General features: G+C 54.9%; 105 protein-coding genes and 3 tRNA genes (1 of these 108 running past the window's edge). 72 read left to right on the forward strand and 36 right to left on the reverse strand.

Annotated features, from left to right (window positions below):
- Positions 1 to 451: IS5 family transposase (locus C8N36_RS04345; RefSeq protein WP_110767807.1), on the forward strand; the 451-nt coding region annotated here is incomplete at its 5' end.
- Positions 452 to 735: 284 nt separating this feature from the next.
- On the opposite strand, the gene C8N36_RS04350 is transcribed toward C8N36_RS04345, so the two are convergent.
- Positions 736 to 1,875: an HNH endonuclease gene (locus C8N36_RS04350; protein WP_097804900.1), complete on the reverse strand. Its 1,140-nt coding sequence runs from the start codon at positions 1,873 to 1,875 to the stop codon at positions 736 to 738.
- Positions 1,876 to 2,121: a MazG-like family protein gene (locus tag C8N36_RS04355; RefSeq protein ID WP_245910733.1), complete on the reverse strand. Its 246-nt coding sequence runs from the start codon at positions 2,119 to 2,121 to the stop codon at positions 1,876 to 1,878. It lies immediately after the preceding gene.
- Between the two features lie 670 nt (positions 2,122 to 2,791).
- On the opposite strand from C8N36_RS04355, the gene C8N36_RS04360 reads away from it, so the two are divergent.
- The 3 genes from C8N36_RS04360 (at position 2,792) to C8N36_RS04375 (ending at position 6,981) form a co-directional block, all read left to right on the forward strand.
- The gene (locus tag C8N36_RS04360) at positions 2,792 to 4,186 is read left to right on the forward strand and encodes a hypothetical protein (protein WP_170125800.1); all 1,395 of its coding nucleotides are present in this window, start codon (positions 2,792 to 2,794) and stop codon (positions 4,184 to 4,186) included.
- A gap of 1,466 nt (positions 4,187 to 5,652) precedes the next feature.
- Complete coding sequence (locus C8N36_RS04365; RefSeq protein ID WP_141468083.1) at positions 5,653 to 6,060, forward strand: hypothetical protein; 408 nt, start codon at positions 5,653 to 5,655, stop codon at positions 6,058 to 6,060.
- Between the two features lie 354 nt (positions 6,061 to 6,414).
- A complete protein-coding gene (locus C8N36_RS04375; RefSeq protein WP_097804924.1) occupies positions 6,415 to 6,981 on the forward strand; it encodes a recombinase family protein in 567 nt (188 codons plus the stop codon).
- Positions 6,982 to 7,330: 349 nt separating this feature from the next.
- Here the strand turns inward: C8N36_RS04375 and C8N36_RS04380 are convergent, their stop codons facing one another.
- Positions 7,331 to 8,254, reverse strand: coding sequence for a hypothetical protein (locus C8N36_RS04380; protein ID WP_097804895.1), 924 nt, complete (start codon positions 8,252 to 8,254; stop codon positions 7,331 to 7,333).
- An 843-nt stretch (positions 8,255 to 9,097) separates the two neighbouring features.
- Here C8N36_RS04380 and C8N36_RS04385 point away from each other — a divergent pair.
- From C8N36_RS04385 to C8N36_RS04420, 7 genes are all read left to right on the forward strand, one after another.
- Complete coding sequence (locus C8N36_RS04385) at positions 9,098 to 9,796, forward strand: TetR/AcrR family transcriptional regulator (protein WP_170125801.1); 699 nt, start codon at positions 9,098 to 9,100, stop codon at positions 9,794 to 9,796.
- Between the two features lie 66 nt (positions 9,797 to 9,862).
- Positions 9,863 to 10,894, forward strand: a complete 1,032-nt coding sequence (locus tag C8N36_RS04390; protein ID WP_211318223.1) for a DUF1214 domain-containing protein — start codon at positions 9,863 to 9,865, stop codon at positions 10,892 to 10,894.
- An 84-nt stretch (positions 10,895 to 10,978) separates the two neighbouring features.
- Positions 10,979 to 12,028: an alpha/beta hydrolase gene (locus tag C8N36_RS04395; protein WP_097804892.1), complete on the forward strand. Its 1,050-nt coding sequence runs from the start codon at positions 10,979 to 10,981 to the stop codon at positions 12,026 to 12,028.
- Positions 12,029 to 12,375: 347 nt separating this feature from the next.
- Positions 12,376 to 13,491 carry an alpha/beta hydrolase gene (locus tag C8N36_RS04400; RefSeq protein WP_097804891.1) on the forward strand — a complete coding sequence of 372 codons (1,116 nt, stop codon included), beginning with the start codon at positions 12,376 to 12,378 and terminating at the stop codon, positions 13,489 to 13,491.
- A gap of 732 nt (positions 13,492 to 14,223) precedes the next feature.
- A complete protein-coding gene (locus tag C8N36_RS04410; RefSeq protein WP_170125802.1) occupies positions 14,224 to 14,865 on the forward strand; it encodes a PEBP family protein in 642 nt (213 codons plus the stop codon).
- A 22-nt stretch (positions 14,866 to 14,887) separates the two neighbouring features.
- Positions 14,888 to 15,850, forward strand: a complete 963-nt coding sequence (locus tag C8N36_RS04415; protein ID WP_097804889.1) for a YHYH protein — start codon at positions 14,888 to 14,890, stop codon at positions 15,848 to 15,850.
- Positions 15,847 to 16,401 (forward strand): YbhB/YbcL family Raf kinase inhibitor-like protein, encoded by a 555-nt coding sequence (locus C8N36_RS04420; RefSeq protein ID WP_170125803.1) that lies wholly within the window; start codon positions 15,847 to 15,849, stop codon positions 16,399 to 16,401. Before C8N36_RS04415 ends, C8N36_RS04420 begins: the two co-directional genes overlap by 4 nt.
- 412 nt (positions 16,402 to 16,813) lie before the next feature.
- On the opposite strand, the gene C8N36_RS04425 is transcribed toward C8N36_RS04420, so the two are convergent.
- From C8N36_RS04425 to C8N36_RS04445, 5 genes are read right to left on the reverse strand one after another with little or no spacing between them, the layout of a single operon-like run.
- Entirely contained in the window at positions 16,814 to 17,794 is a 981-nt protein-coding gene (locus tag C8N36_RS04425) for an ABC transporter ATP-binding protein (RefSeq protein ID WP_097804887.1), read from the reverse strand.
- Positions 17,791 to 18,768, reverse strand: coding sequence for an ABC transporter ATP-binding protein (locus tag C8N36_RS04430; RefSeq protein WP_097804922.1), 978 nt, complete (start codon positions 18,766 to 18,768; stop codon positions 17,791 to 17,793). The genes C8N36_RS04425 and C8N36_RS04430 overlap by 4 nt, the downstream gene beginning before the upstream one ends.
- Positions 18,769 to 18,773: 5 nt before the next feature.
- Positions 18,774 to 19,715 carry an ABC transporter permease gene (locus C8N36_RS04435; RefSeq protein WP_097804886.1) on the reverse strand — a complete coding sequence of 314 codons (942 nt, stop codon included), beginning with the start codon at positions 19,713 to 19,715 and terminating at the stop codon, positions 18,774 to 18,776.
- A gap of 2 nt (positions 19,716 to 19,717) precedes the next feature.
- Positions 19,718 to 20,689 (reverse strand): ABC transporter permease, encoded by a 972-nt coding sequence (locus C8N36_RS04440; protein ID WP_097804885.1) that lies wholly within the window; start codon positions 20,687 to 20,689, stop codon positions 19,718 to 19,720.
- Between the two features lie 54 nt (positions 20,690 to 20,743).
- A complete protein-coding gene (locus C8N36_RS04445; RefSeq protein WP_176527088.1) occupies positions 20,744 to 22,339 on the reverse strand; it encodes an ABC transporter substrate-binding protein in 1,596 nt (531 codons plus the stop codon).
- A 218-nt stretch (positions 22,340 to 22,557) separates the two neighbouring features.
- Here C8N36_RS04445 and C8N36_RS04450 point away from each other — a divergent pair, with 218 nt between their 5' ends.
- Together C8N36_RS04450 and C8N36_RS04455 are read left to right on the forward strand one after the other, a co-directional pair.
- Positions 22,558 to 23,487 carry a LysR family transcriptional regulator gene (locus C8N36_RS04450; RefSeq protein ID WP_170125804.1) on the forward strand — a complete coding sequence of 310 codons (930 nt, stop codon included), beginning with the start codon at positions 22,558 to 22,560 and terminating at the stop codon, positions 23,485 to 23,487.
- 111 nt (positions 23,488 to 23,598) lie between these two features.
- Positions 23,599 to 24,765 carry a M20 aminoacylase family protein gene (locus tag C8N36_RS04455; RefSeq protein WP_097804883.1) on the forward strand — a complete coding sequence of 389 codons (1,167 nt, stop codon included), beginning with the start codon at positions 23,599 to 23,601 and terminating at the stop codon, positions 24,763 to 24,765.
- A 5-nt stretch (positions 24,766 to 24,770) separates the two neighbouring features.
- On the opposite strand, the gene leuD is transcribed toward C8N36_RS04455, so the two are convergent.
- From leuD to C8N36_RS04470, 3 genes are read right to left on the reverse strand one after another with little or no spacing between them, the layout of a single operon-like run.
- Positions 24,771 to 25,376 carry a 3-isopropylmalate dehydratase small subunit gene (gene leuD / locus C8N36_RS04460; protein WP_097804882.1) on the reverse strand — a complete coding sequence of 202 codons (606 nt, stop codon included), beginning with the start codon at positions 25,374 to 25,376 and terminating at the stop codon, positions 24,771 to 24,773.
- Positions 25,377 to 26,768 carry a 3-isopropylmalate dehydratase large subunit gene (gene leuC, locus C8N36_RS04465; protein ID WP_097804881.1) on the reverse strand — a complete coding sequence of 464 codons (1,392 nt, stop codon included), beginning with the start codon at positions 26,766 to 26,768 and terminating at the stop codon, positions 25,377 to 25,379. It lies immediately after the preceding gene.
- On the reverse strand, positions 26,765 to 27,670 hold the full coding sequence (locus C8N36_RS04470; RefSeq protein WP_097804880.1) for an alpha/beta fold hydrolase: 906 nt from the start codon (positions 27,668 to 27,670) through the stop codon (positions 26,765 to 26,767). The genes leuC and C8N36_RS04470 overlap by 4 nt, the downstream gene beginning before the upstream one ends.
- Before the next feature lie 1,337 nt (positions 27,671 to 29,007).
- Here C8N36_RS04470 and C8N36_RS04475 point away from each other — a divergent pair.
- The 3 genes from C8N36_RS04475 to C8N36_RS04485 all read left to right on the forward strand — a co-directional run bounded on the left by C8N36_RS04475 (position 29,008) and on the right by C8N36_RS04485 (position 34,373).
- Positions 29,008 to 29,829, forward strand: coding sequence for a hypothetical protein (locus tag C8N36_RS04475; RefSeq protein ID WP_097804879.1), 822 nt, complete (start codon positions 29,008 to 29,010; stop codon positions 29,827 to 29,829).
- A gap of 202 nt (positions 29,830 to 30,031) precedes the next feature.
- Positions 30,032 to 33,016, forward strand: coding sequence for a DUF5906 domain-containing protein (locus C8N36_RS04480; RefSeq protein ID WP_141468078.1), 2,985 nt, complete (start codon positions 30,032 to 30,034; stop codon positions 33,014 to 33,016).
- Between the two features lie 457 nt (positions 33,017 to 33,473).
- Entirely contained in the window at positions 33,474 to 34,373 is a 900-nt protein-coding gene (locus tag C8N36_RS04485) for a tyrosine-type recombinase/integrase (RefSeq protein ID WP_097804877.1), read from the forward strand.
- Between the two features lie 87 nt (positions 34,374 to 34,460).
- Here C8N36_RS04485 and C8N36_RS04490 read toward each other — a convergent pair.
- Positions 34,461 to 34,534: transfer RNA gene (locus C8N36_RS04490), tRNA-Cys, on the reverse strand.
- Positions 34,535 to 34,719: 185 nt separating this feature from the next.
- On the opposite strand from C8N36_RS04490, the gene C8N36_RS04495 reads away from it, so the two are divergent.
- From C8N36_RS04495 to C8N36_RS04505, 3 genes are all read left to right on the forward strand, one after another.
- Positions 34,720 to 35,373, forward strand: coding sequence for a protein-L-isoaspartate O-methyltransferase family protein (locus tag C8N36_RS04495; protein WP_097804876.1), 654 nt, complete (start codon positions 34,720 to 34,722; stop codon positions 35,371 to 35,373).
- A gap of 25 nt (positions 35,374 to 35,398) precedes the next feature.
- Complete coding sequence (locus C8N36_RS04500; protein ID WP_097804875.1) at positions 35,399 to 36,826, forward strand: TolC family outer membrane protein; 1,428 nt, start codon at positions 35,399 to 35,401, stop codon at positions 36,824 to 36,826.
- Positions 36,827 to 36,896: 70 nt separating this feature from the next.
- The gene (locus C8N36_RS04505) at positions 36,897 to 38,000 is read left to right on the forward strand and encodes a hypothetical protein (protein WP_097804874.1); all 1,104 of its coding nucleotides are present in this window, start codon (positions 36,897 to 36,899) and stop codon (positions 37,998 to 38,000) included.
- A 94-nt stretch (positions 38,001 to 38,094) separates the two neighbouring features.
- Here C8N36_RS04505 and C8N36_RS04510 read toward each other — a convergent pair whose 3' ends face one another.
- Positions 38,095 to 38,415, reverse strand: coding sequence for a DUF6280 family protein (locus tag C8N36_RS04510; RefSeq protein ID WP_097804873.1), 321 nt, complete (start codon positions 38,413 to 38,415; stop codon positions 38,095 to 38,097).
- 216 nt (positions 38,416 to 38,631) lie between these two features.
- Between C8N36_RS04510 and efp the strand changes: the two genes are divergently transcribed.
- Both efp and C8N36_RS04520 read left to right on the forward strand, forming a co-directional pair.
- Entirely contained in the window at positions 38,632 to 39,195 is a 564-nt protein-coding gene (efp, locus tag C8N36_RS04515; protein WP_097804872.1) for an elongation factor P, read from the forward strand.
- Positions 39,196 to 39,284: 89 nt separating this feature from the next.
- Complete coding sequence (locus C8N36_RS04520) at positions 39,285 to 39,752, forward strand: GNAT family N-acetyltransferase (protein ID WP_097804871.1); 468 nt, start codon at positions 39,285 to 39,287, stop codon at positions 39,750 to 39,752.
- On the opposite strand, the gene ygfZ is transcribed toward C8N36_RS04520, so the two are convergent.
- The gene (gene ygfZ / locus C8N36_RS04525; protein WP_097804870.1) at positions 39,740 to 40,477 is read right to left on the reverse strand and encodes a CAF17-like 4Fe-4S cluster assembly/insertion protein YgfZ; all 738 of its coding nucleotides are present in this window, start codon (positions 40,475 to 40,477) and stop codon (positions 39,740 to 39,742) included. The genes C8N36_RS04520 and ygfZ overlap by 13 nt on opposite strands.
- A gap of 61 nt (positions 40,478 to 40,538) precedes the next feature.
- Between ygfZ and C8N36_RS04530 the strand changes: the two genes are divergently transcribed.
- Positions 40,539 to 41,216 carry a TIGR04283 family arsenosugar biosynthesis glycosyltransferase gene (locus tag C8N36_RS04530; RefSeq protein WP_097804920.1) on the forward strand — a complete coding sequence of 226 codons (678 nt, stop codon included), beginning with the start codon at positions 40,539 to 40,541 and terminating at the stop codon, positions 41,214 to 41,216.
- On the opposite strand, the gene C8N36_RS04535 is transcribed toward C8N36_RS04530, so the two are convergent.
- Both C8N36_RS04535 and C8N36_RS04540 read right to left on the reverse strand, forming a co-directional pair.
- Positions 41,213 to 42,967: an ABC transporter ATP-binding protein gene (locus tag C8N36_RS04535; protein WP_097804869.1), complete on the reverse strand. Its 1,755-nt coding sequence runs from the start codon at positions 42,965 to 42,967 to the stop codon at positions 41,213 to 41,215. The genes C8N36_RS04530 and C8N36_RS04535 overlap by 4 nt on opposite strands.
- Entirely contained in the window at positions 42,964 to 43,674 is a 711-nt protein-coding gene (locus C8N36_RS04540; RefSeq protein ID WP_097804868.1) for a fused DSP-PTPase phosphatase/NAD kinase-like protein, read from the reverse strand. The genes C8N36_RS04535 and C8N36_RS04540 overlap by 4 nt, the downstream gene beginning before the upstream one ends.
- 143 nt (positions 43,675 to 43,817) lie before the next feature.
- On the opposite strand from C8N36_RS04540, the gene C8N36_RS04545 reads away from it, so the two are divergent.
- Positions 43,818 to 45,038 carry a pyridoxal-phosphate-dependent aminotransferase family protein gene (locus tag C8N36_RS04545; RefSeq protein ID WP_097804919.1) on the forward strand — a complete coding sequence of 407 codons (1,221 nt, stop codon included), beginning with the start codon at positions 43,818 to 43,820 and terminating at the stop codon, positions 45,036 to 45,038.
- A gap of 349 nt (positions 45,039 to 45,387) precedes the next feature.
- On the opposite strand, the gene C8N36_RS04555 is transcribed toward C8N36_RS04545, so the two are convergent.
- Positions 45,388 to 46,500, reverse strand: coding sequence for a pyridoxal phosphate-dependent aminotransferase (locus tag C8N36_RS04555; RefSeq protein ID WP_097804867.1), 1,113 nt, complete (start codon positions 46,498 to 46,500; stop codon positions 45,388 to 45,390).
- Between the two features lie 168 nt (positions 46,501 to 46,668).
- On the opposite strand from C8N36_RS04555, the gene C8N36_RS04560 reads away from it, so the two are divergent.
- Together C8N36_RS04560 and C8N36_RS04565 are read left to right on the forward strand one after the other, a co-directional pair.
- A complete protein-coding gene (locus tag C8N36_RS04560) occupies positions 46,669 to 47,979 on the forward strand; it encodes a lipoprotein-releasing ABC transporter permease subunit (protein WP_245910725.1) in 1,311 nt (436 codons plus the stop codon).
- A gap of 83 nt (positions 47,980 to 48,062) precedes the next feature.
- Entirely contained in the window at positions 48,063 to 48,746 is a 684-nt protein-coding gene (locus C8N36_RS04565; RefSeq protein WP_097804866.1) for an ABC transporter ATP-binding protein, read from the forward strand.
- Between the two features lie 9 nt (positions 48,747 to 48,755).
- On the opposite strand, the gene C8N36_RS04570 is transcribed toward C8N36_RS04565, so the two are convergent.
- Positions 48,756 to 49,190: a DMT family transporter gene (locus C8N36_RS04570; RefSeq protein WP_097804865.1), complete on the reverse strand. Its 435-nt coding sequence runs from the start codon at positions 49,188 to 49,190 to the stop codon at positions 48,756 to 48,758.
- 141 nt (positions 49,191 to 49,331) lie between these two features.
- Between C8N36_RS04570 and C8N36_RS04575 the strand changes: the two genes are divergently transcribed.
- The 8 genes from C8N36_RS04575 to C8N36_RS04610 all read left to right on the forward strand — a co-directional run bounded on the left by C8N36_RS04575 (position 49,332) and on the right by C8N36_RS04610 (position 55,480).
- Entirely contained in the window at positions 49,332 to 49,745 is a 414-nt protein-coding gene (locus C8N36_RS04575; RefSeq protein ID WP_097804864.1) for a c-type cytochrome, read from the forward strand.
- Positions 49,746 to 49,805: 60 nt separating this feature from the next.
- Positions 49,806 to 50,216: a c-type cytochrome gene (locus C8N36_RS04580; protein WP_097804863.1), complete on the forward strand. Its 411-nt coding sequence runs from the start codon at positions 49,806 to 49,808 to the stop codon at positions 50,214 to 50,216.
- 166 nt (positions 50,217 to 50,382) lie between these two features.
- On the forward strand, positions 50,383 to 51,075 hold the full coding sequence (locus C8N36_RS04585; protein ID WP_097804862.1) for a ceramidase domain-containing protein: 693 nt from the start codon (positions 50,383 to 50,385) through the stop codon (positions 51,073 to 51,075).
- A 176-nt stretch (positions 51,076 to 51,251) separates the two neighbouring features.
- Complete coding sequence (gene glpX / locus C8N36_RS04590) at positions 51,252 to 52,220, forward strand: class II fructose-bisphosphatase (protein WP_097804861.1); 969 nt, start codon at positions 51,252 to 51,254, stop codon at positions 52,218 to 52,220.
- Positions 52,221 to 52,316: 96 nt separating this feature from the next.
- Positions 52,317 to 54,056, forward strand: a complete 1,740-nt coding sequence (gene recJ, locus C8N36_RS04595; protein ID WP_097804860.1) for a single-stranded-DNA-specific exonuclease RecJ — start codon at positions 52,317 to 52,319, stop codon at positions 54,054 to 54,056.
- Positions 54,057 to 54,146: 90 nt separating this feature from the next.
- Positions 54,147 to 54,221: transfer RNA gene (locus C8N36_RS04600), tRNA-Glu, on the forward strand.
- A gap of 37 nt (positions 54,222 to 54,258) precedes the next feature.
- Positions 54,259 to 54,333 (forward strand) — tRNA-Glu (locus C8N36_RS04605).
- A 175-nt stretch (positions 54,334 to 54,508) separates the two neighbouring features.
- Positions 54,509 to 55,480, forward strand: coding sequence for a YHYH protein (locus C8N36_RS04610; protein ID WP_097804859.1), 972 nt, complete (start codon positions 54,509 to 54,511; stop codon positions 55,478 to 55,480).
- Here C8N36_RS04610 and C8N36_RS04615 read toward each other — a convergent pair.
- Positions 55,477 to 56,838, reverse strand: coding sequence for an aminotransferase-like domain-containing protein (locus C8N36_RS04615; protein ID WP_097804858.1), 1,362 nt, complete (start codon positions 56,836 to 56,838; stop codon positions 55,477 to 55,479). The genes C8N36_RS04610 and C8N36_RS04615 overlap by 4 nt on opposite strands.
- Positions 56,839 to 56,948: 110 nt before the next feature.
- On the opposite strand from C8N36_RS04615, the gene C8N36_RS04620 reads away from it, so the two are divergent.
- The 4 genes from C8N36_RS04620 to C8N36_RS04635 all read left to right on the forward strand — a co-directional run bounded on the left by C8N36_RS04620 (position 56,949) and on the right by C8N36_RS04635 (position 60,947).
- Positions 56,949 to 57,338 (forward strand): DUF983 domain-containing protein, encoded by a 390-nt coding sequence (locus C8N36_RS04620; RefSeq protein ID WP_097804857.1) that lies wholly within the window; start codon positions 56,949 to 56,951, stop codon positions 57,336 to 57,338.
- Positions 57,339 to 57,897: 559 nt separating this feature from the next.
- Complete coding sequence (locus tag C8N36_RS04625) at positions 57,898 to 58,938, forward strand: TRAP transporter substrate-binding protein (RefSeq protein ID WP_097804856.1); 1,041 nt, start codon at positions 57,898 to 57,900, stop codon at positions 58,936 to 58,938.
- A gap of 111 nt (positions 58,939 to 59,049) precedes the next feature.
- The gene (locus tag C8N36_RS04630) at positions 59,050 to 59,637 is read left to right on the forward strand and encodes a TRAP transporter small permease (protein ID WP_176527087.1); all 588 of its coding nucleotides are present in this window, start codon (positions 59,050 to 59,052) and stop codon (positions 59,635 to 59,637) included.
- The gene (locus C8N36_RS04635; RefSeq protein ID WP_097804854.1) at positions 59,634 to 60,947 is read left to right on the forward strand and encodes a TRAP transporter large permease; all 1,314 of its coding nucleotides are present in this window, start codon (positions 59,634 to 59,636) and stop codon (positions 60,945 to 60,947) included. The genes C8N36_RS04630 and C8N36_RS04635 overlap by 4 nt, the downstream gene beginning before the upstream one ends.
- 75 nt (positions 60,948 to 61,022) lie before the next feature.
- On the opposite strand, the gene C8N36_RS04640 is transcribed toward C8N36_RS04635, so the two are convergent.
- On the reverse strand, positions 61,023 to 61,496 hold the full coding sequence (locus C8N36_RS04640) for a tRNA (cytidine(34)-2'-O)-methyltransferase (protein WP_097804853.1): 474 nt from the start codon (positions 61,494 to 61,496) through the stop codon (positions 61,023 to 61,025).
- A gap of 113 nt (positions 61,497 to 61,609) precedes the next feature.
- On the reverse strand, positions 61,610 to 64,549 hold the full coding sequence (gene ileS, locus C8N36_RS04645; protein WP_097804852.1) for an isoleucine--tRNA ligase: 2,940 nt from the start codon (positions 64,547 to 64,549) through the stop codon (positions 61,610 to 61,612).
- Between the two features lie 268 nt (positions 64,550 to 64,817).
- Between ileS and C8N36_RS04650 the strand changes: the two genes are divergently transcribed.
- On the forward strand, positions 64,818 to 65,234 hold the full coding sequence (locus C8N36_RS04650; protein ID WP_097804851.1) for a group III truncated hemoglobin: 417 nt from the start codon (positions 64,818 to 64,820) through the stop codon (positions 65,232 to 65,234).
- A 3-nt stretch (positions 65,235 to 65,237) separates the two neighbouring features.
- On the opposite strand, the gene C8N36_RS04655 is transcribed toward C8N36_RS04650, so the two are convergent.
- The gene (locus C8N36_RS04655; protein ID WP_097804850.1) at positions 65,238 to 65,711 is read right to left on the reverse strand and encodes a DUF2269 family protein; all 474 of its coding nucleotides are present in this window, start codon (positions 65,709 to 65,711) and stop codon (positions 65,238 to 65,240) included.
- The gene (locus C8N36_RS04660; protein ID WP_097804849.1) at positions 65,711 to 67,024 is read right to left on the reverse strand and encodes an SDR family oxidoreductase; all 1,314 of its coding nucleotides are present in this window, start codon (positions 67,022 to 67,024) and stop codon (positions 65,711 to 65,713) included. Before C8N36_RS04660 ends, C8N36_RS04655 begins: the two co-directional genes overlap by 1 nt.
- Positions 67,025 to 67,301: 277 nt before the next feature.
- Between C8N36_RS04660 and C8N36_RS04665 the strand changes: the two genes are divergently transcribed.
- From C8N36_RS04665 to C8N36_RS04740, 16 genes are all read left to right on the forward strand, one after another.
- Complete coding sequence (locus C8N36_RS04665; protein ID WP_097804916.1) at positions 67,302 to 69,596, forward strand: bifunctional salicylyl-CoA 5-hydroxylase/oxidoreductase; 2,295 nt, start codon at positions 67,302 to 67,304, stop codon at positions 69,594 to 69,596.
- Positions 69,593 to 70,351, forward strand: a complete 759-nt coding sequence (locus C8N36_RS04670) for an SDR family NAD(P)-dependent oxidoreductase (protein WP_097804848.1) — start codon at positions 69,593 to 69,595, stop codon at positions 70,349 to 70,351. The genes C8N36_RS04665 and C8N36_RS04670 overlap by 4 nt, the downstream gene beginning before the upstream one ends.
- Entirely contained in the window at positions 70,348 to 70,827 is a 480-nt protein-coding gene (locus C8N36_RS04675; protein WP_097804847.1) for a MarR family winged helix-turn-helix transcriptional regulator, read from the forward strand. The genes C8N36_RS04670 and C8N36_RS04675 overlap by 4 nt, the downstream gene beginning before the upstream one ends.
- Positions 70,827 to 71,627: an enoyl-CoA hydratase family protein gene (locus tag C8N36_RS04680; RefSeq protein WP_370739151.1), complete on the forward strand. Its 801-nt coding sequence runs from the start codon at positions 70,827 to 70,829 to the stop codon at positions 71,625 to 71,627. The genes C8N36_RS04675 and C8N36_RS04680 overlap by 1 nt, the downstream gene beginning before the upstream one ends.
- Positions 71,627 to 72,784: an acyl-CoA dehydrogenase family protein gene (locus C8N36_RS04685; RefSeq protein ID WP_097804845.1), complete on the forward strand. Its 1,158-nt coding sequence runs from the start codon at positions 71,627 to 71,629 to the stop codon at positions 72,782 to 72,784. Before C8N36_RS04680 ends, C8N36_RS04685 begins: the two co-directional genes overlap by 1 nt.
- A complete protein-coding gene (gene kynA, locus C8N36_RS04690) occupies positions 72,781 to 73,611 on the forward strand; it encodes a tryptophan 2,3-dioxygenase (protein ID WP_097804844.1) in 831 nt (276 codons plus the stop codon). Before C8N36_RS04685 ends, kynA begins: the two co-directional genes overlap by 4 nt.
- Positions 73,612 to 73,620: 9 nt before the next feature.
- On the forward strand, positions 73,621 to 75,243 hold the full coding sequence (locus C8N36_RS04695) for an AMP-binding protein (RefSeq protein ID WP_097804915.1): 1,623 nt from the start codon (positions 73,621 to 73,623) through the stop codon (positions 75,241 to 75,243).
- 177 nt (positions 75,244 to 75,420) lie between these two features.
- Entirely contained in the window at positions 75,421 to 76,563 is a 1,143-nt protein-coding gene (locus C8N36_RS04700) for an ABC transporter substrate-binding protein (RefSeq protein WP_097804843.1), read from the forward strand.
- Positions 76,564 to 76,625: 62 nt separating this feature from the next.
- Positions 76,626 to 77,546, forward strand: coding sequence for a branched-chain amino acid ABC transporter permease (locus tag C8N36_RS04705; RefSeq protein WP_097804842.1), 921 nt, complete (start codon positions 76,626 to 76,628; stop codon positions 77,544 to 77,546).
- On the forward strand, positions 77,543 to 78,526 hold the full coding sequence (locus C8N36_RS04710) for a branched-chain amino acid ABC transporter permease (RefSeq protein ID WP_097804841.1): 984 nt from the start codon (positions 77,543 to 77,545) through the stop codon (positions 78,524 to 78,526). The genes C8N36_RS04705 and C8N36_RS04710 overlap by 4 nt, the downstream gene beginning before the upstream one ends.
- The gene (locus C8N36_RS04715) at positions 78,519 to 79,268 is read left to right on the forward strand and encodes an ABC transporter ATP-binding protein (RefSeq protein WP_097804840.1); all 750 of its coding nucleotides are present in this window, start codon (positions 78,519 to 78,521) and stop codon (positions 79,266 to 79,268) included. Before C8N36_RS04710 ends, C8N36_RS04715 begins: the two co-directional genes overlap by 8 nt.
- Entirely contained in the window at positions 79,265 to 79,954 is a 690-nt protein-coding gene (locus C8N36_RS04720; RefSeq protein WP_097804839.1) for an ABC transporter ATP-binding protein, read from the forward strand. The genes C8N36_RS04715 and C8N36_RS04720 overlap by 4 nt, the downstream gene beginning before the upstream one ends.
- Before the next feature lie 3 nt (positions 79,955 to 79,957).
- Positions 79,958 to 80,365, forward strand: a complete 408-nt coding sequence (locus C8N36_RS04725; RefSeq protein WP_097804838.1) for an acyl-CoA thioesterase — start codon at positions 79,958 to 79,960, stop codon at positions 80,363 to 80,365.
- Positions 80,362 to 80,772: a RidA family protein gene (locus C8N36_RS04730; RefSeq protein ID WP_097804837.1), complete on the forward strand. Its 411-nt coding sequence runs from the start codon at positions 80,362 to 80,364 to the stop codon at positions 80,770 to 80,772. Before C8N36_RS04725 ends, C8N36_RS04730 begins: the two co-directional genes overlap by 4 nt.
- Positions 80,769 to 81,965, forward strand: coding sequence for a kynureninase (gene kynU / locus C8N36_RS04735; RefSeq protein ID WP_097804836.1), 1,197 nt, complete (start codon positions 80,769 to 80,771; stop codon positions 81,963 to 81,965). The genes C8N36_RS04730 and kynU overlap by 4 nt, the downstream gene beginning before the upstream one ends.
- 7 nt (positions 81,966 to 81,972) lie before the next feature.
- Positions 81,973 to 82,212, forward strand: a complete 240-nt coding sequence (locus C8N36_RS04740) for an Lrp/AsnC ligand binding domain-containing protein (protein WP_097804835.1) — start codon at positions 81,973 to 81,975, stop codon at positions 82,210 to 82,212.
- A gap of 99 nt (positions 82,213 to 82,311) precedes the next feature.
- On the opposite strand, the gene C8N36_RS04745 is transcribed toward C8N36_RS04740, so the two are convergent.
- Entirely contained in the window at positions 82,312 to 83,193 is an 882-nt protein-coding gene (locus C8N36_RS04745; protein WP_097804834.1) for a MurR/RpiR family transcriptional regulator, read from the reverse strand.
- A gap of 74 nt (positions 83,194 to 83,267) precedes the next feature.
- Here C8N36_RS04745 and C8N36_RS04750 point away from each other — a divergent pair, with 74 nt between their 5' ends.
- The 7 genes from C8N36_RS04750 to C8N36_RS04780 all read left to right on the forward strand — a co-directional run bounded on the left by C8N36_RS04750 (position 83,268) and on the right by C8N36_RS04780 (position 91,006).
- A complete protein-coding gene (locus C8N36_RS04750) occupies positions 83,268 to 84,035 on the forward strand; it encodes an N-formylglutamate amidohydrolase (protein WP_097804833.1) in 768 nt (255 codons plus the stop codon).
- Positions 84,036 to 84,040: 5 nt separating this feature from the next.
- A complete protein-coding gene (locus tag C8N36_RS04755) occupies positions 84,041 to 84,550 on the forward strand; it encodes a TRAP transporter small permease subunit (protein WP_176527089.1) in 510 nt (169 codons plus the stop codon).
- On the forward strand, positions 84,540 to 85,865 hold the full coding sequence (locus C8N36_RS04760) for a TRAP transporter large permease (RefSeq protein ID WP_097804831.1): 1,326 nt from the start codon (positions 84,540 to 84,542) through the stop codon (positions 85,863 to 85,865). The genes C8N36_RS04755 and C8N36_RS04760 overlap by 11 nt, the downstream gene beginning before the upstream one ends.
- A 54-nt stretch (positions 85,866 to 85,919) precedes the next feature.
- Positions 85,920 to 86,954, forward strand: coding sequence for a TRAP transporter substrate-binding protein (locus C8N36_RS04765; RefSeq protein ID WP_097804830.1), 1,035 nt, complete (start codon positions 85,920 to 85,922; stop codon positions 86,952 to 86,954).
- Positions 86,955 to 87,018: 64 nt separating this feature from the next.
- On the forward strand, positions 87,019 to 88,380 hold the full coding sequence (locus C8N36_RS04770; protein WP_097804914.1) for a glutamine synthetase family protein: 1,362 nt from the start codon (positions 87,019 to 87,021) through the stop codon (positions 88,378 to 88,380).
- Between the two features lie 98 nt (positions 88,381 to 88,478).
- On the forward strand, positions 88,479 to 89,864 hold the full coding sequence (locus C8N36_RS04775; RefSeq protein ID WP_097804829.1) for an aldehyde dehydrogenase family protein: 1,386 nt from the start codon (positions 88,479 to 88,481) through the stop codon (positions 89,862 to 89,864).
- On the forward strand, positions 89,861 to 91,006 hold the full coding sequence (locus C8N36_RS04780) for an iron-containing alcohol dehydrogenase (protein ID WP_097804828.1): 1,146 nt from the start codon (positions 89,861 to 89,863) through the stop codon (positions 91,004 to 91,006). Before C8N36_RS04775 ends, C8N36_RS04780 begins: the two co-directional genes overlap by 4 nt.
- Positions 91,007 to 91,070: 64 nt before the next feature.
- Here the strand turns inward: C8N36_RS04780 and C8N36_RS04785 are convergent, their stop codons facing one another.
- The gene (locus C8N36_RS04785; RefSeq protein ID WP_097804827.1) at positions 91,071 to 92,666 is read right to left on the reverse strand and encodes a winged helix-turn-helix domain-containing protein; all 1,596 of its coding nucleotides are present in this window, start codon (positions 92,664 to 92,666) and stop codon (positions 91,071 to 91,073) included.
- 193 nt (positions 92,667 to 92,859) lie between these two features.
- Here C8N36_RS04785 and C8N36_RS04790 point away from each other — a divergent pair, with 193 nt between their 5' ends.
- The 4 genes from C8N36_RS04790 (at position 92,860) to C8N36_RS04805 (ending at position 98,016) form a co-directional block, all read left to right on the forward strand.
- Complete coding sequence (locus C8N36_RS04790; RefSeq protein WP_170125805.1) at positions 92,860 to 94,035, forward strand: phosphatase PAP2 family protein; 1,176 nt, start codon at positions 92,860 to 92,862, stop codon at positions 94,033 to 94,035.
- Between the two features lie 131 nt (positions 94,036 to 94,166).
- The gene (locus tag C8N36_RS04795; protein ID WP_170125806.1) at positions 94,167 to 96,182 is read left to right on the forward strand and encodes a hypothetical protein; all 2,016 of its coding nucleotides are present in this window, start codon (positions 94,167 to 94,169) and stop codon (positions 96,180 to 96,182) included.
- 248 nt (positions 96,183 to 96,430) lie between these two features.
- A complete protein-coding gene (locus tag C8N36_RS04800) occupies positions 96,431 to 96,670 on the forward strand; it encodes a hypothetical protein (RefSeq protein WP_141468073.1) in 240 nt (79 codons plus the stop codon).
- Positions 96,671 to 96,912: 242 nt separating this feature from the next.
- Entirely contained in the window at positions 96,913 to 98,016 is a 1,104-nt protein-coding gene (locus C8N36_RS04805; RefSeq protein WP_097804823.1) for a helix-turn-helix transcriptional regulator, read from the forward strand.
- A 193-nt stretch (positions 98,017 to 98,209) separates the two neighbouring features.
- Here the strand turns inward: C8N36_RS04805 and C8N36_RS04810 are convergent, their stop codons facing one another.
- A complete protein-coding gene (locus C8N36_RS04810) occupies positions 98,210 to 99,832 on the reverse strand; it encodes an AMP-binding protein (RefSeq protein ID WP_097804822.1) in 1,623 nt (540 codons plus the stop codon).
- Between the two features lie 100 nt (positions 99,833 to 99,932).
- Here C8N36_RS04810 and C8N36_RS04815 point away from each other — a divergent pair, with 100 nt between their 5' ends.
- The gene (locus tag C8N36_RS04815; RefSeq protein ID WP_097804821.1) at positions 99,933 to 100,571 is read left to right on the forward strand and encodes a sulfotransferase family 2 domain-containing protein; all 639 of its coding nucleotides are present in this window, start codon (positions 99,933 to 99,935) and stop codon (positions 100,569 to 100,571) included.
- 6 nt (positions 100,572 to 100,577) lie between these two features.
- On the opposite strand, the gene C8N36_RS04820 is transcribed toward C8N36_RS04815, so the two are convergent.
- Positions 100,578 to 101,105 carry a TetR/AcrR family transcriptional regulator gene (locus C8N36_RS04820; RefSeq protein ID WP_097804913.1) on the reverse strand — a complete coding sequence of 176 codons (528 nt, stop codon included), beginning with the start codon at positions 101,103 to 101,105 and terminating at the stop codon, positions 100,578 to 100,580.
- Between the two features lie 126 nt (positions 101,106 to 101,231).
- Between C8N36_RS04820 and C8N36_RS04825 the strand changes: the two genes are divergently transcribed.
- Positions 101,232 to 101,909 (forward strand): methyltransferase family protein, encoded by a 678-nt coding sequence (locus C8N36_RS04825; RefSeq protein ID WP_097804820.1) that lies wholly within the window; start codon positions 101,232 to 101,234, stop codon positions 101,907 to 101,909.
- A gap of 12 nt (positions 101,910 to 101,921) precedes the next feature.
- Here the strand turns inward: C8N36_RS04825 and C8N36_RS04830 are convergent, their stop codons facing one another.
- On the reverse strand, positions 101,922 to 102,206 hold the full coding sequence (locus tag C8N36_RS04830; protein WP_097804819.1) for a DUF1294 domain-containing protein: 285 nt from the start codon (positions 102,204 to 102,206) through the stop codon (positions 101,922 to 101,924).
- Positions 102,207 to 102,221: 15 nt separating this feature from the next.
- Positions 102,222 to 102,872 carry a ribonuclease T2 family protein gene (locus tag C8N36_RS04835; protein ID WP_097804818.1) on the reverse strand — a complete coding sequence of 217 codons (651 nt, stop codon included), beginning with the start codon at positions 102,870 to 102,872 and terminating at the stop codon, positions 102,222 to 102,224.
- 326 nt (positions 102,873 to 103,198) lie between these two features.
- Between C8N36_RS04835 and C8N36_RS04840 the strand changes: the two genes are divergently transcribed.
- Entirely contained in the window at positions 103,199 to 103,951 is a 753-nt protein-coding gene (locus tag C8N36_RS04840; RefSeq protein WP_097804817.1) for a DUF1013 domain-containing protein, read from the forward strand.
- Positions 103,952 to 104,071: 120 nt separating this feature from the next.
- Here C8N36_RS04840 and C8N36_RS04845 read toward each other — a convergent pair whose 3' ends face one another.
- Positions 104,072 to 104,890, reverse strand: coding sequence for a DUF1353 domain-containing protein (locus C8N36_RS04845; protein WP_097804816.1), 819 nt, complete (start codon positions 104,888 to 104,890; stop codon positions 104,072 to 104,074).
- A 219-nt stretch (positions 104,891 to 105,109) separates the two neighbouring features.
- Between C8N36_RS04845 and C8N36_RS04850 the strand changes: the two genes are divergently transcribed.
- Positions 105,110 to 105,289, forward strand: a complete 180-nt coding sequence (locus C8N36_RS04850; protein ID WP_097804815.1) for a CTP synthetase — start codon at positions 105,110 to 105,112, stop codon at positions 105,287 to 105,289.
- Here C8N36_RS04850 and C8N36_RS04855 read toward each other — a convergent pair.
- From C8N36_RS04855 to lepA, 4 genes are all read right to left on the reverse strand, one after another.
- Positions 105,280 to 105,741 carry a low molecular weight protein-tyrosine-phosphatase gene (locus C8N36_RS04855; RefSeq protein WP_097804814.1) on the reverse strand — a complete coding sequence of 154 codons (462 nt, stop codon included), beginning with the start codon at positions 105,739 to 105,741 and terminating at the stop codon, positions 105,280 to 105,282. The two genes, C8N36_RS04850 and C8N36_RS04855, sit on opposite strands and share 10 nt — an antisense overlap.
- A 94-nt stretch (positions 105,742 to 105,835) precedes the next feature.
- The gene (locus tag C8N36_RS04860) at positions 105,836 to 106,333 is read right to left on the reverse strand and encodes a copper chaperone PCu(A)C (protein WP_097804813.1); all 498 of its coding nucleotides are present in this window, start codon (positions 106,331 to 106,333) and stop codon (positions 105,836 to 105,838) included.
- A 48-nt stretch (positions 106,334 to 106,381) separates the two neighbouring features.
- Positions 106,382 to 106,726 (reverse strand): hypothetical protein, encoded by a 345-nt coding sequence (locus C8N36_RS04865; RefSeq protein WP_141468071.1) that lies wholly within the window; start codon positions 106,724 to 106,726, stop codon positions 106,382 to 106,384.
- Between the two features lie 205 nt (positions 106,727 to 106,931).
- Positions 106,932 to 108,734 (reverse strand): translation elongation factor 4, encoded by a 1,803-nt coding sequence (gene lepA, locus C8N36_RS04870; protein ID WP_097804811.1) that lies wholly within the window; start codon positions 108,732 to 108,734, stop codon positions 106,932 to 106,934.
- A 260-nt stretch (positions 108,735 to 108,994) separates the two neighbouring features.
- Between lepA and xylB the strand changes: the two genes are divergently transcribed.
- Both xylB and C8N36_RS04880 read left to right on the forward strand, forming a co-directional pair.
- Positions 108,995 to 110,440: a xylulokinase gene (gene xylB, locus C8N36_RS04875; protein WP_097804810.1), complete on the forward strand. Its 1,446-nt coding sequence runs from the start codon at positions 108,995 to 108,997 to the stop codon at positions 110,438 to 110,440.
- Positions 110,437 to 111,741: a cytochrome-c peroxidase gene (locus tag C8N36_RS04880; RefSeq protein WP_097804809.1), complete on the forward strand. Its 1,305-nt coding sequence runs from the start codon at positions 110,437 to 110,439 to the stop codon at positions 111,739 to 111,741. Before xylB ends, C8N36_RS04880 begins: the two co-directional genes overlap by 4 nt.
- 16 nt (positions 111,742 to 111,757) lie before the next feature.
- Here the strand turns inward: C8N36_RS04880 and C8N36_RS04885 are convergent, their stop codons facing one another.
- Positions 111,758 to 113,266 carry a CRTAC1 family protein gene (locus tag C8N36_RS04885; protein WP_097804808.1) on the reverse strand — a complete coding sequence of 503 codons (1,509 nt, stop codon included), beginning with the start codon at positions 113,264 to 113,266 and terminating at the stop codon, positions 111,758 to 111,760.
- On the reverse strand, positions 113,256 to 114,479 hold the full coding sequence (locus C8N36_RS04890) for an ROK family transcriptional regulator (RefSeq protein ID WP_097804807.1): 1,224 nt from the start codon (positions 114,477 to 114,479) through the stop codon (positions 113,256 to 113,258). The genes C8N36_RS04885 and C8N36_RS04890 overlap by 11 nt, the downstream gene beginning before the upstream one ends.
- A gap of 219 nt (positions 114,480 to 114,698) precedes the next feature.
- Here C8N36_RS04890 and xylF point away from each other — a divergent pair, with 219 nt between their 5' ends.
- A protein-coding gene (xylF, locus tag C8N36_RS04895; RefSeq protein WP_097804806.1) for a D-xylose ABC transporter substrate-binding protein crosses the window boundary here: on the forward strand, positions 114,699 to 115,343 show its 5' portion. 369 nt of this gene lie beyond the right edge of the window; 645 of the gene's 1,014 nt are visible here — the first part of the coding sequence; it begins with the start codon at positions 114,699 to 114,701; the stop codon falls past the right edge of the window.

Genomic DNA, 115,343 nt, shown 5'->3' on the forward strand with positions numbered 1-115,343 from the left:
GAGAGGGGAAGTCACGACCAACACTGTGGGTGACGCGCCCATGTTACCTGAGTTGTTAAACCAAATCCCCGACGATCAGGACATCGGCTCTGTGACCGCAGACGGGGCCTACGACACCCGCAAATGCCATGATGCGATTGCCGCGCGTGGTGCCCATGCCGTCATACCGCCGCGCAGGAATGCCAAGCCTTGGAAACCTACAAGCGCGGGAGCGATCGCCCGCAACGAAGCCGTCAATGCATCGAGATATTTAGGACGAGCACTATGGCGACAATGGAGCGGATACCACCGACGAAGCCGCGTCGAAACGAAGATGCATTGCGTGAAACTGATGGGCCAGAGCCTCATGGCGAGAGACTTTGAGCGGCAAGTCGCGGAAGTGCAAATCCGCATCGCAGTCCTTAACCGCTACACCGCTTTGGGCATACCAGTCACTGAGCCTGTAGGCTAAATCCGGATGGGGAAAGGGGAAGCTCGCCTTTCATCCGATTTGTGCAACAAAGCCGGAATGTGTGGCAGGCTATGTGGCAGTACTATAAATTTCCAAGCTTCCAAGAACTAAGTCATTGAAAGTAAATGGAGGCGAGTACCGGAATCGAACCGGTGTGGACGGATTTGCAATCCCAAGGACCTCACTGTTTCTATTGGATGAATTTGTAAAATGAACTGCGAAGTACCTATAAGGTGTCAGTCGGTTAGCCTGTCAAAGTAAAACGTGAAGACGGTGCGCGAGCTTCATAGTTTTTCTGAATTTCCAACCCTTGTAGCGAAATAGCGGTGGGAAAGCGCTAACTGGCTAGGCCGCTCCGCTTCCTTTGTCGGCACGAAAATCCGCTTGTCATGGTAGTTCCAATACGGAGTTGACGCGAGGCTCGGTGACAATTCCACTTTACCTGTCTCTGGGTGGATTTTGAGAAGATGCAGATCGAATAGTGTATGCAGGTCGGTTCGGAGCAATATTCCATTTGTGATGTCGTTAGTTTCGTCACCCAAGTAAGGGGTAACATGGGCGGCTTCGAGTACAGCCTCGACCTCGATTTTGCTGATTGCGCAAGCGCCGTCGTATGCCTTCAGCAGCGCTTGCCGGAACTTCTTTTGCCCCCGCCTTTGGGCGATCTGTCTCAAGACTCTATTTCGTGAGTCGACAGTGTCGGTTGGATCGAAATCTACCTTATCGGTGATCTTGTTGAGTTCAGTTTGAGCCGTTACGACTTGCGTGTCCCGTGCCGTTGGCTCACACCCCATGAGAACGGGATAAAACAATCCAACTACTCGACTGAGCTCTCGACCCAAATCGAGGGCGGGCAGCGCTTCCAGCGTGCTCCATTCGTCGAAACCTTCATCGCCGTCAGAAAGACGGGCCTTTGTATTGTAGTGCCATCTCCCATCAAGCTCTAAGTCTCGCGAAAGTTGAACTGTTCGTTCGTCATTTGACAAAGGTAGCTTTCGATTGATCATCGGAACGATAGTTCTGTTGCGATGTTTGACGGACAGGTCGTGGTAATCGTCTTCGTTGATGCTAATGGCGAACCCCACTTCGAGCCCACGTTCGGACGCGATCGCGTATATCTGCGGCATGCGTGCGAATTCTTCGGATCCAGCTCCGCAGATTGAAACCCAAACATCAACTGGGCGGTGGCCACGTGAGCCGTATTGCGGAGAATAGTTCATCGATTTGATCTCGACGGACTCAGGTTTGGTCAGGTTCGCTTGAGCTGCTTCCGCAGCACCCATCAACTCTTGATAAATGAGCGTATACTTCTCCTTATCTCGCTCAGGCAGAACCCCGGGGTTGTTTTTGCTCCCGAAAGCATTTGTCGGTGCGTCTTTCCAACGTGAAAAAACTTCGAATGCTGATGGATCGGTGCTTAGCATTCAATCCTCCCCTCCCGGTTTGGCAACTCCACGGCTAGCCGACACAGGAAAACGCTCTTCGTTGAGATCAATCTTCTTGTTCGTCGCATCGACGAGGTCGATCCCGGTGCTGTCACACAGTAAGAGTAGGTACGAGAAAACGTCAGCGACTTCGCTCTCAAGCTTTTGCTTCAAAGCGCCGTCGAGTTCAGCGTCTTCGCGCCGCCACTGAAAAAGCTCCAGAAGTTCTGCGGCTTCCACAGACACTGACAAGGCCAGATCCTTAGGCGTATGAAACTGTGCCCAGTCGCGATTGTCTCGGAAGGCTCTCAGCCGCGCTATTAGTGTCTTAATTGTTAGATCCATAAAATGAGTTGGGCTACATTATCAAAATGAACCCAGTAGGGTAAAGCTATGCTGCATGAGCTTGCGAAACCCTGAAAGAAAACAAGAAGTGGTTGCTATTTCGCAAAACGGATTTAGTTCGACGATTAACAATCTCGACAATCCCTTCGCCAGTATTCGGTAGGGAAAGGTATATCTATAAATTTCATGTACTTATCAGATAGTGAATGGCTAATTATTGCAATGATTAACCGCAGCCAAGAGGCGTAAGATGTTATTTTTCTAGAGGTTGATACTGGAAATCAACTGGTGTACTCGGGTTTGCAATCTTAGTTACTATGCATATTTCGTGGGGTCTTTTTGTATGGTGAGCTACAGGGCGTATGTGCAGTATATTGGGGTGGTTGTTAATTTTTGAGCGAATTGGCCGCAAAAATTGAGCTGTGTGCCTAAAGGTGGCAAGCTAAAGTATCAGTCTAAGCGGCACCATTTCACACCTATTGACAAGATGTGAATAATTTTTCTACCATGAGCGCATAAAGCCCTACGATTTTCGATCTCCAGATTTTTTCTGACACCGTTGAGGTAAATGATGTTCTATTCTGTCCGCAGAATGTTTAAGCTTTTTTTCCATTTCACGGTGTTTTTATTCTCGGGATTGGCGACGCAAGCAGATACACTAGATGGCAGCTCCATTTTTAGTTTCAACAAATCGATAGAAGAAATAACAAGCAAGCTTTCCGCTGAAGAGAACTTCCATTTCGAAGCGGGAATTTATCACATCCTCTTTAGTGACGAAAAGTACAATGGCATTCCTCCAAGGTTCTTGCCTGTGTACCTCAAGCAAGCGTTTGTTTCATCATTGGAGAAATTAGATGGTTTATACTTTGCGACGGTCATAGAGACTGGAAAAGCAAATTTGCTACATCCTGAATTTTTGGACTCAATGCTTTCTGTAGGGAAAATGGGAAATGCAGAAAAACTGTTGATTGAAGCTATAGAGGATGATCCCAAGCGCGCGTCCGCGCTTTTAAGAGACATCTCAGGAAAGTATGTAAGGGCAGAATGTGACGAAGCTTTTTTCGATTCCCCAGTTTTTTCTAGTGACCCATATCTAAAACTTTTTCCGGAAGGTTCTGAGAACAATGCCTCCACGCTTGTTGAGTACTTAACAAAGCCTCGCGGGAGCGTGCCAGATCAGAAGCTAGAAAAGTTGGAAATTCTAGGCTTACCACCGACAACCTTTTTGTCTCATGAACCTCAAGTTAATTTTTGGCGTTCTCGAAACTCCTTAGGGCAAGGGGTATATCAGTTGACGATTTCAACAAATTTAACTTTCGGCAAAAACTACTTTAAGTGGTTGGCCATGAGTTTAACGGAAAAACATATTCCAGAAAGCACTTGCGAACGTAGATACAAAGACCATAACGATTATCTCATGTCAGTTAATGGGGCTGACATACAAATAGACAACACTTTTACTACAGAGATTTGGAAATGCGGAAGGATTGATTTGGGCATTGGATCGAAAGGCTTCAAAACGAAAATTGGCAAGACTACCTCAAGCCAAACTTTTTCGATTTCCACTGAACTAGATCCTGATGAATACGTGCTAAATTTTGAGTTTTCCGCCGAAGACGAGAAACTTGGCGTGCTGGAAAATATCAACCAATCACTAGATTTCGGAATTGGAACGAGTCGCTTGAATGGATTGTCAAACGCATCGGGTCTAGATTGGAAACAAGTAGCAACAGCAACCCAATTTGACACGGTCCAGTCACTTAGAAATCGGAAAATGAGTTACATTGGAGGAGACGCGTCAGATCTTGCTTTATATGTTGAAGCAAAGCTGCTTAACCCATTGAACCTTTATGAAGCATGTGTCGCGGCTGAAGACATGGTTTCTGAAGGGCCATTTATTCTCCCTGCAAATATTCTAGTGGATGCGGTTTTTTTGTTCTCTGAAAAAGAAGGGAATCTAAGATGAGGTTGATAGCAAATCGCTTGGCCTTCACGTTTATATTAGTTTGCGCTTTAACTGGCTGTTTTGATGGTGAATTTGGCGATTCATTGGTTCAAAAAGTTAGAATTGACTATCGCACTGACAGTCAGCCAAGTTGTGGCTGTGGACAAAGCGTATACCTAGTAAACCGCAGTGCTGAAAAGTCGATAGTCGAGGTTGGAATTGTCTCTTCTGGTGGTGGTTCACCTCGCAAGGACCGAACAATAATCAGAACTCTTCATGCTGGGGGGGAAACATTCATTGGATGCACGGCTAACACACCTCCAAGCGCTCCGATCTTATCGAATAGCTGTAGCTATAGGTCGATATACCGAATAAAAAATCAACGCAAGGCGTCAATCCGAAACCTTTTTCGACCAAGGATCGTTACCGTGGCGTCTACCGATACGGATCAGCTGAATTTTTCGTCGACGAATTCAAGCTATAGAGGAATATTGCCAAACTGCATTGACGAGTGTTCCTCTGGGAATTCTAGCAACGCGGCTTGTTTAAACCTTCAAAATGTCCAATCTGATGTCATGGGGCAGATAGATTGGTTGGCAACTTCCTTGTCGGAGCTTGCCCCTTCTGCTGGCGCAGTTTCTAAAGCGAGTATCATGGAGAAATTTGGAGTCGCAAATGATCCTTGCGAACGGAGTGATACCGTTGTTGACGGTGCTACACTCAAAAATAGAGGGATTGCTTGCCGTTTGGATAGTAGATTGAGTTCGCCTCGTGGCCCTTTGATTAGTACCATCCATATGGGCCCAACGGTATTTGCGAACCTTAGCGTAAACGAAGATAATTCTGTAACTGCGGTTTTTCGTGATGGTAGTGTTGCCGTTTCTTTTAGCGACCGAATACTCCACCAAGTGTTTGGCGGGGAAATTTTAGAAATTTCGTCGGGAAGTTTTGGAGTTATTGCTACCACGCCTTCCGGGTGTATTTCGCTCCGGCATCAGGATATTTAGAGTGGGTAAAATGAGTTGCGGCGGGCACCTGTAAATATTCCTTGGCTTGCCTACTATTTTCAAAATTCATTCTCAAACTGATAGTGCCCGCTTTAGGAAAAGCATCGCAAAAACGCCGAAACATTTCTGATGGCGATACAACTGGCCATTATCGAAGCGAGAACGTTGAGTTTGAATGACAGATTTCGAAGTGAACTCAATAAACGTTCCAGATGCCTCGCATCCGGAGTAACCTGAGCCCCAAGTTCCCTCCAGCCTTGCGTGGAGTCTTTGGGGTTAAACCTTTGACCTTAAGCGGCCATCATATCCTCTGGCTTTGAACAATCAGAATGTAATGTCCTTTTTTTGGATCGATTTTGAGAGTATCTGTAGCCCTCAAATCTCCACAATCTCGATCTATTAGCCTTAGAAGGGCAAATTTCGGCTCACAAATGAGCCTTGCCCGACGGCGATCATCGTTTTTAATCTGAGGATACGGAGTTGATAAAAGTAGTTTTGGTGATGACTGGTATTCTGGTCGCTGTCACAGCATTGGCTTACGCGATGACCGGTCTTGTGGCGCTCATTGTTTTGGCTATTGCGGCTTGGCCTTTCATTGTTGCGCTCTTTGCAGGGGCTCAACTCGTTCTTGCCGGTCAATACTACACTGCAGGTGCGGTGGTATTTGGAGGTTTGGTAGCACAGTTTCTTTGGACCGCGTTCCAAGGGCATTCTCAGCGGCGTAAGCAAGCTGAAGAGCTATACCGAATTCAATTTCGCCATAGGCAAGAACAGGAGCTGCTCGCTGCTCATGGTCGAGATTCTGAGAGGATCAGGGGTTGGGATGGAAAATCACAGCTCAAACTTGAAGTAACCCCGCTCCCAGAAGGCCTTGAACATCTGGGATAGAACGCCTCTTCATTTCGTTCGTTTTCGAGAGGGGTCGCCCAACGGCAGCGTGACCGTGTGGTCCACCCGACCGTCGATCTTGAAACTGTCTTTTGAAAACCGTTTTCTCATAACCCAGCTAACTAGCGTTTTGGAGGGCGGGGCGGCGACTGTTCGAGCTTTCTGGAATGGTTCGTGCTTTCAAGAAACGCGAACCTGTTATGATGCAGTTCCAACAGAATGCATCTGTCCGATTTGAGTATACTCAAATGAAACGCTTCGAATTGCAATTAGTGTGTCCTATTAGACTTGCCGAATCATTTTTCGGTCGCCATAACTTTGTGGGACAGACTAATAGGACACTTGGAGCAGATGATGGGTGAAATGATCGGGTATGCGCGAGTTTCCAGTCGTGGGCAGAATATGGAGCCTCAGATCGAAGCGCTGACGCGCGCAGGCGTAAGTTCGGAACACCTTTATCAGGAGAAAGTATCGGGAACGTCTCGCAGCGGTCGCGCTGAACTGGCCGCGCTTCTGCACAGGGGCATCCGCAAGGGCGATAGGCTAGTTGTCACTCGTCTAGATAGACTGGCAAGGTCGTTGCGCGATTTACAAAACATCGTCCACGATCTGAAAGAACGTGAAGTGGATTTGGTTGTCTTGGAGCAATCCATCGACACGAGCACTGCGGAAGGTCGTTTGTTCTTCAATATGCTGGGTGCTATCGGTGAATTTGAAACCGAGTTGCGAAAAGCTCGTCAGCGCGAAGGCATTGATGCGGCGCTAGCGAAGGGGACTAAAAGCCCATTCAAAGGACGTCCGTCGACAATAGATGCAGACCGGATTTCATCCCTGCGTCAGCAGGGGGTGACGCCGACTGCAATTGCAAAGGAATTGGGGATCGCTCGTTCGTCCGTTTATCGCTACCTCCATTCCGAGTGAGCCAAAGGACCCAACGGCCGGCTCTCCAAGCTAGTCCCTCAATGACCGCTCCCAGCCCCAAAGCGGCCCGGTGTTCGCAAGGCCTTCGCTTGTGCAGCATCTAAAAGGCGGGCGGATTGCGGACCTTGGCCGCATCTGCACGGCCGCTGCCTCAGTTTGAGGAAAGCTGCCATTCAGAAGCACGAATTCTTGCCACAAAGATCGGCCGTGCGCAGGAAGTAGCAGGAAGTAGGCAGTGAAAAGTTGAAGCGCGGCAAGCGGTCGAACTCTTTGGGCGCTTTTATCTCAAGGGGATGGCCCCCAAGGTTAAGTGGGCACCAAATGTTTAGTCGTTCAAGAACGGGTGGCTTCATACAAGACTGTCCGCAAAAATTTCTGACGTCGCCTGCAACCAAATCTTAGCCTTTTCGCATTGCCACAGTGCGGCTCTCTCCCAGTTCTCGGACTTTGTGGTGTCAATCTTCAAGAAGCAAACTGGATGTGAAGACGCGGTCGCATCTTTCATTTCTCCGCCTACCAGCTCCTTGAAGCGATCTGACTCAGCCTCGAACCGCTCAAAAACGTCAGCGGGCGTGCTTCCTCTCGGGCCACGAAGGAAGAGCCCTACGCCGTCAATAGCGATGTAGATACTGATAACGAAGCATGACACATCGTCAGGCACCAACCACTGACTAGAAGATCCATTCAGCGTGATCCCTTGGTCCTCCAACTCAGGGCATGTCGAAACTAGCTTGCTCCAATATGCTTGCCTTTGGGAGGCACGCGGCGATTGAGTTCTATTCTCCCTTTGAACCGCATGCATTTGCCGTTCCCAATTATTTGGGCGTTCGAGAACCTCGAACATTGGAGCAGGGTCACTTTCGCCAATACGAACCACACGAAGACGGACAGCGAAGAACGCGAATGGATCTACGGTGTGCTCATTCAACCACTTCAGTGCCGCTAGATGTGGTTCGGAAAAGTCTGTAGCAATCCAAACGATGATCTGTGCGTCAGTTCCGGCGAGGTAGGTCATCACCTGACCAAGGTGCCCGTGATTGGACTTCTCAAGTTGGTTCTCGATCAGGACGACCCGATCATCTTGTGGACATCTTGCGACAATATCTGCGAAGTAACCTCCGACTGAAGTCTCCTTACTCTCGAACTCGAGTTGGATGCCAAGTTCTTCGCCAAGGACGGAGAGATTTTCAGCTAACCAAGGCGTGAAATCGATTGCTTCGTGAGACCATGCTTCCCTTGGGGGAATATCTGTAAGAAGTCCAATATTGCTCATGTCAAATCTGCTCTCTCCATAATCTACTTGCCAGTCATAGCTCACGACCACCAATCGCGCATGCACTGTTCAGTGAAACCATAGCAGTCAGCACCCGATACGCCACTATCGTCGAAACGACCCATACAGTCGCAAGCTGGCCTCAATCTTCCCTACATCGCGATAAATGCGCAGTTTTTGTCTAGAAAAAGTGATCGCGAACCGATTAGGCAAGAGCTTTCTACTCCGACTACACATTGTATTTCGACAAAATTGGGCGGAGAGCTGCCGTTAGCTGCACCTGCAAAAGCGCCGGAACGGAGACGTCAAAGCAGCCGTTCAAACCCATCCAGAGCTGATCCCACATGCCGCGCTCCGCACCAAGGTCAGCAAAGTGCAGTTAGTGAACTTTGCAAAGTGGTGGTGACTTCCCGATAGCAGACCTTCACGCGATGCGCGGCGAATTCGGACACTGAGCCCAGAGCACCCGAATTGAAATCGCGTCCTTCGCTAACGCAGCAAACCGTTCGTCCTGACCAGTCTGATAATCTCGCCGCACGGTAGCTAAGAAAGTGGGCGTTTGCCGTCGGCGCAGCGAGGTCAGGGAGGCATATGACCGAGTGACGGGCTTTTCCGCCTTATGCGTGTGCCGAGAAGTTCGCCAGCACGGATCAATTGGGTCAGTGGCCCAGGTGCCGCACAGTTCCAGTTCGAACCGGCCGTTCCCTTGTTCGTAGCCGGTGATACATGCTCACCATATTGCAGCGCCAAAAGCTCGGGCACACGGATTTCGCTCACAAATCCGCTTTTTCCGCCCAAACGTCCTCCGGACGGATGCGGAAACAAAACTTGAAAAATGACGGCATGTCAGATAGAATAGATGCCATGTCAGAAATTGATCAAAAACTTGATCCGCCACTCATGAGGCCGCAAGCGTCGCTTCGGACCAGCAAGTCAGATCGCACACGTGCCGCCATCTTAAACGCTGCGCTGGAGTTCATCTGGGTGCACCCGTTTCGTGATCTGACCGTCAACAAACTGATGGCTTCCACAGGTCTTAGCCGCTCGGCCTTCTACCAGTACTTCCGAGACCTGCATGACCTTATGGAAAGCTTGTTGGATCTGCTGAAAGGCGAGGTTTACGTCGTCACGGACCCGTGGTTCGAAGGCGTAGGAGACCCAGTCGCGAGACTGAACGAATCCCTCGCCGGGCTGGTTGACGTCTGCTTTCGGCTAGGTCCGATCTTGCGGGCGGCCAGTGACGCATCGACCACCGACGCGACATTCGAAAGAGCCTGGGTTCAATTCATTGAACAGTTCGATGATGCCATCACGGCCCGCATCGAGGCGGATCAGGCGCAAGGTCTGATTCCTGAGTTAGACGCCCGCTTTATGGCGCTTACGCTGAATCGCCTAGATGTCTACACGCTTCTCAGGGCGTTTGGGCAGGAACCCAGGAGCAAGCCAGAAACGGTTCACGAAACTCTGGCGCGGGTCTGGATATCCACTCTGTACGGTAACAATTGGCTGGAGAGCGGATCCTCTGATCTGGTTCGAATATGAGACATCAGAGAAGTTGCGCGCACGTGTTTACGAAGAACCAACCGAAACAAAATGGAGGAAACGAAATTGAAACAGAAAACAAAGTCGGTGATATTTTCCGGTGTTTTCGCGCTGAGTGCCTGCGCAGCAGCATTCAGCTATGCGGCGGAGTCGGTTACGGTCGACAACTTTGTGAGAGCCGAGACCGACAGAACAATGGCGGCTTATGTGGCACAGGGCGGGTTCGGCCAGTTCTTTCACATTCGGGAGGTGGTGGCGATCGACAAGCAGGACGTGATCCGGATGCAGCGCGATACGCTGTACTCAATTGGGGTGTTCGATCTGACAAACCCGATTACGATAACGCTTCCGGAAAGCGACGGAAGGTACCTGTCGGCCCTGATCATCAACCAGGATCATTCGATGCTGCCGATGGAGTACGCCCCGGGCGAGTTTACGCTGACCCAGGATCTCATGGGAACCCGCTATGCGGTTGTCATTCTGAGAACGTTCGTCAACGCGAACGATCCGGCGGACGTCGCCGTCGGAGTTGAGCTGCAGGATGCCGTGACAATTGCGCAGGACGATCCCGGCGTATTCGAGGTGCCGGATTGGGATCTTGAACAGGTTGAGGCTTTGCGCACTGCGATCAACGTACTGGCCGCGACGAAAGAGGATACATCCGGGTATTTTGGTGACAAGAATGAACTCAATCCGATCGATCACTTGCTTGGGACGGCTTTCGGCTGGGGCGGCAACCCGAAGGAGGCGACGATCTATCTTAACGCGGTGCCCGCAACCAACGACGGTCAGACGCCGCACCGCATGGAGATCCCCAACAAAATCCCAATCAATGACGGCGGATTTGTCTCGATCACGATGTACAACGCGGAAGGATACATGCAGGAAAACGACCTTGGGATGTATTCGGTCAATAACGCGACCGCCGAGCGCAATGAGGACGGATCGGTCACGATCCATGCTGGCGGTTGCGATGATGGCCGGGTGAATTGCCTTCCGATCACCGAAGGCTGGAACTACATCGTGCGGATGTACAAGCCGGGACCGGAAATTATATCAGGTGAATACCAGTTCCCTGTGTTCGAACTGGTAGACTGAGCTAATTGCAGAGCAAATTAGCGGTCACGTCCGACCCACTGTGGTTCGGACGTGACCTCGGAACAGATAAGGAGTGAATTCGCCATGAAGCAATGCAACCGTCTACTCTTGCTCATAGCAAGTGTCGCCGCCGTCGCGCAAATCGCCACAGTATCCTTTGCTCAAGATGCTGATCCCCTGTGGGCGCACGCGCCAGAAACGATTTCTCCTGAATGGAGCGCAGTGCTATCCGCACTCGGCCAAGGGAGGGACGCGGCAGTGCCTTCCCCGGACGATGTGCAAGCGTGGCAAGCAGTGCAGGACGCCGACAGCACTGCGAAGATCAAAGCTGCGGCACCGTTCGTTGAGGCGTTCAACGGCACGCTTCGGGATATCACACTTGGCGGCGTCCCGACGGTCGAAGTCACACCTGACAAACTGGCACGCAACGACAAGATCGCAGTTTACCTACATGGTGGTGCCTATGTCTTCAACTCCGCCAGAGGTGCGATCACCTCGGCGATCCTACTTGCCAATGAAACGGGTCTGACGGTCATGTCCGTCGACTACACGCTTGCGCCACATGCCAAGTGGCAAGAAACAACCGATCAGGTCCTATCCGTCTTCGCCGCTCTTGATGAGCAAAACTTCGCGGCTACCGATATCGTGCTCTACGGCGACTCTGCGGGCGGCGGCCTCTCGGCCGGCAGCGTCTTGAAGATGCGTGATCAAGGCATGGAAATGCCCGCAGCATTGATTCTCTGGTCGCCTTGGACCGATATCTCCGAGACCGGGGATAGCTATGTGACGCTCCGGGATGCCGAGCCGTTCTTCACATACCGGGACGTCCTCGGTCCCTCGGCGCTGGCTTATGCCGATGCAACGGACCACCGGCACCCCTATGTCTCTCCGGTTTACGGTGACTTTACAAAGGGCTTCCCGCCAACGCTCATCCAGGGCGGCACCAAAGAGATTTTCCTCAGCAATTTTGTCAGGCTCTATCAGGCATTGGATCAGGCTGGGCAGACAGTGAAACTCGATCTTTATGAGGGGATGCCGCATGTCTTCATGGCGGCTTTGCCGGAATCGCCCGAGTCAAGAGTTGCCGTTAGAAAAGCAGGCGATTGGGTGTCCGAGCACTTGCTCGATGATTGAATTGAGCCCTAGGAAGCCAACTGTATCCAGACGTTGTCGGGGGGAAAGGCTGGTTTATTTCGCTGCGTCTTTATGGGCCGTTGGACACTTGGTTTGACCAGTGGCGACCCGGCGAAAAAGAACTGATGTATTAGGAGCACAGGGATCATGAAGAAACTTTCGCGAACTCTACAAGCCGTTCTGGTATCAGGATTTTCAATCTTTACCCTCGCACCGGCTTTTGCAGGGGGTCCCGCTGGAGGCTCTGGAGATCTGGCTCGAAATCCGTGTCTCGCCGAAGCCATCCAGCCAAAAGGTAAGATGAAAATGAGACGTTTGGCACTTCTGTTAGAAGAGAGAAATTGATTATGAAATCGAAATCCTGCGTTGCAAGATGGATATTCATATTGGTCGCGTCGTTCTCACTGGTATCCTGCTCCGCCCCACCGCAGTTGATAGGCATTGATAATCCCAAAGTCCCCGTCGCGTCGGTTGAAACAGCGGTCAAACAAAAAGTGTTCCTGATGACAACCCGGCAATCAACTGAAACCGTTGGTGCGCTTTTTTCTGATCGACGGGCTCCGGAACTGGGCTTGGCATCTGTTCAGGTTTCTATTCCACCTACGCATGTTGCAGGCGAATTGGAACGCCCCAAAAGGTTACCGCCAGACCCGAGAACTGAGTTTGCGGTCGTCGAGCCAACCATCTACGCGACTGACGCGGCGTTCATCGCATCTGTCAATCAGGAATTGCGCAAAATCCCAAGGGGGCAAAGAGACATTCTCCTCTTTGTGCACGGCTACAATAACACCACCAGTGATGCTGTTTTGAGGCTGGCTCAATTCGTCGAAGATAGTGGATTTCAAGGTGTCCCCATACTTTTTGATTGGGCGTCCGCTGCAAGCCTCACACGCTACGTTTATGACTTAAACAGCGCCTTGATCGCTCGGCAAAGGTTTCCCGAAATCAGCGCGATCATGGCCCGCACCAATGCAGAAGGGTACGACGTATTTGCACATTCCATGGGCGCTTTCCTGACGATGGAAGCGATGAAAGATGCAGCACAGACAGGTCGATTCAATGCTGCAGGACGGCTTCAGACAATCATATTGGCTTCGCCTGACATCGATAAGGATCTATTCCGGTCGCAACTGGAGCAAATAGACACCAAATTCGACCGATTTTTCGTCTTGTTATCTGAAGACGACAGCGCCCTGAACATTTCCCGCCGAATTGCAGGCGGTGTTCCGCGTGTCGGCGCATCCAATATCGATGAACTCGCCGCTCTTGGAGTTATCGCGATCGATTTGTCAAAAATAGGTAATTCCAGTTCTGGAAGTCACTCGAAGTTCGCGGGCTCGCCGGAGGTTGTGCAGTTGATTGGCAATGGTCTAAACGACAACAGTCGCTTTGACCGGAGTCAACGGGCCACTCAACTCGATGAGATTATTGGCGGAATTCCAGTTAGCATAGCTTTTCAGTGATGCGCATCGGCTCCTTCCATCTACATGCCGTTTATGCTGCCACTGGAGACAAAATGGTCGATAACTGTTCCTTGATCTTGATACGAGCCTCAGGCCACTTGGTCCGCAACTGAGACAACGGGCGCTGGCGCGGCGAAAGATTGGTTTGGGGGATTTGCGCTGCGCTGCCGCAAAGCATCTGTATGCGGGGCTTGCGTCGACGCGATGAAATTCGCTGCATCAGCATTAGGCCGGTTTGTCCCGCAAGGCAGTCATTCTGTTTTGCTCGTTGAAGGTCCGCTTTCCACAATCTGAAGGTTTCATCGAACTTCTGCTTTGGGCTGACACCGGTCATCCGACACCTGACCGTGCTCGTGTTTCGCTGCAGACCTGCTGCCGCGCCGCCGCAAGTCCGCTTGGAGCCCAATCTACCGATTTTCTGTTGTGCAGCGAAAGTCCGGTTCAGAGAAACCGACAAGTTGGCCCTCGAAAATCCAGCTCGGACCCGCCATTGACCATGCCTTCTGAATGCTGCGGCGCGGCCCGTCATTGCGGACATTCGTGCATCGTGCAGCATTATATCAGCTCAAACGTCGGTGTGCGGACAAAACTGCCGTTCGCGTTTCGATTGTCGACGGCTGCTTCTGGTTTTATAAACGCCCGATAATAAAAATCAAAAAATCAAGAATTCGTGCGACGGAACACGGCTGTTACGGGGTTTAATACTCGACAAGTCTATTAAGGAATCCCAAAATGAAGCCTATTCTCACCTCGCTGGCACTGCTGACCGTATCAGCACTCCCACTATCTGCCGAAACCCTGTCTGCCGATGTTTGGGCCGACAATTGGTTCGAGATGCGCATTGACGGTGAACAGGTCGCACAAGACAGCGTATCGATCACCACTGAGCGGTCGTTTAACGCCGAAAGCTTCACCTTCGAGGCCCAGCGTCCGTTTGTGATCGGTTTGGTCGCCAAAGACTTTAAAGAAAACGACACCGGGCTGGAATATATCGGGGCACGCAATCAGCAGATGGGCGATGGTGGCGTGATCTTGCAGATTATGGATGAAGCGGGCGAACGTGTGGCTGTCAGCAACGATGGCTGGCAGTGCCTTGTTATTCATTCAGCACCTTTGGATAAATCCTGTGAAGGATCATCCGATCCTGTTGCTGGAGAAGGGGCCTGTACGTTTGAGGCATCGGACGAACCCGACGGGTGGGATACGGCTGATTTTGATGCCTCCGACTGGCCACACGCCGATATCTATTCCGCAAGCGAAGTAGGGCCCAAAGACGGCTACGATGAAATCACTTGGGTGGACGGTGCCGAACTGATCTGGGGTCCTGATCTTGAACAAAGCAATACGGTGCTATGCCGCTTGACTGTCGAATAATCAATTATAAGGGAGTCTTAATATGGCTTTTTCAAAACCTATTGCTATCGCTGCCCTGACGGTAGTCTCTTTCCCGACATTTGCCCTCGCACACGAGGATCATTGCAGCGCGGTTGCGGCCTCGGTCGCGGAGGCAGGGTTTGACGGCGAGGTGGATGTGACCTGCACCGACAGCCATGCGATCCTGACGTCGGACACTTATCCCGACCACGACATGATGACTGGGATCGCCGGCACAAACGAACAAGTGCCAGTGCCCGCCCAGTACGGCGCACCCGTTATTCTGACACCAGTCCTGAGCGGCGTCCCCCTGACACGCGATGCGGCCTTGGGCGTCGCCATCAACGGTGTGCCGATTTATGACTACACCGGCGGTGGCGAGATGAGCCAAGCGGATCTTTCCCACCACCAAGCCCAACATGACACGCTGATCACAAAGCAGCTTGATGTCTGTGGCGGCCATGCGGGGCGCGGTGACGATTATCATTATCACGCCGAACCGGTTTGTATGATTGAGGCTATGGCGAATGCGGGCGATGCTGCGATCATCGGTTGGGCCTTTGACGGGTTCCCGATTTATGGCGATGCGAACCCAGATGGGTCTGTGATTGCGGACGGTACGCTGGACGTTTGCAATGGTCAGGCCGATGACACCTTTGGTTACCGCTATCATACGTCGCCTGATGCGCCCTACATCGTGCAATGCCTGATGGGTGAAGTCCCTGACTTTGACGCACTGCCACGTGTGCGCCCGCTGTCTGTGGCGACAGGCGGTGGTGCTGCACCGGGTCGCCCGCCGAGCGGCGGGGTTGAAGACCTTGTGTTCACGCAGAACGACGATGGTAGTCGCAGCATGGATTATACCTACGGAGGGAATGCGTATTTCATCCGTTATGCCCCTGCGGATACCAACGGCTGCTACGTGTTTACGACCCAAACAGTCACCAACGACGGTGAACTGATGACGGGTGAGTTCTGTCGTTGAACCGGCATGGGGGCATATGCGCCATAGCATCAATCTGCGCGTCACTGGCAACCGCCAGCGTCGCGCAGGACAGCTTCACCCTTTCAAGTGCTGAAATTGCGGACGGGGGTATTCTCCCTGCGGCCCTTAAATGCACACGCGATGGTGGCGATGGTGTATCGCCTCCGCTGGCGTGGTCGGACGTTCCTGCTGGGACTGAAAGTCTTGCGGTGATCATGCACCACTATCCAAGAGGCGCAGTGGCTGGTCGTGATACCCCCAGTCAGTACTGGCTGTTGTGGAACATCCCACCAAACACGTCCGAACTCGAACGTGCCAACCCAGCGTCAATTGGCGATGAAGGTGCTGACAAAGACGAACGGAACACGGGATATACCCCCCCGTGTTCACCAGCAGGGTCCGTACACGAATACACAATCACTGTTTTTGCATTGGATGCGCCACTCACCAGCCTACCCGAAAACGACGACATTTCCGTCGATTGGGAAACGTTGACTGCGGCCATGGCTGGCAAAGTGATCACGAGTTCACAAATCAGCTTTAAGAATTAGAAAATTCTTGCTATCGGGCCCATGTCAAACCGCTCCAAAGCTGCCGTTCGTTGCGGCGCAGAAGAATTGCAATATGGGCTCTTAGCAGTCATCCGACAGTTTTTGTCGGGATCGTTGTACGTTATCGTGGCTTAAACGTCGGTGTGCGGACAAACCAGACCTATGCAGGTGCAGCTATTGCTGGCGCAGCATTCTCACGCACTTGCAGCGTCGCGCATTTGGCAGCGCAGCGGATTTCACCAGAGCGGCTATTGAGAGGGTTAAAATTGGGCGCTCTCAAATCACTCTTTCGCCGCGCACGGCTCCAACGATCGGGTCTCGGGCTGTAGATATGTACGGGCTCTCGGGACACCTGCCGACCCGAATATCTACGCTCGGAGTCGAGAACATGCCCGTGCCCGGTGGCTCTTCTTCACGTTGCCTTGAAACAGGCGACAGCCCCCAGATCACTTTCAACCACGGGGGGAATATTGGCTTTGCAATGGGCATCTGCCAGCGGACAGCGGGGATGAAATGTGCAGCCAGACGGTGGCGTGATCGGGTTAGGGATTTCACCCGCCGCCTTCACACGTGTCCGCCCTGTCATGTCCAAATCAGGCACCGCTTCAAGCAGCATTTGCGTATAGGGGTGGCGCGGATTTCGAAACATCTCTTTGCTGTCAGATACTTCAACAAGGCGGCCCAAATACAGAACCCCAATCCGGTTCGCCATATGGCGCACAACTGACAGGTCGTGACTGATAAACAGATAGGTCAGCCCAAAGTCATCCTGCAAATCCCGCATCAAATTTAGAATTTGCGCCTGAACAGACACATCAAGCGCAGAGGTCGGCTCATCACAGACAATGAATTCCGGCTTGGACGACAAGACACGCGCAATCGCGATCCTCTGGCGTTGGCCGCCCGAAAACTCATGCGGAAACTTGCTGCCGTCTTTGGCGGACAGACCGACAAGTTCCAACAACTCATCGACACGCTTCTGCGAGCTGCCTTCCATGTCACCCATGCCAAATTTCCGCAACGGCTCTGCAATGATGTCGCGCACACGCCAGCGCGGGTTAAGACTGGCGAACGGATCCTGAAAGATCATTTGATAGCGACGACGGATGTTCCGCATTGCGGTGGGTGACTGTTCTGCCAAATTGACGCCGTCAAAACGAATCTCACCACTGGACGCCGCCAATAGACCAACAATCACCTTGGCGATGGTGGATTTGCCCGAACCGGATTCCCCAACCAAAGCAAAGGTCTCGCCGCGCTTAATGTTCAACGACACATCATTGACCGCGCGCAACAGTCGTCTGTCTTCGCGTTCGATCAATCTGTTCAACCAAGGTTTTGAAATGTCGAAAATACGAGAGAGGTCTTTGATTTCAAGCAGATTGTCGCTCATGACGCGCCTCCTTCGGTCTCAAGATGACACGCAACTTCGCAATTGCCGACGGAGCGGGTTGCCGGTTGCTGACTGCGGCAGATGTCCATGACGTGGCCGCAGCGCGGGGCAAATGCGCATCCCTCAGGACGGTCCGTGATCCGGGGCATCGTGCCGGGGATTTGGGTCAGCCGGTCGTTGGTTTGGGTTAGTGTCGGGATCGAACGCATCAGCCCCTTGGTATAGGGGTGCTTTGCTTGTTTGATGACCTCGCGTACTGGGCCAATCTCGGCGATGCGGCCGGAATACAGAACCGCCACACGGTCCGCTGCCTCCGCGATAACGCCCATGTCATGGGTGATAAGAATAACGGCTGTCCCATGTTCAGCACACATGCGTTTCAGAACGTCGATGATCTGCGATTGCACCGACACGTCCAGCGCGGTTGTCGGCTCATCCGCAATGATCAGCTCTGGTCCGGCGCATAAGGCAAGTGCGATCACAACACGTTGCCGCATCCCACCAGAGAATTGATGAGGATAGTCGTCGATCCGTTTGTCAGCAGCAGGGATGCCCACCTCTTCAAGCAAACCAATTGCGCGGGCGCGTGCCTGCTTTTCGGTAAGATCCAAATGGGTGCGGATGGTTTGGATCAACTGCTTTGCGATAGTGTATAGGGGGTTCAGCGATGTCAGCGGGTCTTGGAAAACCATGCCAACACGCTTGCCGCGAATACGCCGCATCTCCTCCATGCCGAGATTGTCGATACGAGACCCGTCAAGATGGACAGTACCGCCAGAAATATGGCCGGGCGGTTCGATCAACCCGATAATCGCGGCACCCGTGATCGATTTGCCCGCACCAGATTCACCAACCAGTCCCAAAACTTCGCCACGCGACAGATCAAAACTGACATGATCCACTGCGCGCAAGAGACCATGGCGCGTCGGGAAGTCGACGACCATGTCGCGCACGCTTAAAAGAACATCACTCATGTTTGTCACCTCAGCTTTGGATTGAGGGCGTCGCGCAACCAATCGCCAAGCAGGTTTACAGCCAAGACAAGCACCGCCAAAAGTGCGCCGGGAAAGAGTGTGATCCACCACTCGCCCGAAAACAGGAAGTCATTGCCAATACGGATCATCGTGCCAAGTGATGGTTGGGTCGAGGGCATGCCCACGCCGAGGAAGGACAGGGTTGCCTCGGTGATGATGGCGAGTGCGAGGTTGATCGTTGCGATCACCAGCACAGGCCCCATGACATTGGGCAGCACATGACGCAGCATGATTAGAAACGGGTGCAGCCCGATCAAACGCGCGGCCTGAACATATTCCTTGTCACGCTCCACCAGTGTCGAGGATCGCACAGTGCGCGCGTATTGCACCCAAAACGACAGGCCAATAGAAATCACCAACACGGTAAATGCAGTCTCCTCGCGGTTCACACCGCCCGTGAGGCCGCTGATCGTGCCATCAATCAGCAGCGCAATCAGGATCGCTGGAAAGCTAAGTTGAACATCGGCCACCCGCATGATTACCGCGTCAACGGCACCGCCCATGTAGCCCGCGACCAACCCAAGCGTAATCCCAAGCACGGCGGCGAAGGCCACGGAGGCAAGGCCAACAGCAATGGAAATCCGTGAGCCATACAGGATTGTCGACAAAACATCCCGCCCCTGATCATCGGTTCCCAACAAGTAACGCGGATCGCCCATCCCGGTCCAGGACGGGGGCAGAAGGGAATCCATCAACGACAAGGATGCCAGATCAAAAGGGTTATGTGGCGCAAGCAGCGGTGCCAGCAATGCGGCCAGAAAAATGATCAGCGCGACACCTGCTGCGACCATCGTGACTTTTGATTTTTTGAAGGAATACCAGATGTCGGAGTCCAGCACGCGACGCAGCAGGCTCTTGGCTTCATTCGTTTGGTAATCGGTGCTCATCTTCAGCTTCCTTCCAGACGAATGCGCGGATCAACCACGACATAAAGAACATCCACGATCAAATTGATCAGGACAAAGAGGAATGCGATCATCAGCAAGTAAGCCGCCATAATCGGCACATCTACATTCTGGACAGCTTGCAAAAACAACAGCCCAGAGCCGGGCCATTGAAACACCGTCTCCGTGATGATGGCGAAGGCGATGATCGAACCGAATTGCAAACCGGTGATGGTAATGACCGGGATCATCGTATTCTTCAGTGCATGGCCAAAGTGAACAACGCGGGTTTTCAAGCCACGCGCCTTGGCGAACTTAACAAAGTCGGTGCGCAGGACTTCCATCATTTCTGATCTGACCAGTCGCATGATCAGCGTCATCTGGAACAAGCCAAGAGTGATCGCCGGCAAGATGATTGCCTTGAGTCCCGTGGCTGTAAGCAAACCGGTGGACCACCACCCAAGATCAACGACCTCGCCGCGCCCGAAACTGGGCAACCATTGCAGATGGACCGAAAAGATAAAGATCAGCAGGATACCAACCAAAAACGAGGGGAGTGAGATGCCGATCAGGGAGACTGTTAGAAAAATGTTGGACAGCACACTATCTCGATAGAGCGCTGTGTAGACCCCCATCGGAATACCTGCGGCGATCGCAAATATTGCCGAGACCAAAGCAAGTTCAAGCGTCGCAGGCAGCCGTTCACCGAGGATTTCGGAAACCGGCCTGCGATATTGATACGACGTGCCAAAGTCACCCTGTGCTGCATTGCTGATGAAGTGCCAGTATTGCACGATCAGCGGCTGATTGAGGCCAAGTTGTTCGCGCAATAGTTCGCGGTCAGCGATGGATGTCTCGAGTCCGACCATCTGGTTGACCGGATCACCGACAAACCGAAACATGACGAACGCGACCAAGCCGACGACCATGATGACGATGATCGACTGAATAATGCGGCGGATTACAAAGGCTATCATATAAAATCAAGAGCTTTGCCGAAACAAGGCTCTCCTTTCTTGCTCAGCTGCCGACTATTTAGCGGCTGTGATCAGTGAGAACCGGAAGATGTTATCTGCACGTTGTGCAACGCTGAACTTCTCGGATACGCCCCACGCCAAACCTTGCTGATGCAATGGCAGATAGGCGACGTCATCTGTCGTCATCTTATAGGCTTGAGCGATCAATTCATCCCGTTTGGCCGCATCGTTCTCGACCAGTACTTGCGCCGCCAGCTCATCAACCTTCAGGTTGCAATACCCACCGATGTTAAACGGCCCCGTACCCTCATTCTGGGTCCGGCAACCATGTAGCTGGGTCAACACATTCCAGCTGTCGAATGAACTTGGGGACCAACCCAGCAAATAGAAAGACGTGTCATATCCACCGGCAGCCAAGACGCGTGCGAAAAACTGCGCCTTTGGTTGCGCATTCACATTCACTGTAATTCCTGCGCGTGCCATCATTGCGGCTACTGCCTGACAGATCGCTTCGTCGTTCACATAGCGATCATTCGGGCAATCCAGCTGAATTTCGAAGCCATCGGGATACCCCGCGTCTGCCAGCAATTGCTTGGACAGTTCCGGGTCATAAGCCAGACGTTCAAACGCACCCGATCCCGAGAACAGCGACGGTGCCAACATCAGCGCCGATGGCGTCGCCTGCCCGCGCATGATCCGTGCTGAAATCGCTACGGCATCAATGGCGTGATAGAAGGCTTGACGTACACGCACGTCCTGAAGCGGATTTGCATCTGTTACGTTGGAATACGTCAGGACATCACGCGCCTGATCCATCCCTAAGAAAATCGTGCGCAGCTCCGGCCCGACCAAAGCACTTGTGGCAGCATTAGATTCGACGCGCCCAATATCCTGCGGCGGAACTGGGTACACCAGATCCATCTCACCTGACAAAAGAGCGGCGACGCGGGTGGCATCCGCTGCGATGGTCTTGAATTCAACGCGGTCAACATTGGGGGCCTTTCCGTTCCAGCCCCACCAGCCTGCGTTCGCTGTAAAGTTCGTCTCGACGCCAGTTGTGTGCTCAGCAATCATAAACGGACCTGTGCCGTTCGTTTCTTGAGAAATTGTCGTTACAGACGTATCTGCCGCGGTCGTTACTTGCACGGAGTCTGTTGTTACGGTCCATTCCTGATCCACGATCATCCATGTGTGCCATTCAGAATGCAGGATTGGATTGGCTGAACTCAATACAACATCAACGGTATGGTCATCGACGGCTATGAACTCCGCATCTGTGGGAATACGCGCCTTAAGGTCTGACCCTTCAGAGCGCACCCGATTTGCCGAAAACACAACATCGGCGGCCGTAAAGTCATTGCCGTTGTGAAATTTAACACCTTGCCGCAAATTGAACCGCCAGCGTGTTGGCTCGATGATTTCCCAGCTTTCAGCAAGACCGGGTTGAATTTGCAGGTTTTCGTCGCGTCTGGTTAAGCCCTCATACACGTTTGTGAGGGTGCCCAGCGTAAAGGTTTCACTCAGCGAGTAAGGGTCAAGTGATCCCAGAGAGCCTTGGAAACCGTAGCGGAATGTTGTTTCAGCAGCCACCGCCGAGGCCACAACGCTTGTTAGTGCCGTTGCCGACAACATGAGTTTGATGGTGTTCATTTTCTTCCCCCTATGAGGTGATCGCGCGTGATCGTCGCAAATCCAAACGGGCAGTAGGCTTCTCGACAGATGTCGGACAAAGCGGCACAGCCGTCGTTTGCGTTAACCCTATTCTTCGATGCACTGGTTTGGTGACGTGGAAGAATTATTTAATATCTGCGATCAATGGGTATGTTAGGGTTCGTGTGGAGAATTGGTTTGGAAAAAAGGATATCACGGTGGAACTGCGTCAACTTCAGGCATTTGTTGCCGTCGCTGAAGAGCTGCATTTTCGCGCGGCTGCGGATCGCGTTGGCATGGCGCAGGCCGCATTGTCGACCAAGATCAAACGCTTGGAAGAAGAACTTGGATTTCCACTCCTTTTCCGCACGACACGCCACGTCAGCCTGACGCAGGCAGGAACAGTATTCCTCAAAGAAGTACATGCAACACTTGCCTGTTTGGAAAATGGTGTTCGTCAGGCAGAGCTTGCCGCGGATAGCCGGTTCAAGCGCTTGAGAATCGGGGGCATTGACGCAGCTTTGATTTGGTATCTCCCGCCCGTTATCGAAGCGTTCAAAGCACGCCTGCCAAACCTCAGCTTGCCGATGACCGAGGTGTCGGGCTCCGACGAGCAAATCACAAACCTGCAATCGCACCGCATCGACCTTGCGTTCTTTCGCCCGCCCACCAATGCGCCCGGGATCAAGTTTGAAACCTTGGTCGAAGAACATGTTTTGGTCGCGTTGCCGAAATCACATTACCTTGCCGAAAAGAAGGAAGGTCTGACCGTAGAGGATTTGGCCGACGAACCTTTGATCAATTTTCCTAGAAATGCACGGCCCTACCTCCACGATCTTGTAATAAAAAGCTTTTCCGAAAAAAACTTGAGACCCAAAATTGCAATGGAAGTGACGGAAAAGCTGACCATGATGCGTCTGATCGAGCTGGAGATGGGCTTGGGTCTGGTCCCGGAATGGATTGGCGTCCTACGACCCAAGAACATTGTTTTTCGGCCTTTCCTCGCAGCAAATGCGCGCTTGAAATTCGGCGTCGCATGGCGCGAAAATGAACGAAACCAAACCGTGATGGAATTCCTAGAAATTGTCAAAGATCATGCGGATCTGGCACAGAAAGAGCTTAAAAGAACCTGGAAACGGCACACGTGACCTACTGATTTCTTCCAGGTTATTATTTCGGAAATACGATCAATTGCCGTTCCGGTTCATGGTTTATTGGTCGCGACAGATGTATGACTGAAACGAAATAGGGTCGCCCGTATGAAACCGCTGGAATATTTCAACCAACATCACGCCGAGATCGCCGAATGGCGTCAAAATCTGCACCGTCGCCCGGGTCTGCTTTTTGATGTGGCTGAGACAGCTGATTTCGTGGCTGACAAACTGCGCGAATTTGGTGTGGATGAGGTGATCGATAATGTTGGGCAAACCGGTGTTGTCGGCATCCTGAGGGGCGCGGCAGGTACGGTGAACCACGCGATCGGGCTGCGCGCGGATATGGATGCGTTGCCGATCACTGAGGCCACAAGCCTCCCCTACCAATCCGAGATTGATGGCAAAATGCACGCTTGCGGTCATGACGGCCACACGTCGATGCTGCTGGGTGCGGCGAAATATCTAGCGCAGACCCGCAATTTCAGCGGCACGGTCGTGCTTATTTTTCAACCCGCCGAAGAAGGTGGTGTCGGGGCAAAGGCGATGTTGGACGACGGGCTGATGGAACGGTTCGGAATTGGTGAAGTCTATGGGTTGCACAACCGTCCGGGGATGCCTGTGGGAACCTTTGCAAGCCGCCACGGTGAGTTGATGGCATCAGGCGATAATTTCACAATTGAGATCACTGGCAAAGGCGCTCACGCAGCCCGCCCGCACCTTGGTGTTGATCCGGTTCTGGTCGCCAGCCACATTCACACAGCCTTGCAATCCATTGTGTCGCGCGTTGCGGACCCTATCAGCAGCTTAGTGGTTTCTGTCACGCAAATCCACGGTGGTGATGCATACAATGTCATCCCACAAACCGCCAAAATGTGCGGAACAGTGCGGTCACTGGACCAAGCATTACGGGCGCAGGCGGAGGCGCAATTGCATAGCATCGCACAAGGCATTGCCTCTGGCATGGGTGCCACGGTCGAGATTGATTATCAAACTATCGTTCCTGTGACAGCCAACACACCAGAATTCGCCGAGATTGCTATGGCTGCTGCCGCAAATGTTGTTGGAGTGGCAAACACCACTCTCGACGGCCCGCTGAACATGGGCGGCGAAGATTTCTCATTCATGCTGCAAGCCCGACCCGGCGCGCATATCTTTCTTGGCCAAGGAGACACGGCGGGGCTGCACCACCCAGAATATGACTTTAACGACGAGATCATCCCTTATGGCTGCGCCTATTGGGCCACGTTGGCCGAGCAGCGCGGGCGCGCTTAGGCCCGCTACTTCAGGACACTCACCCGCATTTTGTCGCCCAGCTTGGCCTCGAAGGCGCGGATCGCTTCGGCATGTTCCAACGAGTCCAACGTGTCGTCACCACCGCGTATTATGGACGCCTGCGTGGCATCGTCCATCTCGAATGGCACCGACATTTCGCCCGCAATGATGTTGCGGTTCTCGATGTCGATGGAAATTTCAAGGCCATCGCCTGCTGCGGCAAGGTCCAGCATCGCATCCCGCGCCTCAGGCGTTACAATTGGCAATACCAGACCGTTCTTGCGGGCGTTGTCATAGAAAATACCCGCAAACCCTGTGCCAATCGCAGCCGTCAGACCCATCTGACCCATGCCCCAGACGGCGTGTTCCCGGCTGGATCCGCAGCCGAAATTATCACCGACGATCAGGATAGACGCGTTCTTCCAAGGTGCCTTGTTCAACACAAATTCAGGCCGAATGTTCCCCGCCTCGTCAAAGCGCAGATCGGCGAATGTGCCTTCCGCCAGACCCTCGCGCGTGATGGTGATCAAGAACCGCTTGGGCATGATCACATCGGTATCGACATTGGCCAGCGGTAGGGGGGCGGCAAGGCCCGTGACTGATTTGGGCATCTATTCCGGCTCCGGTGTAAAGCTACGCACGTCGGCAAGATGGCCGGAAATCGCGGCTGCAGCGACCATAGCAGGACTCATCAGATGAGTGCGTGCGCCACGCCCCTGACGCCCTTCAAAGTTTCGGTTGGTTGAGGACGCAACACGCTCACCGTCCATCGCGATGTCGTCATTCATCGCAAGACACATCGAACAACCGCTTTCAGGGCGCCAATCGAAACCGGCATCGGCAAAGATCTTATCCAGCCCCTCTGCCTCTGCCTGCATCCGCGTTAATGTCGACCCTGGCACGATGATGGCCTGCACACCCGCCGCCACTTTGCGGCCTTTCAAAACCTTCGCAGCGGCGCGCAAATCCTCGATCCGGCTGTTGGTACATGACCCGATAAAGGCGCTGTCTATGCGGATATCTTGCACGGATTGCCCCGCCGTCAGTCCCATATAGGCGATTGCGCGGTCCAAAGCGGCCTTTGCTTTCGGAGTCATATCGGCGGCACCGTCTGGCACAAATCCTTCAATAGACACGGATTGATCAGGACTGGTTCCCCAGCTGACCAAAGGTGGGATTTCGGCGGCATCAATGGTGACGATACGGTCAAATTCTGCGCCTTCATCCGATGCCCATTGCTCACTGTCGAACGCCAGTCCATCGCTGTGGGGCTTACCCGCGGCCATGCCGTACGCCTTATCATCCGCCGCAATAAGCGCTGCGCGCCCGCCAAGTTCGACCGCCATGTTGCAAATCGTCATCCGCCCCGCCATGCCCTGTGCACGGATCGCGACCCCAGCGAATTCCACAGCATAACCGTTGGCACCCCCGGCACCGACAACCTGCACCACCTTCATGATGATATCTTTGGCGGTAACGCCAGCGGCCAAATCACCCTCAACCTCGACCAACATGGTTTTCAGACGTTTATAGCGCAGTGTCTGCGTGGCCAGCACATGTTCGACCTCAGACGTGCCGATGCCAAACCCGAGCGCGCCAAACGCGCCGTATGTGGTGGTGTGGCTGTCGCCACAGGCGATCACCATACCTGGCGACACCAAACCCTGCTCGGGGACAACCACATGTTCGATGCCTTGCCGGCGATCCCCAAGCCCGTAAAACGCAATACCGTGTTTGGTGCAATTGGCCTCAAGATTGTCGATCAACACCTTGGAGGCCGCGTCATGGGGCGCCCGCGACCGCGTCGGGTTCACATGATCTACGACCGACAAATGCGCCTCAGGTCGCCAGACCTTTAGCCCCTTTTGCTCTAACCCGGAAAATGCCTGCGGACTGGTGTATTCATTCATGATATGGAAATCGACATACAGCAGTATGTCGCCGCCCGGCAGATCACAGACCTTATGCGTATCCACCAGCTTGTCATAAAGGGTGCGGGTCAAAGTGCTGCCTCCTGAGCGGTATGGCTGCGGTCAAAGAAATCCAACAAGCGAGCAACAATCACGTCCGGTATCTCTTCTGCCATGTAATGCGAGGCATCAACTTCGTCGAACTCCAAGTTTTCCGCACGGCTTTTCCAAAGGGCTGCCGCATCGAAGCAGTGCCCTATGACACCCTGTTTTGCCCAAAGCGTCAACAGAGGCATCGTCAGTTTCGCACCTGCATCGGCATCATCGTGGCGGATATCAATCGTGGCTGCTGCCCTGTAGTCTTCGCAACTCGCATGGATCACAGCAGGGTCCCGAAACGCCGACAAATACTCCGCCAATGCAGCTTGCGAAAACACATTGTCCCCACCCGCCTGATTGAAACATTTGAGCTTCCAGAAACTATCCGAATTCTCACCGATAATCGTCTCGGGGAGAGGATGTTTCTGGATCAGAAAATACCAGTGCCAATAAGCTTTGGCAAAATCATGCGATGTGTTGGCGTACATTTCACGCGTGGGCGCGATATCCAAAAGCACCATACCTTTAACGCGGCCCGCATGGTCCATCCCCAGACGGTGCGCCACGCGCGCGCCACGGTCATGCGCCCCAACCAAGAATTGATCATGGCCCAGCGACTGCATCACCGCTACAATGTCATTGGCCATGGCACGTTTTGAATAGGGCGCATGTTCAGCGTCTGTGGCAGGTTTGCCAGACCGCCCATAGCCCCGCAAATCGGGGCAGATCACGCGATAAGTTTCGGCAAGTTTCGGGGCCACCAGATGCCACATGGCCGACGTCTGGGGATATCCATGTATCAAAACCAACGGCTCAGCATTTTCAGGACCGCCTGACCGAACGAAGATATCAGTCCCGTCGCCCGGTAAAACCTGCTCTGTAAATCCTTCAAACATGTCTTACCCGCCTCTCATTCTACCAAGCCTAATGTTACAGAATAGGCCAACGAAATTGATCGTAAATACGGAACAGTGAAAATGAACAATGGGCAGGGTTTAGATGAAAACGAAGAACGTGCGTGTTGGCTGTTCAAGAACAACTTCAATAGTCTTGCAGCAGCACGGTTGGGTCTCACTCTGCGGACCCTAGTGCAACGCGCATCGACAGCTATTCTGTGGGGCGAAGCTGCTATTCATTGAACATGCATCATCCGTCAAACTGAGCTCAGCGCCGCCATAGAATGGCATGCAGCAATCACGACTGCTTTGATATGAGGAACGGCGTGCAAATTCGTAGTCTTGCGATAGATTTGCATCACTTTTTTCGGTGCATGGAATGGGTCCCGTAGCTGCTGGGTTCTAATCCAATCTGGATAGACTTCAGGCATGACCGCTTTGTCTGTTGCGTGTGAGTTGATCATTTCCTACTCGCTGCGGCCAGTATGGATGACCGGTTTCTGTGCTGCATTGCAACAACGGAAACTGAGCAAATACAGCAATATTTGCGCTGCGCGCGCATACAGCACAAAAATCGAATTCACAGTCCGGGCTCGGAGCCGACATTGGCAGGTATTTTCGACGAAAATGGGTCGAGTGTCCGCTTTTTCAAAATCGTCGCTCGTAGTTTGCAAACGCAGCAAACGGTTCCTTACTGCCCTTGTTGCTTTTCTCTGCCCCACAGACAGATAAAGCGGCCATTGATCTTCCAACCGTCAAGGTCGGCTTGGTCCGCGTTGCCGTCATCTAGCCGCCAGAAATGCTGCACCTATGCGCCAACGGCAGGTTTAGGAAAGCTGCAACGCGGCGTTTGATCACCCGGCCAACGGCAGGTGTGGGCCGTTCGCTCACTTGCGAAACTAGGTTTGGCCTGTCTTTGCAAAGGTCGTATTCAGCGCTTTTCTGACTTTCAAATTACGCTGAAAGCGAGTGATTTCCGCCCCTGAACGCAGAACGCTATCCGAAATGTCAAGTATTCAGACTTGATCTTGGTCTCCCCGACGGCTGCTACAGGTCCGGTTTTACACACCGGGATACCCCCTGTGGGTCCCTCATTTGCGAACACAAGTCGGGCAAACGTCTGGAATGCTTAGTATCATTTTCAGAAATCCAACAAATCCAGCCTTTTTGAACCTAAAAAAAAAGACAGAGAGACCCTGTGTTCGTAAGGGGGGGGGTAGTAGATTCCTTGATCTATCCGGGTGGCGGATTCTGTGGATTTGGTTGGCGATCATGTCTCCTTCCTCTGATATGTTCCCGACACTGATGTGTTTTAAGTTTCAGTCTTCGGAGGAGCCATGTCGGAATTTGACAGAATATCAATCTTGAATGCTGCAAGGTGCCTTTTGGAGGATCGCAAATTTAAAAACGACGTTGTGTTGCCGCTCGCCAGTCGTGAGTACATCGAAGCCGTCGACGCATTGAACCCTTTACTTTTAGTGATCAGCAGAGGCGAGATTAATGCGAGGGGCAGGTTCGCCCGAGTGCGAGTGGATCATCCGATTTTCTATGAGGAACCAAATTCAAGCCAGCTTCGCCGACTGTCGCTAAAACTTAGGCAAAGTGACCAAATCATTCTGGGTAATGGAGCTGAACTGGAACCGTCCGATATCCCAAACGTTTCTTGGTGGCTTGAAGGTGTCGTCTGGGAGAAGTCGATCCTTTGGGTGTCTAACCCAGAGCACTTTGATGAGGAGCGCCGGCGTCGCCTGAAGGTTGAGCAAACTGTGGAAACAGTTCCTGAACGTCCGGACGAATTCGAGGAGCTTACCTGCTTCGTAGATGTTACACTTTCCTTGGATGATGTGATGCGCTGGGCCAAATCCCACGGCGTAAACAATTCCCCAAAAGTGGGCCACAACAAAGGCAAGGCTGGGGCTAAGCCATCGGAAGATTGGCCAAAGATCGAGAAGTTTCTTATGGATGAGATAGAAACCGGCACCACTTGGAAAAGTTGGAATGATGTCTGGTTCAAGCTTCAGGGTCTATTGAAAGATCCAGAAGCGTCAAACGGAAGTGCCCAGCCATATCAAAAGTTGACCAGACACTTAAAAGTACACAATTCAGATCTTCTGGAAATGCTCAAGCAACGCATCGAAACCGTGAAGACGACGCTGTAGGCCACGCCAAGTGCGATAGGTAAGAATTTTTAATTCGTACTAGTACCAATTATTCCGTCAATTGATACTAGTATACTAAGTAAAAACAGTGGGTTAGTACGACTCCATCATAAACTTTCATATGGAGATAACCATGAATTTTGCGTCTGATAACCACCCCTCTCTGAACGCGACACACAGTCTTTCAGCCGCGGAGCGTCACATGGACGACGATCTGCGTGTCACGCCAACAGCTCGATGGAATGACGCCACCATCTACGGCGACCTCAACTCTGAAGAAGCCCAGAAAGTGCTAGCCAGCGAACTTATTTCCGGCTTTTCCGAGCGCGCACCAAAAGTCGCGGGTGACAAGTGGATTCAGAAAAAGTTCAATGTTCGAGTCGTTCTTGAGGCGCTAACACGCCACCCTGTTCAAAAGAAAAAGGAAGGCACGGCACTGTTCTTTAACGAGACAGAGCTGACCGGCCGGGCCCGGACAATTGGCGGTGAACGGCAAGTCTTCACTTATCGAGGCAAGGCTAAGGCCAAATCGGTATCTGCATTCGTGGTGGACATTGACGGAACAGACTATATCGACCGGATCCGCGATACTGTCATCGAACTCGGTCTATTTGCCGTACTATACACGACCCATAGTCATGCAAAAAAATCGACCGAAAAAGGTGACTTCTTCCGCCTGATCATTCCACTGGAGCATCCGTTTCTGGTTGAGGAACACGGTGGAAACCCTAGGTTGGCAGCTTGGCATTGGTTGTCACGATACGTGGGTTTCTCGAAACTTCTGGGTATCATTGATCTCGATCTGAGCGCTGCGAAATTCGTGCAGATGATGTTCATGCCTCGCCGGGCTGACGAAGCCGCAAAATTCAAGCACTATGTCGTCGCAGGTCGGGCTCTGTCAGTCGATGAGATGCCGATCGAAAAAGATCTACCCAAGTATAAGGCTGTCAGGTCTGCTGGGCGCGCGCGTGAGCGCGAAAGCGCTGCCCAGCGCAAAGAGGCAACACTCAAGGACGGCTTCGATGTCCGTGATTGGTTCGACGATTGTGGGGAGGCGTTTGATCTCGAAACGCTCCTCGACATGATTGGCTGGGACATCCGGAATGAATTTGCAGGAGATGGGATGACAATCATGTGTCCAAATCACCTGGAGCATACGGTTCCTGACGATGGTTCTGACACCGGCTGCTGGTGCGCGCCCACTGACGGGGAGCAAAAGATACTCATTATGTGCCATCACGACCACTGCGGCGATCTTTGCACATGGGATTTTTTTCGTCTAATTGAAGAACGGATTGAAGATGGTGATGCGATCTTGCCTGACGAGTTCAAAACGCTCTCCGAACTCCTCAGTGACGAAATGTTTTACCCTGAAATCGACGGCAAGACGATCACGGTTACACCGGCTGACTACGGAGCGGTGATTGATGTTGCGGTCAGCTACCTTTCGTCGCCCAAAAAGGTTGAAGATGCCTTCCAGAGCACGTCGGAAAACGAAAATGTCGGAGAAGTTGATTACGTTGCGTTGTTTGCGGGCGTTGCCCTTGCAGGCAACCGAAGTGCGGCCGTCGAACGACTACACTTGCTCCTCAAGGACAAAAAACGGTTCAACGCGAACGAGATCGCCAACCTCAAAAAGCGTGGTGCAGAACTGGCCGAGGGAAAGCGCCTAGAGTACGCCCATCAACGCGAAGCCGAAAACGCAAAAGTGTTAGAGGCAGCTTTAGAGGGCGACACCGACTTGGGTCACCCTTCTTGGGATATTGCCGACCCATTGGGGGAGACGATGACGGAAGCCTCTGCAACGCTGAGCAAAAGATGGCGCGTTGTAAGCATTGGCGGAAAGTTCCGAGTTCTATGCGTTCCGGACCCAGACAACCTTGATCGACGCAAAGTGGCCATTGAGACCATGTCTAAAGCTGACTTCGAGGCCTTTCATGAAGACCGAAAGGTTCGTATGGGGAAGGAGTGGATGAATCCCGCAAAATCATTCGTGAAGAGTGCACGTAGGGTCTCCGCGCTTGAATTTGCGCCACCGCCGGTTCAGATTCACTCAAACGTTTTCAATCTCTATCGAGGGCGCCAAATTAGCCCCCGCGAAGGTTCCTGCGAGCACCTAAAAACGTTCATCAAGCACACCGTCTGTCGTGGTCGGGAAGAATTGTTTAGGTTTGTTTGGCTGTACCTTGCCCACCTCGTTCAGAGGCCTGGCGAAAAGCCTCAGACGGCGATTGTCCTTCGAGGCATGGGGGGGTGTGGCAAAAGCACGTTTGGGCTGATTTTGGAGCGTCTGGCAGCGCCCTACAGCCTAACGATTGCTGAAGAGGAACATGTAACAGGTCGCTTTGCGGGACAGCACCTTGCAACAAGTCTTGTTGCGGTTTGCACTGAGGCGCTCTTTGCGGGCGATCCAAAGGTCAATGGGAAGATCAAGAGCCTCGTGACGTCGGATACGATCCTGGCTGAACCGAAAGGCCTACCAGTGGTTCAGTTGCAATCATATACGCGTTTTTACTTCGATAGTAACAACGATCGCGTGGTTCCTATCGATGGCAACGGGTCAGAGCGGCGGTACTTGGTTATGGAAGTCAACGACGACCATATGAACGATAAACATTTCTTCGATCCAATCTACGATGAGCTGAACGGAGACGGCATGGCGGCACTCGCATGGGAGCTGGAGATCTATGATCCAGCGAACGATGGGTTGCGGTGGCAGGACGTGCGGACAGCCCCAGACACGCCTGAACGTCGAAAGATGCGCTGGCACTCCATGCGACCTGTAGAGCGCGCTCTGATCCGCCTTATCGAGGATGGTGGCGTCACGATGAAAACCGAAAGTGGTCAAACCTTCCGGTATGAGTTCGAGGCAGGTCAGCCAATTCGTCTACCTCAAGCTGAGCTCCGGCGGTTTCTTGGTACTTCTATGAACCGGCATGAAGCAAAGGATGGGGACATCGAGAGCCTGATGAAGGATCTTTTCGGAGAGTCGGTTTCGGACAAGACGGGAACCGAACACCTAACGGTAAAGGTGTTGCGCGGAGCTATTAAGTGCTCCGAGTATATCCCCGGTGGCGCATCAGGCGACGACTGGAGCCAGATTGACCGCAAAGCGATCCGCTGTTTTGAGTTCCCGCCTGTGGATGTGCTGGGAGAAATAGCCGCCAAAAAGTATCAGCTCACTTAAAAAAAAGCGGCGTCCGCTGACGCGGGTGCCGCTGACAAATAATTGTTGGAGAATAGAATGATAGACCTAATTTCCGGAGAAGATCTCGCGAAGCGTCTCCGTTTTGATGGAACCACCAGTGCCTTTCGAAAATTCTGCCATGACACTGGAATTCGGTCCGTGCCGGGGCGCAAGGATTGCTATGATCCTGTTGCTGTGCGTAAGCGCCTCGATCTAGTTCAGGGGCTTGTCAGAGTTGACGCTGGAGGCAACGATGGCCTAATCGAACAAAGTAGGGCTCGACGCAGTGCCTAGAAAAACTAACCTCCCCGAAGAAGTACACCGGACTTCCGCTCGCTTGGCAGACGGCCGCCTCAAGTTCTATTTCAGTTTGCGTGGACGAAAAGGTACTGGGTTCTGGTGTGGATTCGAAAGATTGCCTCGGACCGCAGAGTTCTTCTCTGCCTACGCAGATGCCATGGCCAAAGCTAAACCGAAAGTGTCGATTTTCACAACGTCAGATGTTGCCGCCGAATTCTTTGCAAGCGTGAACTTCAAAAAGAAAAAGCCACGCACGCAAGCCGACTACCGTCGATGGTTGAACCGGTTCACTGCAGAGTTTGGCCCTGACACAGTCAGGATGTGGGAAGTTCCAGCATCGCGACGAGAGGTTGAAAAGTGGCGTTCGAGGTGGATGGAGAGCCCAAAACAATATGATTACGCGGCCTCAGTCGTTTCACTGTTTCTAAACTGGGCCAAGAAGGAGGCCTACATAGACAGTCACTACTGCGAAGGTCTGGAGAAGCTTTATCAGGTAGATCGATCGGAAATCGTGTGGGCTCCTAATGACATTGGAGCTCTCGAAGAAGTCGCTCCCCTATGGGTCAAGCGTATTCTCATAGCCGCAACGGAAACAGGGCTGCGGGCAGGAGATCTTGTGAAGCTGAGTCGCAATCAGATCGAGCAAACTCCCTCGGGACGAAGGATTCGGGTGAAGACCAGTAAGCGCGGAATTCCTGCGTTCATACCGGTAACGGATCGGATGGGGCATTTGATTGACGATACTCCAAGTTCGCAACTCCTTATTTTGACAAACGCTACGAACCTACCACTGACTCCTCATCGAGCGTCAGAAGGTCTCCGCCAGTGGCGTGACAAAGCTGGTCTGGGTCCGGAGAAAATTGGTTATGACCTGCGCCTTAATGATGCGCGAGGCACAGCAGCAACACGTTTGTTGAGAGAAGGGCTTTCATTGGCTCAAATTGCTGCCTGTATGGGTTGGTCTCTTAGGACTGCTGCGGCTATGATCGAGCGCTACGCAAAGGTTTCTCCGGAGGAGACCGACGAGGTTTTACACATCCTGCGAAGGCAAACGTAGAACGGTTCGTGAACTGTGAATGTAAAATGGAAAGTAAAATGGCTGGTCCGCGTGGCGGGCCTTTTAATTTAAGTGCTTGAAAGTAAATGGAGGCGAGTACCGGAATCGAACCGGTGTGGACGGATTTGCAATCCGCTGCGTCACCACTCCGCCAACTCGCCAGAGTGAAGGCCTGATTAGGGGCTTGAGCGGGGGGCGTCAAGCGCATATCCCTTCAAAAAGGACGTCATTGGAAAAATTTGGTCACGCTGACGCATATCGCCAGAATGAGCGATGTCGGTCATTGCCGCGACGGTATAGATGTGGCACAACTGACGGCAATAATCTGAACGGAAGAGTTTAGTTCATGACAGACTTTACAGCCCGCCGTCGTATGATGGTTGATACCCAAGTGCGTCCCTCTGATGTCACCGAGTTTCCCATTATTGAATCCATGCTTAATGTTCCGCGTGAGGTCTTTGTGCCGGGCGAAAAGGTAGAAGCCGCCTACGCCAGCGAGCATGTCGAACTATGGCCCGGTCGCACGTTGCTGGATGCCCGCGTTTTTGCCAAAATGCTGGAGGTGCTGGATCTGACAAACCATGATCTGGTTCTCGATATCGGCGCTGGTTTGGGCTATTCCTCCGCAGTGATTGCGCGCATCGCCGAAGCCGTCGTTGCCGTCGAGGATAACGAAGACCAGATCGCAGAAGCACAAGCCCTGTTAACTGAAAACCACGCTGATAACGTCGTTCTGCATGGCGGAAGTTTGACCGAAGGCGCAAGTGCCCATGGCCCCTATGACGCGATCATCGTTGAAGGCGGGGTAGAGGTTTTGCCAGAGGCAATTACGGACCAGCTCAAAGAGGGTGGCCGTATCGTATGTATCTTTATTGAAAATGCCCTTGGAATCGTTAAAGTCGGCCGCAAGTTGGACGGTGATATCGCTTGGCGTCATGCTTTCAACGGCACCGCGCCAGTGTTGCAAGGGTTTGAAAAGGCATCGGAATTCGCTCTATAGCGAAGGCGGTGCCAACGGGGGCTGTATGGCATTTGGATTTCGTCGGTTTTTGGTAGCAAGTTCGGCTGCTGTGGTGCTTTCTGCATCCTCGGCCGCGCCTGCGTGGGCGGATACTTTGGCGGATGCGCTGATTGGTGCCTATACGACCAGCGGTCTTATGGATCAAAATCGGGCGCTGTTGCGTGCCGCTGACGAAGATGTCGCGCAGGCTGTGTCAGCGCTTCGCCCCGTGATTTCCTGGGCAGGTGAAGTGACCCGCGACTTTGGATCATCCAGAGCCTACAGCGCCAGCTTCGGGCAGTATGTTACTTCGGGATATGGCACCAATACTACAGGTCTGAACCTGATCGGGGAGCTGACCCTATATGATGGCGGTTCGAACCGTTTAAGGATCGAAGCTGCCAAGGAAACGGTGCTCGCAACCCGATCCACATTATTGTCGATTGAGCAACAGGTTCTGCTGCGGGGGGTGTCCGCCTTCATGGAAGTGCGGCGCGCGATGGAAAACGTCGAGCTGTCCCTCAATAACATTCGGGTTCTCAAGCAAGAAGTGCGCGCTGCACGCGATCGTTTCGAAGTTGGCGAAGTGACCCGAACCGATGTTGCGCTTGCGGAAGCCCGGCTTGCTGCGGCTGTTTCGACACAGGCCGCGGCTCAGGGCCAGTTGGTAAGTGCGAAAGAAGAATACACCGCAGCAGTTGGCAAGCGGCCGGGTAATCTGATTGCCCCAACAACTTTGCCCCGATTGCCTGGTAGCGTTGATACGGGCAAGGCTATCGCCGTTCGTGGGCACCCTGACCTGGTCGCCGTACAGCATCTAGTATCTGCCAACGAAATTGCGATCAAAATCGCGGATGCGTCGATGCGGCCTACGGTCTCCTTGGTCGGGCGCATCGGGGCGACTGAAAATTTCGAAAATGAAGCGTTTACACGCGGTGGGTCTCTGGGTTTGAACGCTGGCGGGCCGATCTACAGTGGTGGTAAATTGCGGTCGTTGGTGCGTCAAGCGCGGGCCAACCGCGACGCGACCCGTGGACAGCTTCATACAGTTCGCAATTCGGTTCAGCAGAATGTCGGTGTGGCCTTTGTTCAGCTTGATGTTGCGCGGGCCAGTAAAGAATCGTTTAGATCGCAAGTGCGAGCCGCGACAGTTGCTTTTAACGGTGTACGGGAAGAAGCGAAATTGGGCGCACGTACGACACTTGACGTTCTCGACGCAGAACAAGAGCTGTTGGATGCCCGGGCCAATCTAATTTCGGCCCAAGTGGATGAAACGATTGCGGCCTATGCCATCTTGTCCTCTGTGGGGCAGTTGACCGCCAGTTCGTTGCAGCTGAATGTGCCGCAATATGATCCATCCCAGTACTATAACTTGGTTAAAGGCGCTCCTTCTGCGGTGTCACAGCAAGGGCGCGACTTGGATCGTGTCTTGCGTGCCCTTGGAAAAGAGTAACTTTTTCAACATCTGTTGTCTGAAACGCGACGGGCAGGTACACTTTGCCTGAGGCAAGAGTGGTAAAAAAATGTCCGATCCTGTGACCAATGTGGAAATTGAGGACGTTCTGTCCTCCATTCGTCGTCTTGTTTCGGACGACATACGGGTTGTCAAACCCAAGCCAGAGGCCGTGAAACACTCCGATAGGCTGGTTTTGACGCCCGCCCTTCGGGTCAGTGAAAAAGTTCCTGACGTCGGCGAATCAGTCAAGGCTCCTGTTGTGCTGACCGAGGTGGCCTTTCCCGTCGAGGATGTTCTTGTCGAAGAAACCGCTGAAGAAATTTCGGAAAACTTGACTGATATTGCGCCTGTGGAGAGCGCAGATTTGCCGAAGACAGTCGATGCACCTGCCTCTGAGGCACATGATGGCACGCTGGAGCAAAGTGACTTTGTAGCCGGAGCGTTGGACGATTTTGTCGAACAGGAAGTTGAACGCGCTTTGTCAGCGACCGATTTGGAAGTCGAAGTCGAAGCGGGCGAGCCGGACGTCGTTCGCGAAGAACTGGTTTTGCAATCTCTTGTGGCAGATCTTGCGCAGTCGGAGAGCGCGCCGGTCGTCGAAGAGCCGACAGCAGACATGCCAGAACCGGAGGCTGACTGGTCGAACCTAGACCTAGAGGCATTGGACACCCTTGCTGGTGACGTGTCTACTCGTCGTCCTGCGGTGTCGGATGGGGAAAGTCTGGCAGATAAAATTGCCGCTTTGGAAGAGATGGTGGGACGCAGTCAAGCCGCTGAGCTTGAGCAGGAGCAGCCTATGATCGAAGCGCCGGTTTTCCATCGGTCATCGGATGTGATGGACTGGCAGGATCATTTGCCAGAGGCCGAGGAACCGGCACAGAACGAACAAGAGGAAGCCGTCTTTGCGGCCGATCCGGTGCAGGATGAAATTCAACCTGAAGGTGATCGGTTGAATCCGGACCAAGGACAAGCCACGGACGCGGCCCCAGATGCTGCCCAAGAATCTGCCCAAGAATCTGCTATGATAGACGAGGACGCTCTGCGCGCTCTGGTGTCTGACATGGTTCGCCAAGAGCTTCAGGGGGCCCTAGGTGAGCGGATTACGCGAAATGTTCGCAAGCTGGTGCGCCGCGAAATCCACCGGGTCTTGATGAGCCAAGATTTTGATTAGGCTCGAATAAGAAGCGACAGAAATTCTCAATTAGACAATAAAAAACGCGCTCCAGAAAGGGGCGCGTTTTTTTCACGTCTGCAGGCGAGTTTGCCTATGCAGCTTCGGCCTGTTGCGCCGCATTGCGACGTTCGCTCTCTTCGCGCGAAAGCGCAACCGAGGTGCGGACACCCTTGGACACAAAATCCATCAAACCAGATACAACGCGCTCGTTCGGATCAATACCGGCGCAGGACAACACTTCGCGGCCATCGCGCGAACGTGCCCAACGGGCGATTTGTTCCGGACCATTGCCGTACTTCTTGTCGTCTGCGATTGCGTCGTCCAGGGCAGCAAGCACCACTGCTGCGAACAGCTTGCGAGCGCGGTTTCCCTGCTCTGCATTATACGCGGTGCCGTCAACGAAATCTCTCATGTATCGACCTATGATTATTGCTCTTGTCTTTTTTGGCGTGAGGGGGGTTATGACCTATTCAATCCGATTCGGATACCCCGTTATTGCATAGCACCCATGATGTTAACGCATGGCTTACAACATGCTAATACGACATATCGTTGTCTTGCTTTGGAGCTACCTCCCAGATATAGGAGGCGTCAACTTTCCTTCAACCTTTTGTCAAGGTTTTGTCACATGCCAAAGATTAACGGTAACGAGATCCGTCCAGGAAACGTGCTTGAGCACAATGGTGGCCTTTGGGCTGCGGTAAAGGTCGATCACGTTAAGCCCGGCAAGGGTGGTGCATTTGCACAGGTCGAACTGCGCAACCTGCGCAACGGATCAAAATTGAACGAACGCTTTCGCAGTGCCGACAAGGTCGAGAAGGTACGTCTTGAACAAAAAGACATGCAATTCTTGTACGAAGACGACGGTCAATTGATCTTTATGGATACGGAAACCTATGACCAAGTCCAGATCGCAGCGGCGATTTTGGGCGAACGCCGCCCGTTTGTCCAAGATGGTATGACCATCGTAGTGGAATTCCACGAGGATGAAGCGCTGAGCGCGACGGTTCCTCAAAAAGTCACCTGCGTGATCGAAGAGACCGAGCCAGTGGTCAAAGGCCAGACAGCTGCCAACAGCTTCAAGCCAGCGGTTCTGGAGAATGGTGTACGCATTTCGGTTCCTCCGTTTGTGGGGCAGGGCGAAGCAATTGTCGTGAACACCGAAACCATGTCTTATTCCGAGCGCGCCTAACCCAGGGGCCCGCGCGCATATCCCCTGAAACTTCGGGGGTGTGGAACTAAAACAAAAGCCTCCGGCGCAAGCTTAGGAGGCTTTTTTTGATGCTTGTTTATAATCCTAATCTAACAGAAATCCTGCCGCTCTTTCGCGGGCTGCACAATTTTCACGTGTGTTTGTCACCGCATGTCTATCACGCCGAGGGCACCGACGCAGAGTTGCTGTTGCATCTGCAAGAGTTGCGCGACGAAGGCGCAGTGATCTACGCGATCGATGCAGGTTGGGGGTTGGTGGCCTATCTGCTGGCATATGCCGAAGAAACCTCGGGCGATGCATTCAGGCGCGCGGCAAGCCGGATGACAATCGACCATCTCTATATTGCGCCGACCCACCGTGGCAGGGGGCTTGGTCATCAGTTGATCGCGGCGCTGGAAGCAGACATGCGGGCCAAGGGGGGGAGCCATTGGCGTGTTGGACAGGATGCCACAAACGTATCGGCGACCGAGTTTTACGTGGCCGTTGGTGCGCGGCGACGGGTTCTTTTTCTGGAAAAGCGGCTTTATCCGTCGTAGGTGACGGTGGCATCCCCTGCCGTCATTGCGCCCTTGGCGCGGTCAAAGCGCAGGTAGGCAATGCCTTGACCATTCGCTTGGGTAAACAACGTGCCAGCAACCTTGTCGCCAGCCTTGATTTCGGTCCCGACGGGGGCCGCGCCCGCAACAGTGACCTGTGCCAGCCCTTTGCGTAGCTCTGTCTTGTGTTTCATACGTGCGGTGACTTCTTGACCAACATAGCAGCCCTTTTTGAAGTCAACGCCGTGAATTCGTTCCAGTCCGGCCTCAAGAATAAAGGTATCACTTGTCAGTTCGATCCCGCCTTCGGGAATGCAGGCCGCAACGCGCAGCGCGTCCCAATCTGCGTCATGACCGGTTTGGCCGCTATAGCCGCGCCATCCCAGGCTGTCGTGTCGCGGATCCACAAAGGCCCCGTCCGGCACCGCACCAATCCCGCGTGCCACGGTCAGATCTGTGGCTTCGATCACAACGTCCGACCGCAGTTTGTACATGCCCAAAACCTGCGCCAACCCGGGGGCCATTTCGGCGGAGACATCCAGCAAAACAGAAGATCCGTCCGGCACCATAAAGAAGTCGAACCGGAACTTCCCCTGCGCCGTAAGCAGCGCGGTGTAAACGATCCCGTCTTTCAGGCCTGCCACGTCATTGGTGACCAACCCTTGCAGAAAATGTTCGACGTCGCTGCCGCTCAGGCGCAGGACTTTGCGTGTCTCATCTGTCATGATCGTTTCCTTCTATCCGCTATTGCCATATAGGCTGGGAAACCAAGGACGAACAGGCCCCATGCGCGCACCTATCTCTGTAATCATTCCCACGCTGAACGCAGCGGACCGTTTACCCGAATGTTTGGCGGCCTTAGGCGAAGGGTTGGCCAGCGGCTATATCCGTGAATTGATTGTCTCGGACGGGGGCTCTACGGATGCGACCCTGACAATTGCCGAAGCCGCCGGAGCGACTGTGGTGAAGGGGCCTGCGTCGCGCGGGGGGCAGTTGCAGCGCGGGGCAAACAAGGCGCAGGGCGATTGGCTACTGTTTTTACACGCCGATACGGTCTTGCAAGAGGGATGGACAGCCGCAGTAAACAAGGCAATGGGCGCGCAGGGCGCTTACTATTTCTTGTTGCGTTTTGATACAGCGGGGATTGCCCCCCGGCTTGTCGCAGGCTGGGCCAATGTGCGGTCCCGACTGTTTGGGTTGCCCTATGGGGATCAAGGGCTTTTGGTGGATCGCGTCACCTATGACACGGCCCAAGGGTTTTCGGATATTCCGTTGATGGAGGATGTTGCCTTGGCACGAGCCTTGCGGGGCAAGCTTTCCCCTTTGGCGGCAAATGCGTTGACCTCCGCCGAAAAATATCAGCGCCAAGGCTGGGCGCGGCGCGGCGGCCGCAACCTTTGGACATTGGTGCGTTACTGGGGCGGCGTAGCCCCAGAAACATTGGCCAAAGCCTATCGGCGTTAGGTTGTTGAACCGCCAAATTGCAGCCGGCACAGGTCTGCGTAGACCCCGCCCTTCGCAAGCAATGCATCATGGCTGCCTTCTTGCACGGCGCGACCTGCATCCATAACGACAATCTTATCGGCATTGCGCACTGTTGAAAGGCGGTGGGCAATTACCAATGTGGTGCGCCCCTCGGCCAGTTTGTCCAAGGCTGATTGCACCACCGCTTCTGATTGCACGTCCAAGGCGCTGGTTGCCTCGTCCAGCAATAGAATAGGCGTGTCGCGGAGCAGGGCGCGGGCAATGGCAACGCGTTGGCGTTGGCCGCCTGACAGGTTTGATCCTCGTGGACCGACCCGCGTTTCGATGCCGTTCGCGAGTTTTGGCAAGAAGCTGGTGATATGGGCGGCCTCTAAGGCTGCTTGCAACCGTTCGTCGCTGACGTCCTGATCGAGTACGATGTTTTCGCGCAGGCTTTCATCGAACAGCATGGCTTCCTGACTGACCACAGAAATCATTGATCGAAGGTCGTGCAGGCTCAGATCGGACGGGCTGACACCACCGATTTCTATGCGGCCGGATGACGGATCTACCAGGCGCGTCAGCAAATGGAAGACGGTAGATTTGCCTGCACCCGATGGCCCTACAAGCGCGGTTGTTTTACCTGCTTCTGCGACGAAGTTAAGCCCGCGTAGCACCTCGGTCTCTTCATAGTTCAACCGCACGTCATCCAAAGAAACGGACGGCAAGCCATCAGGGGCATCGGCTGGTTTGGGTGGATCAATTAGGTGTGACGGCGTTTCCAGCAGGTCTTTGACCCGCTCGATGCCTGCAGCGGCAATTTGCCAGGCACCGCTCACTGCTCCGAGACGGCGCAGCGGTTCAAACATCATCCCGATCGCGGTGAAAAACGTCATGAATTCACCGACTGTTTTTTTGCCTTCCAATATCTCGCCGCCCGCGAAATACAAAATTCCAAAAAACCCAAGGCCCGACATCACATCGATCAAGGTCGGCAAGGAGGCAGATCCTGCCGCCGAGCGAACTTCGGTTCGGATACGGATCTTTTGCAGCTTTTGGTATTGTTTGGACTGGTACCGTTCCAGCTGGTTCAATTTGACCGGCATAATGCCGTGGAAAATCTCGTTTAGACGGGTGGATTGGCTTGCAGAAATTTCACGGTTTTTGCGGGCGTTGGTGCGCACGAACTTTTGCAGATAGCTCGCTGGGCCGATCATCAGAGGAACACCGACCAAAGCAATCAGTGTCCAGCGCCAATCAGACCAAAAGGCAACTCCCAACAGCGCCACAAAAGTAACGGCATCGCGTCCAGCACCTGTTACCAAGGTGCGCCATACCTTCGCAATCGCCCCGACATCGCCCTCGACGCGCTGGATCAGGTTGCCCGGGCCGCGATCACTATGAAAATCGGCATCCAATCGCATCAAGTGATCGACCATGTCGTTTCGAATGTCGGCCATACTGCGTTGTGACGCTGAGGTCAGGATGATTTTGTGCGCCAGACTGGCAAGCCCGCGTGCGACAAAAATCCCAAGGACGGCCAATCCCACCCAAACCAGCGCATCGGCATTGGAGCCCAAGAAAACATCGTCAAACAGCGGTTTCATCATGACGCTAAAGCTGGCGGTCATCGCGCCTTCGAACATCATGAAACCCATGGCAGCGGCAAGATACCAGACATATTTCTTGAGATAGCCAGTCCACAGCCACGTGAACAAAACCCAAGATGAGTCTTCTTTTTTGGTGCTCATGGAATCAGCTCTTGTGCAATGTCGATTTCGGCGCGGCGCGCGTCCCATGCACGTTGGATTGGTTTGGCGTCATACTCGTTTCTAATCCAATCCTCGAACCCGATTTCACTGACCGTTTGGCGGGCTTCAAAAACCCGCAAGATGTAATCTTGGACCCCGGTCTTGGTGAAATCGAGGTGGACATACTTGATGCTGAGTTGCTTTTTTGCGTCTTCGATCGACGCGCCTTCGAAGATCAGCAAATAGAGCGCGGAAACAAAGCCAGCGCGATCGGCACCGGATTTGCAGTGAAACATCATCGGGCGCTGCGCGGATCTCAGGGCGTCAATCACGGCCACGATCCGGCGGCGCGGTGCCGCCTCGCGCGCCCAAAGCTTGGCGTTGACCAAAGTAAGGCCCAACTGATCGCAGCTCTCTTTTTCAAAGAGATAGTAGGAGTATTTGTCCTCGCCGCGCAGGTTGATCACGGTTCTGATGCCCATGTCGGCGTATTTTGCGAACCGGTTGTGGGTCGGTTGATTGGATCGCCATACATCCGGTGCGAGCGGGTAAAAATTGGTCCATAGAATCCGCAAAAAGGCATGGTCGAACAGGTGATAGTGCAGCTTGGACCAGCGTCGTTCAGACGGGGTCGAAATATCCATGCCAAAGGAGCGGCGGAGCTTGCGTTCCGCATTGTCGAGTTTCGTCCAGAGTTTCGCCAGCATGCGGAGTCCTTTTGGTTCACAGCGCGGTTTAAGCCTTGCAGGGGCGACTGGCAAGCACGGGCCCCATTGACGGCGTGTAATCGGGCGGTAGTGTGCCGTCCAAACGGCCCCGCGCGATGGGGTTTTTGTCTGGAGAATATGCAATGTCGCTTGCCAATGGGCGTCTTCACATGGCCCTGCCGGGGCCGTCCATTATGCCCGATTCCGTATTGCAGGCCATGCATCGGCCGGCACCTGATATCTATGATCCGGCGCTTCATGATTTGGCGCAAGGGCTGGTCGCAGACCTAAAATATGTTGCGCAAACAGATGGAAATGTGGCGATCTACATTGCCAACGGTCATGGGGTTTGGGAAGCGGCGCTAAGCAACTGTATTGCACCGGGGGAAACGGTTTTGATGCCAGCAACTGGCGTTTTTGGCCATGGGTGGGCTGATATGGCCACTGGGATCGGTGCCGAGGTGCAAGTGCTGGAGCATGGGCGTAATACCCCGATTGATCCGGAACGGGTGCGCGCAGCTCTGCTGGCGGACACAGGGCGTAAAATCAAGGCGGTCTTGGGCGTCCATGTTGATACATCAACCTCGGTGCGCAGCGATATTGCAGCATTGCGCGCGGTGTTGGACGAGGTTGGACATCCGGCGTTGTTGATGGCGGATTGCGTCGCCTCTCTTGGGTGCGACACGGTTCAGATGGACGATTGGGGGGTGGATGTTCTGATTTCGGCCTCGCAAAAGGGGATGATGGTGCCTCCCGGATTGGGGTTTGTGTTTTTCAACGACCGCGCTGCACAGGTGCGGGCGGCGATGCCGCGTGTGTCGCGCTATTGGGATTGGGGCCCTCGGGCGAACCCTAATTTGTTCTATGAGTATTTTGGCGGCACTGCGCCCACGCACCATTTGTGGGGGCTGCGCGCGGCCTTGGATCTGATCAAAGCCGAGACAATCGAAGGTGTCTGGTCGCGGCATCAAACTCTGGCCCAAGCGATTTGGGCGGCTTGCGATCATTGGGGGGCACCGGTGGCTATGAACGTTGCGGACATCGTGCATAGATCCCATGCTGTGACTTCTGTCATGATAGGGGCTCCGAATGGAGACCGGCTGCGGGAGTGGTGCACGCAGAACACTGGCGTGAGCCTTGGGATAGGTCTGGGTATGGGGGATGATACAGATCCATCTGCATCTGGCTATTTTCGCATTGGTCATATGGGGCATCTTAATGCGCATATGGTGCTGGGCTTGCTTGGCAGCATTGAGGCCGGATTGGACGCGCTGTGCATTCCTCATCAAAGTGGCGGTATTTCAGCAGCAGCGCGCGTGATCAGCGCTGCATCCGGTAAAGCAAAACCCGCGGACCGGCCGTAGGGGCTAGCCAGTGTCTTTTTGATGCTGGTCAATTCCCGCGATTTGTCTACGCTCAAAGCAATCATATCGCGTAATCAAATGGTTCAAGGTGGCTGCAAGTACCAAGACTGCGCCAAAACCCCAGGCGGACCGAACTGCTAAAAACACCCACAGCAGGTTCGCAAATATCAAAATTGCATTGGCTGTCAGTTTTGTTCCGGTATTATGTGTTGGATGTTCTTGCATATGTGCTGTTCCCAAAGGCCTGCGCGGTGGTCTTGCTGGCAGCAAAAACGCAAGCGATGACATCATTGGGAAGTCTGGCGTATAGGCGTCAATTTTCCGTAAACGGCGTTCGGAAACGGCCCTTTCAAGCAGGGGTGCGCGCCGCTTGCAGGGCCTCTGGAAGGGCTTGTTCAAACTCGGTCAGATCTTGCGGTCGGCCCGCGCTGATCCGAATGCATCGGTCTTGTGGTGCGACGAACGGCATGCGGACGAATACGCCGCGCGCGATCAACCCGGCCAGAACTGCCCGTGCAAAATCGCCATTCCCGCCGCAATCAATAGCGACAAAATTGGTGGCTGAGGGCAGAGTGCTAAGGCCGTTCTGGGCTGCAATCCGATCAATTTCCAGCTTTGATGCCGTCACATTAGCAACGGTTTGCGCTAGCCACTCTGGGTCTAGTAACGCCGCCAATGCCCCGACTTGTGAGGCGCGGTTCATGCCGAAATGGTTGCGGATCTTGTCAAAGGCGCGGATCAACGCGGGGGCCGCTATGCCATAGCCAACGCGGGCACCGGCCATCCCGTAACCTTTTGAAAAGGTGCGAAACCGAATGACCCTTGGGTCATTCGGGTCGATATTCGGGGCGGTGCCTTTGGGGGCAAATTCAATATATGCCTCATCCAAAATCAAAACAGTGCCGTCGGGAATACGGTCCAATGCAGCTTCGATCCGCGCACCGTCTATCCATGTCCCCATTGGGTTGTCGGGATTGGCAAAATAAACCAGTTTCGCGTCCACCTCGGCGGCTTTGTCCAGCAACGCCTCCAGGTTTTCATGATCGTCATGGTAGGGCAATTTGTGCAAGACACCGCCAAAGCCGGCAACATGGTAATTGAAGGTCGGATAGGCCCCGTCAGAGGTGACAACCGCGTCACCTTTGTCGACCAAAAGGCGCACCAAGTACCCCAATAGCCCGTCAATACCTTCGCCAACGATCAGATTTTCGGGCGTGCAGGTAAGATGCGTGGACAAGGCATTGCGCAGATCGAAATTTGTCGGATCTGCGTATTTCCAAAGATCGGCCGTTGCGGCTTGCATCGCAGTGACGGCCTTTGGCGACGGGCCAAAGACGTTTTCGTTCGCCCCCAATCGGGCTGCAAATTCAGCGCCGCGGGCGCGTTCTTGCACTTCGGGGCCAACAAATGGCACGGTTTCAGGCAGCGAGGCGATCAGCGAGGGGTATCGAGGTCCAGTCATAAACGCATATTGGCGAATGCAGCGCCAAGGGCAAGGGGGGGATTGCACCGCGTGTTACATGGGAAATCGGGCACATATTCGCCACAAAGCCCGAACGCACCTGATGTTTACTTGACGCTCTGTCCCAGATTTGGTCTGGCCTGACAGAGCATTAAGATGAGGCCAAAGATGCCCGAAGCAACTGACAACGCCCCTACAAGACCTCCGATGCCGTTTGCGGCCTATGAATGGATGATTGCTTGGCGATATCTGCGGGCAAAACGTGCCGAAGGCGGCGTCAGTGTGATGACTTGGATCAGCCTGATCGGGATCACGCTTGCTGTCTTTGCGTTGATTGCAACCTTGGCAGTCCGGTCCGGATTTCGGGCAGAGTTTGTGGACACCATTCTTGGCAGCAACGCGCATCTGACAGTTTACAACATGCAGCGCCTTGATGAATTTGGTCGCGCCACCCGCACTTTGCCGGACTACGCTGGCATGGCAGCTGAGGTGCGCAAAGTGCCCGGCGTGGTCCGTGTGGCCCCTTTGGTGAAGGGGCAGGTTATGGCCACGGCCTCTGGATCCAATGCCGGCGTAGAAGTATTTGGCATCAAACCCAAAGACATCGTTCAAATCCCGCGTATCGCAAATCCGGAAACGGGACGTGGTGATTTGGCAAGGTTGAGCGACGGGATCGCGATTGGCTCCGGTGTGGCTTTGACTTTGGGTGTCAGCATTGGGGACACAGTCAAATTGATCTCTCCCAACGGTGTGAAGACGGCTTTTGGCACCAGTCCCCGCGTCAAGGCCTATGAGGTGGTCTATGTCTTTCGATCAGGCCGCTATGACATTGATAAAACGCGGATCTACATGCCGTTCGAAGAAGCGCAGCTGTATTTCAATCGCGAAGCCGTCGCGGACGAGCTTGAGGTGATTGTCGATGATCCCGAAAACGTCGAAAATCTTGTGACCCCTGTTGCCCAAGCGGCGGGCACTGGCGCGCTGATCTGGACGTGGCAGGATGCGTCGGGCGGGTTCTTGCGCGCGCTCGATATGGAAGACAACGTGATGTTTGTGATCATGTCGGTGCTGGTTTTGATCGCGGCCATGAACATTGTGTCCGGGCTGATTATGTTGGTGAAAAACAAGGGTCGCGATATAGGCATCCTGCGCACCATGGGCCTGACTGAAGGGGCCGTGATGCGGGTGTTTTTCATCTGCGGATCATTCACCGGAATCATTGGGACTGTGATGGGCGTCATTCTGGGCTGTTTGTTTGCAATCTATATCGAACCGGTGTTTTCCTTTGTGAACTACGTCGCAGGGGGCGGGGTATGGGATCCGTCGATCCGAAATATCTATGCACTGCCTGCGAAGCTCCAATTGGGGGATGTTCTATCGGCTGTGTCCTTGTCATTGGGGCTATCTTTCGTTGTGACGATATTCCCGGCCCGCCGCGCGGCGCGCATGAATCCGGTTGAAGCGTTGCGCTATGAGTAAGGTTGAGCGCAAAAACTTTTTCAAAAGTTTTGCAAATTCCGTTGACGGAATTTGGATGCATCAGGCATCAAGGGAGCCCCACCATGTCTGAAGTTGTTCTGCGTCTGTCCGGCATTGAAAAAGTCTATAACCGTGGCAAACCAAATCAGGTCAGCGTATTGCGCGGGGCGGATTTGACGGTGGGTCGCGGCGAAGTGATCGCTTTGGTTGCCCCGTCTGGTGCCGGGAAATCGACATTGTTGCATATTGCAGGGCTGCTTGATTCGCCGGACAAAGGAACGGTGGAAATCGGCGGTGAACCGATGCAGGGGCGCTCTGATCGCAAACGCACATCGGTGCGCCGATCCGAGGTTGGGTTTGTCTACCAGTTCCACCATCTGCTGCCGGAATTCACCGCGCTTGAAAACATCGTGTTGCCGCAGCTGGCCAATGGCGTAGCGCGTAAAGATGCTGATGCACGCGGGTTGCACCTGCTCGACAGCGTCGGGATCAAGGATCGCGCTGCACATCGCCCCGGTGCCTTGTCTGGCGGAGAACAACAACGTGTCGCCTTTTGCCGGGCGATGGCCAACACCCCAAAGCTGCTGCTTGCGGATGAGCCTACGGGCAACCTTGATCCCGAAACTTCGGATCGGGTGTTCGGTGCTCTAATGGGTTTGGTGCGCGAGACGGGATTGTCGGCTCTGATTGCAACGCATAATCTGGAGCTGGCGTCGCAAATGGACCGGTGCATTCGGTTGGACGGCGGTCTTTTGCAAGCGGACTAAGCGGCCGTGTCAGGCCCGTTGGGTGATCCAAACGCCCAGAACCATGACAGAAATGCCTGCGGCCCGGGTCAAGTTGATCGGGGTCAGTTGCGCCCCGAACAGCCCGAAATGATCAATAGCAGCCGCGCTGATCAACTGCCCAAGCAAGACAAAGAACACCGCGTTCCCAACGCCGAATTTGGGAGCGACAAAGGTGATAGACAACACGTAAAATGCCACCAGCATGCCGCCTAGAAACAGGTGTTTCGGGGCCGTTGCCGCAGCGCTCATACCGGGCTTTCCCCCCAGCACCCAAACCATGGCCGTTGACAGCATCGCAACACAGAACAAAATCATCGCAGCCGAAATCGGGGATCCAAGCCGCAAACCAAGAGCTGCGTTAAGCGCCGCCAAGATTGGGATGCCAACCCCTGCGATCAGCATGATAAGGGCGTATTGCGTCATCTTTGTACCTATTGCCTGACCTATTGCCTACCGGATCACGCCGTGCCGCTGTTGTCGAGGGCGCAGACCTGATGCAGATCATGTCTTTTGACCTAACGCAGTTCTAAGTTTGTTTCAAAAGATAAGACGAGGAAGCAGATCATGACCAAAACAGGATTAGCCGTATCGGGAGCCGTCGCGCTGTGTCTTGGCCTTGCAGCCTGTGCCGACACGCAAAGTAAAAAATCCGGTTCGGGTCAGGTGATTTATGACAGTTATTGTGTCACCTGCCACGGATCGGCCGGGCAGGGGGACGGGCGCATTGCCGACCAGCTGCCCGTGCCGCCAGCAAACCTGACTTTGCTGAGTGACACCAATGATGGCGTGTTCCCGACTGAACGGGTGATGACCCAGATTTTCGGCTATCCGGGGCGTTTCCATCAGGGCATGATGCCTGAGTTTGGTCCGATTTTGGACGGGCCCTTGGTCGAATGGACAGGGCCGGACGGTCAAACTGTTATGACACCGCAAGCGTTGATTGATCTTGTGAGCTATTTGGAAAGCTTGCAACAATAGGCCTTGCAATTCAGTCTGGTCGCAGCGACCAAGGGGATTAATTGGACGGATGGGGCGACAATGAAAAAGACATTGATCTCACTTTGCGCAGTTGTGGCTGTTGCGGCCTGTGTTGAGGCAGAAATGCCTGGTCCGCAGGATGGCAAGGCGCTGTATGTGGAAAACTGTGCGGGTTGCCACGGTGCCAGTGGTTTGGGTGATGGCCTCATGGCACGGGCCATGTCCACGGCCCCTAAAAACTTGACATTGATCCAAGTGCGCAACGGCGATGTTTTTCCGCGCGCCAAAGTCATGTCGACCATCGATGGCTATGCTCGGTCGGACATGGCAGGACCCGGAATGCCGGAATTCGGGGCGCTGCTGGAAGGCGATCTGATCCCCTTTGACAGTGGTGACGGTATTCAAACGCCAACCCCTCGCAAATTGGTGGCGTTGCTTGAATATATCGAAAGCATCCAAGCAGAACGCTAGTGGCAGAAGAGAAAGCGTGTTCTTTCAGACCCCGATGCCAGAGAGCTTCGCCGCGTTTTGCGTGTGTATCATCCCAAAACCAACTCGATTTTCTGCGGTGTAAAGATATCGGTTGTTCTGGCTCGGATTGCAAAATAGGGCGTTCTTACACAGTTAAGAGGTTCCGATGGATTGGTTTGCACCCATTGATTTGTATTGTGAACGTCTGGGTGTGGGGCTTTGGGATGAGCCGCTGAATGCACTCAGTAATCTGGCGTTTCCGCTGGCTGCGCTTTGGGCTTGGCTCACTGCCCGCAGCTTGGATCAAAAACGGCTGATTGTTGCGGTGCTGTGCCTGTTGGCGGCCATGATCGGTTTGGGGTCGTTCTTGTTTCATACTTTTGCCAACCATTGGTCTGAATATGCCGATGTTGTGCCCATCTGGAGCTTCGTTGGCCTTTATGTTCTGACGGCTATTGCCTTGGTCGGCGGCGTTGCTCCGGGTCGTTTGGTGCGGATTGCCATCATCGCGGGTGTGATCACGACAATTGTTGTTCTGGCCACAACTGGCGGGGCTCCGGGTGATGCAGACCATAGTCATGATCCGTTGAACGGGTCGACACAGTATGCCCCGGCGTTGATTGCATTACTGGTGTTTTCAGCGATTACGCTGTGGCGCGGCCATCCCATTCGGTTTTGGGCTGTTGCGGCAACGGTGATCTTTGTGGCGTCACTGGGGTTCCGGACTGCAGATTTGCACCTGTGTGCCGCTGTCCCGATGGGTACCCATTTTATGTGGCATGTTCTGAACGCTGTTATGGTCGGGCTGCTGATGCAAGGTCTCATCCGCTGCAGCCCGCAGCGTCAACGCGTCAGCTAATTGCCTTGCCTTGATGTTGGGCGATTCTTCAATCTGCTGGACAATTGTCCACTGTCTTTTATGTGGCTGATCGCTGCAACACCTGCCAAGATAGCGGCCATTTGGCCAGACCGCCCTTGCCCCCGCCCCCCTAGGCGGGCTAAACGGCATACGCATTTCACCTTGAGGAAGACACTATGTCCACGCCTACCGATTTCAATGACCGTATGCTCTCTTTGGGCTTGGCCCGTGTTGCCGAACAGGCCGCTATCGCTTCTGCTGAATGGATCGGCCGCGGAGACGAAAAGGCTGCAGACCAAGCGGCCGTGAACGCCATGCGCGAGCAACTGAACCTTTTGGACATCAAAGGCGTTGTTGTGATCGGCGAAGGCGAACGCGACGAAGCGCCTATGCTGTTCATTGGCGAAGAGGTCGGTAACGGCAATGGCCCCGGTGTGGACATCGCGCTGGATCCGCTGGAAGGCACCACGCTGACCGCCAAAGACATGCCAAACGCCTTGACCGTAATTGCGATGGGTCCGCGCGGCTCGATGCTGCATGCGCCCGACACTTATATGGATAAGCTGGCTGTTGGCCCGGGCTATCCTGACGGCATAGTTTCATTGGACATGCCGCCTGCCACACGCGTATCGGCTCTGGCGACCTCCAAGGGCTGCAAGCCGTCTGATATCACCGTTTGTATCCTTGAGCGTCCGCGCCACGAAGAAATGATTGCTGAAGTGCGCTCAACAGGTGCCAGCATTCGTTTGATCACCGATGGGGACGTTGCAGGCGTGATGCATTGCGCCGAGCCGCATCTGACCGGTATCGACATGTACATGGGACAAGGCGGGGCACCAGAGGGTGTTCTGGCAGCAGCGGCGCTGAAGTGCATGGGTGGCCAAATGCAGGGCCGTTTGGTCTTCCGCAACGATGACGAACGTGGTCGTGCGGCCAAAGCAGGCATCACTGATCTGGATAAAATCTATAGCCGTGACGAAATGGTCACCGCTGACGTGATCTTTGCCGCGACTGGCGTAACCAGCGGGTCGATTTTGCCGGGTATCCAGCGTGAGCCGGGCATGATCACCACCGAAACCTTGCTGATGCGGTCTAAAACAGGGTCCGTACGGCGCATGCAGTACCGCAACCCGGTCAAAAGCTAAAACGAAACGCGTGTCTCTTGGCGAGGCACGAATTTTCGACGAAAATTCGAAGGCGGCGCGTTGGACGTGCCGCTTTTTCCATATTTAGGGGGCCGCATGTCGTATCTTGGAGTTGAGCAAAGCCTGACCGGGCGCTGCTGGGTTGGTCCGGCCCCGGAATTCGAACGTCAGGCCGAGGCCTTGTTGCAAAGCAGCGGATTACCTTTGGCGCTATGTGGTGTGCTCGCACGCCTTGGCGTTGATCCGGCTGAAGTCGACAGCTATCTCAACCCTAAACTGCGTGATTTGCTGCCTGATCCGCGTTCGCTGCGCGACATGGAAACTGCTGCAACCCGATTTCTAACCGCTGTCCGGACGCGCCAGCGCATCGCGATTTTTGCCGACTATGATGTTGACGGGGGCACCTCGGCGGCTTTGTTGATCGACTGGTTGCGCCAAATGGGCCGGCCTGCGACGCTCTATGTCCCCGACCGTATCGATGAAGGCTATGGCCCCAATGAACCTGCGATGGCTGCTTTGGCCCGCGACCATGATCTGATCATCTGTGTTGATTGCGGAACCTTGTCCCATGACGCGATTGCCGCTGCCAAAGGCGCGGATGTTGTGATTTTGGATCACCACCTTGGCGGTGAAACTCTGCCTGACTGTGTGGCCTGCGTGAATCCGAACCGTCAGGACGAGGATGGCGCTTTGGCTCATTTGTGCGCCGCAGCAGTGGTATTCTTGATGTTGGTCGAAGCGGGCCGCCAATTGCGCGAAGCCGGGGCCAAAGGCCCTGACCTGATGGCCATGCTCGATCTTGTGGCCTTGGCGACGGTTGCGGATGTCGCGCCGCTCAAGGGGGTCAACAGGGCGCTTGTGCGTCAGGGGCTAAAGGTCATGGCCGCGCGGGCCAGACCGGGTCTGGTGGCGCTGTCTGACGTTGCCAAGCTTGAAAGCGCGCCGTCTTCTTATCACCTCGGGTTTGTTTTGGGGCCACGTGTCAATGCAGGGGGCCGGGTGGGGCAGGCCGACCTTGGCGCGCGCCTTTTGGCATCTGACAATCAACACGAAGCGCAAGCTATGGCCGAACGGCTGGACGGCTTTAATTCTGAACGCCGCGAGATTGAGGCCGCTGTCCGCGGTGCCGCTCTTGCACAGGCCGAAGAGCGCGGCTTGGAGGGCCCGCTGGTTTGGGCCGCAGGCGAGGGGTGGCACCCCGGCGTTGTTGGCATCGTGGCCGCACGGTTGAAAGAACAAACCAACCGTCCGGCGGTTGTTATCGGTTTTGACGGTCCCGATGGCAAAGGCTCGGGCCGATCGGTGTCTGGCGTCGATCTGGGTGCCTCTATTCAACGCTTGGCCGCCGAAGGGCTGCTGGTCAAAGGCGGGGGTCACAAAATGGCGGCCGGTCTCAGCGTCGACAAGGACAAACTGGAGGCTGCCATGGCCCGTTTGGGCGATCTTTTGGCCAAGCAAGGCGCAGGGACAGGTGGCGCGGCGGATTTGCGTCTGGACGGTATGTTGATGCCCGGCGCTGCCAATGTTGATCTCATTGAACAATTGGAAACTGCAGGCCCCTTTGGGCAGGGCTCACCCAGCCCGCGTTTTGCGATTGCCGATGCGCGGATCACCTATACCAAGCAGGTCGGCACCGGCCATCTCAAGATCGCTTGCGACGACGGTGTCGGTGGCCGATTGGAGGGAATCGCCTTTGGGGCCTTTGACGGCCCGATGGGCCAAGCCTTGGTGAATCATGGCGGCGCGCGCTTTCATTTGGCGGGCCGTTTGGAGATCAATGAGTGGGGGGGAAGACGCTCTGCTCAGCTTAGACTAGAAGATGCCGCCCCTGCATAAGTGGGTTGCGCAAATTTCGGTGAAAAAGTTGCACGAATCCTCTTGCGAAGATTGCGCGCTCGAACTACAAGCCGCTTCACGCCAAACGGCGCTCCGTTCGTCTATCGGTTAGGACGCCAGGTTTTCAACCTGGAAAGACGAGTTCGATTCTCGTACGGAGTACCATTGGCGCGCTTTCCTCGGTTATACTCGAGGCACCGGCGCTCCGTTCGTCTATCGGTTAGGACGCCAGGTTTTCAACCTGGAAAGACGAGTTCGATTCTCGTACGGAGTACCACTTCCCACAATTTCTCAGATAAGATCCAAAGCTGCACCGCGCAGCATTTGGGTTTGGAAAATTTTTGATGCTGTTGGAAAACTTCACTTAAATCCGACAAATTGCCGTGACTGGCGCGTGTAATCCGTGACCCCGACACCTGACCACGCTTTGTTCCTTCGAAACCGGATTTCACATGCGACGCATTTTAGCACTTTCAGCCTCTCTCCTGACTGCTGTGCCAGCAATGGCAAACACAAACCAAGACAAAGTCCATGAGCTTGAGCATTTCTTTGAGCATGCCACAGTCATCAGCGGCCCGTCTTTGGTCGGCTGCACATTGTCGGGTGGCACCGAAACCACTTGCTTTTCGATCACGGTGAAATCTGAACCGCAGTCCTACACTCCCGGCCCATGGTGCCCGACATCGATCACTGATGCGGCCGTAAAGGGTGGAATTTGGTTGAAGGAAGGGCAGGTTCATGATGTGGACGGCGGCTTTGTCTCAAATCTTTCTACCTTCTACGATGATGACACATGGCAGCTGTATGACAAAGATACCGGTTCGGTACGTGTCACTGATACCCAAGCCTCCTGCGAGGCGGCGGCCCGTCCTGATGTTGATCCGGAGTTCAACAATTATTGCGTGCAGTGCCTGCCCGAATACATGCCGGATGATGCGACGATGACCTATGTTATCCCCTTGGAGCCACAGGACACAAAGCGCAGCAATCCTGTGCGCTTTTCCGGCTCAGGTCTTGCAATCAATGGTGTCCGTTTGGATGGCCCTGCGCCGGTGGATGCCATCTTGGCAGCCCATACAATAGCGCCGTTTGACGATTGCGGCGGGCATGTGAACACCCATGTCGGGTATCATTACCATGCGGTCACGGATTGTCTGGAGGGGGCTGACGGCGGCCTTGACGCCTTGAAAATTGGTATTGCGATGGATGGCTACGACATCTTCAGCCACTTGAGAAAGGATGGCACCGCGCCGGATGATCTGGATGACTGCAACGGTCATGCAACCGATGGGGGCGGATACCATTATCACGCTGGATCCGCTGGATCCAACGCCATTCTGAACTGCCTGCGGGCCGAGGCGGGTTGCGCCTCTGAAGATCCTGATCGCATCTGTGATGCTTCTGTGCGGCCTTCGCGCCCTTAACCCAGCCAGTCCTTGCGCAACACAGCGTCGGCAAGGGCCATGAGATCGTTTTCCAGCTGTAGGCGGGGGATAGGCCCGCCAAGGCAGACCCGCAGGGCATCTGGCGCGCTGCCTTTAACGCAAAACGCGTCGCTTGGCATTAGACCGATCTGGCGACCGGCCATCCGCCCCATGACTTCGGCGCGGGTGGTGTCCGGCGGCAGGGTGAGCCACAGATTATAGGCTTGCGGATCGGTTTGAAACTCAAGACCTTTCAGTATCTTCGAAGCCAGCGTCTGCCGGACCGCCATTTCGCCCCGAACAAAGGCCTGAAGTTCGGCTGCAGTGCCGGTTTCGATCCAGTTTTGAACCAAGGCAAGGCTGAGCGGTGATGCCATCACGTTTTGGGTGCGCAAGACCTGTGCCAAGCTGGCGACATCGCTGCGTTTTGGCGCTGTGATATAAGCCAGACGCAGGCCCGCACCCAGCACCTTGGACAGCCCCGCCACATGCCAACCCAGACCGGGGGCCATGGTTGAAATGGGCTGCGGAGCTTGTTCCGGCACGCAGCAATATGCGTCATCTTCGATCAGTGGCAGATCGTGCATCATCAGCACTGCTGCTACCTGTTTGCGCCGCGCTTGCGGCATCGTCTGCGTGGTCGGGTTTTGCAATGTCGGATTAAGATACAGCGCAACGGGACGATGTTTCTGGATCAACCGGTCAAGATCTTGTGGGCAAATTCCGTCTATGTCGCCTTGCACTCCGATCAGATGCAGCCCGAGGTTGGCGGCGATGGCGCGAATTCCGGGATAGGTCAGGTCTTCGCAAAGCACGGTCAGGCCGGGGTCGGCCAGTTGGGACAAGATCGCATAGATTGCGGCGTGCGATCCCGGTGCGATGGTTAGCCGCGCGGTGTCAGGGCGAAGCCCGCAGTGTTGCAACCATTGGGCCGCAACTGCCTTGTCCACCGCCAGTCCGGTTGTGGATTGATAACGCATCAAAGGGACCAGATTGGCAGCCACACTTTCCAAGCCGCGCCGCATTTTCGCCAAAAGATCGGGATCATCCGGTTCTGGCGGCATATTCATCATCGGATCTTCTTCGACCTGACGGGCGGGTGGGGTTTGAACCTGCGCTTGCGACACAAATGTTCCGCGCCCGACAAAGCTTTCGGCATAGCCGCGGCGTGTTGCTTCGGAGTAGGCGCGGGAAATGGTCGAAAAGTCGAGATCCAGCGCCTGCGCCAAGGCGCGCTGCGGCGGCAGACGGTCACCAGGTCGCAGGGCTCCGCGGTCGATATCGCTTTTGATTGCCTCTGCGATCTCGATATACCGAGGCATACCGGTGTCGCGCAGTGTCGGGGTCCAATGGGTCATGGCGGCTGTTTAGCGCCGAGTGCATCAAAGTTGCAATCAATTTGTATGGGTAATGATTGCATTCAATATATTGAAACTGTATCCAGTGGCCAAGATGTAGGAGAATCACCATGACACAGGCGAATAGCCAGATTTTGACAGATCAGCCCGAACGGAGCGTCAAGCGCGCCATCGGTCGTGGGCTTTTGCTGCGTTGCCCTGATTGCGGCAAAGGTGCGATCCTGCATAGCTATCTCAAGGTGAACGAAACCTGTGATTGCTGCGGGTTAGAGCTGAGCCGCGCCAAAGCGGACGATGGTCCGGCCTATCTGACCATCTTGATTGTCGGCCATATCGTTGGTTTTGCGATGCATTTCTCGTTTGTCACATGGCGGCCAGAGCCGATTACCATGGTCACAATTGGCCTGACATTGGCGATTACCAGTTCGCTGATTATGCTGCCCCGGATGAAGGGGCTGATCATCGGGTTTCAATGGGCGAAACGGATGTACGGTTTTTAGGCGCTGATAGTTTGTTCGGCGTTGGCGCAATTGCGCGCCCGGAGTGGTAAGATGGGCTTGTCCGGAGCGGGCAGGCCCATTTTGTTGTGAAACGGTATGAGTGTCGCAAATGGTCGACCTAATTGCGGTTTCTGATGCGAACCAAATGGTTCTGAGCTGTATATTGGATAAGAGCCGAATGGCCCTATTCCCGTCCAGAGGGTCGACTTTGCGAATCTATGAACCCGATTGGTCGATGTGGAGGTGGGCTAACGTGATTTCGGGCGCGTTATTGGCATAATGATAGGGAATGTTGCGCGAACTTCCGTCCGGTCTTGGTTGGAGTTGCACGGTAAGCTGTTGAAAATGAACAACTTAATACGCCATTGAAAAATAGTGAAACCTGCTAGCGCCCAAAGTTGTTGCATTTGAAACGATCTTGTCCCAGACTAATCTGGCATCGCATGTTGGAACCGCTGTCGCCTGTTGGTTCAAAACTAGAATAGTGCGATACACATATTTGGCCGTTGGTGCAGAGGAGCGCCAACCATGCCGACGACGGTCATATTGGGAGGATATTATGACTCAGCTTCGCAGGACGTTCCTGAAAACGGTTGCTATGGCAGCCATCACCACTGGTGCGCTGGCAACCAGCGCTATGGCCGCTGAGGTCACGCTGCGTCTACATCAATTCCTGCCCGCGCAGGCCAATGTTCCGAAAAACGTACTGGACGTCTGGGCCAACAAGGTCGAAGCCGACAGCGACGGCCGCATCGAAATCCAACGCTTCCCGTCAATGCAGCTCGGTGGCTCGCCTCCCCAATTGTTTGACCAAGTTGTTGATGGCGTTGCCGATATTACCTGGACTGTTGCAGGCTACACCCCTGGCCGTTTCCCGCGTGCCGAGGTGTTCGAACTGCCCTTCACCATGACCAACGCCGAGGCCGTGTCGCGCGCCTATTGGGAATTGGCCGAAGAAAGCATGCTGGACGACGACTTTAAGCAGGTCAAAGTTTTGGGCCTATGGGTTCACGGCCCGGGCGTTATCCACTCCAAAGAGCCAATCACAACAGTTGACGACCTCAACGGTGTAAAGCTGCGTGCGCCAACACGTCTGACCAACAAAATGTTCAGCAATCTGGGCGCAACGCCCGTGGGTATGCCGGTTCCAGCGGTGCCCGAAGCGCTGTCCAAAGGTGTTATCGACGCGACCGTCATTCCTTGGGAAGTCACCGGCGCCTTGAAAGTCAACGAAATGGTGGGAAATCACACCACATTTGGCGATGATGTTTTGTACACAACGACCTTTGTTTTTGCGATGAACAAAGACCGCTACAATGCGCTGCCTGACGATCTTAAGGCCGTGATTGATGCCAACTCAGGCCTTGAGTTCTCCGGCTTTGCCGGCAAACAGATGCAGATGGACGACGAAAGCTCGTACATGCAGGCCAAAGATCGTGGCAACAACATTATCGTGCTGGATGAAGCTCAAGTTGACGGATGGAAAGCGGCAGCTGCCTCGACCACCGAAGCATGGGTTGCCGAGATGGACGAAAAAGGGATCGACGGTACGGCTTTGAGGGCCCGCGCCGCTGAGCTGATCGCCAAAAACACCAAGTAATCGGATCGTCATATCCGGCCTTGATCCTGTCTGGATCTAAAGGGAAGCTGATCGGACTGCCCCCGCATTTGCGGATGTGGGGGCACCCTTGCCGATCCAAAGGAAAAATTCATGCTAAATCGGATAGAGCGCGCGATGGAAAACATGGCGCGGGTGATGGCAATCATCGGCGGCACAGTGCTGACTGTGTTGGTAATACTAATTTGTGTCAGTGTCTTAGGGCGCGGATTGAACACACTTGGTCATGCGGAATTTATGGCGGAAGGATTGGGCAAGGCGCTGATCGGGACCGGTGTTGGTCCGATTACAGGTGATTTCGAATTGGTCGAGGCGGGGGTGGCTTTTGCGATCTTTTCCTTTTTGCCAGTGGCTCAGCTCTATTCAAGCCATGCGACAGTAGACATTTTTACCTCCTTTTTGTCCGTCAAGGCCAACAAGTTTATCCAAGCGTTTTGGGAGGTTATTTTTGCCATTTTGATGATTGTCATCACGTGGCGCCTGTATGAAGGCACGATGAACAAACTGGACTATGGCGAGACAACTTTCATGCTGCAATTCCCGATCTGGTGGGCCTATGCTGCCAGCCTGTTCGCGTCGGCTATCGCGGCGATCACGGCGATCTACACAGCCTTTGCCCGTATCGCCGAAACCCTGACCAAGCGGCACATTCTCCCCTACTCCGAAGGAGCCTCCCATTGACTATGCTTGAAATGGGCTATGTGTCCTTCCCGGTTCTGTTGGTGATGATTTTCCTGCGCGCACCTATCGGCCTTGCGATGATGCTATGCGGCATAGGCGGCCTGTATTTTTCAATGGGCGGCAGCACGATGGTGTTGGCCAAGCTCAAGAATGAAACCTATTCGACCTTCTCTAGCTATTCGCTGACCATTATCCCGATGTTCCTGCTTATGGGGCAGTTTGCGACGTTGTCTGGCATGTCGTCTGCTTTGTTCAAAGCGGCCGAAAGCTGGCTTGGACACCGCAAAGGCGGCGTGGCTATGGCGGCTGTTGGGGCCTGTGCTGGCTTTGGCGCGATCTGTGGATCATCCCTTGCAACGGCTGCCACGATGAGCCGGGTCGCCCTGCCGGAACTGCGTCAATATGGCTATGCTGGCGGATTTAGCACCGCGACTTTGGCGGCGGGAGGAACGCTGGGCATTTTGATCCCTCCGTCGGTGATTTTGGTGATTTACGCAATCTTGACCGAACAGAACATCGCCAAACTGTTCCTAGCAGCCTTCATTCCCGGAATTCTTGCAGCGCTCGGGTATATCCTGACCATCTCGATCTACGTCCGTGTGAATCCCGAAAGTGCTGGCACGCGTGCGGCTGTGCCAATGCCCGAACGTGTCAAAGCCCTGATCGATGTCTGGCCGGTGGTCTTGGTGTTCGGCTTGGTTGTTGGCGGGATTTATCTGGGTTGGTTCACCCCCACCGAAGGGGCTGCAATCGGCGCGGCGGGTACGGGTGTTATTGCCTTGGTTTCGGGCAATCTTAGCTGGGAAGTGTTCAAGGAAAGCATCATCGCCACCGCTACCAGCACGGCAATGATCTTTTTCATTGTGCTGGGCGCGGCCTTCTATAATTCGTTCCTGGCGCTGTCCCAAGTGCCGCAAGAGCTGTCTCAATGGGTTGTCGGGCAGGGGTTCAGCAGTTGGACCGTACTGATTATGATCTTGGCCTTCTATCTGGTGTTTGGCTGCTTGATGGACAGCCTGTCGATGATCTTGTTGACGATCCCGATCTTCTTTCCGGTGATTTCAGCGCTTGATTTCGGGATGTCGCCGGAACACGTTGCGATCTGGTTCGGGATCCTGGTTTTGATCGTCGTCGAAGTGGGGCTTATCACCCCGCCAGTGGGCATGAACCTGTTCATTATCAACGCGATGGACCGGTCAACGCCGATGGTCGAAACCTACAAAGCAGTGATGTGGTTTGTAACATCAGACCTTGTTCGCGTCGTGCTCTTGGTGGCGTTTCCGGCGATAACATTGTTCTTGATACCGTAAGATTGCCGAGGCAAAGAAAAACCGCCCCGAGCCTAAGGCAGGGGGCGGTTTTTTAGTTGAGTTGGCGCTCGGGTATTAACCGCCGAGCTGGCTGCGCATTGCTTGATAAATCACCGCAGTTGCCACATTTGCCAAATTGAGTGATCGCACCTTTGGATTAAGCATCGGCAAATTGAAAACACGATCATCCAGACCGGCCAGTAGCTCGGGCGGGAGCCCCTTGGTTTCACATCCGAAAACCAGATATCCCTCCTGATCGTAATCAGGGTCGTAAATGGTCTGCTCGCCATATTCCTCAAAGAAATAGAGGCTGTCACGCGGCGGTTTGCGATCATCCAGAAAATCTTGCCAGTTCTCGTATTGGCACAGATCTACATGCTTCCAATAGTCCATTCCAGCGCGGCGCACGGCCTTCTCATCGATGGAAAACCCGTAGGGCTTGATCAGGATCAGCTCCAGATTGAGCGCAAGACAGGTTCGCCCGATTGCACCGGTATTATATGGAATGTCGGGTGTCACCAAGACAACCTTCATGCGCGGTTCGGACATTGGGCTCATCGTCTTTCTAAGTCGTTGGCACAGGGGGTGCCTGCCTTTGCCAAATGGCATCTTTTGACGGTATCGTTTGGTCAAAAGGCGGGGTTGCCCCCGCCTGTTTCCGTTTAGCCCAAGGCGTCGTTACACCGCTTGCAGGTGCCGGCATGTTTGTGCTGTCCGACATCTGGCAGGATTTTCCAACAGCGCTGACACTTTTCACCATCGGCCTTTTCAAACACCACGCCCACGCCTTCGGTTTCCGGCATGCGGAAGGCTTCGGCGGGCTGTGGATCACCTGACAGCGAAATTGCCGAGGTGATGCAGATGTCTTCAAAGTTGACAGATTTCAGCGCAGCCAAAGTATCGGCGTCGCGCACATGCACAACTGGTGCCGCTTCGAGAGAGGCCCCGATAACCTTGTCCGTCCGTTGCACCTCAAGCGCGGCGGTCACGACACGGCGCACCTTGCGCACCTCGGCCCATTTTGCGGCCAAAGGTTCGTCCAGCCAATCCTTGGGCGTTTCAGGCATATCGATCAAGTGGACCGAGCTGGCCTCGCCGGGGAAGCGCTCTAGCCAGACTTCTTCCATGGTGAAGACCAGGATTGGCGCAAGCCATGTGGTCAAGCGGTGGAACAAGATGTCCAGCACTGTGCGGCAGGCATTAGCGCGGTGGCTGTCGCCATCACAATACAGCGCGTCCTTGCGGATATCGAAATAGAAGCTCGACAGATCAATCGTCGCAAAATTGAACACAGTCGAGAAAACGCCCTGAAAATCGAATTCCGAGTAGCCCTTGCGCACCTGATGGTCGATTTCGGCAAGACGGTGCAGCATCAAGCGTTCAAGTTCCGGCATCTCTTCGACAGGAACGCGCTGCTCTGGTTTGAAATCGTTCAGCGCGCCAAGCATATAGCGCATGGTGTTGCGCAAGCGGCGATAGCTGTCTGCCACGCCTTTCAGGATTTCCGGCCCGATCCGCTGGTCGACCATGTAATCGGTCTGGGCAACCCAAAGACGCAAGATATCCGCGCCATATTGTTGGATGACCTTTTCCGGCACGATAGTATTGCCGAGCGATTTGGACATCTTGTTGCCCTTTTCGTCCAGCGTAAAGCCATGTGTGACCACGTTGCGATAGGGCGCGCGGCCCAAGGTGCCACAGGCTTGTAGCAGCGATGAGTGGAACCAACCTCGGTGTTGGTCGGTGCCTTCCATATAGACATCGGCGATGCCGTCTTCGCTGCCGTCTTCGCGGTCGCGCAAGACAAAGGCGTGGGTGGTGCCACTGTCGAACCACACATCGAGAACGTCGAACACTTGATCGTAGTCGTCGGGGTTTACGTCGCTGCCAAGGAAGCGTTCTTTTGCCCCATCGGCATACCAGCAATCTGCGCCTTCGACTTCAAACGCGGCCGCAACGCGGGCGTTCACGGCATCATTGCGCAACAGAAAATCGGGATCGGTGGGCAGCAGGCCTTTGCGTGTAAAGCAGGTTAGCGGAACCCCCCAAGCGCGTTGGCGTGACAGCACCCAGTCCGGGCGCGCTTCGATCATGGAATACAGGCGGTTGCGGCCGGTTTGTGGCCACCATTTCACGAGCTCGTCGATCGAATTGAGCGCGCGCGAGCGGATGGTTTTGCCATGCGTGTCCAGCCCGTCACCCACTTCGCGATCAACCGACGCAAACCACTGCGGGGTGTTGCGATAGATGATCGGTGCTTTGGAGCGCCACGAATGCGGATAGCTGTGCGCCACGCGGCCGCGGGCGATGATGCCGCCCGCTTCGACCAGCTTGGCAATCACAGCGTTGTTGGCTTTTCCTTCTTTGCCTTTTTGGTCAAAGACCCTCATGCCCGCAAAGAACGGAACGTGGCTCAGGAATTCGGATTCCTCGCCGACGTTATGTGTCATCCGGTCCAGCCAGTTGCGCGCAACAAAGCATTCATAGTCTTCTTGGCCGTGGCTGGGGGCGGTGTGCACAAATCCGGTGCCCGCGTCATCGGTGACGTGGTCGCCGTCGATCATCGGAACATCATAGTCCCAATACCCGTCTGCACCGTCCATACCGTTGAAGGGGTGGGCAAGAACCAAGCCGTCAAGCTCATCCGCTGCGACATCGCGCACGCGCTTGAACTGGCCTTCTTCGAGGCGGGCTGCGGTAAAGACGTCCGCTGCCAAAGTATCGGCTAGAATGTATGTTTCGCCTGCCGCACACCAGCATTCTTCCGGTGTTCCGGTGACTTCGTACAGGCCATAGGAAATGCCTTTGCCAAAGGCGACAGCCTTGTTGGACGGGATCGTCCACGGGGTTGTTGTCCAGATCACAACGCGGGCCGTGGCCAGATCGCCAGAGCCATTCTGGACCTTGAAGGGCACCCAGATCGTGTGGCTTTTGTGATCGTGGTATTCAACCTCGGCCTCGGCCAAGGCGGTCTTTTCAACCGGCGACCACATAACGGGCTTGGAGCCTTGATAAAGCGTGCCATTCATCAAAAACTTCATGAATTCTTCGGCGATGACGCGTTCGGCGTGGAAATTCATCGTCAGATAGGGATCGGCCCAATTGCCGGTGATGCCCAAACGCTTGAATTCTTCGCGCTGCACATCCACCCAGCCTTCGGCAAACTTGCGGCATTCTTGACGGAAGTCGATGACATTGACGTCGTCTTTGTCTTTGCCTTTTTTGCGGTACTGCTCTTCGATTTTCCATTCGATCGGCAGGCCGTGGCAATCCCAACCGGGGATGTAGCGCGCGTCGCGGCCCATCATTTGATGGCTGCGCACAATCATGTCTTTGATGGTTTTGTTCAGCGCGTGGCCGATATGCAGATGGCCGTTGGCATAGGGAGGGCCATCATGCAGGGTAAAGGGCGCGCGCTCGGCGTCGGTACCTTTGACCGCAAGGGCCTTTTCACGCAGGCGGTCATAGACCCCGATTTTCTCCCAGCGGTCCAGCCATGCCGGTTCACGCTTGGGCAGGCCAGCGCGCATGGGGAAATCGGTTTTGGGCAGATTGAGGGTCTGTTTATACTCGGGGGTATCTTTAGGCGTATCGGCGCACATTTGGGGCGTCCTTCGGACTGATCTGTCAGGAAATATGGAAAGGGGCGGCGCGGCATTCCAGACGCCTTGTCCCGGCGGCTCGTGTTTTAGAGCGCCGGGTATATAATTCGAATGATGATTGCACGGATATACATCATGGGGGCGTTATAGGCGCGGCGGCGCACGGCGTCCAGAGGGTGCAAGCGCAAGGTTCAATGATGCGCTAATCTGTCCGCTGGCAGGCCTTGTTCAAAAGGCTTACTGATTTTATCGGATTAAGGAGCCGCTGATGACCAACCCTCTTGCCCGATTTCCCGTCACCGCTGATCAGATCGATTGGGTGATGGAGGTGTTTTATGCGCGCATTCGGGTGCATCCCGAATTGGGGCCGGTGTTTGCAGCACATATTGGCGAAACCGATGCCGAATGGGCCGATCACATCGACAAAATTGGCCGTTTCTGGCGCAACGCTATTTTGCGCGATCCTGTTTATAGCGGCAATCCTATGATGGTGCATATGGCAGCCCGCGACGTGAAGGTGCCGCATTTCGGCCCGTGGCTGGAGATGTTCGAGCAGGTGGTGCGGCGCGAATTGCCGGAGGCCAGTGCAGATGCCTGGATAGAACTGGCGCACCGCATTGCGCGCGGTTTCAAAATGCAGCTGAGCGAGCGGGACAATCTGGGCGGCGTACCCATGCTGGGGTGACGTTCACCATAGGGTAGGCCGCGCTAGCATCAGCCATAAGATTCCGGCAACTGCAAAGAACGCGGGAAATCCGCAAGCAAACCAAATGCGAAACAGTTTGTCGTATCGGGCGGGCAGGGCGGTGCCTGTGGCGGCGCAGACCCGTGCAATATTGCGCAACTGGATTTGTATCCACACGACGGGCAGCCAAAAGGCGCCGGTCAGAACGTACAGGCCCAGTGAAACTGCGATCCAGCCTTCGGTCAGATCCCAGCCGGTTTCGCGGGCCAAAAGCCATCCGGTGACCGGCTGCATAAGAACGGCGGTGGCGGTAAACACCGTGTCAGCCAACACAACCGTGCCGGAGACATGCGCAATAATTTTGGCGTCGCGTGTGAAATGGGCGATCAGCATAAAGAATGCGATGCCTGCCCCGGTGCCCAATAGCACAGTCGCCCCGACAATATGCACCCACCGTAAGGTCAGTTCAAATAGCATCAACGTTCCTCAAGCAGGGCCCATGTGACCAAGGCCAATCCGATCGCGGGGCCTATTTTGACCATTGGTCCCAAGGGATCAAGCCACATGCCCGGTGTGATCAGGCTGCCAAGGCCGAGATAGATCGCGCTTACCGCGACCATGCCCAGACAGGCCTTTTGTGCCCAAGGACGCCAAAGCAAAGCAGCGGCAAGGCCTATGTCGACGAGGGACCAAAAGACCACCGATGCACGGGCCGCTCCGCTGCCCCATCCTGCGGTCTCCAAATGCGCAGCGGCATTCGCTAGGCTGATCAGTCCGAAAAGGCCCGAGGTGAACCAAAACACCGCCAGGATCGCAACGCAAAGCGGCATCAATAGGGCCATGCGGGCTTGGAGGCGGTGCTCGGGTCCAAGATGTAGGGTTTGCAAAATCTGCGGTAGCGCCGGTAGTGGTGCGCTCTGCGCGGACCACGGGGCCGGATCGCCGGTCACATCTTGACGAAGCACCTGTGTCGCGGTTGACCGAAGCGGGCTGCGCCAGCCTAACTTCCCCAGTGTATCGGCCCCCCAGCCGGTCAGTCCCAGCATCCATTCGGGGGCTGTCCAGTGCCAGCGCGCCGGGGCAAAGCCCAAAGCCGCGCGATGCCCGGCGATGATGTCTTTAAGGGTTTGCGGGCTTTGCTCCACCAGATCATACGTTGACCCGTCGGGTAATTCACCCACGACAGCCATGGCAACCGCCGTTGCAACGTCGCCGGCGGCAACGCTTTGCATCCGCGCATTCGGCAGTGCAAGCGGTTGTAACACCGGCACTGCGGCCAACATGCGGATCAATCCAGTGCCGCCATAGGCCCCTTGGGCCAAAACCAAACCGGGGCGAAAAATCACAGCCTTTGAACCTGACGCTAAAAGAGCCGCTTCGCCGCGCGCCTTGCTGGATAGAAACTGAATTGGGGTGTCTAACTCGGCTCCGATCGCCGAGATTTGCACGACTAGAATGCCATGTTTTTCTGCCGCCTGACCCAATGCAGCAAGTGCGTGGTGGTGCAGCGCTTCAAGGTCGGTTCCGCCGCCGTCTTGCAAGGCTCCGGCGCAATTGACCACACAGTCCGTATTTTGCAAATGGCGATGCCAATCATCCGGTTTTGTCAGCGTAGCCATGTCCAGCTGCGTGAAGGGCATTGTCGGCAACCTGCGTGCAGCGGCTTGTGCATCGCGCCCTGCTGCGTGAACAATATGACCTTTGGCGACAAGGGTCTGGGCGACCTCTGCGCCGATCAACCCATAGGCCCCCAGCACCAATATCCGTCGAGGCATCACTTCGCTGCCCATGCAGTGTTCCTCCGCAGTCCGTTATGCAAAGCAACACCTGAATTGGTGCGATATTTGAGCAATGTCAGGTCTCTACAGCGCAAGGTCGCCTCCAGTGTGTGAAACAACGTGTTGCAATTGAATGCCAAGTGCCGCCCCGCGTCAAGCCAGCTCTCCGCTTAAAAAACTCCGTTTTGCAGGGGGTTACGAATAAACTTTAAGTATAAAATATTTTTGCTTGAAGCAAATTAAGCCTGCCCCTAAGCTGCGAGTCGTATGACAACCTCAGGAGTTGATGATGCGCTTTGCATGTCTCGGGGGCGGCCCGGCCGGTCTCTATTTTGCGATTTCGATCAAGCTGCGTCTGCCAGACGCTGAGGTGGTGGTTTTTGAACGTAACCGTTCGGATGATACCTTTGGTTGGGGGGTCGTCCTGTCAGACGAAACCTTGGACAATCTGGCGCAAAATGATGAACAAAGCGCGGCGGATATTCGGGCACACTTTGCCTATTGGGACGACATTGCGGTACATCACAGCGGTCAAAAGATGCTGTCCACAGGGCACGGATTTTGCGGAATCGGACGCAAACGTTTGCTGTTGTTGTTGCAAGACCGGGCAAGGGCGCTGGGCATCGACCTTCGCTTTGAAACCGAAGTTGCGTCTGCTGCCGAATATGCCTCCGAATTTGATGTTGTCGTTGCCAGCGACGGGTTGAATTCCAAAACACGCAGCGAATTTGCGCCGGCGTTTCAACCCGAAATCGATACACGGAAGTGCCAGTTTGTCTGGTTGGGCACACATCAGAAATTTGATGACGCCTTTACCTTCATTTTTGAACAAACCGACAAGGGCTGGCTTTGGGCGCATGCCTACCAATTCGATGAGGACACCGCGACCTTCATTGTCGAATGTTCGCAAGAGACCTTTGATGCCTATGGCTTTGGCGAGATGAGCCAGCAAGACTGCATCACAACCTGCCAGGAGGTGTTCAAAGATCACCTTGGCGGTCATGCCTTGATGACAAACGCAGGTCATATTCGCGGATCGGCCTGGCTGCAATTTCCACGGGTTTTGTGCCAAAACTGGAGCCACGAGAATATCGTTTTGCTGGGGGATGCCTCGGCCACGGCGCATTTTTCGATCGGGTCCGGCACCAAGCTGGCGTTGGAAAGCGCCATGGCCTTGGCGGAATATATCGCAGAAGAGCCATCGCTTCAGCAGGCCTTCGACAAATACCAAGATCACCGCCGTGTCGAGGTTTTGCGCCTGCAATCAGCTGCCCGAAATTCGGTAGAATGGTTTGAAGATGTCGAGCGGTATTTACATCTTGATCCGGTGCAGTTGAACTACTCCTTGCTGACGCGCAGCCAGCGGATTAGTCATGAAAACCTGCGTGAACGTGATCCGGCTTGGCTTGGCTCCGCCGAAAACTGGTTTCAGGTGCAAGCAGGGGCTGCCAGCAGTGAAACCCCGCGTGCCCCGATGTTTGCCCCGTTCCAATTGCGCGATATGTCCTTGAAAAATCGCGTGGTTGTGTCGCCGATGGCGCAATACAAGGCGCAGGATGGCTGCCCGACCGATTGGCATCTGATCCACTATGGCGAACGCGCCAAGGGCGGTGCCGGACTGATTTATACCGAAATGACCTGCGCGTCGGCGGATGGGCGCATTACCCCCGGATGCCCGGGATTGTATGCCCCCGAACATGAGGCGGCTTGGGCGCGGCTGAACCGGTTTATCCACGCCGAGACCGAGGCCAAAACCTGTTGCCAGATCGGCCATTCCGGCCGCAAAGGGTCAACCCGTGTCGGGTGGGAGGGCATGGATGAACCTCTGGCCTCGGGCAATTGGGATCTGATGTCCGCCTCCGAAATTGCGTGGTCTGATGGGAACGCAACGCCGCGCGCCATGACGCGCGATGATATGGATGCAGTACGAGATCAGTTTGTGAAATCGGTGCAAATGGCGGATCGCGCAGGGTTTGACATGATCGAATTGCACGCAGCCCATGGCTATCTGATCTCTTCCTTTATCTCTCCGGCCTCGAATGTGCGCGATGACGCCTACGGTGGCAGCTTGGAAAACCGGCTGCGCTATCCGGTCGAAGTTTTTGCGGCGATGCGCGCCGCATGGCCACAGGGCAAGCCGATGTCCGTGCGCATCTCTGCCACTGATTGGCTGGGCGACGAAGGGGTGACGCCGGATGAGGCTGTGCAGATCGCCAAGGCGTTCGCGGATGCAGGCGCGGATATTATCGACGTATCGGCGGGGCAAACCTCTTCGCAGGCCGCGCCGGTCTACGGCCGCATGTTCCAAACCCCTTTTTCCGACCGTATCCGCAACGAGGCGGGGATCAAAACCATGGCGGTTGGCAATATCTTTGAGGCCGATCACGTCAATTCGATCTTGATGGCTGGGCGCGCAGATTTGGTGTGCCTTGCGCGGCCGCATTTGGCGGACCCGTATTGGACCTTGCACGCGGCAACGGCGCTGGGCGACCGGCAAGAAATCTGGCCCAAACCCTATGAGGCAGGCCGCGATCAGGCATGGCGTCTTGCGGATAAAACCGCTGAAGGAATGGGCCGGGTATGAGCGTTTCTGACCGTCATATCATTGTCACAGGAGGCGGCACTGGCGTTGGCGCAGCGGTTGCCGAAACGCTGGCCCATGCCGGTGCCAAAGTCACGATTTTGGGCCGCCGCGAGGCACCACTGCGCGCGGTTGCAAAACAGCATAAATTCATAGGTTGGATCACCTGCGATGTCACTGACAGGCAGGCAGTGGATGCCGCGTTTCGCCAAGCGCGGGAACTTAACGGGCCGATTGGGGCGGTGATTGCCAATGCCGGTGCCGCGCAAAGCATGCAATTTCGAAAAACCACTGTGGATGCCTTTCAGCACATGCTGGATGTCAATTTGACCGGCGTTTTCAACTGCTTTCAAGCGGCGTTGCCAGATTTGGAACTGGCCGGAGAAGGCCAGTTGATCGCCGTGGCCTCGACCGCAGGGCTTAAGGGCTATCCCTATGTGGCTGGGTATTGCGCAGCCAAGCATGGCGTTGTCGGTTTGACCCGCGCTTTGGCCGTTGAACTGGCCTCAACCGGCATTACTGTTAATGCAATCTGTCCGGGATTTGTGGAGACGCCGATGCTTGAGCGATCCATTTCCAACATCAGCGAAAAAACCGGCATGAGCGCGCAAGACGCCGCCAAATCGTTGAAACGCGGCAACCCGCAACAGCGATTTATTCAGGTGGATGAAGTTGCAGGTGCTGTGCTCTGGCTGTGTTCGTCATCGGCACGTTCGGTCAATGGCCATACCTTGAACCTGACCGGGGGCGAGATATGAGTTTGGACCCGATGCCAGAGGCGCATGAACCAGCTTCTAAAGACCGGTTGCGCCTATGGTTGCGATTGCTCAAGTCCACACGGCTGGTCGAGGCGGAATTACGCGAAAACCTGCGACGCGAATTTGGCGCTACCCTGCCGCGTTTTGATGTGATGGCAGCGCTGTCGCGTTTCGACGGCGGACTGAAGATGAGCGCGCTTTCGGGTGTTTTGCGGGTCTCGAACGGCAATGTGACGGGAATTGTCGACCGCCTGACCGACGAAGGTTTGGTGGTGCGCGTTCCCGTGCCCGGTGACCGGCGCGCCTCTCTGGTGCAGCTGACCGACAAGGGGCGTGCCGAATTTTCCCGTCAGGCTGCGGCGCATGAGGCTTGGGTTGATCACATGCTGGGTAGTTTTGACCAAGGTGAGGCGGTCGCGTTGGCGGCCCGTTTAGATGGTTTGGTCGGGACGCTGACTGAAGAAGAGGACACATGATGCGCACTGATGTTACGCATTTTCGCTGCGAAATCCGGGACGGGATAGCCTTTGTTGCGTTGGACCGGCCAGACCGCAAGAACCCGCTGACCTTTGACAGCTACGCTGAATTGCGCGACTGGTTTCGGGATTTGGTCTATGCGGATGACGTGAATGCCGTGGTCTTTGGATCGAATGGCGGCAATTTCAGTTCGGGCGGTGATGTCCATGAAATCATTGGCCCTTTGACCAAAATGACGATGAAGGAATTACTGGCCTTTACCCGCATGACTGGTGATCTGGTCAAAGCCATTGTCAATTGCGGCAAGCCGGTGATTGCGGCCATTGATGGGGTCTGCGTCGGCGCGGGGGCGATCATTGCGATGGCCTCGGACTTGCGCATCGCCACGCCCGACACGAAATGCGCTTTTCTATTCACGCGTGTTGGTTTGGCGGGCTGCGATATGGGGGCCTGCGCGATTTTGCCAAGGATCATCGGGCAGGGCCGCGCCGCTGAGCTGCTCTATACGGGACGGTCCATGTTGGCGGATGAAGGCGCAGCTTGGGGGTTTTACAATTCGGTTGTCCCTGCGGATGATTTGGACGCTGCGGCCGAAACCTTGGCCCGCCGGATCTCGGATGGGCCGAACTTTGGGCATATGATGACCAAAACCATGTTGGTTCAGGAATGGTCGATGTCGATCGAACAAGCGATTGAGGCCGAGGCGCAAGCGCAGGCCTTGTGCATGCAAACCGCAGATTTCGAACGGGCCTTCCGTGCCTTTGTTGCCAAGGAAAAACCAATGTTTGAGGGCAACTGATGGCGGATCGCAGCTTTTTGACATGGCCGTTCTTTGAGGATCATCACCGCGCTTTGGCCGATGGGCTAGAAGATTGGGCGCTGGCCAATCTGGCGCAGATCGATCATGCGAATGCAGACCAGTCTTGCAGGAAACTTGTGGCGGCCTTGGGAACGGCTGGTTGGTTGCAACACAGTGCATCCCCCGAAGGCAAGTTGGATGTTCGAAGCCTGTGTCTGATCCGCGAAACACTGGCGCGCCATGACGGGCTGGCGGATTTTGCCTTTGCGATGCAGGGGCTTGGCACGGGTGCGATTTCGCTTTTCGGATCCGACGCGCAAAAAGCAGACTGGTTGCCCAAAACCCGCGCAGGGGAAGCGATTTCAGCCTTTGCCTTGACCGAACCCCAGTCCGGTTCAGACGTTGCCAACAGCACGATGACGGCGGAATTGGACGGTGAGTTTTATGTGCTGAACGGTGAAAAGACGTGGATTTCCAACGGTGGAATTGCCGATGTCTATACCGTTTTTGCCCGCACAGGCGATGCGCCGGGGGCCAAGGGATTGTCGGCTTTTGTTGTACCGGCAGACACCCCCGGCCTGACCATTGCAGACAGGCTTGATACAATCGCGCCGCATCCACTGGCCACTTTGGAATTCGACAATTGCCGTATTCCGGCCAGTGCTTTGATCGGAAAATCGGGGCAGGGGTTCAAAATTGCCATGTCGGTTTTGGATGTGTTTCGCGCGACGGTCGGTGCTGCGGCCCTTGGCTTTGCCCGCCGTGCGTTGGATGAGGCTGTGAAACGGGTCACAACCCGCCATGTGCAGGGCGCACCATTGGCGGATTTGCAAATGGTACAGGGGCATATTGCCGACATGGCCTTGGACGTTGATGCGGCGGCATTGCTGATTTACCGCGCCGCCTGGACCAAAGACAGTGGTGCCCCGCGCATCACCCGAGAGGCCGCGATGGCCAAACTGTTTGCCACAGATCACGCGCAAAAGATTATCGACACTGCGGTGCAATTGCATGGCGGCGACGGCGTGCGGTCTGGTGAAACCGTTGAACGGCTGTACCGAGAAATCAGGGCGCTTCGAATTTATGAAGGCGCATCGGATGTGCAGCGCGTGATTATCGCACGCCAGACAATTGCGACCTTGGGGGCAATAGCATGACAAACGATCCTGAAAAGCACGGGGCCGAAACCGATTTTGCCCGCAAAATGTCTTATGGCGATTACCTGCACATCGACACGATCCTGTCGGCGCAGCACCCGCTGAGCGACGCGCCAGATGAACTGCTTTTTATCATCCAGCACCAAACCTCGGAGCTGTGGATGAACCTGATGCTGCACGAAGTCGCGTCGGCGCGGCGCTGCATCGCGGCCCACAAGCTGCCCGAAGCCTTCAAGACCTTGGCGCGCGTGTCGCGGATCATGGAACAGCTGAACAGTGCGTGGGATGTGCTGCGCACCATGACCCCAAGTGATTACACAACGTTTCGGGATCAGTTGGGGATGAGTTCGGGCTTTCAATCGTTGCAGTACCGCTTGATTGAATATGCGCTCGGCAACCGCAACCTTGCGATGCTCAAACCGCATTCTCATGACCCTGTCGGCAGTGCGCGGCTACAGTCGGAATTGGCGGAACTGTCATTGTACCAGACGGTCTTGACCTTTGCAGCGCAGCAAGGGCACGACGTCCCCGAAGCCTTGATTTCGACACCTGCCACCGCCCCCCACCAAGCCGATGATGCAGTGCGCGCGCTGTGGGCGAAGGTCTACAAAGATCCGGCGACCCATTGGACGCTCTATGAATTGGGTGAAAAACTCGTCGATCTTGAGGACTATTTCCGACGTTGGCGCTTCAACCATGTGACGACGGTTGAACGGGTGATCGGATTCAAACGTGGCACCGGCGGAACGGGCGGTGTGGATTATCTGAAAATGATGCTGTCGGTCGAGCTGTTTCCAGAGCTGTGGCACGTGCGGACAGAGCTGTAGGGGATGCAGATGCTAGGACCGAGCGCGCACATCGATACGTTTTGTCGGGACAACCTTCCGGCGGCTGAGCATTTGCCTGATTTCCTGCTGGATGGCTTTGACTATCCGGACCGGATCAATGTTGCCGAAGAGCTAACCGATAAAATGGTGACGCAGGGCTTTGGCGATCACACGGCGCTCATCGGCAATGGCCGGCGGCGCACTTACAAAGAGCTGAGCGATTGGACGAACCGTCTGGCGCATGTGATGGTCGATGATCTGGGCATCAAACCCGGCAATCGCGTGCTGATCCGGTCGGCGAACAATCCGGCGATGGTGGCGTGCTGGCTGGCCGCGACCAAAGCCGGAGCCGTGGTGGTGAATTCCATGCCGATGTTGCGGGCAGGCGAGTTGGCCGCAATTGTCGATAAGGCAGAAATCAGCCATGCGCTGTGCGACACACGGTTGCTGGAGGAACTGGAAACCTGCGCCGAAACCTCAGCCTTCTTGACCTCAGTCACCGGCTTTGACGGTACGTCAAACCATGACGCGGATTTGGACCGGTTGGCCTTGGAAAAGCCTGTCCAGTTCGACGCAGTCCAGACCGGCCGCGATGACGTTGCTTTGCTGGGGTTTACTTCGGGCACCACGGGGTCGCCGAAGGCCACGATGCATTTTCACCGCGATTTACTGATCATCGCAGACGGTTATGCCCGCGAAGTTCTGGGCGTCACGCCTGAGGATGTTTTTGTCGGCTCGCCGCCATTGGCCTTTACCTTCGGGCTGGGCGGCCTTGCAATTTTCCCGTTGCGCTTTGGGGCAGCGGCGACACTGTTGGAAAATGCCTCCCCGCCACAGATGGTTGATATTATTCAAAAATACAAGGCGACGGTCTGTTTCACCGCCCCCACAGCCTATCGCGCTATGCTGGCGGCTATGGAGCAAGGTGCAGACCTTAGCAGCCTGCGCGCAGCGGTGTCAGCCGGTGAAACCTTGCCTGCGCCGGTCTATGGGGATTGGCAGGCCAAAACCGGCAAACCGATGCTGGACGGGATTGGCGCAACCGAGATGCTGCATATCTTTATCTCGAACCGGTTTGATGACCATCGCCCCGCGTGTACCGGCAAACCGGTGTCGGACTATGAGGTCAAGATCATCGGCCCGGATGGAGAGACATTGCCGGCGGGCGAGGTCGGCAGGCTTGCGGTGCGCGGGCCGACGGGCTGCCGATATTTGGCGGATGACCGTCAACAAGGGTATGTTCAAAATGGTTGGAACATAACTGGCGATGCCTTTTCCATGGATGCGAATGGTTATCTGCATTTCGCCGCCCGCAACGATGATATGATCGTGTCGGCGGGGTATAATATCGCCGGACCAGAGGTAGAGGCAGCCCTGCTGGCACACCCGATGGTCAAGGAATGTGCCGTGATCGGTGCCCCGGATGAGGCGCGCGGCATGGTGGTCGAAGCGCATGTCGTGATCCAGAATGCTAAGGCGTCCGGCGACGTTATCAAAACCCTGCAAGATCATGTCAAAGCTACAATTGCTCCGTTCAAATACCCCCGTTCGATCGTATTTTGCGATGCTTTGCCCAAAACGCAAACCGGCAAGATCCAGCGTTTTCTGTTGAAAGCGGGGGGCGTAGCATGATGGGCCCCCAGACCAGAAGTCTAAGACTAAAAACGATATTTATGTTGACGCTACCGCCTGTGCATAGATGAATGCACACTTGGCTGGCATCTTGTGACGTGACCAAAGCCTGACTAATCCGACACGCAAAGCCCCCACAAGAGGCGCGACGGCGTGGACCAACATGGAGAAAGACTAATGAAATTGAAATCACTGGCACTGGCGACCTGCATGGCGTCGCTTCCCTTTGCGGCACTGGCCGATGGTCACAGCCTCAAGGTTGGGATGATCACCACCCTGTCCGGCGGCGGCGCGGGCTTGGGCATCGACGTGCGTGACGGCTTTATGCTGGCCGTTGGACAAGCGGACCGCAATGACATCGAAGTTGTCATCGAAGACGACCAGCGCAAGCCGGAAATCGCGGTGCAACTGGCGGATAAAATGATCCAGTCCGAAAAAGTCGACGTGTTGACCGGCATTATTTGGTCCAATCTTGCGATGGCCGTTGTGCCTGCGGCGGTCGCACAGGGCAAATTCTACCTGTCTCCGAATGCTGGCCCATCGGTTTTGGCCGGTAAAGGCTGCAACGAAAACTATTTCAACGTCGCATGGCAGAACGACAACCTGCACGAAGCGGGCGGGGCCTATGCCAACACCGCAGGCTACGCCAACTCGTTCATTCTGGCGCCAAACTATCCGGCAGGCCAAGATGCGCTGACCGGCTACAAACGCATGTATGAGGGCGAGCTGGCAGGTGAGCTGTTCACCAAATTGGGTCAGACGGATTATGCGTCAGAAATCGCGCAAATCCGGGCGTCTGGTGCCGATAGCGTTTATTTCTTCTTGCCCGGCGGCATGGGCATTGCCTTTCTCAAGCAATATGCGGACAGCGGTTTAGAGATCCCCGTTGTTGGTCCGGCCTTCAGCTTTGATCAGGGAATTTTGCAGGCGGTTGGCGATGCTGCGCTGGGCGTTGTGAACACATCGCAGTGGGGCAAAGACATCGACAATGCCACCAACGCGCAGTTTGTCGAAACCTTTCAGGCTGAATATGGCCGTTTGCCGTCGCTCTATGCGTCGCAGGGCTTTGACACTGCAAACCTGTTGATGAGCGCGATGGATGTGGCTGATGTCAATGACGCAGATGCCTTCCGCACCGCACTACAAGCCGCAGATTTTGACAGCACCCGTGGCGCATTCAAATTCGGGTCCAACAACCACCCGATTCAAGACATCTATGTACGCGAAGTGATCAAGGAAGGTGACGTTTACACCAACAAGATCATTGGCACAGCATTGACCGAGCACAGCGATGTCTACGCTGCTGAATGTAAGTTCTAAACACCTATAGGGTTCGGGCGGTTGTACGCCCGGACCCGAACCCGGATACGGAAAACCCCCTCATGTCTATGATCCTCCTTGCCGAACAGGTTCTGAACGGCCTGCAACTGGGCATCATGTTGTTTGTAATGGCCGCAGGTTTAACGCTGGTGTTTGGCGTCATGGGCCTGATCAATCTTGCGCATGGTTCGCTTTTTATGATCGGTGCTTTTGCGGCGGCGGCAGTGGCTGGCGCAACCGGATCGTTTGTGCTTGCCCTAATTGCGGCGCTTAGCGCGGCGGCGGCAGTTGGGGCCTTGGTCGAAGTGGTGGTGATCCGGCGGCTGTACAACCGCGACCATCTGGATCAGGTTCTTGCGACCTTTGCTCTGATCTTAATCTTTTCGGAAGGAACGCGCTGGCTGTTCGGCTCGTTTCCGTTGTTTCTCAATATTCCGTCTTACTTGGCCGGGCCTGTGTCTCTGCCGGGGGGGATCGAATACCCGCTCTATCGGTTGACGCTGATCGCGGTGGGTTTGCTGATTGCTTTGGGGCTGTTCTTGTTGATTAGCCGCACCCGTTTGGGCATCCAGATCCGCGCCGGTGAAAACGACCGCGAGATGATCGCGGCCTTGGGCATCGACATTTCCAAACTATACACAATTGTCTTTGCCATCGGGGCCGGCCTTGCAGGGCTTGCTGGTGCCTTGGTTGGAGCCATCCAATCGGTGCAGGTCGGCATGGGCGAGCCGGTTTTGATCCTTGCCTTTGTGGTGATTGTGATTGGCGGCATTGGATCGATCAAAGGCGCATTGATCGCGTCCATTCTGGTCGGGCTGACCGACACATTGGGCGGCGTTCTACTGCCCGCGCTATTCAAGCAATTCATGGAGGCATCTGCCGCGACATCGGCAGGATCGTCCCTGTCGTCCATGTTGATTTACATCCTGATGGCGGGCGTTTTGATTGTGCGTCCAACCGGCCTGTTCGGAGCGCGCGCATGACCCGTGAAAGCCTGTTTAATATTGTTATGATGTCTCTGCTGATCTTGTTCCCGCTCTGGGCATGGATCGCGGATGAGCCGTTTATGATTACCCTCGCGACCAAAGCGGTGATCCTTGCGCTTGCGGGTGTCGGGCTGAATATCGCGCTTGGTCTGGGCGGGTTGGTCAGCTTGGGGCATGCAGCGTTTTTTGGAATTGGCGGCTATGCAATGGGCATCCTTGCCAGCCACGCCCAAAGCTATAGCCCGATACTGGAAAGCCCGTTTTTGATCGAAGGCACCAAATCCATGCCGGTGATCTGGCTGGTCGCCATCATTTCGTCCGGGCTGGCGGCGCTGGCCATCGGCGTCTTGTCGCTGCGCACCACGGGTGTGTATTTTATTATGATCACGCTGGCATTCGGGCAGATGTTGTTCTTTTTCTCGATCAGTTGGCCTGCTTATGGCGGCGAAGACGGGCTGCCGATCTATGTGCGCAACGGTTTTCCGGGGCTGAACACCTTGGACCCGATCCAGTTTTACGGAATCTGTTTTGCAATCTTGGCAGTGGTGCTGTTTTTCTGCGCGCGGCTGGCAAAATCCCCGTTTGGTTTGGCGCTGAATGCGGCGCGGCAAACTGCGGAACGGGTCGAAACTGTGGGCATTTCTCCGTATCGTTTGCGCTTGGCGGCCTTTACCATTTCGGGCATGATTACGGGGTTGGCCGGGGCGTTGTTTGCCGATCTGAACCGCTTTGTCAGCCCAACAATGTTCAGCTGGCAAACAAGCGGCGAAATCATGGTTTTTGTCATCCTTGGCGGTGTCGCCCGCCTGTTCGGACCAGTGGTTGGGGCGGCTCTGTTTATCTTGCTTGAACACCTGTTGGGGGGGCTGTCGGACTACTGGCATATCTATCTTGGCCTATTGCTACTGCTGATTGTGCTGTTTGCACGTGGCGGTGTCATTGGCACCTTTGCGGGCAAGGGGGCCAACCATGACTAAGGTGATCCTCGAAACCCGCGGTATCAGCAAAAGCTTTGGCGCTTTGCAGGCCAGCAAGGATGTGTCGATTGACCTGCGCGCTGGTGAAATCCATGCGCTGATCGGGCCGAATGGTGCCGGAAAATCCACCTTGATCAAACAGATCGCTGGCAGTTTGGCACCCGATGCAGGGCAGGTCTTTTTGAACGGGCAAGACGTGACAGCCTTGAAAACGGCGGCGCGGGCCAAGCGCGGTCTTGGCCGGACTTTTCAAATTTCAGCGTTGGCGATGGAAGACACTGTTTTGCAAAACGTCACCCTTGGCGCGCTTGGGGCAGGGGCATCGCCGTTCCAGTTTTGGCGTGCGGCCCTGGATGACCAAGCCATGCGCGCTGTGGCCGAAGATGCATTGCAGCGTGTCGGCCTTCAAGATCACGCTTCGGCAATGACCGCCGAACTGTCGCACGGTCAACGCCGCCAGCTTGAAGTCGCGGTGGCACTGACACTAAAACCACGCGCCTTTGTGATGGATGAGCCGATGGCCGGGCTTGGCACCGAAGGGTCCAAACGCCTGACGGTTTTTTTGGACGGGTTGCGGGCAGAGGCCCCGATCCTTTTGGTGGAACACGACATGGATGCGGTTTTTGCACTGGCCGACCGGATTTCTGTGCTGGTCTACGGCGAAGTGATTGCCACAGGCACAGTGCATGAGATCCGCACCAATCCGGATGTCCGCGCCGCCTATCTGGGGGACGAAGAATGACCCTGCTCTCGGTTGACAAAATCACCGCCTCCTACGGAGCAACCCAAGCCTTGTTTGGCGTTTCACTGACGCTTGGCGAGGGCGATGTATTGGCCTTGATGGGCCGCAACGGGATGGGCAAATCCACCACTGTCAAAACCATTTGCAAGTTGTTGCCGGTGACTGCCGGCAAGATCACCATGGCCGGGCAGGATCTGGCACGCCTTCCATCTTACAAAGTGGCGCGTTTGGGCGTCGGGCTGGTTCCCGAAGGGCGGCGCTGTTTCGCCAGTCTGTCGGTGGCGGAAAACCTGATCGCTGCTGCACGTCCCGGTCATTGGGACAGCGCCCGCGTGGCAAAATTGTTTCCAAGGCTGGAAGAGCGACGTGACCAATCCGCTGCGTCCCTGTCAGGCGGGGAACAACAAATGCTGGCCATTGGCCGTGCGCTGATGACCAACCCGCGACTTTTAATCTTGGACGAAGCCACCGAAGGCTTGGCCCCCATCGTTCGTCAGGAAATCTGGGCAGCGATTGCCAAGCTGAAACTTGAAACCGGGATGGCCATTTTGGTGGTTGATAAATCCCTGCGAGAACTGGGGCAGGTCGCGGATCGTGCCGTAATCTTGCAGCGCGGCCAAGACGTGTGGACTGGATCGATGCAAGATCTGAACGATGATGTCACAAACCGGTATTTGGGGGTTTAGGCAATGGCATTCCTCTTTCCTCAAAAGGTGCTATTCAAGCATTGCGATCCTGCGGGAATTGTCTTTTACCCGCGGTATTTCGAGATGATCAACGATTGTGTCGAAGCCTTCTTTGATCAGGTTCTGGATGACCCCTTCGAAGTGTTGTTGCGATCTGCGGGCATTCCGACGGCTGAAATCCAGACCCGTTTTCATGCACCCAGCCGCCACGGAGATGCGCTGGTCCTTACCCTCACGGGCAATCGGGTGGGTCGTAAAAGCTTTACCTTGGATATCGAGGCAACTTGCGGGGATGAGCTGCGGTTTCGAGCCCGATCCACCCTTGTTTACACTGATGCCAATGGTCAGTCACAGCCGTGGTCTCACGCACTGAAATCGAAACTCGACGCCTTTACCGGAGCGCCCCTATGAGCAATCAAATCATTCACCCCGCAGGTTGGGCCCCGGCCAAAGGATACGCCAATGGCGTCTTGGCCTCGGACGGCACTTTGTATGTGGGCGGCCAGATTGGCTGGACCGCGGATCAAGTCTTTGAAGCCCATGACTTCATCGGCCAGATGGAGCAAACTCTGCGCAATATTCTTGCGGTGGTCGAGGCCGCAGGCGGGCAGGCCGCAGACATCACACGCCTGACGTGGTTTGTGAAATCCAAGAAAACCTATCTGGCGCATCAAGCCGAGGTTGGACAAGCTTACCGCAAAATTTTGGGTCGCAATTTCCCTGCCATGTCGATGCTGGTTGTTGCCGATTTGATCGAAGATGAGGCGCTGTTGGAAATCGAAGCCACGGCGTTCTTAGCCAAAGGAGAGGCGCAATGACTGGTGTGTCACTGCCCCGCAAAGAACTGTTCGATATCCCTGAGGGGGTGATCTACCTTGACGGGAATTCGCTTGGCGTTCTGCCCAAAGGGGCGGTCGAACGCGCGGCCTCTGTGATCCAAAATGAATGGGGCGGCCAGTTGATCAAGGCGTGGAACACGGCTGGTTGGATGGCGTTGCCGCAGATCGTCGGGAACAAGATTGCCGACCTGATTGGCGCGCCCGCTGGCTCTGTCGCGACTGGGGATACCTTGTCGATCAAAGTCTACCAGGCCTTGGCTGCGGCTTTGAAAATGCGCCCTGACCGCCGTGTGATTTTGTCGGACAAGGGGAATTTCCCAAGTGACCTGTATATGGCCCAAGGTCTGATCGATACCATCGACAAGGGGTATGAGTTGCAAACCCCCGCACCCGAAGATGTCGCTGCAGCCATCACCAAAGACGTGGCCGTAGTGATGCTGACACAGGTTGATTACCGCTCGGGCCGGATGCACGATATGCAGGCGATCACCAAAGCCGCTCATGCTGCAGGTGCTGTGATGATCTGGGATCTGGCGCATTCGGCCGGCGCAGTTCCGGTCGACATGGCGGCGTCGAACGCCGAATTTGCAGTGGGCTGTAGCTATAAGTACCTGAATGGTGGCCCCGGTGCCCCGGCCTTTATTTATGTGCGGCCAGACGTCGTCGAGGGCATCAAACCAGCCCTGTCCGGCTGGCTTGGGCATGATGCGCCTTTTGCGATGGAGCTGACCTACCGCCCCGCTATGTCCACCGAACGGATGCGTGTCGGCACACCGCCCATCTTGCAGCTGGCTGTTTTGGAACAGGCGCTTTATGCTTGGGATGGTGTCGAAATGGCCGATCTGCGCGCTGCGTCAATCGCCCTGTCCGAAAAATTCATCCACGAAGTCGAGACCCGCTGTCCACAGCTAACACTTGCCAGCCCGCGCGATCCGAATGTCCGCGGCTCGCAAGTCTCGTTTGAATTCGAGAATGGTTACGCCGCGATGCAGGCCTTGATTGAACGCGGCGTGATTGGGGATTTTCGCGCGCCAAATATCATGCGTTTCGGCTTTACCCCGCTCTATCTTGATGAAAAGGATGTGGTTGCCGCCGCTGAAATCATCGAAGATGTGATCGGCAACGATATTTGGCGCGACCCCAAATACAACATCGTTTCGCGCGTAACCTGAGGACACCTTGATGACCTGTCTCTTTGTTCAAATCCAGTGCCGCCCCGGCACAACATACAAAGTCGCCGATGAAATCGCCCTGCGTGAATTTCATTCCGAACTCTATTCCACCAGCGGCCAATATGAGTTGTTGATGAAGCTCTACGTTCCGGAAGACGAGGACGTTGGAAAGTACATCAATGCCAAATTGATGGATATCGACGGCATTGAACGGACCTTTACCACTTTGACGTTCAAAGCGTTCTAACCCAGCGCGCTACTTTCTTGTGCTTCATCTTGCCAGAAAAACTCCGGGGAGCGCGAGGGGCTGGCCCCTCGCATCTGCACTCTCAATTTTGCGCAAACCCTAGTTACTTCGGAAAATCCGGCTTTCACCGATCATTTGCTCAAGTGCGGTGATCCGGTCTGTACTTGAGTACAAGGTTTGAATTTCGGCAACAAACGTCTCGATCAAAAAGTTGATCGCAAGGGTGCTGTCCCAACTCGATGGAACTTCAACCGAGGTCCGAAAGGTATAGGACGCATATTTTTCAATCGGGCTGCCCCATTGGTCGGTGAACAACACGATGTTTGCCCCCTGACCAACCACAAGGCTGGCCAGATGCTGCAATTCTTTCTCGTAGCGGCGAATGTCAAACACGATCAGCGTGGCATTTTCATCCATGTCCAGTAAGGACTGCGGCCAGACCGATGGTGAGCTGTCAAGCAGATGCACACCTGGCCGGATAATCTGAAGATGATTGAAAAAGTAGTGCGCATTTGATCGGGTGATCCGCCCGCCCAAGACATATAGCGCGCGCACCGGATCCGCCATCAGATGAGCAACAGCGTCGAACTCGGCAGGATCAATCCGGTTGATTGTGGCATTGATGTTCTGTGACACTGCCAAGGCAAAGCGGCTCACGATGTGGTCTTTGTTGTCTGTGGCCGTTGGAGGGGCCAGTTTTGCCAGCGGCTCCTTCATTCGGGCGGCAATTTCCTCACGGATCGCGTTTTGCAGATCGGGGAACCCGTCATAGCCCAGTTTCCGTGCCAACCGGATGATCGTCGGTGTCGACACCTCGGCGTTGTCAGCGAGTTTGGTGATGGATTGCAAACCCGCCACAAGGGAATCATCCGTCAAAACGGCGGTCAATCTACGTTCGGCAGCGGTCAACTCTGCCTGCTTGTCGCGTATTCGATCAAGGACAAGGCCCGAAATTTGAATTTTTGACGGTTCTTTAGTCATAAACCTAACGAGTGTAGAGAATGCTACAGAAATTTCCTTGACACATAGGTGTCTCTTGTAGTGATCATTACACAATGTCACGTTTTGAACAACAAGTCGATACATGGGGCTGGCCAGCCGCCGCTGTCTTTGGGGAACCGGGGCAGGGGGCGTTTGTTTTGGTGTGCGAACACGCCTCGCGTTTTATCCCGCCCAACGCCGATGATCTGGGTCTGAGCGCCGAAGCAAAGCTGTCGCATGCGGCTTGGGATATCGGGGCTTTGGACTTGGCCAAACGCTTAAGTGCGCGGCTGCAGTCACCGCTGGTGGCCGGGCAGATCTCGCGCCTTGTGTATGATTGCAACCGTCCGCTTGAGGCCGTTGATTGCTGCCCTGTGCGCAGTGAAATATATGATGTTCCGGGCAATCAGGACATGCTTGATACTTGCCGCCAAGCCCGCTTTGAGCAAATACACAACCCGTTTCACGCCGCCGTTTCCAGGGTTCTCAATGCCGCAGGACCGCAGGCGATTTTGGTGACGATCCACAGTTTCACCCCGATCTACAATGGCACGCCGCGCCATGTCGAATTGGGATATTTAAGCCATACCGACAACCGTTTCGCACAGGCATGTCTGGCACAAGAACACAAACGCGGCCGAATGAGGGCCGCTTTGGACGAACCCTATTCAGCCACAGATGGCGTGACCTACAGCCTGCAAAAACACGGCGAAGCGCAAGGGCTATTGAATGTCATGATCGAAGTGCGAAACGATTTGATCGATACTGCCCCAAAGGCGCAATCCGTCGCTGACCATCTGGCCGCCACATTGATTGCCGCCAAGAAAGAGGTGCAGCCGTGAGCGCGATGCACAAATTTATCAAGGTGGTGGATGCCATCAACTACCGCATAGGACGGGTCACGATGTACGGGATCTTTGTGATGATGGCGATTTTGCTGTGGTCTTCAATCTCGAAAACGTTTTTCGACCCGTCTTTGTGGACCTTGGAAATGGCCCAGTTTGCCATGGTGGCCTATTATATTTTGGGCGGCCCCTATTCGATCCAGATGGGCACCAACGTGCGGATGGATTTGCTGTATGGTGAATGGTCAACCCGGCGCAAAGCCGCTGTAGATATCGTTACAGTGCTGTTTTTGATCTTCTATCTGGTTGTTCTGCTTTGGGGCGGAATCGACAGCACGATGTATAGTTTTCAATACGGAGGCGAGCGTAGTCCAACCGCGTGGCGCCCTTACCTTTGGCCGATCAAAGTGATCATGTGCACCGGCATCACCTTGATGTTGTTGCAGGCCTTATCCGAACTTGCCAAAGATATTCTGCGTCTGCGCGGAGAGGAAATCCCGCATGTCGTATGAGATGATCGCCATCTTTATGTTCGCCACCATGATGGCGATGCTGCTGACCGGTCAGCGGGTTTTTGGCGCGATCGGCTTTGTGGCCGTGATCGCGGCTTTGGTGCTGTGGGGGGACCGCGGCGGCTATGATCTGGCATTTTCATCGGCCATGAAGCTGATGAAGTGGTATCCGCTGCTGACCCTGCCGATGTTCATTTTTATGGGCTATGTGTTGTCTGAATCCAAGATTGCCGATGATCTGTACAAGATGTTCCATGTCTGGATGGGGGGGCTGCGCGGTGGCCTTGCCATCGGCACTATCGGCCTCATGGTGCTGATTTCGGCGATGAACGGCCTTAGCGTTGCAGGTATGGCAATTGGCGCGACCATCGCCCTGCCTGAGCTTTTGAAACGCAACTACGACAAGAGGATGGTGACGGGGGTGATCCAAGCGGGATCTTCGCTGGGCATCTTGGTGCCGCCTTCGGTGGTGCTGGTTCTCTACGCGATGATTGCGCGCCAACCGGTGGGGCAGCTATGGCTTGCGGGGATTGTGCCGGGCCTGATGATGGCCGCGCTGTTCATCTTGTACATTGTCGTGCGCTGCCATTTTAACCCGTCGCTCGGGCCCGCGCTGAGCGAAGAAGAACGCGCCATGCCGCGCGCCGAAAAGCTGGCGTTGCTGCGCGCTGGTCTGCTGCCGGTGGTTATCTTTGCAACGATGATGGTTCCCTTTGTGAATGGCTGGACGTCGCTGGTCGAAAGCTCGGCTATCGGGGCGATAACGGCCTTTGTCGCAGCGGTTCTCAAGGGGCGGATGACGCGCGAAGTGTTTGAAAATTCGGTTCGCATGACTCTTGGCATCAGCTGTATGTTCATGTGGATCATTCTTGCCGCACTGGCTTTTGGCGCGGTGTTTGATGGCCTCGGCGCGGTCAACGCGATCAAAGACCTGTTCACCGATCGGCTGGACCTTGATCCTTGGGTCGTGCTGATCTTGATGCAGCTTAGTTTTATCATCATGGGCACCTTCCTCGATGACACGGCTATGCTGGTCATCGTCGCGCCGCTTTACGTGCCGCTGGTAAAGGCGTTAGGCTTTGATTTGATCTGGTACGGCGTGCTCTATACGATCACCACCCAGATTGCCTATATGACGCCGCCCTTTGGCTATAACCTGTTTTTGATGCGCGCCATGGCTCCGCCTGAAATCACACTTAAGGACATTTACGGATCGATCTTGCCGTTTGTTCTCGTGATGGTTTTCGCCCTGAGCCTGGTGATCCTTTTCCCGCAGATTGCTCTGTGGCTGCCAAACTATGTTTACGGAAATTAACAACAAAAGACCCGGTTAACGGGTGTTCACATAAACCCACTTGGAGGACTTAACATGACCACAAGACGTAAGTTTATCACCACCGCAGGGGCCGGTCTGGCCGCGGCTCCGCTGGCAACTCCGGCCCTGGCGCAAAGCACCATCAAATGGCGCATGCAAACCTATGCAGGGTCCGCATTGGCCGAGCATGTGGTGAAGCCTGCTGTTGATATGTTCAACAAAATCGCGGGCGACCGCATGCAGATCGAACTGTTCTACGCCGATCAGCTTGTGCCTACAGGTGAATTGTTCCGTGCCATGCAGCGCGGCACAATCGACGCGGTTCAGTCCGACGACGATTCCATGGCATCGCCCACCGATGTCACGGTTTTTGGCGGCTATTTCCCCTTTGCGTCACGCTATTCTTTGGACGTGCCAGTGCTGTTCAACCAATACGGTCTGAACGAAATCTGGGACGAAGAGTATTCCAAAGTTGGCGTCAAGCACATCAGCGCCGGCGCTTGGGATCCTTGCCACTTCGCCACCAAAGATCCGATCAATTCGCTGGCTGACCTCAAAGGCAAGCGCATCTTCACCTTCCCGACAGCTGGTCGTTTCCTGACCCAGTTCGGTGTGGTTCCTGTGACCCTGCCTTGGGAAGACATCGAAGTCGCGATGCAAACCGGCGAGCTGGACGGCGTTGCGTGGTCGGGTATCACCGAAGACTACACCGTTGGTTGGGCTGACGTGACCAACTATTTCCTCACCAACAACATTTCGGGTGCTTGGGCCGGATCGTTCTTTGCCAATATGGATCGTTGGAACGAGCTGCCAGAAGATCTGCAAACGCTGTTCCGCGTTTGCTGTGATCAGTCGCATTACTACCGTCAGTGGTGGTATTGGGGCGGCGAAGCGTCTTTGCGGGTTGATGGCACCAAGATGGAGCTGACCACCATTCCCGACGAAGAATGGGCAACTGTTGAAGCTGCGGCGCAGACATTCTGGGATGAAATCGCGGCCGAGTCCGAAACAAAGGCCAAGGTTGTTGCGATCATCAAGAAGTACAACGCCGACATGCAAAAAGCCGGTCGGCCTTACCGCTACGGCTAAATAACTCCGCTGCGCCTCGGACCGGTTTTCGGGGCGCAGCACTCTTTGGATTGGGATGACGAAAATGAGTCAGGTTTTGAGCTTCGATACACTGAAGCAGCAGGTTGCGGACGGGTCAGTGGACACCGTCCTTGTTTGTCTTGTGGACATGCAGGGCCGCCTGATGGGCAAGCGATTCCACGCCGGACATTTTGTGGCTGGTGCCTATGAAGAAACCCATTGCTGCAACTACCTTTTGGCCACTGATCTGGAAATGGCCACACCCGAAGGTTTTGCGTCGACCAGTTGGGAAAGCGGTTACGGCGACTATGTGATGAAACCGGACCTGTCGTCATTGCGCCCCGTGCCTTGGCTTGAGGGCACCGTGATGGTGATTTGCGATGTGCTGGACCATCACACACATGAAGAGGTGCCCCATTCGCCGCGCGCAATTTTGAAAAAGCAAGTGGCGCGGCTGACCGAAATGGGTCTTACGCCAATGATGGCGACCGAGCTTGAGTTTTTCTTGTTCGAGAAAAGTCTGGACGAAATTCGCAAATCGGGCTTTCGCGATTTGCAGCCGATTTCCGGCTACAACGAAGATTACCACATTTTTCAGACCACGAAGGAAGAGCATGTGATGCGTCCTGTGCGCAATCACTTGTGGAACGCCGGAATTCCGATCGAGAATTCCAAGGGCGAAGCCGAAGCTGGTCAGGAAGAATTAAACATTAAATATGCCGCTGCGATGGATACAGCGGAATACCACACCATTGCCAAACACGCGATCAAGGAGATCGCTTGGCAGCAGGGCCATGCCGCGAGTTTCCTGCCGAAGTGGAGCCATGACAAAGTCGGTTCTTCCAGCCACGTGCATCAATCGCTTTGGAAAGATGGTAAGAACGCATTTTTTGACCCCAGCGACAAGTTGGGGATGAGCGCGTTGATGAAGAACTATGTGGCGGGCATGTTGAAATATGCGAGCGATTACACATACTTTTTGGCCCCCTACATCAACAGTTACAAACGGTTTATGAAGGGGACTTTCGCCCCGACACGGATCATCTGGTCAGTTGATAACCGGACTGCCGGTTTTCGGCTATGCGGCGAAGGCAGCAAATCAGTGCGGATGGAATGCCGGATCGGCGGATCGGACATCAACCCCTATTTGGCGATGGCTGCCCTTTTGGCCGCCGGGATTGCAGGGATTGAAGAGGGGCTTGAGCTGGCTGCGCCGACGGTTGGCGATGCCTATTCAGGTGACACGGGGATGATCCCGGTCAATCTGCGTCAGGCACGTGAAGCTTTGCTGCATTCCGACATGTTGCGCACGGCATTTGGCGATGAAGTCATCACCCATTACGCCCGCGCGGCCGAAGTGGAGATTGAAGAGTTTGACCGTGTTGTAACCGATTGGGAAATTGCCCGCGGGTTTGAGCGCGTTTAACGGTTGGAGCGAGAGGCCAGCCTCTCGCGCTCTCCGGAGTTTTCTTAGCAAGATGAAGAGCGGGGCCGGTGTGCCTCTTTGAACATGGAGTGTTGGCAATGGGCCAGACATTGAAATGCATCTCTCCGATCGACGGGTCGGTTTTTGCCCAGCGGGATGCCTTGTCGCTAGAGGCTGCACAGGCCGAGATTGCGCGGCTGCGTGCGGCACAAGCGGCTTGGGCGGCGCGGCCGTTGCAAGAACGTGTTGATTTGGTCATGGCCGGCGTTGCGGCCGTGGGCGCAATGAACGATGAAATCGTACCGGAATTGGCGCATATGATGGGGCGCCCCGTGCGATATGGCGGCGAATTCGGCGGGTTCAATGAACGGGCCAGCCATATGGCATCCATCGCCGCAGAGTCCTTGGCCAATGTCGAAGTTGGTGAGGATGAGACGTTCAAGCGCTATATCAAGCGGGTTCCGCATGGCGTTGTATTTGTCGTCGCGCCTTGGAACTATCCTTATATGACGGCGATCAACACGGTTGCTCCGGCCCTGATCGCGGGCAATGTGGTGGCGTTGAAACATGCGACGCAAACCTTGCTGGTGGGTGAGCGGATGGCGCAAGCATTCCATTCTGCTGGTGTTCCTGAAGATGTTTTTGCGAACCTCTTCCTTGGGCATGACGTGACTTCGGCGCTGATTGCGGAAAATGCTTTTGATTTCGTGAATTTCACCGGCTCTGTCGGTGGCGGTCAGGCGATGGAACGCGCTGCGGCGGGAACCTTTACGGGTGTCGGGACCGAGCTAGGCGGCAAAGATCCGGGCTATGTCATGGAAGACGCAGATCTGGATGCGGCGGTTGATACGCTGATCGACGGGGCGATGTTCAACTCTGGCCAGTGTTGTTGCGGGATTGAACGCATTTATGTGCATGAAAGCCTGTTTGACGCATTTGTGGAAAAGGCCGTGGCCATTGTCAGCGGCTACAAGTTGGGCCATCCGATGGATGAGGCGACGACGCTGGGCCCAATGGCGAATGTGCGCTTTGCCGCCGAAGTGCGCGCGCAGATTTCAGAAGCGATTGAGGCCGGGGCAACTGCGCATATCGCGCCGTTCGCCGAAGATGATGGCGGGGCTTATTTAACGCCGCAAATTTTGACCAACGTCACCCATGATATGCGGGTGATGCGCGACGAGAGCTTTGGGCCCGTGGTTGGCATTATGAAGGTGTCTTCAGATGCCGAAGCCATTGCTTTGATGAATGACAGTGAATTCGGTTTGACAGCCAGCCTGTGGACCCAAGATCTGGACCGTGCCATGCGTGTCGGGGATCAGATCGAAACCGGAACAGTGTTCATGAACCGCGCCGATTATCTTGATCCCGGCCTGTGTTGGACCGGATGCAAGAATACCGGGCGGGGCGGAGGGCTGTCTGTGATCGGCTTTCACAACCTTACCCGGCCAAAATCCTACCATCTAAAGAAGGTGACCCAAGCATGAGCCTTGTTGGAAACTGGTCCTATCCGACCGCAATCAAGTTCGGCGCTGGCCGGATCAAGGAACTGCCCGAAGCCTGCGCACAGGCCGGGATGAAAAAGCCGTTGTTGGTGACAGACAAAGGACTGGCCGGCTTGCCGATCACGGCCGCAGCGCTGGACATCATGGAGGCAGCGGGCCTTGGACGCGGCGTATTTTCCGAAGTTGACCCCAATCCAAATGAGAAAAACCTTGAGGCAGGTGTTGAGGCCTACAAGGCAGGTGGCCACGACGGTGTGATCGCGTTTGGCGGCGGGTCGGGGCTTGATCTGGGCAAGATGGTTGCCTTTATGGCTGGTCAAACACGTCCGGTCTGGGACTACGAAGACATTGGGGATTGGTGGACCCGCGCGGATGCGGATGCCATCGCACCGATTGTGGCTGTGCCGACAACCGCTGGGACGGGATCAGAAGTTGGCCGCGCCAGTGTCATCACCAATTCCGAAACCCATGTGAAGAAGATCATCTTTCACCCCAAGGTGCTGCCTGCGGTTGTGATTTGTGATCCCGAGCTGACCGTTGGAATGCCAAAATTCATCACCGCGGGCACCGGGCTTGACGCCTTTGCCCATTGTGTTGAGGCATTCAGCAGCCCGCACTATCACCCGATGAGCCAAGGTATTGCGCTGGAAGGCATGAAACTGGTGATCGACAATCTTCCGCGTGCCTATGCGGATGGAAACGACATTGATGCGCGCGCCAACATGATGAGCGCCGCCGCCATGGGGGCCACGGCTTTTCAAAAGGGTCTTGGCGCTATTCATGCGATGAGCCACCCGATTGGCGCTGTCTTCGGCACCCATCACGGCACCACCAATGCCGTTTGTATGCCTGTTGTTTTGGACTTGAATGAACCGCTCATCCGGGATCGTTTTGATTTGGCAGCCAGCTATCTCGGGATTGAGGGCGGCTATGATGGGTTCCGTGCCTTCGTGCAGGAATTCAACGACAGCTTTGGTATTCCGCGCGCCCTGTCTGAAATGGGCGTTACAGCGGATCGGATCGATGAACTGGTGGCGATGGCGCTTGAAGATCCATCCTGCGGTGGCAACCCGGTTACCCTGACCACGGACAACCTCAAGGCGCTGTTCGAAGGTTGCCTGTGATTTGAGTGCAATCGTTGGCTTGGAAAAAACGCACCGTCCCTTGTGGGGGCGGTGTTTTGCATTGTTAGGTGCCACTTGCCAAAAGTTCGTTTGCGATCTGTGTGCTGCGCAGGATTTCAGACGGGTAATTATTGTTGTGGATCAAAGTGCTGAGGGAAAAATCCGGTTCCGTCAGTTGCATATGGGTGATCAGTTTGTCCAGCTTTTTGGATTCACCTTTGTACGCGTATAGCAAGGTAAGGTAGCGCAACGGGGCCTTGAAATCGGGTTTCAGGCGAAAGGCAGCTTCGCCCGCGCGAATGGCCTCATCTATCGAATGGGATTTCGCAGCGGCGATGCAATAAAAGGTTTCGACTGCATACCGATATGGCCCGTCTCCGGCGATCGATTTTGCAAACTGCGCAGCGCCCAACGCCTCTTTCATATGCCCCGAGGTATAAAGCGCAGCGGCGCGAAAGCTCCAAGCCAAGGGGTTTGACCGATTGACCTCAATAGCGCGCGATGACAGTTCCAGCCCATAGTGCGGGTCATCCAAAAGGTACGTGTAGATGTAGGATGTCAGCGCCAAGACCATTGAATTATAGGGGTCGAGCTCAAGCGCTCGGCGGGCCAGATCTTCGGCCTCATCGCACAGGGCTTCTTGGGCGATCAACCGCTCGCCTTTGAAAAACGCCAGAATATAGGCCGACCACGCCAGATACAAACCGCTTGGTTGGGCCTCATGGTTGACGGCTAGCTGATGGCGGGCAAGCTCCAAATCTTTGTTTTGATTTCGGAAAATTAACCGGATGGCCCCCAGAGCCCCGCGTTCCAAATAGCGCAATTCACGCGAGGTCTTGTCGGCAGGGGCAGGGTTAAAGACTGTGCGGTCTACACCGGTGTTGATCAGGCGGTGCATCTGATGGGTCTGTAGTAGATCCGCAGGGTCACTGGGCAAAACATCACTGCGATGCCAAAGCATCCGCTTATCCGACAGCCGCGACATTTGGAGATGTGTCGCGGTTTGAGTTTGGCTGGCTACAGAGGAACTGCGCAGCCAAAACGCTGATCTGTCATCCTCGGCGTCTTCGAAATCTGGCGTTTGATCTTTGGAGGATACGATGCGGATGGCGCACCAATCAGCCAGACTTTGGCCGAATGCGCTGGCCATGGCGTCATTGTGAAAACTTTCCGGGCTGTTTCGGGTGTCCAGAAACAAGAAAGGAGCAGGGGTCTGCGCCTGTTTTCCGGCCCCGCCGCTCCGTTCTTCTTCCAGCCATTCCAGAAACACCGGATCACGTATGGTGTTGCTTTCGAACAAGATACTGCCATCCGGCGGCGAAAATCCCGGCGCATCAATGTCGCGCAGGATGGCACCGTTGTTCAAGCCAACGAAATTGCGGTCCGACTGGATCAGGTCCCTTAGTTCTTTGAGGCTTTGACGTATTGTATAGATTTCATTTTTGAGGCTCCGCGCGGCTTGGACGGACTGTCGGTTGCTCCAAAGCTTGTCGATGATGCTTTCGCGCGACAAGGACATGTCCGGTGCCAAAAGCAGTAGACAGAGTAGCCCTTGCGCTTTGGCGCTCTTGCGCGGGGTTAGATCGCGCCCATCCATTGCCCGGATCTCAAAGGATCCGAACATCTGCGCCTTTGCCAAGGGGGCCTGAGGGGTGCGCATGCGGCATCTCGATCAAATCATTGGGCAATCCGAGAACCTTAACAAATGATTTCCAGCCTGCCTAGCCGGAGGAAATAACAGGTCAAAAATTTGCATCAAACCTTTGTTTCGGTTGACTGAAACCCTGTTCTGGCTTGATCTTAGGTATCAGCAAAAAATTGTATTGATGAAATTGAGATTGGGAGACACGAGAATGGGTACGGATTCATATTCAATGGCGTCTATGGCAAGCATGGCTTCGATGGCGTCCATGGCCAGTATGGCCTCGATGGCAAGTTCTGGCGGCGGTCAAAAGTCCATTTCCGGAGAAGCGATTTCAGCGGCCTCCTCGGGGGCGCTCATCGGGTCACGTGACGGGATTGTCGGGCCCTATGCGCCGCCTGCTGTTGCCCTGGCTCATCTGCCGTTCAATTCATTGGATCACTATGCCTTTATGGAAAAAGGGGTGCGCATTTCGGCGATCCAGTCGGCGATCTTTTCCGAGCTGTCCTTTGCTTATGGCGCAGAATCTCTGAGTGTATCGGATCGGGAAACCGGCGGTATGATTGCATCGATGACCCGGCCCAAAATCGAAGAATTCCAGCTTCAGCTTGATTACGTCAACGCCTACGCGGATTTGCGGATTGACCGTGCCCCGGAAATTCTGGCCCAAGTGGGTGAGATCATGTCCTTTATCGGCCAAGCGATTTCACTGCATCCGCAGCGGCATCGCTGGACAATCGAATATCTGTTTGTCGCGGTGGGGGCGGTGATTGAACTGGAAAAACGGTTCAAAGCGGCGATGAATGTGCGCCGCCCATTTGAGCTTGCACCGCAAATCCAGCCGATGATCACCACGCCCGCCCACAGCGCTTTCCCCAGCGGTCATTCGACCGAAGCCTTTGCAATGGCAGAGGTTCTTGCATCCATGGTGGATCACATTGATGCAGTGCAAAATTTAAGCGGTCCGGGTTCGCGGCGCTGGTTGATGGTCTCGCAGGCTGCGCGGGTGGCGGTCAATCGGACCGTCGCAGGGGTACACTACCCTGTCGACACCTTGGCCGGTGCGACTTTGGGGACGGCATTGGGGCAATACATGGTCGCAAGGTCGCAATCGGGGGCTGCGCAGGCACCGTTGATGCAGATGCATGGCCTCAGTTTTGACAGTCCTTGGGATGCGGCAAGCAGACCGCAATCGCCGGACTTTAACCTTGCGGTGTTCCAAAGTGAGGCAGATCCTGCCAACCAAGAAAGCGCCAATTCCCGCTATGTGGAAACAGGGGCTGCCTTTACAGTGCCAAGCTGCGCGCCACTGGCCTGGCTGTGGTCAAAGGCTGCCGAAGAATGGGTGGTTGCCGCGGCATGTGACACCGCGACGGTAACCTCATGAACTGGCGGTTGGCACCAAGAACCTTGGCTGATCCTTATGGGCATTGGATGAGGAAAACAGGGACTATTCCAACAACGGGTGGTTGGCAGCCAAGGGTGATATATACCCCTTGGGGCATGTTGGCGCGCGCAATGACGGACAATGCTGGCACCACGGTGCAGGCGCTTGAAGCCCTGTTTTCCGGAGCCAGTTCATATCGCGTAAACCTGCATGATCTGGAACATTGGGCGTATTGCGATCTGCGCAAGGACCAGCCGCATTTCGGACAGGGCCACAATGAGCTGATCATTTTTGAAAAGGCGAACAATCCATCGTTCGAGTTGCCACGGCTTTTGGGCCATGCATTGGAGGCCGCAACAGAGGAGCAGGTGTTCGGATCAGACGCAGGGGCAGTTGTTTATTCTGATGTCCCGCAATCATTGTCGGGAAACCTGACAACATGCTTTGCGGCCAACAGCGGTTTGGTGGCCAGCGGGTCCATGCCGGTGCTTCCGGCAGACACATGTGACAAGGGCGGACCATTGGTGGTCACAGCGATTATCGATCACGCTATTCCGTTTGCACACGAAAGGTTTCGCCTCAGCGCGGACCGCAGCCGGATAGACGCGATCTGGTTGCAAGGAACACCGACCGCACAATCGAATACCAGTCCGGCAATCGGCCGAGCTTTGACCGGATCATCGATAGCAGACCTTCTGGGCCAAATAGGCGGGGCGTTTCGGGATGAAAACGAGCTGTATTCCAGCATGTCCTCTGTGCCAATGGGGCGGGACAGGCAGGCTGGCGATACCCCCTTGCAGCAATCCTTTTGTCACGGCGGGATGATGCTTGACCTCGCCGCTGGGCGAGAAATCAACGATGCGCTTGCTTCAAAACACCGGATTCTAGGAGTGGAACTTCCAGCGCAGATTGTGGCCCAAACCAATGGATTTTTGCATGAGCTGTTTGTGAAATCGGCCATGAACTGGATTTGGTTCACTGCGCGGTCGATGTATGCAAATCACCCGCATGAAGTTATCCTGAACTACAGTTTTGGCGACTTTTGTGGGCGCCGCGACGGGCTGGGAATGCTGGATGCTGATTTCCAACTCAGGTTGGATCGGGACGAGTTGGCGGGAATTACTGTTTCGGCGGGCAATGGGTTTCAATCCGATTGCCACGCGGAAATCACCGCTTCGGAGATGGCACAAGGGCAAGATTTAACACTGTGTCTTCAACCTGGTGACAAAACCCCAAGCTTTGTCCAGTTTTGGTTGGATGGGAGCCACGAAAGCCTTCCGTTCGAATTGGAAATCAAGCCACCATCGACCAGTGGCATTGCACCGATCGTGACGTCTTTGGAGGACGATTTGGAGCTGGTGGATCCTAAAGCTGGCTCAGCGGTAGCGCGGGCCTACTTGCAACAAGATGCGCCGCGTTATGCTGTGCCAGATGGCCGAACGGCCACAATCCGAACGCGTGTCACGATTGCGTTTTGCCGGACTGAGGCGGCGCGCGGGCAGGCCGCAGCACCAGCCGGACGCTGGGGGTTGTCTTTTAAGTCCCGGGCCAACTGTGATTTGTCCGCGCAGGAAAAGGTGATGCTTTGGGTTGAGCGGGGGGACAGCCTTCCGGGATTTCTACCCGCGGGACGCCAGGCCTACCTTGCCCATGCCAACCATCAGCGATGGGATGAATCCGGGCGAAGGAATACGGCGTTGGATGGTGCGTGGTCGCCGATAAAGCGGCGCAACACGCTTAGCGCAAATGCAAATGCGGCTGATGTTTTGTCCGTCGCGGCATATAGGCAAGCGGGGCGCGGGCAGCCTGCTCTCTATACCGCTGCGGGGGGCGGAGCAAAATCTGGAGGGCCAACGGTTGCTGTCGCGATCGAGAGATCGGACAATCGACGGTCGGTTTTGGCGGCGGGAACCTTGTCCGGTGCGACACGAATGGGCAATGGCACCAGCGCTGCTTCTGCCGCCCTTTCGCGCCACTTGGCCGAAGCAGTGTTGAGTGGAACGGTGCCGGTTGGGTCCGCTGACATAGTGAAGCGACTTAGGTCACATGTGATCGATTTGGCGGAACCATCAAAGAACCCGGCTCGGAGCGGAGCGGGAGTATTACCCGTTCTGGATGGCTGCGTTGGGATTCACAAAAGTGTCTAAAACGACAGATGAAAGCTGACGGGAGCGGGCAGCTTTGACTTTTGGGAGGGCGCATATTGTTGAAAAGGAGGGAGAAAGCGAAGACCTTTGGCTTTATTGACCAATCCTTGACCCGAGATTGACGCAACGTCGATCCACGAAGTTAGGCTGAACCCAAGCTGCGTTTGGCGTGACGCTTATGCGGCCGCTTTTGAGCGGACCGGATATGAAATTCAGGCGCGGCACCTGATCGGCAAGGAGAGATGAAAATGAGTAACAAGCTAAAGGTTGTAGGGGCGAAAGCGCTTGATCGAAACCCGTCGCTAAGGCGGCTCACTTCCGTGCCTGTCGAAGAGCCGCCGCACACAATCCCGGATCCAAGTTGGGATACCTGTGGGCTGGACTTGGTTGAGGTGCTGCAAGAGCCTGGTTTTGGCGATTGCCTCAACTTTCCCGAGCCCCATGAGCATGGCGCGACTTTGATGAACCTTGTTAGCCGGCAGGGGTGATTTGCCCCGAGGGAGTGTTGCTGCTTGGTGATAGATCCAAGTTTCCGGTTTTGTATGGATGCCCTGCCGACGCAATACGACCCTTGCGGGTTGCCAATCAGTTTTTGGATGGCGGTTACATTGTAATATCCGCATGTTTATCTGTGATTGGATCAAGGCAACCTGAGTGGCCAATTACAGACTGGTAATTAGCCCGCTGCATTTGTATTAATATATCATGGATATTTTTTTGAATTGCGCTGATGGACGGAAATGATCCTGAATTGATCGCAGGGTTTGCTCGCACGATAATTGATCCCCATTATTGGCCCGAGGCCCTAAAAAAGCTCTGTGAGGTGTGTGGGGCATCCAAGGCTTTTATCACAAGGCGCACTGCGCTTGGTGCGCATATTGTTGTGCCGCATCATCAGGGGTCCGATTGGCATGGCCCGATGGTTTTTGGGTTCACAGCCAGTGAAATAGAAAGCTATTTTTCTGACTTCTCCGAGGTGGATCCATGGACGGAAATCGAGGCGCAATACCACCCCCTCAGACCCTATTCCATGCAAGACTATTTACCAATCCAGTCGCTGCAGAAGTCGGAGTTTTGGGCGTGGCTTGAACCTCAGGGCATCGTTGATTGTGTGGTGGTAGAGTTAGGCCATGACAAAAACGGTTGGGATGCCCTGACCGTGTTTCTAAGTGCCAAACAGGCGTCGGAGCATCGGCGTGTTCAAAAAAACCTGGCTGCCAATTTGCCTGATCTTGCAGCGATGTGGGCGGCGGGCCAACAGGTGGTACGGGCCAAGGATGACACATTTTTAGCAGCCGCATTCATCGCGAAAATGGAAGAGCCGAGCTTGGCTTTAGACATGCAAAACCGGGTGCAAGCTATCAATGTGGCCGAACAAAATATTGTAGATCAACGGGTTATCAAGGCTAGCGTGGGTGCTTATCTGCGCGTGCCGCGAGAGTGGGGCAACTATATTCGGCATTTGGCACCGCATATAGCTGTCTTGGATGGAGTGGCGCAGGCATCCGATTGGGTACCCATGTTGGCCCAAGGGCGTATAGAAGGCACCGCCGATGGTCAGGTCGTGCAACATCGATTCATGCTGTTGATGGAAAATCTGCGCGATCCTGGCGATCGCCCGGATTGGGATCATCCTGCACTGACTGCACGTGAAAGACGTTTGGTGCGACACTTGGCCGAAGGTGGGCAAGTCAAAGACGGAGCGCTGTTGTTCGACATTTCTGTTCGGGCCAATGCCGAGGTGTGGAAGGCTGCACGCAGAAAGCTAGGCGGCTTAAAGAAACAAGACTTGTTTGTTAGAAATCGCGACCGCACCAAAGATGAAGAAAGATGAAGTTGCGTTGAAAGGCCAAACCATTCATTTCTTAATGCGTGAGTGTAGTGTGTGTTTTTGCTTGATTTAAGTGAAATTTATTTTAGATGCGCCGGACTAAGGAACCCCCTTAATCCGGCGTTTTTAATTTCGGCATGGTCGCAAAAGTAAACCTGTCATTTATGTCTGTTTTCCTAAAGCGATCTGTTCGGAACTACAATTCTTTTGCGTATTCACGTAATTCGAATTTCTGAATCTTTCCGGTCGACGTCTTGGGTAACTCTTGAAAAATGACCTTTTTCGGTGTTTTAAAACCTGCAAGGCGGTCTTTGGTAAAGACGATCATTTCGGCCTCTGTCGCAATGTGATTGTCTTTCAATTCAATAAAGGCACATGGGACTTCCCCCCATTTGTCGTCGGGTTTTGCAACGACTGCACAGAGCAACACGGCTTCGTGGTTCATCAAACATGCCTCTACCTCGACAGAGGAGATGTTTTCGCCCCCCGATATGATGATGTCTTTGGCACGATCTGCGATTTGAACATAGTTGTCGGAGTGCATGACGGCGATGTCACCTGAATGGAAATAGCCGCCGGCAAAGGCCTCGGCGGTGGCTGTTGGATTCTTTAAGTACCCCTTCATCACGCCATTGCCGCGGAACATGATTTCCCCTTTGGCTTCGCTGTCTTTTGCGATGTCGTTCAGGTTTTCATCCGTGACGCGGACCTCTTCGATAAAGGGCATAGCAACGCCTTGGCGGGCTTTGATCGCAGCGCGGTCTGCGCCTTGCAGATCGTCCCACCGCGCATCCCATGTGCATTCAGTGGCCGGTCCGTAGACCTCGGTCAAACCATAGACCTGTGTGACGTTGAACCCCATCGGTTCGATCTTTGCCAATGTTGCCGGTGCGGGCGGGGCTCCGGCGGTAAAGACTTCGACCAGGTGATCGACGGGGCGCTGCGCATCAGGGGCGTTGACCAGCATATTCAAGACAATCGGCGCGCCGCCGAAATGGGTCACACCTTCGTCGGCAATGGCATCAAAAATCGCCGGAGCGGTGATATCGCGGCAACATACGACGGTGCCGCCAAGCGCAGGCATCATCCACGTGTGGCACCAGCCGTTGCAATGAAACAGCGGCACGATTGTGAGATAAACCGGATGCAATACCATGCGCCAACTGATGACTTGCCCCATGGCGTTTAGATATGCACCGCGGTGGTGATAGACCACACCCTTGGGCCGCCCCGTGGTGCCGGACGTGTAGTTCAACGACAGGCTTTCCCATTCGTCCCTTGGCATAATCCATTGGAAAGTGTCATCACCAGAGGCCAAAAGCGCCTCGTATTCAATGTAGTGGCCATGGGCATGGACCCCGGCGTGATCGTCTGCGACCTCAATGATCTGAGGCGGCGCAGTGGCCATCTGTTCAATGGCTTCGGCCAGAACTGGCAGGAACTGCGGATCGCATAGGACAACCTTGGCTTCTCCGTGATCCAGAATATAGGCGATTGTATCCACGTCCAGGCGGGTGTTGATCGCATTCAGGACAGCGCCGCAGGCAGGTACGCCGAAATGCGCTTCTGCTTGGGCTGGAATGTTGGGCAAAATGGTGGCGACCACATCGCCGGGTTGCACACCTAATTTGCTAAGACCAGAGGCCAAACGGGTGACGCGCTGGATGTATTCCGCATAGGTTTTGCGATGTGTGCCGTAGACCACGGCGGGGTGGTCAGGCCAAATCGTGGCCGCCCGCGTCAAGAACGACAAGGGCGTTAGCGGTACATAATTGGCATCGTTTTTCTCAAGCCCGGTTTCATCCCGCATCCAGCCCATCGTGGTCCCTTTCTAGAAAATGGTAACGCCTACTATGCGCAGCGATCCGCGTAGTGAAAAGGGGATTCCGCGCCGCGCATTCGGGCGCTAGACTGGGGGAATGATTATATCTCCGGGTCGCCAGTTTATCTTTGTCCATATCCCCAAAACCGGGGGAACATCGATGGCTTTTGCTCTAGAGGAGCGCGCCCACAGGGATGACATTCTGATCGGAAATACACCAAAGGCGCGCAAACGCCGCGCCCGTGTGGAACGCATGCAGGCCAAGGGTCGGATGTGGAAACACGCGTCGCTGTCTGATCTGGACGGGGCCTTTGGCCCGCAAGAGTTCAAGCGGATGTTCTGTTTCACATTGGTGCGCAACCCTTGGGACCGTGTTGTCAGCTACTACCACTGGCTGCGCGACCAAAAGTTTGACCATCCGGCAGTTCAGATCGCCAAAGCCCTGAACTTTGAGGATTTTCTGTTTCATCGTCTCACCCAGTCTAGCCTGATCGCTTGGCCCTATGGCCGTTATATGCGGGACGTGGATGGGGTAGAATACGGGCATTTCTTGCGGTTAGAGCATCTGGAGAATGACATTGCCCCCTTGGAGCAGCACCTTGGTTTTGCTCTGGATCTTCCGCATGTAAATCAGTCGGACCGCGCCGGATATCACGGCTACTACACCGATGAAACGCAGGCATTGGTTGGCCGCCTTTGTGCGGAGGACGTGGCGCGGTTCGGGTATCGGTACTAGCGGCGTTTAACTGTCCAGCAGCCGCTGGAAGCCGTGTTGAATATCATCCTCAGGCCAATGCCCGCCCTTAAAGAGATCAAGCATCAAGGCACCAATTATCAGGGTCAAGGCGGCATCTGCCTTTGCGTTACCGGCGATTGTTGCAGTTTCGAGATGATAGTTTTGCATGGCCTGCTGCATTGCAGGATCTGCTGCAATCTGATTGGCAGACATGCCGCGAATGTAGTCAAAGACCAAGGCCATCTCGGCCGAAAAATTGCCGCGCATTTCCGAGGCCAGTTGGGTCAATTGGTGGGCGGGCGTGCCTGTTCGGACGGGCGCTTGTGTTTGCTGCGGTGCCGTCGCGGCGGCGGTGCAAGCCAGAAACAACGCTTTTTTGGTTGGGAAGTAGTGATAGAGGGCGCTTTTTGACAGGCCCAGCTCCTCGGCGATTTTACGCATCCCAAGTCCGGAATAGCCATGCTGTGCAAAAAGTACTGCCGCGCGGGCAGCTAGGTTTTGTCTAAAATCTTCGTGATCTACAATCTTGGGCATTTTTTCGTCCACGTGGTCGATAAAGGGATTGACAGGAAACAGGTTGCAAGTCCATACGATTTTTTTCGACCGGATGGACTAAAAAGAAATGGCGCACGGTCACCAGCTTTTAGGTAGGAGAATTCGATGGCTGAAAATGGTGGAGTTTCCCGTATCCATGGCCGCTCGCTTGGGCCGAAATTGATGTTTGCGGGGATGCATGGCGGGATTTTGGCCGTTTGTCTCTGGATTGCCTTTGGAGGCCTTGCACTGCCGGATACAGTGCGGGCAGGGGTCTTGGCGGGCTGCGCCGCGCTCTATTTCTTGCGGCACCTCATTACGTTGTTTGTTTTGTTGCAAAGGCAAGTAGCGATGTCCGAAGTTTTTGGACTCTCGGCATTTATTGCGGTTTTTGAAATCGGGTTTGTCTTGCTCGGCAGCGGTATTTTGAGCGGAAACAGCATCAGCTTCGACGCTGTGGATTATCTGGCGCTGGTCTTGGTGGTGCTGGGGTCGTGGCTCAACACCGGGTCCGAATTGCAGCGCTGGACGTGGAAAAAACTGCCAACCAGCAAAGGGCACGCCTATACGCAGGGTTTGTTTTCACATTCGATGCATATGAATTATTTTGGCGACACCGTCTTGTTCACCGGCTGGGCGTTGCTGACGCATTCCTGGATCGCATTGGGTGTACCTGTATTCATGGCCAGCAGCTTTGTGTTCTTTCACATTCCGGCGTTGGACGCCTACCTTGAGGAGCGCTATGGTGATGAATTCAAAACCTATGCTGCGCGGACGGCCAAGTTTATCCCCTATGTGTACTAGGGCGAACTGCGTCTAAAGCGGATTGACCCACAGGTAGGCCAGTCCGATCAAGCACAGACAATGAATGGCAACGATAAAATTTAGAATACGCGCAAAAGGTTGTTTGCGCGTTTTGTGTCGAAACTGGGCCTGCGCCAGCTTTGCCCCAAGGCTGCCACCTAAAAACGCCAGCCGCAAAAGTGTCTTTTCGGAGATTCGCCAGCCACCGCTCATGGAGCGGCGCTTGTCAAAAAAGAACGCGCCATAAGTGACTAAATTCATCGCGGCGATAGCGCCCAAAACGATCCAAGGATTCATAGAGTGGCGCTCCGCTTAGCGGATCGGTTCGAACTGGGCGTCTTTCAATTTGCAGTCCTTGATTGCATCGCGGCCGCAAGGAACTGGCTTGAGCGATTTGGACAGGCACAGACGCGCTTCGGAGATGAACCCGTCGCGACAGGTGATTGTCAGGTTGTCCTTTGACCAGTCCGGATTGTCTTTCAAAAACGCTTCTTCAATAACGGATGCAGGCAGTTTGACGCTTTTGTCCAGTTTGCGGAAAACATTTGGCCGGACAACGCTTTCAAAGGCTTCGCGCGACAGATCGTAATAGGCGCGTGCTGAAAGTCCCGTGCAGGTTCCGTGCTTTTTCCACTGATGCCATGCAAGGCCGGAAGTCCCCATGATATCAGTCATTTCAGAGGTCATGCCGCGCGACGGGGGACGTTCAACCGTAGGGCAGAACGATGGCCAACCGCGGTGGAATTGCGGCCACAGCCCGTGCAGAACCCAACCATGATCTTCGCTGGCGTCGCACTGTTCTGATTGCTTGGCATCACCTTCGATTTCGCACCAGTTCGGTGACCAGCTCATGGCCAGCACATAATAGTCGAATTCGCCAGATTTGTCGCCCTTGGCGATGGCCGCTCCTGACAAGGTTGCTCCGATTGCGGCGACAGCCAAACAGGTTTTCAAAAAAGTCATTACGGTACTCCACGGTCAATCAGGCTCGGCGATTTTAGGCCGGTTTGGTCTCTAAGGCCTTGGTAGGGCACGCACGCGTGCGCGTCTATCCCTTCTTGGATTGCAACCAATTGCATAAGAATAGGTGGCGGAAAAGCGCACCAGAATAGCACGGCTTCAATGCTGCTTGCATTTTCTCTTCCCTCTTGACCCGCTTAACACTATATAACCGCCAAGTTCCCCTACAACGGTAACCCGCCCCGGCATCCCCGGGGCCGCCCATGGCCAAAGCCGCGGGCGGGGCATAATGCTATTTCGGGTCCAAATATTCGCAAGGAGTTTACATCATGGCAAAGCTGCTGCACCCAAAAGCAACCGCCGTTTGGCTGGTTGATAACACCACCCTGACGTTCAAGCAGGTTGCGGATTTCACAGGATTCCATGAGCTGGAAGTACAAGGTATCGCTGACGGAGACGTCGCAGTAGGCGTCAAAGGGTTTGACCCGGTCGCAAACAACCAAATCGATCAAGAACAAATCGATTTGGCTGAAAAAAGCCCGATGTACAGAATGAAGATCAAGTTCAATCCCGCCGCCCATGACGAAGAAAAGCGCCGCGGCCCCCGGTATACACCGCTGTCCAAGCGTCAGGATCGCCCAAATGCGATTTTGTGGCTGGTGAAATTCCATCCCGAATTGGCCGACAGCCAGATCTCCAAGCTGGTGGGTACAACCAAGCCAACCATCCAGTCCATCCGCGAACGCACCCACTGGAACATCCAGAACATGCAGCCGATTGATCCGGTTGCCTTGGGCCTGTGCCGTCAAACGGAATTGGACGCGGCCGTTGCCAAAGCAGCCAAAGCAACCGGCACCGTTATGAGCGATGATGAACGCCGCAAATTGGTCTCTACCGAGCAAAGCCTCGAGATGGATACAGAACCTCGTTTGCCATCCTCCATGGAAGGGCTTGAGACCTTTACCCTCTCCGATTCCCGTGATGACGAGGACAAGAAAAGCAACGCAGATTATTCTGACGCTGACAGCTTCTTTAACCTTCCGGGCGGTGACGACGACGAAGATGAAGACAAAAAAGACTGAGTGTCTTCATTCCCAAGAATAGCAAAAGCCCCGGCATAGTGTCGGGGCTTTTGTCGTTTTAGCTGCTTTTATTGTGTTCGGACCCAGTGCTAACGACATAGGAACCAAAATCAGTCAGGGTCAAATTGCTGACGGATCATTGGGATTGTCGTATGGGTCCTCAAAATAGGGTTCTTCAACATAAGGCGTATCGATATACGGGGTTTCGACGTTGAGATCTTCGATTTCCTTAATCAGCTCTTCCTTCGGGCTGCCGCCTTTACCTTCCCGATGCTCCAAAAGTTCGATTTCCAGCACGCGCAGATAGCCATCAAGCTGGGGAAGGGTCGGTTTTCTTTGGGCAATGTAGGATTTGGTACGCTGCATCGCCCATTGCTTTTGCCGGACATCTACCTGATCCAAGCGGCGTGTGGTTTCCCAACGCGGCCCGCCAAGCCAAACCGCCGCATACATCAGCTGGGCGCGAAATTGCGGCGTGCCACCGACGATCAGACCGTTGTAGAACATGTGATGCACATCTTGCCATCTGGCGTCGTGAAAGCGTGCGCCGGTTTCATTGCCAATGCCGCAATAGGCATCATGAACCGCTGCGGCACTGACATATTCTGGCGCAGTGGGGGAGCCGACAATTGTGGTGAAAATTTCAGGGATCGAGGCCCCATCGGTCAAAGTCCCGCGAGGAGCCTGCCAGTTTCGCCCGCCTGCGTCGACAAAGTTCAACGTCTGGGCCGTCGGAAAGAACTGATATGGGCGGCGCTGGATTTGGGTTGGAACAGGTTCCACCCGCAGCGGCGTTTGGTCAAAACTGCAACCGCCAGAAGGTTTTGTAAAACAAGAATATTCCGGCGCGTCTACGGCATTGGCTTTTTGCAAAACTGTGGCAGGATCGCAGCCGCTGAGGGACAAAACCGCAGCGCCTAAAAGGGCTATTCGTATCATAATTTGTTCCGTCAAATTGGATTATAGAGGTCTTGGAAAATTGCGCTCTAAGATCACGTATAATGGCTCGTTTGTCGAGAATAATGCGCGGTCGCCCCCCTGATACTTTCGCCATTCTTTCAGTCAATTTGCCAATCCAACCTCCCGGTCTGACCCAGATCAAAGAATGTACATTCCAAAAGCGTCATGCGTGTCAGAGTATTTTGACAGGAGACTCCAATGCTGCGTTTGGCTGGTATACTTTATTCGCTGATTTCGACCTCTTTGGCCGGAACTTTGATTGTTGCTGTTTTGGTCATTGGGCAGGACACCTTGACGCCCATCTTGGTTGCTGCAGCAGCAGGGTTTGTATTGGCATTGCCAGTGACTTGGTTGGTCACCAAGGCGATCTATAGCTGATCGATCAAACCGTTGGCGCAGCTTTCGATCAAATCGAGCGTGCCGTCAAAATCGCGTGTATAGTAGGGGTCCGGAACATGATCCGGCCCTACGTCCGTTGTATCGGGTGCGTAATGCGTAAACAGATGCAGGGCGGCTCTGGCCGAGGCTGGACGCATGCCTTTTAGATCCCTTAGATTGTCCCCGTCCATTGCTACAATCAGATCAAAGCGGTCGAAATCTTCGGTTGTAACCTGACGGGCGCGCAGGTCCGATAGATCATAGCCACGTGCCAGTGCTGTCGCTTGCATGGCCGCATACGGTGGCTCGCCGACATGCCAAGCCCCGGTTCCCGCGCTGTCAAATTGCAGGCCTTTTAATCCGCGTTGTTGTGCCAGAACGCGGGTGACACCTTCGGCAGAGGGGGATCGGCATATATTGCCGAGACATACAAAGAGAATGCGATAGCTCATGCTCTTGATCTAAAGCGGCGCGGTACGGCTGGCAATCCCTGAGGCATAGATGCAAAACGGGCGGGGAAATCCCCGCCCGTATCTGTTTGCAAAATTAGTTGTCAGTCTTTTTCATGGTTCCGTTATCCATGTTGCCGTGGTTCATTCCATGGTTGGCCTTGCGCTGCAGATCTACTGGGATGTCGACAACAATGTCTCCGGCTTTTTCAAATGTCAGGGTCACTTTGACGGTGTTGCCTTGATCCATTGAACTGTTCAGACCCATGAACATGACATGATCGCCGCCACGCATCAGCATGTGTTTGCCGCCAGCAGGGATCACAAATCCTTCTTCGACATGGATCATTTTCATAATGCCATCACCCATGTTCTTGTGGGTGTGCAACTCGACTTTCTGGGCGATGTCAGATGTGGCTGCGATCAAGCGGTCATCTTCGTCACCGGTGTTTTCGATCACCATAAAGGCCGCTCCGGCCTTGGCGGATTTCCCGGCGGAGCGGGCATAGGGATCCATAACCACGATATCGGCAAAAGCGGCAGAGGACAGGAGGGCAAGCGCAGCTGCGCCTGCGAAAATCGCATTGAGTTTCATTGGAATGACTTCCTTGGTCGTGTTGTGATGATTTGGTTTGGGATCAGCTTAGACAAAAGCTGGCGGTCCGCGAGCGCTGGCCACAGGGGCGCTGCGCCCAAATCTGCTGGTGGTTCCAAGCCCATATTCCAAAGTGATCCAGATCGGCTGTGGCGCACTCAGGCAGCCCGCCACCTGCGCGTCCGCGCTGAGGGTACTGGCGAAGTCAGCACAAACGATCAAAGGTCCGGTCGGGTTGCCCTCTGCGTCCATCTGAACGGTGACAATGCCAAAACCGGTACAAATCTCCATCTCGCCGACGACGGCCGCATTGTGCTGGGCCGCAACCATTGTCTGGCCACTAACAGCCAGCACAAGCGCCAAGGTCAGCGCGCTCAAAGATCGTAGGATCACATTCATCGCCACAATCATACGCCTGAGTTGCAGGAGGGGAAAGCGGCAAAAATGAGGGCGTCCTTTGGTCACGCCAAATCAAACCCATGCCCAGATAGGGAAGGGGAAAAAGCAAAACCCCAGCGGTTAGGCCGGGGTTCGCGGTATTGGCATTCAGGTCGGTCCAAGCCCCGCCACAGGATCGTCGTGGCATCGACCTGAGTTATTAATTGTCCATTTTAAGCGCGGAAATAAACGCCTCTTGTGGGATGTCGACTTTGCCGAACTGGCGCATCTTCTTTTTACCGGCCTTCTGCTTTTCCAGCAGCTTCTTCTTGCGCGACGCATCACCGCCGTAGCATTTCGCCGTCACGTCTTTGCGCATTGCTGACAAAGTTTCGCGGGCAATCACCTTGCCGCCAATCGCCGCTTGGATCGGGATTTTGAACATATGGCGCGGGATCAGGTCTTTTAGCTTTTCAACCATCGCACGGCCACGCATTTCGGCGCGATCACGGTGAACCATTGTCGACAGGGCATCAACAGGTTCGTCATTCACAAGGATCGACATTTTCACGAGATTGTCCTCGCGGTAGCCTTCCATGGAATAGTCGAACGACGCGTACCCTTTGGTGACGGACTTCAAGCGGTCGTAGAAGTCAAAAACCACTTCGTTCAATGGCAGGTCATAGACAACCATCGCGCGGGCACCTGCATAGGTCAGATCCAGCTGGATACCGCGGCGGTCTTGGCACAGTTTCAGCACGTCACCAAGATATTCATCGGGCACAAGGATTGTTGCCTTGATGCGCGGTTCCTCAAGGTGGTCGATGGTCGACGGATCGGGCATGTCGGCGGGATTGTGCAGCTCGTGCTTGGTCCCGTCGCGCTGGTAGATGTGATAGATCACCGAAGGCGCGGTGGTGATCAGGTCGATGTTGTATTCACGTTCCACACGGTCACGAATAACCTCAAGGTGCAAAAGCCCAAGGAAACCGCAGCGGAAGCCAAAGCCAAGCGCAGCAGAGGTTTCCATTTCATAAGAGAACGAGGCGTCATTTAGCGCCAATTTCTCAATGGCTTCGCGCAGGTCTTCGAACTGGGCGCTGTCCACGGGGAACAGACCACAGAACACCACTGGCTGGCTGGGCTGAAAGCCCGGCAGCGCTTCGGTTGCGCCCTTTTTCTCATGGGTGATCGTGTCGCCGACCTTGGTGTCGCGCACCTGTTTGATCTGAGCGGTGATAAAACCGATCTCGCCGGGGCCAAGTTCCTGAACGTTTTCCATCTGCGGACGAAACACACCAATGCGGTCAACGCTGTATTTTGCGTCAGTCTGCATCATTTTGATGTTGTCGCCCTTTTTCAAGGTGCCGTCCATTATGCGCACCAGAACAACAACGCCAAGGTAGGCGTCGTACCAGCTGTCGACCAGCATTGCCTTGAGCGGCGCATCAGGGTCACCGCTGTGGGGCGGCGGCAGGCGTTTAACGATAGCTTCCAAAACATCCGGGATGCCGATACCGGTTTTGGCCGAAATCAGGCAGGCGTCGGACGCATCAATGCCAATGACGTCTTCGATCTGCTCGGCGATCCGCTCTGGCTCGGCTGCCGGTAGGTCAACTTTGTTCAGAACCGGTACAATTTCGTGGTCGGCTTCCATCGCAGTGTAGACGTTTGCAAGTGTTTGCGCCTCAACCCCTTGGGAGGCGTCAACAACCAGCAAAGACCCTTCGACGGCGCGCATGGACCGGCTGACCTCGTAGGCAAAATCCACGTGGCCGGGGGTGTCGATCAAGTTCAAAACGTAGTCGAGCCCGTCGTTCGCCGTATAATCGATGCGAACGGTGTTGGCCTTGATGGTAATGCCCCGCTCCCGCTCAATGTCCATGCTGTCAAGCAACTGTGCTTGCATGTCCCGTTCGGCGACAGTGTTGGTGGATTGAATCAACCGGTCGGCCAGGGTGGATTTCCCGTGGTCGATATGGGCGACAATGGAGAAGTTGCGGATGCGATTAAGTGGAGTCATGGATGGCATATGCGGGGGAATCTGTGGGCGGTCAAGATAGGATGTGATGCAAGGGGCTTGCCGCCAGTAAACAAGGGGCAATGGCGGCACTTTTTCCGCAGTTATTCTGCAAAAATAGCGGAACTGACGCCGATCTGATCGGGGAGGCGTTTCGAGACGTGCTGAAAGCTTTTGACTTTCCCCTGTCCGGCTGATTAATTTCTCCCACTAAAATAATTAGACGGTGCGAGTCGTCGTGGGACTTTCCGAGGGAGGAATATATGTATCTTGGGCTCGATCTGGGCACGTCGGGGCTGCGCGCGCTGATGGTGGACGAAAATGGTGTGCCAGTTGCTTCAGCCGAAGCGCATTATGATGTCTCGCATCCCCATTCCGGTTGGAGTGAACAAGATCCGGCGGATTGGGTGCGCGCCTGCGAAGCCGCGTTTTCTGACCTTCAGGCCAATCACCCGGCGGATTTTGCCAAGCTCAGTGCAATCGGCATCAGTGGACATATGCACGGGGCGGTTTTGCTGGGCGAAGATGGCCAAGTCTTGCGCCCTTGCATCTTGTGGAACGATACCCGATGCGCCCAAGAAGCCGCCCATCTTGATCATGCGCCCGGAATGCGTGACATTTCCGGCAACATCGTCTTTCCGGGCTTCACGGCCCCCAAATTACTTTGGGTCGAAACCCATGAACCCGACGTGTTTGCCCAAGTTTCCAAGGTTCTCTTGCCCAAAGACTACCTGCGGTTTTGGCTGACGGGCGAACATGTCGGAGACATGTCGGATGCGGCGGGCACCAGCTGGCTTGATGTCGGCGCACGCGATTGGTCAGAAACACTGCTGAGCCAAGGGCATATGCGCAAAGATCAAATGCCCCGATTGGTCGAAGGATCGGAAATATCCGGCATGGTGCGGCCCGAATTGGCAAGCAGCTGGGGCGTGACAGATGTCGCTGTGTCGGGCGGCGGTGGTGACAATGCGGTCGCTGCCTGCGGGGTCGGCTGTTTCAAAGAAGGACAGGGGTTTGTCTCGCTCGGAACATCCGGAGTTTTGCTTGCGGCCAAAGACAGCTTTGCTCCGGATCCTGCGACGGCTGTGCATACGTTCTGCCATGCCGTGCCGGATCGCTGGTATCAAATGGGGGTCATTTTGGCAGCGACCGATTGCCTGAACTGGCTGTCCGCGCGCCTGAAACGCAGCCCGGCAGAGCTTGCGGGTTTGGTTGACACTTTGAACGGTCCATCCGGTGTGATGTTCTTGCCCTATCTGTCAGGCGAACGCACGCCGCACAATGACAGCGCCATTCGCGGTGCTTTCATCGGCTTGGATGTTGGAACCGGCGATGCGGAACTGGTGCAGGCGGTGATGGAAGGAGTCAGTTTTGCACTGCGTGATTGTCTGGAAGCCCTGCGCGCCACCGGAACCGAGCTGCAAGACGTGTTGGCCATTGGCGGCGGCACGCAAAGTCCGGTTTGGGTGGAAATGTTGGCGACGGTTCTTGGGCTGCCGCTTAGCCTGCCTAAAGACGGGGAATTCGGGGCTGCCTTGGGGGCAGCACGTTTGGCCATGGTGGCCCGCGGCGCGGCAGTTGAAGATGTGATGACACAGCCTGAAATCGGCCAAACAGTGGCACCGCGTGCTGATCTGGCGGACGCGTATGACGCGGCTTATCAACGGTATCGTGCGCTCTACCCCGCCATTAAGGACGCGCTGGCATGAAGCTGTGGTGGCTGATTGTGGCCTTGCCGGGGGCAGGTTTGGCTGCCGGTTGGCCACAAGACTGGCCAGAGCCCGAGTTCGCGGCCCCCAGCACTGCGCGGGTGCAATTGGGGTGGCAGCTGTTTTATGACCCAATCTTGTCGGGTAACAAAAACACCAGCTGCGCCACATGTCATCATCCGCGTTTTGGCACGTCTGACGGGATGTCATTGTCGATTGGCGAGGGGGGGGCAGGTCTGGGCCCTGACCGAAAAGTCGATGCCGCCAACGCACCCGAACAGCGGATTCCGCGCAATGCTCCAGCACTGTTCAATCTTGGGGCCTCTGAATTCACTGTGATGTTTCACGATGGCCGGCTTGAGGCAGACGCGTCGCAACCCGAAGGCATGCGAACACCGCTTGGAACTGAAATGCTGGGTGGGTTTGACAGTGTTTTGGCCGCGCAAGCGATGTTTCCGGTGTTATCGGGCGACGAAATGGCCGGTCACTATTCAGAAAATGAGGTCAGTCAGGCGGTGCGCTTGGGCTTTTTGTCCAGCGAAGGGGGGGCTTGGGATCGCATCGCGCAGCGCGTGGCCGCAATCCCCGAGTACCGCCGTCAGTTCGATGCGGTGTTGGGGCAGGGCCACCAGATTGATTTCACCGACGTCGCCAATGTGATTGCTGATTTCATCGCGGTGGAATGGCGGGCTGACAACTCTGCCTTCGATTATTTTGTCCGTGATGGATTGGCCTTGGAACCCGCGGCTGATCGGGGACGCGCGTTGTTTTATGGTGCGGCGGGATGCTCTGATTGCCATTCGGGGCTGTTCCAAACCGATCACGGTTTTCATGCCATTGCCATGCCGCAGATCGGCCCCGGCAAGGCGGCTCGTTTTGAAAACCATGCCCGCGATGAAGGCCGGATGCGGGTGACAGGCGTGGCGGCAGATGCCTATGCGTTTCGTACGCCGTCCCTGCGCAATGTGGTGCAAACCGCGCCTTACGGGCATAGCGGAGCCTACGCCACGTTAGAGGCGGTGGTGCGCCACCATTTGGACCCGAAAACGGAGCTGGAAACTTATGACCGCAGTCAGGCCGTTTTGCATGAATTAGAACCCGCTCAGGACTGGCGGGCGACTGATGACACAGCGGAAACAGGCCGCATCGGGGCGGCGAACGTTCTGGAACCTATTGACCTTAGCGATGATCAAGTTTCTGACTTATTGAGGTTTCTAGACGCTTTGACTGATGAAAACTGGCGGTCTGTCGGCCTTGGCGTGCCAAGCAGTGTTCCCAGCGGCTTGCCGGTGGACAGGTGACCCTGTCCACCTTGGGTTAGCGCTGGATGGCCAGTCGGGCGTTGGCTGGGCTTTCGACCCAGTCAGACACTGACTGATCAGGCCAAATCACCCGGACCTTGGCTGTCTCGGCGGGGCCCATCCCGAAATGCTGTGGACCAAGTTGACCGCCGGCATGGCCGCCGCCAACCGTGATTTCGCGTGTATGGCAGCGGTCGGCTCCGGCGGGGCAAACTTCGATATGGGCCCCGATTGCCGCCGTGTTTATCCGCAATTGTGAAACCGCGACGGACAGCCAGTTCCCGCCAGCGCCCGTGTTTTCATAGAGCTCCATCGGAGCGCGCCGGTTGACCACAGCCAGATCGAGCCGCCCGTCCAAATTCAAATCCATCAGTGCTGCACCGCGGCTGCGCGCCATTGACGCAACACCGGCCCCCTCGGACTTTTCGGCAAATGTGCCATCGGGGGATTGAACCAGCAAAGTGTTCGGGTCTTGCATGGCGGCGTCAGGCATTTGTTCGACATTGCCCTTGGCCACAAAAATATCGTCCAGCCCGTCGTTGTTTACATCCCCGAACGCGGCGTGCCAGCCGGTTGACGGGCGCCCGTCTTGTCCCACGTGAGGGCGGTGAGCGGTTGTTCCGCGGGAGTAGGTTGCGTCATCGTAGCTGGGGCCACCTGCGTCCGCATCAAAGGTTTGAAGCTTTTGATCGCCCATTGAGGTCAGGAACACGTCGGCAAACCCGTCGCCAGACAGATCGCGGGACGCGATGCCCATGCCCCAAATGCTGTAGCGTTTCCAACCGTCTTCCGGGGTGTATAAACGCGGTGTTGTTTCCATGGCCCACAGCTGTTCCTGCCCGCCTTTGACATAGTAATGGCGGTCATTAGACACCCGTAGATCGGCCCGACCTGTTCGTGCCCAATCGGTAAAGAGCATCGAAAGGGCGCAAAACCCCGGTTCCAGATGGATCGGTGCGCCGTATTTTTCGCCTGATGGTCGATACATCAAGGTGTCATCACAGGTACGAAACGGGCCGTCGGGGTCTGCGCGATCCACATATGTGCCGATTGCCAGAGTTGGCAGGGTTTGGCCAACTTCCCATGTCGCAGAAAAACCGGTGCTCCAATGATCGCCACTGTCAAAGCCCAAATCAAAGGGTTCAAAGCTGCAATTTCCGGTGCCGCGCATCAATTGGTCTGCCCCAACCCGCAGAATCGCAAGATCTGTGATCCCGTCGCTGTCGATATCCAGCGGATAAGCCCCGATAACGCCGGTCAAAGCCAGATTTTCGGGGGTGTCTGCGGTGAACTCCAGCGGCGTTTGATTCGTATTTCGCATCAGTCGTGCCGGATTTGACCCGCCAGCCGCATATAATTCTGGGCGTGCGTCGCCGTTGCAATCAAAGGCGGCTACACCGCCCCCGACAAAATGTTCCCAGCCGCCGGTATAGGCATGATCGGGCAGCGTGCGCGCGGAAAAATTCGGATCGCCCGCCAGAGCAGTGTTGGCTAAAAGGCAGAATATCAAAGAGTTACGCAGCATCGCTTGAGGCCTCACGGACGGCCTGGGCCGACACTTGTTCAATGGCATAGGCCGCGGCCCCCTTGGCCCACATGTGATCCCCCCAAGCGTGCACACGCACTTCGGGTAGAGGGGCATCGACCTGAACAACAGATCTGCGCATCTCCTCTAGCACGGTATCTGCGTGCAGATAATCAAAGGAAAGCCGTTCTCCGGCCAGAATTATAAGTTTTGGATCAAAAATATTGACCAGATTCGCCAACCCCATAGCAAACATGCGACCAGCTCTATCAAAGATCGAGCGTGCCATCATGTCGCCGCTCTGGGCGCGATTGAACAGGGTCGGAACGTCCGGCAGGGGCCGGTCACGGTCCATGATATTGGCCTCGCGCAGCAGAGCGTAATTGCCGACATAAGCCTCAAGGCAGCCCCGTTGACCGCATTGGCAAAGCGCGCCTTCAAGCTGCACTTTGGTGTGCCCGAATTCGGCCCCGCAGCCCCGTGTGCCGCGATAGATTTCGCCGTCAAGAACGATGCCCATGCCAACACCATGTTCGATCGTGACAACGATAAAATCGTCAACATCGCGGCCTTCTCCAAACAGATGTTCGGCCTTGGCGACGAGGTTTGCGTCATTGTCCAAAAAGACCGGGCAGGGGGTGCAGCTGTCCAATTCGGCCCCCAGATTTACGTTCCGATCTGTCAACGAAGATGACCAATAGACAAAACGGCGCTTTGCATCGACCAGACCGGAAAGGGCCACGCCAATACCCGATAAGTCATTGATAGTAAAACTACCTTTTGCGCATGCCTGTGTCACGGCTTCGATCAGGACACTGCAAAAAAGCGGCGTGGCCATTCGGGTTTCAGGCAGTGTCATCTCATGCGATAAAATCTCGGTCCCCTCGAAATCCAAAATCAATACCGAGATATTGTTGTGCGACACTTTGAGTCCGGCCACCCTGTGTGCCTGACCGCGCAGCCGCAAAGAAACACGTGGGCGACCGCGCCGGATGCCGGTCGCTTTTTCATTCGGTTCTGGCGTGACCTCTTCGATCAATCCGGCCTCTAACAGCTGCGCTGTAATCACCGTCACGGTGGCGGGGCTGAACCCGGTGCGGCCTGCAATGTCTATCCGCGCAATTGTGCCTGCAGACCTGATGGCATCCAACACCTGTAGTCGGCCAGCCTCGCGTTGATCACTATTGTGGTTATTCTTGTCTGTCTGCGCCAACTCGTCTCTCCCTTAAATGGTCTCGTCGCCGCTGGGGACCTGGACACGGTCAACAAGCGGGTCGGACTCACTGTGTCAAACAGATTAATTATTTTTAAGGTCAAAAAAAGTATTTTTTTATCAGAAAAATATTGTTATACCCGATTCCACAGCCAACCTCGTATCACTGCCGGGGCTGGCTCAAAGAATTACTCGATTGTTTCGATAGGGAGGAGAAACATGAAACTCATCACTGGTATCTCAGCGTTGGCCATGACCATCGCAATGGCAGGCGGCGCATTGGCCGAGGGTCTCACCGTTGGCGTAAGCTGGTCAAACTTTCAAGAAGAGCGCTGGAAAACCGACGAAGCCGCTATCAAGGCAGCTTTGGACGCGGCTGGCGCATCATACATCTCTGCTGACGCGCAGTCTTCTTCGGGCAAGCAGCTGGCAGACATTGAATCGCTGATCGCCCAAGGTGCAGACGCGCTGATCATTCTGGGTCAAGACACCGCAGCCGTTATCCCAGCCGTTCAGGCCGCAGCGGACGAGGAAATCCCCGTCGTTGCTTATGACCGCCTGATCGAAGACAGCCGCGCATTCTACCTGACATTCGACAATGTCGAAGTTGGCCGTATGCAGGCGCGTGCCGTTCTGGCTGCAATGCCCAAAGGCAACTACGTTATGATCAAGGGGTCGCCTACCGATCCTAACGCGGATTTCCTGCGCGGTGGTCAGCAAGAAGTTCTGCAAGCCGCTGTTGATGCAGGCGACATCACGATCGTTGCCGAAGCATATACTGATGGTTGGGTTCCTGCGAACGCACAGCGCAACATGGAGCAGATCCTGACCGCGCAAGACAACAAAGTAGATGCGGTTGTGGCT

It is taken from the genome of Pelagimonas varians, from assembly GCF_003208435.1.
Classification (GTDB): Bacteria; Pseudomonadota; Alphaproteobacteria; order Rhodobacterales; family Rhodobacteraceae; genus Pelagimonas; species Pelagimonas varians.

Coding starts and splice junctions, on each gene's coding strand:
- C8N36_RS04350 (WP_097804900.1), bottom strand. CDS start 1,875: ATGCTAAGCACCGATCCATCAGCATTCGAAGTTTTTTCACGTTGGAAA.
- C8N36_RS04360 (WP_170125800.1), top strand. CDS start 2,792: ATGTTCTATTCTGTCCGCAGAATGTTTAAGCTTTTTTTCCATTTCACG.
- C8N36_RS04375 (WP_097804924.1), top strand. CDS start 6,415: ATGGGTGAAATGATCGGGTATGCGCGAGTTTCCAGTCGTGGGCAGAAT.
- C8N36_RS04380 (WP_097804895.1), bottom strand. CDS start 8,254: ATGAGCAATATTGGACTTCTTACAGATATTCCCCCAAGGGAAGCATGG.
- C8N36_RS04385 (WP_170125801.1), top strand. CDS start 9,098: ATGTCAGATAGAATAGATGCCATGTCAGAAATTGATCAAAAACTTGAT.
- C8N36_RS04395 (WP_097804892.1), top strand. CDS start 10,979: ATGAAGCAATGCAACCGTCTACTCTTGCTCATAGCAAGTGTCGCCGCC.
- C8N36_RS04400 (WP_097804891.1), top strand. CDS start 12,376: ATGAAATCGAAATCCTGCGTTGCAAGATGGATATTCATATTGGTCGCG.
- C8N36_RS04410 (WP_170125802.1), top strand. CDS start 14,224: ATGAAGCCTATTCTCACCTCGCTGGCACTGCTGACCGTATCAGCACTC.
- C8N36_RS04415 (WP_097804889.1), top strand. CDS start 14,888: ATGGCTTTTTCAAAACCTATTGCTATCGCTGCCCTGACGGTAGTCTCT.
- C8N36_RS04425 (WP_097804887.1), bottom strand. CDS start 17,794: ATGAGCGACAATCTGCTTGAAATCAAAGACCTCTCTCGTATTTTCGAC.
- C8N36_RS04430 (WP_097804922.1), bottom strand. CDS start 18,768: ATGAGTGATGTTCTTTTAAGCGTGCGCGACATGGTCGTCGACTTCCCG.
- C8N36_RS04435 (WP_097804886.1), bottom strand. CDS start 19,715: ATGAGCACCGATTACCAAACGAATGAAGCCAAGAGCCTGCTGCGTCGC.
- C8N36_RS04440 (WP_097804885.1), bottom strand. CDS start 20,689: ATGATAGCCTTTGTAATCCGCCGCATTATTCAGTCGATCATCGTCATC.
- C8N36_RS04445 (WP_176527088.1), bottom strand. CDS start 22,339: ATGAACACCATCAAACTCATGTTGTCGGCAACGGCACTAACAAGCGTT.
- C8N36_RS04455 (WP_097804883.1), top strand. CDS start 23,599: ATGAAACCGCTGGAATATTTCAACCAACATCACGCCGAGATCGCCGAA.
- leuD (WP_097804882.1), bottom strand. CDS start 25,376: ATGCCCAAATCAGTCACGGGCCTTGCCGCCCCCCTACCGCTGGCCAAT.
- C8N36_RS04470 (WP_097804880.1), bottom strand. CDS start 27,670: ATGTTTGAAGGATTTACAGAGCAGGTTTTACCGGGCGACGGGACTGAT.
- C8N36_RS04475 (WP_097804879.1), top strand. CDS start 29,008: ATGTCGGAATTTGACAGAATATCAATCTTGAATGCTGCAAGGTGCCTT.
- C8N36_RS04480 (WP_141468078.1), top strand. CDS start 30,032: ATGGACGACGATCTGCGTGTCACGCCAACAGCTCGATGGAATGACGCC.
- C8N36_RS04485 (WP_097804877.1), top strand. CDS start 33,474: ATGGCCAAAGCTAAACCGAAAGTGTCGATTTTCACAACGTCAGATGTT.
- C8N36_RS04495 (WP_097804876.1), top strand. CDS start 34,720: ATGACAGACTTTACAGCCCGCCGTCGTATGATGGTTGATACCCAAGTG.
- C8N36_RS04500 (WP_097804875.1), top strand. CDS start 35,399: ATGGCATTTGGATTTCGTCGGTTTTTGGTAGCAAGTTCGGCTGCTGTG.
- C8N36_RS04505 (WP_097804874.1), top strand. CDS start 36,897: ATGTCCGATCCTGTGACCAATGTGGAAATTGAGGACGTTCTGTCCTCC.
- C8N36_RS04510 (WP_097804873.1), bottom strand. CDS start 38,415: ATGAGAGATTTCGTTGACGGCACCGCGTATAATGCAGAGCAGGGAAAC.
- efp (WP_097804872.1), top strand. CDS start 38,632: ATGCCAAAGATTAACGGTAACGAGATCCGTCCAGGAAACGTGCTTGAG.
- C8N36_RS04520 (WP_097804871.1), top strand. CDS start 39,285: ATGCTTGTTTATAATCCTAATCTAACAGAAATCCTGCCGCTCTTTCGC.
- ygfZ (WP_097804870.1), bottom strand. CDS start 40,477: ATGACAGATGAGACACGCAAAGTCCTGCGCCTGAGCGGCAGCGACGTC.
- C8N36_RS04530 (WP_097804920.1), top strand. CDS start 40,539: ATGCGCGCACCTATCTCTGTAATCATTCCCACGCTGAACGCAGCGGAC.
- C8N36_RS04535 (WP_097804869.1), bottom strand. CDS start 42,967: ATGAGCACCAAAAAAGAAGACTCATCTTGGGTTTTGTTCACGTGGCTG.
- C8N36_RS04540 (WP_097804868.1), bottom strand. CDS start 43,674: ATGCTGGCGAAACTCTGGACGAAACTCGACAATGCGGAACGCAAGCTC.
- C8N36_RS04545 (WP_097804919.1), top strand. CDS start 43,818: ATGTCGCTTGCCAATGGGCGTCTTCACATGGCCCTGCCGGGGCCGTCC.
- C8N36_RS04555 (WP_097804867.1), bottom strand. CDS start 46,500: ATGACTGGACCTCGATACCCCTCGCTGATCGCCTCGCTGCCTGAAACC.
- C8N36_RS04560 (WP_245910725.1), top strand. CDS start 46,669: ATGCCCGAAGCAACTGACAACGCCCCTACAAGACCTCCGATGCCGTTT.
- C8N36_RS04565 (WP_097804866.1), top strand. CDS start 48,063: ATGTCTGAAGTTGTTCTGCGTCTGTCCGGCATTGAAAAAGTCTATAAC.
- C8N36_RS04570 (WP_097804865.1), bottom strand. CDS start 49,190: ATGACGCAATACGCCCTTATCATGCTGATCGCAGGGGTTGGCATCCCA.
- C8N36_RS04575 (WP_097804864.1), top strand. CDS start 49,332: ATGACCAAAACAGGATTAGCCGTATCGGGAGCCGTCGCGCTGTGTCTT.
- C8N36_RS04580 (WP_097804863.1), top strand. CDS start 49,806: ATGAAAAAGACATTGATCTCACTTTGCGCAGTTGTGGCTGTTGCGGCC.
- C8N36_RS04585 (WP_097804862.1), top strand. CDS start 50,383: ATGGATTGGTTTGCACCCATTGATTTGTATTGTGAACGTCTGGGTGTG.
- glpX (WP_097804861.1), top strand. CDS start 51,252: ATGTCCACGCCTACCGATTTCAATGACCGTATGCTCTCTTTGGGCTTG.
- recJ (WP_097804860.1), top strand. CDS start 52,317: ATGTCGTATCTTGGAGTTGAGCAAAGCCTGACCGGGCGCTGCTGGGTT.
- C8N36_RS04610 (WP_097804859.1), top strand. CDS start 54,509: ATGCGACGCATTTTAGCACTTTCAGCCTCTCTCCTGACTGCTGTGCCA.
- C8N36_RS04615 (WP_097804858.1), bottom strand. CDS start 56,838: ATGACCCATTGGACCCCGACACTGCGCGACACCGGTATGCCTCGGTAT.
- C8N36_RS04620 (WP_097804857.1), top strand. CDS start 56,949: ATGACACAGGCGAATAGCCAGATTTTGACAGATCAGCCCGAACGGAGC.
- C8N36_RS04625 (WP_097804856.1), top strand. CDS start 57,898: ATGACTCAGCTTCGCAGGACGTTCCTGAAAACGGTTGCTATGGCAGCC.
- C8N36_RS04630 (WP_176527087.1), top strand. CDS start 59,050: ATGCTAAATCGGATAGAGCGCGCGATGGAAAACATGGCGCGGGTGATG.
- C8N36_RS04640 (WP_097804853.1), bottom strand. CDS start 61,496: ATGTCCGAACCGCGCATGAAGGTTGTCTTGGTGACACCCGACATTCCA.
- ileS (WP_097804852.1), bottom strand. CDS start 64,549: ATGTGCGCCGATACGCCTAAAGATACCCCCGAGTATAAACAGACCCTC.
- C8N36_RS04650 (WP_097804851.1), top strand. CDS start 64,818: ATGACCAACCCTCTTGCCCGATTTCCCGTCACCGCTGATCAGATCGAT.
- C8N36_RS04655 (WP_097804850.1), bottom strand. CDS start 65,711: ATGCTATTTGAACTGACCTTACGGTGGGTGCATATTGTCGGGGCGACT.
- C8N36_RS04660 (WP_097804849.1), bottom strand. CDS start 67,024: ATGGGCAGCGAAGTGATGCCTCGACGGATATTGGTGCTGGGGGCCTAT.
- C8N36_RS04665 (WP_097804916.1), top strand. CDS start 67,302: ATGCGCTTTGCATGTCTCGGGGGCGGCCCGGCCGGTCTCTATTTTGCG.
- C8N36_RS04670 (WP_097804848.1), top strand. CDS start 69,593: ATGAGCGTTTCTGACCGTCATATCATTGTCACAGGAGGCGGCACTGGC.
- C8N36_RS04675 (WP_097804847.1), top strand. CDS start 70,348: ATGAGTTTGGACCCGATGCCAGAGGCGCATGAACCAGCTTCTAAAGAC.
- C8N36_RS04680 (WP_370739151.1), top strand. CDS start 70,827: ATGCGCACTGATGTTACGCATTTTCGCTGCGAAATCCGGGACGGGATA.
- C8N36_RS04685 (WP_097804845.1), top strand. CDS start 71,627: ATGGCGGATCGCAGCTTTTTGACATGGCCGTTCTTTGAGGATCATCAC.
- kynA (WP_097804844.1), top strand. CDS start 72,781: ATGACAAACGATCCTGAAAAGCACGGGGCCGAAACCGATTTTGCCCGC.
- C8N36_RS04695 (WP_097804915.1), top strand. CDS start 73,621: ATGCTAGGACCGAGCGCGCACATCGATACGTTTTGTCGGGACAACCTT.
- C8N36_RS04700 (WP_097804843.1), top strand. CDS start 75,421: ATGAAATTGAAATCACTGGCACTGGCGACCTGCATGGCGTCGCTTCCC.
- C8N36_RS04705 (WP_097804842.1), top strand. CDS start 76,626: ATGTCTATGATCCTCCTTGCCGAACAGGTTCTGAACGGCCTGCAACTG.
- C8N36_RS04710 (WP_097804841.1), top strand. CDS start 77,543: ATGACCCGTGAAAGCCTGTTTAATATTGTTATGATGTCTCTGCTGATC.
- C8N36_RS04715 (WP_097804840.1), top strand. CDS start 78,519: ATGACTAAGGTGATCCTCGAAACCCGCGGTATCAGCAAAAGCTTTGGC.
- C8N36_RS04720 (WP_097804839.1), top strand. CDS start 79,265: ATGACCCTGCTCTCGGTTGACAAAATCACCGCCTCCTACGGAGCAACC.
- C8N36_RS04725 (WP_097804838.1), top strand. CDS start 79,958: ATGGCATTCCTCTTTCCTCAAAAGGTGCTATTCAAGCATTGCGATCCT.
- C8N36_RS04730 (WP_097804837.1), top strand. CDS start 80,362: ATGAGCAATCAAATCATTCACCCCGCAGGTTGGGCCCCGGCCAAAGGA.
- kynU (WP_097804836.1), top strand. CDS start 80,769: ATGACTGGTGTGTCACTGCCCCGCAAAGAACTGTTCGATATCCCTGAG.
- C8N36_RS04745 (WP_097804834.1), bottom strand. CDS start 83,193: ATGACTAAAGAACCGTCAAAAATTCAAATTTCGGGCCTTGTCCTTGAT.
- C8N36_RS04750 (WP_097804833.1), top strand. CDS start 83,268: ATGTCACGTTTTGAACAACAAGTCGATACATGGGGCTGGCCAGCCGCC.
- C8N36_RS04755 (WP_176527089.1), top strand. CDS start 84,041: ATGCACAAATTTATCAAGGTGGTGGATGCCATCAACTACCGCATAGGA.
- C8N36_RS04760 (WP_097804831.1), top strand. CDS start 84,540: ATGTCGTATGAGATGATCGCCATCTTTATGTTCGCCACCATGATGGCG.
- C8N36_RS04765 (WP_097804830.1), top strand. CDS start 85,920: ATGACCACAAGACGTAAGTTTATCACCACCGCAGGGGCCGGTCTGGCC.
- C8N36_RS04770 (WP_097804914.1), top strand. CDS start 87,019: ATGAGTCAGGTTTTGAGCTTCGATACACTGAAGCAGCAGGTTGCGGAC.
- C8N36_RS04775 (WP_097804829.1), top strand. CDS start 88,479: ATGGGCCAGACATTGAAATGCATCTCTCCGATCGACGGGTCGGTTTTT.
- C8N36_RS04780 (WP_097804828.1), top strand. CDS start 89,861: ATGAGCCTTGTTGGAAACTGGTCCTATCCGACCGCAATCAAGTTCGGC.
- C8N36_RS04785 (WP_097804827.1), bottom strand. CDS start 92,666: ATGCGCACCCCTCAGGCCCCCTTGGCAAAGGCGCAGATGTTCGGATCC.
- C8N36_RS04790 (WP_170125805.1), top strand. CDS start 92,860: ATGGGTACGGATTCATATTCAATGGCGTCTATGGCAAGCATGGCTTCG.
- C8N36_RS04795 (WP_170125806.1), top strand. CDS start 94,167: ATGACGGACAATGCTGGCACCACGGTGCAGGCGCTTGAAGCCCTGTTT.
- C8N36_RS04800 (WP_141468073.1), top strand. CDS start 96,431: ATGAGTAACAAGCTAAAGGTTGTAGGGGCGAAAGCGCTTGATCGAAAC.
- C8N36_RS04805 (WP_097804823.1), top strand. CDS start 96,913: ATGGACGGAAATGATCCTGAATTGATCGCAGGGTTTGCTCGCACGATA.
- C8N36_RS04810 (WP_097804822.1), bottom strand. CDS start 99,832: ATGGGCTGGATGCGGGATGAAACCGGGCTTGAGAAAAACGATGCCAAT.
- C8N36_RS04815 (WP_097804821.1), top strand. CDS start 99,933: ATGATTATATCTCCGGGTCGCCAGTTTATCTTTGTCCATATCCCCAAA.
- C8N36_RS04820 (WP_097804913.1), bottom strand. CDS start 101,105: ATGCCCAAGATTGTAGATCACGAAGATTTTAGACAAAACCTAGCTGCC.
- C8N36_RS04825 (WP_097804820.1), top strand. CDS start 101,232: ATGGCTGAAAATGGTGGAGTTTCCCGTATCCATGGCCGCTCGCTTGGG.
- C8N36_RS04830 (WP_097804819.1), bottom strand. CDS start 102,206: ATGAATCCTTGGATCGTTTTGGGCGCTATCGCCGCGATGAATTTAGTC.
- C8N36_RS04835 (WP_097804818.1), bottom strand. CDS start 102,872: ATGACTTTTTTGAAAACCTGTTTGGCTGTCGCCGCAATCGGAGCAACC.
- C8N36_RS04840 (WP_097804817.1), top strand. CDS start 103,199: ATGGCAAAGCTGCTGCACCCAAAAGCAACCGCCGTTTGGCTGGTTGAT.
- C8N36_RS04845 (WP_097804816.1), bottom strand. CDS start 104,890: ATGATACGAATAGCCCTTTTAGGCGCTGCGGTTTTGTCCCTCAGCGGC.
- C8N36_RS04850 (WP_097804815.1), top strand. CDS start 105,110: ATGCTGCGTTTGGCTGGTATACTTTATTCGCTGATTTCGACCTCTTTG.
- C8N36_RS04855 (WP_097804814.1), bottom strand. CDS start 105,741: ATGAGCTATCGCATTCTCTTTGTATGTCTCGGCAATATATGCCGATCC.
- C8N36_RS04860 (WP_097804813.1), bottom strand. CDS start 106,333: ATGAAACTCAATGCGATTTTCGCAGGCGCAGCTGCGCTTGCCCTCCTG.
- lepA (WP_097804811.1), bottom strand. CDS start 108,734: ATGACTCCACTTAATCGCATCCGCAACTTCTCCATTGTCGCCCATATC.
- xylB (WP_097804810.1), top strand. CDS start 108,995: ATGTATCTTGGGCTCGATCTGGGCACGTCGGGGCTGCGCGCGCTGATG.
- C8N36_RS04880 (WP_097804809.1), top strand. CDS start 110,437: ATGAAGCTGTGGTGGCTGATTGTGGCCTTGCCGGGGGCAGGTTTGGCT.
- C8N36_RS04885 (WP_097804808.1), bottom strand. CDS start 113,266: ATGCTGCGTAACTCTTTGATATTCTGCCTTTTAGCCAACACTGCTCTG.